The sequence below is a fragment of the Streptomyces sp. RG80 genome (assembly GCF_040446465.1).
Lineage (GTDB): Bacteria > Actinomycetota > Actinomycetes > Streptomycetales > Streptomycetaceae > Streptomyces.
Genome location: NZ_JBEAAJ010000002.1, coordinates 556,818 through 668,191 on the forward strand (window position 1 = coordinate 556,818; position 111,374 = coordinate 668,191).

General features: G+C 71.5%; 104 protein-coding genes, 1 tRNA gene and 1 riboswitch (2 of these 106 cut by a window edge). Of the genes, 32 read left to right on the plus strand and 73 right to left on the minus strand.

What is annotated here, in order from left to right:
* Both ABKA17_RS08605 and ABKA17_RS08610 read right to left on the minus strand, forming a co-directional pair.
* Nucleotides 1-866, minus strand: the 5' portion of a protein-coding gene (locus ABKA17_RS08605) for a M24 family metallopeptidase (protein WP_353691295.1). It extends 460 nt beyond the left edge of the window; 866 of the gene's 1,326 nt are visible here — the first part of the coding sequence; the start codon lies at nt 864-866; the stop codon falls past the left edge of the window.
* A 52-nt stretch (nt 867-918) separates the two neighbouring features.
* Nucleotides 919-1,551 (minus strand): helix-turn-helix domain-containing protein, encoded by a 633-nt coding sequence (locus ABKA17_RS08610; protein ID WP_353691296.1) that lies wholly within the window; start codon nt 1,549-1,551, stop codon nt 919-921.
* Between the two features lie 213 nt (nt 1,552-1,764).
* On the opposite strand from ABKA17_RS08610, the gene ABKA17_RS08615 reads away from it, so the two are divergent.
* The 4 genes from ABKA17_RS08615 (at nt 1,765) to ABKA17_RS08630 (ending at nt 5,746) form a co-directional block, all read left to right on the plus strand.
* Entirely contained in the window at nt 1,765-2,136 is a 372-nt protein-coding gene (locus tag ABKA17_RS08615) for a DUF4333 domain-containing protein (protein ID WP_353691297.1), read from the plus strand.
* 27 nt (nt 2,137-2,163) lie between these two features.
* Nucleotides 2,164-2,847 (plus strand): ABC transporter ATP-binding protein, encoded by a 684-nt coding sequence (locus tag ABKA17_RS08620; protein ID WP_353691298.1) that lies wholly within the window; start codon nt 2,164-2,166, stop codon nt 2,845-2,847.
* Nucleotides 2,848-2,866: 19 nt separating this feature from the next.
* Nucleotides 2,867-4,873 carry an ABC transporter permease family protein gene (locus tag ABKA17_RS08625; RefSeq protein WP_353691299.1) on the plus strand — a complete coding sequence of 669 codons (2,007 nt, stop codon included), beginning with the start codon at nt 2,867-2,869 and terminating at the stop codon, nt 4,871-4,873.
* A 168-nt stretch (nt 4,874-5,041) separates the two neighbouring features.
* Nucleotides 5,042-5,746 carry a response regulator transcription factor gene (locus tag ABKA17_RS08630; protein ID WP_353691300.1) on the plus strand — a complete coding sequence of 235 codons (705 nt, stop codon included), beginning with the start codon at nt 5,042-5,044 and terminating at the stop codon, nt 5,744-5,746.
* Nucleotides 5,747-5,753: 7 nt separating this feature from the next.
* Here the strand turns inward: ABKA17_RS08630 and ABKA17_RS08635 are convergent, their stop codons facing one another.
* Nucleotides 5,754-7,163 (minus strand): cytochrome P450, encoded by a 1,410-nt coding sequence (locus ABKA17_RS08635; protein WP_353691301.1) that lies wholly within the window; start codon nt 7,161-7,163, stop codon nt 5,754-5,756.
* Between the two features lie 98 nt (nt 7,164-7,261).
* Entirely contained in the window at nt 7,262-7,708 is a 447-nt protein-coding gene (locus ABKA17_RS08640; RefSeq protein WP_353691302.1) for a potassium channel family protein, read from the minus strand.
* Nucleotides 7,709-7,852: 144 nt separating this feature from the next.
* Here ABKA17_RS08640 and ABKA17_RS08645 point away from each other — a divergent pair, with 144 nt between their 5' ends.
* The 6 genes from ABKA17_RS08645 (at nt 7,853) to ABKA17_RS08670 (ending at nt 13,066) form a co-directional block, all read left to right on the plus strand.
* On the plus strand, nt 7,853-8,161 hold the full coding sequence (locus ABKA17_RS08645) for a hypothetical protein (RefSeq protein ID WP_353691303.1): 309 nt from the start codon (nt 7,853-7,855) through the stop codon (nt 8,159-8,161).
* A gap of 65 nt (nt 8,162-8,226) precedes the next feature.
* Complete coding sequence (locus tag ABKA17_RS08650; protein ID WP_353691304.1) at nt 8,227-8,994, plus strand: hypothetical protein; 768 nt, start codon at nt 8,227-8,229, stop codon at nt 8,992-8,994.
* Between the two features lie 114 nt (nt 8,995-9,108).
* Nucleotides 9,109-9,969 (plus strand): SAM-dependent methyltransferase, encoded by an 861-nt coding sequence (locus tag ABKA17_RS08655; RefSeq protein ID WP_502994170.1) that lies wholly within the window; start codon nt 9,109-9,111, stop codon nt 9,967-9,969.
* Between the two features lie 30 nt (nt 9,970-9,999).
* The gene (locus ABKA17_RS08660) at nt 10,000-11,412 is read left to right on the plus strand and encodes a glutamine synthetase family protein (RefSeq protein ID WP_353691306.1); all 1,413 of its coding nucleotides are present in this window, start codon (nt 10,000-10,002) and stop codon (nt 11,410-11,412) included.
* 1 nt (nt 11,413) lies between these two features.
* Nucleotides 11,414-12,514: an amidohydrolase family protein gene (locus ABKA17_RS08665; protein ID WP_353691307.1), complete on the plus strand. Its 1,101-nt coding sequence runs from the start codon at nt 11,414-11,416 to the stop codon at nt 12,512-12,514.
* 15 nt (nt 12,515-12,529) lie between these two features.
* Nucleotides 12,530-13,066, plus strand: coding sequence for an NUDIX hydrolase family protein (locus tag ABKA17_RS08670; RefSeq protein WP_353691308.1), 537 nt, complete (start codon nt 12,530-12,532; stop codon nt 13,064-13,066).
* Here the strand turns inward: ABKA17_RS08670 and ABKA17_RS08675 are convergent, their stop codons facing one another.
* Nucleotides 13,067-13,396 (minus strand): DUF2218 domain-containing protein, encoded by a 330-nt coding sequence (locus ABKA17_RS08675; RefSeq protein WP_353691309.1) that lies wholly within the window; start codon nt 13,394-13,396, stop codon nt 13,067-13,069.
* A 199-nt stretch (nt 13,397-13,595) separates the two neighbouring features.
* On the opposite strand from ABKA17_RS08675, the gene galE (ABKA17_RS08680) reads away from it, so the two are divergent.
* Entirely contained in the window at nt 13,596-14,666 is a 1,071-nt protein-coding gene (gene galE / locus ABKA17_RS08680; RefSeq protein WP_353691310.1) for a UDP-glucose 4-epimerase GalE, read from the plus strand.
* On the opposite strand, the gene ABKA17_RS08685 is transcribed toward galE (ABKA17_RS08680), so the two are convergent.
* Genes ABKA17_RS08685 through ABKA17_RS08710 form a run of 6 tightly spaced genes read right to left on the minus strand, consistent with a single transcriptional unit; the run spans nt 14,614 to nt 22,124 of the window.
* The gene (locus tag ABKA17_RS08685; protein ID WP_353691311.1) at nt 14,614-16,437 is read right to left on the minus strand and encodes a glycoside hydrolase family 15 protein; all 1,824 of its coding nucleotides are present in this window, start codon (nt 16,435-16,437) and stop codon (nt 14,614-14,616) included. The two genes, galE (ABKA17_RS08680) and ABKA17_RS08685, sit on opposite strands and share 53 nt — an antisense overlap.
* Before the next feature lie 18 nt (nt 16,438-16,455).
* Complete coding sequence (locus ABKA17_RS08690) at nt 16,456-17,391, minus strand: dTDP-glucose 4,6-dehydratase (protein ID WP_353691617.1); 936 nt, start codon at nt 17,389-17,391, stop codon at nt 16,456-16,458.
* The gene (locus ABKA17_RS08695; RefSeq protein WP_353691312.1) at nt 17,391-18,458 is read right to left on the minus strand and encodes a glucose-1-phosphate thymidylyltransferase; all 1,068 of its coding nucleotides are present in this window, start codon (nt 18,456-18,458) and stop codon (nt 17,391-17,393) included. The genes ABKA17_RS08690 and ABKA17_RS08695 overlap by 1 nt, the downstream gene beginning before the upstream one ends.
* Nucleotides 18,455-19,501 (minus strand): NAD-dependent epimerase/dehydratase family protein, encoded by a 1,047-nt coding sequence (locus ABKA17_RS08700; protein WP_353691313.1) that lies wholly within the window; start codon nt 19,499-19,501, stop codon nt 18,455-18,457. The genes ABKA17_RS08695 and ABKA17_RS08700 overlap by 4 nt, the downstream gene beginning before the upstream one ends.
* A gap of 21 nt (nt 19,502-19,522) precedes the next feature.
* On the minus strand, nt 19,523-20,830 hold the full coding sequence (locus ABKA17_RS08705; RefSeq protein WP_353691314.1) for a UDP-glucose dehydrogenase family protein: 1,308 nt from the start codon (nt 20,828-20,830) through the stop codon (nt 19,523-19,525).
* 37 nt (nt 20,831-20,867) lie between these two features.
* Nucleotides 20,868-22,124, minus strand: a complete 1,257-nt coding sequence (locus tag ABKA17_RS08710) for a glycosyltransferase (RefSeq protein WP_353691315.1) — start codon at nt 22,122-22,124, stop codon at nt 20,868-20,870.
* A gap of 95 nt (nt 22,125-22,219) precedes the next feature.
* Between ABKA17_RS08710 and ABKA17_RS08715 the strand changes: the two genes are divergently transcribed.
* Complete coding sequence (locus tag ABKA17_RS08715; protein WP_353691316.1) at nt 22,220-23,167, plus strand: methyltransferase domain-containing protein; 948 nt, start codon at nt 22,220-22,222, stop codon at nt 23,165-23,167.
* Nucleotides 23,168-23,185: 18 nt separating this feature from the next.
* On the opposite strand, the gene ABKA17_RS08720 is transcribed toward ABKA17_RS08715, so the two are convergent.
* Genes ABKA17_RS08720 through ABKA17_RS08730 form a run of 3 tightly spaced genes read right to left on the minus strand, consistent with a single transcriptional unit; the run spans nt 23,186 to nt 25,985 of the window.
* Nucleotides 23,186-24,142 (minus strand): NAD-dependent epimerase/dehydratase family protein, encoded by a 957-nt coding sequence (locus ABKA17_RS08720; protein WP_353691317.1) that lies wholly within the window; start codon nt 24,140-24,142, stop codon nt 23,186-23,188.
* A complete protein-coding gene (locus ABKA17_RS08725) occupies nt 24,142-24,924 on the minus strand; it encodes a sugar transferase (protein ID WP_353691318.1) in 783 nt (260 codons plus the stop codon). Before ABKA17_RS08725 ends, ABKA17_RS08720 begins: the two co-directional genes overlap by 1 nt.
* Nucleotides 24,921-25,985: a glycosyltransferase family 4 protein gene (locus tag ABKA17_RS08730; RefSeq protein ID WP_353691319.1), complete on the minus strand. Its 1,065-nt coding sequence runs from the start codon at nt 25,983-25,985 to the stop codon at nt 24,921-24,923. The genes ABKA17_RS08725 and ABKA17_RS08730 overlap by 4 nt, the downstream gene beginning before the upstream one ends.
* A 114-nt stretch (nt 25,986-26,099) precedes the next feature.
* On the opposite strand from ABKA17_RS08730, the gene ABKA17_RS08735 reads away from it, so the two are divergent.
* Nucleotides 26,100-26,378, plus strand: coding sequence for a YveK family protein (locus tag ABKA17_RS08735; protein ID WP_353691320.1), 279 nt, complete (start codon nt 26,100-26,102; stop codon nt 26,376-26,378).
* On the opposite strand, the gene ABKA17_RS08740 is transcribed toward ABKA17_RS08735, so the two are convergent.
* The 6 genes from ABKA17_RS08740 to ABKA17_RS08765 all read right to left on the minus strand — a co-directional run bounded on the left by ABKA17_RS08740 (nt 26,375) and on the right by ABKA17_RS08765 (nt 31,747).
* Entirely contained in the window at nt 26,375-26,554 is a 180-nt protein-coding gene (locus ABKA17_RS08740; RefSeq protein ID WP_353691321.1) for a hypothetical protein, read from the minus strand. The two genes, ABKA17_RS08735 and ABKA17_RS08740, sit on opposite strands and share 4 nt — an antisense overlap.
* A 539-nt stretch (nt 26,555-27,093) precedes the next feature.
* Nucleotides 27,094-27,228, minus strand: coding sequence for a hypothetical protein (locus ABKA17_RS08745; RefSeq protein ID WP_353691322.1), 135 nt, complete (start codon nt 27,226-27,228; stop codon nt 27,094-27,096).
* Between the two features lie 235 nt (nt 27,229-27,463).
* Nucleotides 27,464-28,717, minus strand: a complete 1,254-nt coding sequence (locus ABKA17_RS08750; RefSeq protein ID WP_353691323.1) for a nucleotide sugar dehydrogenase — start codon at nt 28,715-28,717, stop codon at nt 27,464-27,466.
* Complete coding sequence (locus ABKA17_RS08755; RefSeq protein WP_353691324.1) at nt 28,714-29,712, minus strand: NAD-dependent epimerase/dehydratase family protein; 999 nt, start codon at nt 29,710-29,712, stop codon at nt 28,714-28,716. The genes ABKA17_RS08750 and ABKA17_RS08755 overlap by 4 nt, the downstream gene beginning before the upstream one ends.
* Nucleotides 29,709-30,656 carry a glycosyltransferase family 2 protein gene (locus ABKA17_RS08760; RefSeq protein WP_353691325.1) on the minus strand — a complete coding sequence of 316 codons (948 nt, stop codon included), beginning with the start codon at nt 30,654-30,656 and terminating at the stop codon, nt 29,709-29,711. The genes ABKA17_RS08755 and ABKA17_RS08760 overlap by 4 nt, the downstream gene beginning before the upstream one ends.
* Nucleotides 30,657-30,685: 29 nt before the next feature.
* Nucleotides 30,686-31,747 carry a glycosyltransferase gene (locus ABKA17_RS08765; protein ID WP_353691326.1) on the minus strand — a complete coding sequence of 354 codons (1,062 nt, stop codon included), beginning with the start codon at nt 31,745-31,747 and terminating at the stop codon, nt 30,686-30,688.
* 125 nt (nt 31,748-31,872) lie between these two features.
* Here ABKA17_RS08765 and ABKA17_RS08770 point away from each other — a divergent pair, with 125 nt between their 5' ends.
* Together ABKA17_RS08770 and ABKA17_RS08775 are read left to right on the plus strand one after the other, a co-directional pair.
* Nucleotides 31,873-33,255, plus strand: a complete 1,383-nt coding sequence (locus ABKA17_RS08770) for a tyrosine-protein kinase domain-containing protein (protein ID WP_353691327.1) — start codon at nt 31,873-31,875, stop codon at nt 33,253-33,255.
* A 14-nt stretch (nt 33,256-33,269) separates the two neighbouring features.
* Complete coding sequence (locus ABKA17_RS08775; protein WP_353691328.1) at nt 33,270-34,691, plus strand: O-antigen ligase family protein; 1,422 nt, start codon at nt 33,270-33,272, stop codon at nt 34,689-34,691.
* A gap of 987 nt (nt 34,692-35,678) precedes the next feature.
* On the opposite strand, the gene ABKA17_RS08780 is transcribed toward ABKA17_RS08775, so the two are convergent.
* From ABKA17_RS08780 to ABKA17_RS08790, 3 genes are read right to left on the minus strand one after another with little or no spacing between them, the layout of a single operon-like run.
* Nucleotides 35,679-37,217: a lipopolysaccharide biosynthesis protein gene (locus ABKA17_RS08780; protein ID WP_353691329.1), complete on the minus strand. Its 1,539-nt coding sequence runs from the start codon at nt 37,215-37,217 to the stop codon at nt 35,679-35,681.
* A 7-nt stretch (nt 37,218-37,224) separates the two neighbouring features.
* Nucleotides 37,225-38,259, minus strand: coding sequence for an LCP family protein (locus ABKA17_RS08785; RefSeq protein ID WP_353691330.1), 1,035 nt, complete (start codon nt 38,257-38,259; stop codon nt 37,225-37,227).
* A complete protein-coding gene (locus ABKA17_RS08790; protein WP_353691331.1) occupies nt 38,259-38,762 on the minus strand; it encodes a DegT/DnrJ/EryC1/StrS family aminotransferase in 504 nt (167 codons plus the stop codon). Before ABKA17_RS08790 ends, ABKA17_RS08785 begins: the two co-directional genes overlap by 1 nt.
* A 151-nt stretch (nt 38,763-38,913) precedes the next feature.
* Here ABKA17_RS08790 and ABKA17_RS08795 point away from each other — a divergent pair, with 151 nt between their 5' ends.
* Together ABKA17_RS08795 and ABKA17_RS08800 are read left to right on the plus strand one after the other, a co-directional pair.
* Nucleotides 38,914-39,636 carry a TetR/AcrR family transcriptional regulator gene (locus ABKA17_RS08795; protein WP_353691332.1) on the plus strand — a complete coding sequence of 241 codons (723 nt, stop codon included), beginning with the start codon at nt 38,914-38,916 and terminating at the stop codon, nt 39,634-39,636.
* 173 nt (nt 39,637-39,809) lie between these two features.
* Entirely contained in the window at nt 39,810-41,093 is a 1,284-nt protein-coding gene (locus ABKA17_RS08800) for an LAETG motif-containing sortase-dependent surface protein (RefSeq protein WP_353691333.1), read from the plus strand.
* Between the two features lie 197 nt (nt 41,094-41,290).
* Here ABKA17_RS08800 and ABKA17_RS08805 read toward each other — a convergent pair.
* The 8 genes from ABKA17_RS08805 to tdh form a co-directional block, all read right to left on the minus strand.
* Nucleotides 41,291-41,364: transfer RNA gene (locus tag ABKA17_RS08805), tRNA-Pro, on the minus strand.
* An 81-nt stretch (nt 41,365-41,445) separates the two neighbouring features.
* Nucleotides 41,446-42,741, minus strand: coding sequence for an MFS transporter (locus ABKA17_RS08810; protein WP_353691618.1), 1,296 nt, complete (start codon nt 42,739-42,741; stop codon nt 41,446-41,448).
* Between the two features lie 200 nt (nt 42,742-42,941).
* A complete protein-coding gene (locus ABKA17_RS08815; protein WP_353691334.1) occupies nt 42,942-43,301 on the minus strand; it encodes an MmcQ/YjbR family DNA-binding protein in 360 nt (119 codons plus the stop codon).
* A gap of 30 nt (nt 43,302-43,331) precedes the next feature.
* Nucleotides 43,332-43,802: a GNAT family N-acetyltransferase gene (locus tag ABKA17_RS08820; RefSeq protein WP_353691619.1), complete on the minus strand. Its 471-nt coding sequence runs from the start codon at nt 43,800-43,802 to the stop codon at nt 43,332-43,334.
* A 74-nt stretch (nt 43,803-43,876) separates the two neighbouring features.
* Complete coding sequence (locus ABKA17_RS08825; RefSeq protein ID WP_353691335.1) at nt 43,877-44,461, minus strand: helix-turn-helix domain-containing protein; 585 nt, start codon at nt 44,459-44,461, stop codon at nt 43,877-43,879.
* A gap of 323 nt (nt 44,462-44,784) precedes the next feature.
* Nucleotides 44,785-45,687, minus strand: a complete 903-nt coding sequence (locus ABKA17_RS08830; protein ID WP_353691336.1) for a LysR family transcriptional regulator — start codon at nt 45,685-45,687, stop codon at nt 44,785-44,787.
* Nucleotides 45,688-45,724: 37 nt separating this feature from the next.
* Nucleotides 45,725-46,996 carry a glycine C-acetyltransferase gene (locus ABKA17_RS08835; protein ID WP_353691337.1) on the minus strand — a complete coding sequence of 424 codons (1,272 nt, stop codon included), beginning with the start codon at nt 46,994-46,996 and terminating at the stop codon, nt 45,725-45,727.
* 69 nt (nt 46,997-47,065) lie between these two features.
* Nucleotides 47,066-48,094 carry an L-threonine 3-dehydrogenase gene (gene tdh, locus ABKA17_RS08840; RefSeq protein WP_353691338.1) on the minus strand — a complete coding sequence of 343 codons (1,029 nt, stop codon included), beginning with the start codon at nt 48,092-48,094 and terminating at the stop codon, nt 47,066-47,068.
* A gap of 236 nt (nt 48,095-48,330) precedes the next feature.
* Between tdh and ABKA17_RS08845 the strand changes: the two genes are divergently transcribed.
* Entirely contained in the window at nt 48,331-48,939 is a 609-nt protein-coding gene (locus ABKA17_RS08845) for a GOLPH3/VPS74 family protein (RefSeq protein WP_353691339.1), read from the plus strand.
* 49 nt (nt 48,940-48,988) lie between these two features.
* Here the strand turns inward: ABKA17_RS08845 and ABKA17_RS08850 are convergent, their stop codons facing one another.
* From ABKA17_RS08850 to ABKA17_RS08885, 7 genes are all read right to left on the minus strand, one after another.
* Complete coding sequence (locus tag ABKA17_RS08850) at nt 48,989-49,564, minus strand: GAF domain-containing protein (protein WP_353691340.1); 576 nt, start codon at nt 49,562-49,564, stop codon at nt 48,989-48,991.
* A 61-nt stretch (nt 49,565-49,625) separates the two neighbouring features.
* Nucleotides 49,626-50,225 (minus strand): GTP-binding protein, encoded by a 600-nt coding sequence (locus tag ABKA17_RS08855; RefSeq protein ID WP_266885475.1) that lies wholly within the window; start codon nt 50,223-50,225, stop codon nt 49,626-49,628.
* The gene (locus ABKA17_RS08860) at nt 50,203-50,574 is read right to left on the minus strand and encodes a DUF742 domain-containing protein (RefSeq protein ID WP_353691341.1); all 372 of its coding nucleotides are present in this window, start codon (nt 50,572-50,574) and stop codon (nt 50,203-50,205) included. The genes ABKA17_RS08855 and ABKA17_RS08860 overlap by 23 nt, the downstream gene beginning before the upstream one ends.
* 2 nt (nt 50,575-50,576) lie before the next feature.
* Entirely contained in the window at nt 50,577-51,011 is a 435-nt protein-coding gene (locus ABKA17_RS08865; protein WP_046257445.1) for a roadblock/LC7 domain-containing protein, read from the minus strand.
* Between the two features lie 68 nt (nt 51,012-51,079).
* Nucleotides 51,080-53,473: a sensor histidine kinase gene (locus ABKA17_RS47930; protein ID WP_502994172.1), complete on the minus strand. Its 2,394-nt coding sequence runs from the start codon at nt 53,471-53,473 to the stop codon at nt 51,080-51,082.
* 580 nt (nt 53,474-54,053) lie between these two features.
* Nucleotides 54,054-55,286 carry an MBL fold metallo-hydrolase gene (locus tag ABKA17_RS08880; RefSeq protein WP_353691342.1) on the minus strand — a complete coding sequence of 411 codons (1,233 nt, stop codon included), beginning with the start codon at nt 55,284-55,286 and terminating at the stop codon, nt 54,054-54,056.
* Nucleotides 55,287-55,372: 86 nt separating this feature from the next.
* Complete coding sequence (locus tag ABKA17_RS08885; RefSeq protein ID WP_353691343.1) at nt 55,373-56,197, minus strand: MOSC domain-containing protein; 825 nt, start codon at nt 56,195-56,197, stop codon at nt 55,373-55,375.
* A gap of 205 nt (nt 56,198-56,402) precedes the next feature.
* On the opposite strand from ABKA17_RS08885, the gene ABKA17_RS08890 reads away from it, so the two are divergent.
* From ABKA17_RS08890 to ABKA17_RS08900, 3 genes are all read left to right on the plus strand, one after another.
* Nucleotides 56,403-57,581, plus strand: coding sequence for a Glu/Leu/Phe/Val dehydrogenase dimerization domain-containing protein (locus tag ABKA17_RS08890; RefSeq protein ID WP_353691344.1), 1,179 nt, complete (start codon nt 56,403-56,405; stop codon nt 57,579-57,581).
* A gap of 103 nt (nt 57,582-57,684) precedes the next feature.
* Complete coding sequence (locus ABKA17_RS08895) at nt 57,685-58,305, plus strand: TetR/AcrR family transcriptional regulator (RefSeq protein ID WP_353691345.1); 621 nt, start codon at nt 57,685-57,687, stop codon at nt 58,303-58,305.
* A 60-nt stretch (nt 58,306-58,365) separates the two neighbouring features.
* A complete protein-coding gene (locus tag ABKA17_RS08900) occupies nt 58,366-58,779 on the plus strand; it encodes a hypothetical protein (RefSeq protein ID WP_353691346.1) in 414 nt (137 codons plus the stop codon).
* A 59-nt stretch (nt 58,780-58,838) separates the two neighbouring features.
* Here ABKA17_RS08900 and ABKA17_RS08905 read toward each other — a convergent pair whose 3' ends face one another.
* The 8 genes from ABKA17_RS08905 to ABKA17_RS08940 form a co-directional block, all read right to left on the minus strand.
* Nucleotides 58,839-59,591 (minus strand): SIMPL domain-containing protein, encoded by a 753-nt coding sequence (locus ABKA17_RS08905; protein WP_353691347.1) that lies wholly within the window; start codon nt 59,589-59,591, stop codon nt 58,839-58,841.
* Nucleotides 59,592-59,732: 141 nt separating this feature from the next.
* Nucleotides 59,733-60,518 carry an SGNH/GDSL hydrolase family protein gene (locus tag ABKA17_RS08910; protein WP_353691621.1) on the minus strand — a complete coding sequence of 262 codons (786 nt, stop codon included), beginning with the start codon at nt 60,516-60,518 and terminating at the stop codon, nt 59,733-59,735.
* Nucleotides 60,519-60,663: 145 nt separating this feature from the next.
* Nucleotides 60,664-61,386 carry a DUF6250 domain-containing protein gene (locus ABKA17_RS08915; protein WP_353691348.1) on the minus strand — a complete coding sequence of 241 codons (723 nt, stop codon included), beginning with the start codon at nt 61,384-61,386 and terminating at the stop codon, nt 60,664-60,666.
* On the minus strand, nt 61,370-63,274 hold the full coding sequence (locus ABKA17_RS08920) for a rhamnogalacturonan lyase family protein (RefSeq protein WP_353691349.1): 1,905 nt from the start codon (nt 63,272-63,274) through the stop codon (nt 61,370-61,372). The genes ABKA17_RS08915 and ABKA17_RS08920 overlap by 17 nt, the downstream gene beginning before the upstream one ends.
* Nucleotides 63,274-64,308, minus strand: coding sequence for a GDSL-type esterase/lipase family protein (locus ABKA17_RS08925; protein WP_353691350.1), 1,035 nt, complete (start codon nt 64,306-64,308; stop codon nt 63,274-63,276). The genes ABKA17_RS08920 and ABKA17_RS08925 overlap by 1 nt, the downstream gene beginning before the upstream one ends.
* A complete protein-coding gene (locus tag ABKA17_RS08930) occupies nt 64,305-67,028 on the minus strand; it encodes an exo-rhamnogalacturonan lyase family protein (protein ID WP_353691351.1) in 2,724 nt (907 codons plus the stop codon). Before ABKA17_RS08930 ends, ABKA17_RS08925 begins: the two co-directional genes overlap by 4 nt.
* Before the next feature lie 199 nt (nt 67,029-67,227).
* Nucleotides 67,228-68,193 carry a M23 family metallopeptidase gene (locus ABKA17_RS08935; RefSeq protein ID WP_353691352.1) on the minus strand — a complete coding sequence of 322 codons (966 nt, stop codon included), beginning with the start codon at nt 68,191-68,193 and terminating at the stop codon, nt 67,228-67,230.
* A 2-nt stretch (nt 68,194-68,195) separates the two neighbouring features.
* Nucleotides 68,196-68,364, minus strand: a riboswitch (cyclic di-AMP (ydaO/yuaA leader).
* A gap of 317 nt (nt 68,365-68,681) precedes the next feature.
* Nucleotides 68,682-70,766 (minus strand): alpha-galactosidase, encoded by a 2,085-nt coding sequence (locus ABKA17_RS08940; protein WP_353691353.1) that lies wholly within the window; start codon nt 70,764-70,766, stop codon nt 68,682-68,684.
* A 170-nt stretch (nt 70,767-70,936) separates the two neighbouring features.
* On the opposite strand from ABKA17_RS08940, the gene ABKA17_RS08945 reads away from it, so the two are divergent.
* Nucleotides 70,937-71,734: a tyrosine-protein phosphatase gene (locus tag ABKA17_RS08945; protein WP_353691354.1), complete on the plus strand. Its 798-nt coding sequence runs from the start codon at nt 70,937-70,939 to the stop codon at nt 71,732-71,734.
* 15 nt (nt 71,735-71,749) lie between these two features.
* On the opposite strand, the gene ABKA17_RS08950 is transcribed toward ABKA17_RS08945, so the two are convergent.
* The 20 genes from ABKA17_RS08950 to ABKA17_RS09045 all read right to left on the minus strand — a co-directional run bounded on the left by ABKA17_RS08950 (nt 71,750) and on the right by ABKA17_RS09045 (nt 92,869).
* Nucleotides 71,750-71,872 (minus strand): DUF6126 family protein, encoded by a 123-nt coding sequence (locus tag ABKA17_RS08950; RefSeq protein ID WP_353691355.1) that lies wholly within the window; start codon nt 71,870-71,872, stop codon nt 71,750-71,752.
* Entirely contained in the window at nt 71,869-72,489 is a 621-nt protein-coding gene (locus ABKA17_RS08955) for a helix-turn-helix domain-containing protein (protein ID WP_502994173.1), read from the minus strand. The genes ABKA17_RS08950 and ABKA17_RS08955 overlap by 4 nt, the downstream gene beginning before the upstream one ends.
* Nucleotides 72,490-72,546: 57 nt before the next feature.
* Entirely contained in the window at nt 72,547-73,932 is a 1,386-nt protein-coding gene (locus tag ABKA17_RS08960; RefSeq protein WP_353691357.1) for an aspartate aminotransferase family protein, read from the minus strand.
* Nucleotides 73,929-75,914 carry a 1-deoxy-D-xylulose-5-phosphate synthase gene (gene dxs / locus ABKA17_RS08965; RefSeq protein WP_353691358.1) on the minus strand — a complete coding sequence of 662 codons (1,986 nt, stop codon included), beginning with the start codon at nt 75,912-75,914 and terminating at the stop codon, nt 73,929-73,931. Before dxs ends, ABKA17_RS08960 begins: the two co-directional genes overlap by 4 nt.
* Nucleotides 75,915-75,941: 27 nt before the next feature.
* The gene (gene ispG / locus ABKA17_RS08970; RefSeq protein ID WP_353691359.1) at nt 75,942-77,099 is read right to left on the minus strand and encodes a flavodoxin-dependent (E)-4-hydroxy-3-methylbut-2-enyl-diphosphate synthase; all 1,158 of its coding nucleotides are present in this window, start codon (nt 77,097-77,099) and stop codon (nt 75,942-75,944) included.
* A 4-nt stretch (nt 77,100-77,103) separates the two neighbouring features.
* Nucleotides 77,104-78,126, minus strand: a complete 1,023-nt coding sequence (gene hpnH, locus ABKA17_RS08975; RefSeq protein WP_171143159.1) for an adenosyl-hopene transferase HpnH — start codon at nt 78,124-78,126, stop codon at nt 77,104-77,106.
* Nucleotides 78,127-78,131: 5 nt separating this feature from the next.
* The gene (locus tag ABKA17_RS08980) at nt 78,132-78,773 is read right to left on the minus strand and encodes a phosphorylase family protein (RefSeq protein WP_353691360.1); all 642 of its coding nucleotides are present in this window, start codon (nt 78,771-78,773) and stop codon (nt 78,132-78,134) included.
* Nucleotide 78,774: 1 nt separating this feature from the next.
* A complete protein-coding gene (gene shc, locus ABKA17_RS08985; protein ID WP_353691361.1) occupies nt 78,775-80,829 on the minus strand; it encodes a squalene--hopene cyclase in 2,055 nt (684 codons plus the stop codon).
* Between the two features lie 117 nt (nt 80,830-80,946).
* Nucleotides 80,947-82,074, minus strand: a complete 1,128-nt coding sequence (locus ABKA17_RS08990; RefSeq protein WP_353691362.1) for a polyprenyl synthetase family protein — start codon at nt 82,072-82,074, stop codon at nt 80,947-80,949.
* Nucleotides 82,074-83,468 (minus strand): hydroxysqualene dehydroxylase HpnE, encoded by a 1,395-nt coding sequence (gene hpnE, locus ABKA17_RS08995; RefSeq protein WP_353691363.1) that lies wholly within the window; start codon nt 83,466-83,468, stop codon nt 82,074-82,076. Before hpnE ends, ABKA17_RS08990 begins: the two co-directional genes overlap by 1 nt.
* On the minus strand, nt 83,465-83,605 hold the full coding sequence (locus ABKA17_RS09000) for a DUF6380 family protein (protein WP_353691364.1): 141 nt from the start codon (nt 83,603-83,605) through the stop codon (nt 83,465-83,467). The genes hpnE and ABKA17_RS09000 overlap by 4 nt, the downstream gene beginning before the upstream one ends.
* The gene (hpnD, locus tag ABKA17_RS09005) at nt 83,605-84,555 is read right to left on the minus strand and encodes a presqualene diphosphate synthase HpnD (RefSeq protein ID WP_353691365.1); all 951 of its coding nucleotides are present in this window, start codon (nt 84,553-84,555) and stop codon (nt 83,605-83,607) included. Before hpnD ends, ABKA17_RS09000 begins: the two co-directional genes overlap by 1 nt.
* On the minus strand, nt 84,552-85,454 hold the full coding sequence (hpnC, locus tag ABKA17_RS09010; RefSeq protein WP_353691366.1) for a squalene synthase HpnC: 903 nt from the start codon (nt 85,452-85,454) through the stop codon (nt 84,552-84,554). Before hpnC ends, hpnD begins: the two co-directional genes overlap by 4 nt.
* A gap of 384 nt (nt 85,455-85,838) precedes the next feature.
* Complete coding sequence (locus ABKA17_RS09015) at nt 85,839-86,615, minus strand: ABC transporter ATP-binding protein (protein WP_353691367.1); 777 nt, start codon at nt 86,613-86,615, stop codon at nt 85,839-85,841.
* Nucleotides 86,608-87,543 carry an ABC transporter permease gene (locus tag ABKA17_RS09020; RefSeq protein WP_353691368.1) on the minus strand — a complete coding sequence of 312 codons (936 nt, stop codon included), beginning with the start codon at nt 87,541-87,543 and terminating at the stop codon, nt 86,608-86,610. Before ABKA17_RS09020 ends, ABKA17_RS09015 begins: the two co-directional genes overlap by 8 nt.
* Nucleotides 87,544-87,642: 99 nt before the next feature.
* On the minus strand, nt 87,643-88,488 hold the full coding sequence (locus ABKA17_RS09025; RefSeq protein ID WP_502994188.1) for a glycosyltransferase family 2 protein: 846 nt from the start codon (nt 88,486-88,488) through the stop codon (nt 87,643-87,645).
* A gap of 32 nt (nt 88,489-88,520) precedes the next feature.
* Nucleotides 88,521-89,300 (minus strand): CDP-alcohol phosphatidyltransferase family protein, encoded by a 780-nt coding sequence (locus tag ABKA17_RS09030; protein ID WP_353691370.1) that lies wholly within the window; start codon nt 89,298-89,300, stop codon nt 88,521-88,523.
* Nucleotides 89,278-90,339 carry an iron-containing alcohol dehydrogenase family protein gene (locus ABKA17_RS09035; RefSeq protein ID WP_353691371.1) on the minus strand — a complete coding sequence of 354 codons (1,062 nt, stop codon included), beginning with the start codon at nt 90,337-90,339 and terminating at the stop codon, nt 89,278-89,280. Before ABKA17_RS09035 ends, ABKA17_RS09030 begins: the two co-directional genes overlap by 23 nt.
* Complete coding sequence (locus tag ABKA17_RS09040) at nt 90,327-91,079, minus strand: phosphocholine cytidylyltransferase family protein (RefSeq protein ID WP_353691372.1); 753 nt, start codon at nt 91,077-91,079, stop codon at nt 90,327-90,329. Before ABKA17_RS09040 ends, ABKA17_RS09035 begins: the two co-directional genes overlap by 13 nt.
* Nucleotides 91,076-92,869 carry a DUF5941 domain-containing protein gene (locus ABKA17_RS09045; protein WP_353691373.1) on the minus strand — a complete coding sequence of 598 codons (1,794 nt, stop codon included), beginning with the start codon at nt 92,867-92,869 and terminating at the stop codon, nt 91,076-91,078. Before ABKA17_RS09045 ends, ABKA17_RS09040 begins: the two co-directional genes overlap by 4 nt.
* A 280-nt stretch (nt 92,870-93,149) precedes the next feature.
* On the opposite strand from ABKA17_RS09045, the gene galE (ABKA17_RS09050) reads away from it, so the two are divergent.
* From galE (ABKA17_RS09050) to idi, 3 genes are all read left to right on the plus strand, one after another.
* Nucleotides 93,150-94,121: a UDP-glucose 4-epimerase GalE gene (gene galE, locus ABKA17_RS09050; protein ID WP_353691374.1), complete on the plus strand. Its 972-nt coding sequence runs from the start codon at nt 93,150-93,152 to the stop codon at nt 94,119-94,121.
* A gap of 170 nt (nt 94,122-94,291) precedes the next feature.
* Nucleotides 94,292-95,233 carry a cation diffusion facilitator family transporter gene (locus ABKA17_RS09055; RefSeq protein ID WP_353691375.1) on the plus strand — a complete coding sequence of 314 codons (942 nt, stop codon included), beginning with the start codon at nt 94,292-94,294 and terminating at the stop codon, nt 95,231-95,233.
* A 221-nt stretch (nt 95,234-95,454) separates the two neighbouring features.
* On the plus strand, nt 95,455-96,048 hold the full coding sequence (gene idi / locus ABKA17_RS09060; protein WP_353691376.1) for an isopentenyl-diphosphate Delta-isomerase: 594 nt from the start codon (nt 95,455-95,457) through the stop codon (nt 96,046-96,048).
* 25 nt (nt 96,049-96,073) lie between these two features.
* Here the strand turns inward: idi and ABKA17_RS09065 are convergent, their stop codons facing one another.
* Both ABKA17_RS09065 and ABKA17_RS09070 read right to left on the minus strand, forming a co-directional pair.
* Nucleotides 96,074-96,583 carry an ATP-binding protein gene (locus ABKA17_RS09065; protein WP_353691622.1) on the minus strand — a complete coding sequence of 170 codons (510 nt, stop codon included), beginning with the start codon at nt 96,581-96,583 and terminating at the stop codon, nt 96,074-96,076.
* Between the two features lie 175 nt (nt 96,584-96,758).
* Nucleotides 96,759-97,382, minus strand: coding sequence for an HdeD family acid-resistance protein (locus ABKA17_RS09070; RefSeq protein ID WP_353691377.1), 624 nt, complete (start codon nt 97,380-97,382; stop codon nt 96,759-96,761).
* Nucleotides 97,383-97,448: 66 nt separating this feature from the next.
* Here ABKA17_RS09070 and ABKA17_RS09075 point away from each other — a divergent pair, with 66 nt between their 5' ends.
* The gene (locus tag ABKA17_RS09075; RefSeq protein WP_353691378.1) at nt 97,449-98,198 is read left to right on the plus strand and encodes an enoyl-CoA hydratase/isomerase family protein; all 750 of its coding nucleotides are present in this window, start codon (nt 97,449-97,451) and stop codon (nt 98,196-98,198) included.
* Here the strand turns inward: ABKA17_RS09075 and ABKA17_RS09080 are convergent.
* Together ABKA17_RS09080 and ABKA17_RS09085 are read right to left on the minus strand one after the other, a co-directional pair.
* The gene (locus ABKA17_RS09080; protein WP_353691379.1) at nt 98,185-98,820 is read right to left on the minus strand and encodes a DJ-1/PfpI family protein; all 636 of its coding nucleotides are present in this window, start codon (nt 98,818-98,820) and stop codon (nt 98,185-98,187) included. The two genes, ABKA17_RS09075 and ABKA17_RS09080, sit on opposite strands and share 14 nt — an antisense overlap.
* 155 nt (nt 98,821-98,975) lie before the next feature.
* Complete coding sequence (locus tag ABKA17_RS09085; RefSeq protein ID WP_353691380.1) at nt 98,976-99,935, minus strand: GlxA family transcriptional regulator; 960 nt, start codon at nt 99,933-99,935, stop codon at nt 98,976-98,978.
* A gap of 113 nt (nt 99,936-100,048) precedes the next feature.
* Between ABKA17_RS09085 and ABKA17_RS09090 the strand changes: the two genes are divergently transcribed.
* The 4 genes from ABKA17_RS09090 to ABKA17_RS09105 all read left to right on the plus strand — a co-directional run bounded on the left by ABKA17_RS09090 (nt 100,049) and on the right by ABKA17_RS09105 (nt 104,957).
* The gene (locus ABKA17_RS09090) at nt 100,049-100,918 is read left to right on the plus strand and encodes an SCO6745 family protein (RefSeq protein WP_353691381.1); all 870 of its coding nucleotides are present in this window, start codon (nt 100,049-100,051) and stop codon (nt 100,916-100,918) included.
* Nucleotides 100,919-101,017: 99 nt separating this feature from the next.
* Nucleotides 101,018-101,149: an LPFR motif small protein gene (locus ABKA17_RS09095; protein ID WP_353691382.1), complete on the plus strand. Its 132-nt coding sequence runs from the start codon at nt 101,018-101,020 to the stop codon at nt 101,147-101,149.
* An 80-nt stretch (nt 101,150-101,229) separates the two neighbouring features.
* Nucleotides 101,230-103,629: a Tex family protein gene (locus tag ABKA17_RS09100; RefSeq protein ID WP_353691383.1), complete on the plus strand. Its 2,400-nt coding sequence runs from the start codon at nt 101,230-101,232 to the stop codon at nt 103,627-103,629.
* A 164-nt stretch (nt 103,630-103,793) separates the two neighbouring features.
* On the plus strand, nt 103,794-104,957 hold the full coding sequence (locus ABKA17_RS09105; RefSeq protein ID WP_353691384.1) for a serine hydrolase domain-containing protein: 1,164 nt from the start codon (nt 103,794-103,796) through the stop codon (nt 104,955-104,957).
* Here ABKA17_RS09105 and ABKA17_RS09110 read toward each other — a convergent pair.
* Nucleotides 104,954-106,594, minus strand: a complete 1,641-nt coding sequence (locus ABKA17_RS09110; protein WP_353691385.1) for an ABC-F family ATP-binding cassette domain-containing protein — start codon at nt 106,592-106,594, stop codon at nt 104,954-104,956. The two genes, ABKA17_RS09105 and ABKA17_RS09110, sit on opposite strands and share 4 nt — an antisense overlap.
* Before the next feature lie 202 nt (nt 106,595-106,796).
* On the opposite strand from ABKA17_RS09110, the gene ABKA17_RS09115 reads away from it, so the two are divergent.
* Nucleotides 106,797-107,714: a peptidoglycan-binding protein gene (locus tag ABKA17_RS09115; protein WP_353691386.1), complete on the plus strand. Its 918-nt coding sequence runs from the start codon at nt 106,797-106,799 to the stop codon at nt 107,712-107,714.
* A gap of 34 nt (nt 107,715-107,748) precedes the next feature.
* Here the strand turns inward: ABKA17_RS09115 and ABKA17_RS09120 are convergent, their stop codons facing one another.
* On the minus strand, nt 107,749-108,771 hold the full coding sequence (locus tag ABKA17_RS09120) for an oxidoreductase (protein WP_353691387.1): 1,023 nt from the start codon (nt 108,769-108,771) through the stop codon (nt 107,749-107,751).
* A gap of 67 nt (nt 108,772-108,838) precedes the next feature.
* Between ABKA17_RS09120 and ABKA17_RS09125 the strand changes: the two genes are divergently transcribed.
* A complete protein-coding gene (locus ABKA17_RS09125; protein ID WP_353691388.1) occupies nt 108,839-109,789 on the plus strand; it encodes an FAD-dependent oxidoreductase in 951 nt (316 codons plus the stop codon).
* Nucleotides 109,790-109,809: 20 nt separating this feature from the next.
* On the opposite strand, the gene ABKA17_RS09130 is transcribed toward ABKA17_RS09125, so the two are convergent.
* A protein-coding gene (locus ABKA17_RS09130; RefSeq protein WP_353691389.1) for a BCCT family transporter crosses the window boundary here: on the minus strand, nt 109,810-111,374 show its 3' portion. Its footprint extends 139 nt past the window's final position; only the last 1,565 of its 1,704 coding nucleotides appear in the window; its start codon lies off the right edge, out of view; it ends in the stop codon at nt 109,810-109,812.

Consider the following 111,374-nt stretch of genomic DNA (forward strand, 5'->3'; position numbering starts at 1 on the left):
CCAGACGCGCTGCCGACCGCGAACGTGCGGTAGTAGCAGGTGCGGTAGCCCAGGTGGCTGTGCAGGATGTCGAAGAAGGCGGGGTCGCCGGGGCGGATCAGACGGTCGCTGTAGACGTGCGGGTGGGGTGAACAGCGTTCCCCGGAGATGGCGTTGACGCCCTCGACGTACTCGCTGCCGAGGTCGTAGAGGACCTTGCTGACCAGTCCGACGCACTCGTTCTCCCGCACGCCCGGCCGCAGATAGCCGTACAGCTCCTCGTACGCCGCGTCGACCATCGCGCACGCCTGGGCGAGCAGGGAGATCTCGTCGCGGGTCTTGGTGCGGCGGGCCTCCAGGAAGACCTGCTGGCCGTCGACTACGTCGATGCCCTCGGCGCGCAGGGCGGCGAGGACCGGCATCTCGGCGACGTCGATGCCGAGCGGCTCGCCCGCCAGGCCGTGTTCCCGCAGTACCGCTGCGATCTTCGCGGCGACGTCCTCGGCGATCCCGGCGTCCGGATGGAAGGCGCCGCGCAGGGTGGAGATGCCGGCCCGGGCGCCGGTGGGCGGGCCCTCCTTGCCGTCGCTGTAGTCGAGCCACGGGTTGTAGAGCTGGTGGTGGCGGGCGGCGGAGCCGAAGTCCCAGAGCACCGGTTCCCCGCCGCGGGTCAGCAGGGCGAAGCGGATCAGCTTGTCCATCGCCCAGGTGCCGATGTGCGTGGCGGTCATGTAGCGGATGTTGGCGAAGTCGAAGCTGAGCACCGCACCCAGGGAGGAGCGGTTCAGGCTCTCGTGCAGCCGGGCCAGCCGCTGTCTGCGGAGCCGGCCCAGGTCGACGCGCTCTTCCCAGTCGACGGCGTTGGGTCCGAAAGTGCGGATCGCCATGGCGACCACCCCCACCTTCGAGTCAACGACCGCGACCCGGAAGTGTCAAGTGCTACTGAACACTCCGGCCGACGACGAACCAGACCCCCACGGCCGGTTCGGCACCGTCGTTGCGGTAGCGGTGCGGAGTCGTCGACTCGAAGCACACGGCGTCACCGGGGCGCAGGACGCGTTCCTCGAAGCCGAGGGTGAGGACGAGCTCACCGGAGGTGAGATAGCCGTACTCCGTGCCCGCGTGCCGCATCAGACCGCCCGAGGAGGCGGAGGAGCCGCCGGGCCGGTAGGTCACGAGGAGGAAGTCGGCGTCCGTGCCGGGGACGTGTCCCAGCCGCTCCCACACGACACCCGAGTCCAGCTCCAGGACCTCTCGCTCACCGGGCGTGACCAGGGGTCCGATGCGTCGGCCGGGGTCGGCGGCGAAGGCGGCCAGGGCGTGCAGCGCGGTGGCTCCGACCGTCGCCGTGGCGGGCTCCCGGGCCTCGAAGAGCGACTCGACGGAGATGCCGAGCGCGGTCGTGATCGCGTACAGCGTGCTCACCGACGGCTGGCTCTTGCCGGTCTCGATCTGCGACACCAGGCTCGCGGAGACGCCGACCTCCCGGGCGAGCGCGCGCAGACTCAGCCCGCTCTCCAGGCGGGCCCGCCGAATACGCGCGCCGACGGGCGGCACGGCGGCAGGGGACACGGGTGGCTCCTCTCCGGCCGGAACATGTTCAGCTCCATTGAACATCCGGGTCGGCCGAATGGTCGACCCCCGCAGGTCCCGGTCATGGCCGTATGGCCGAGGCGGGCGCCCGGGCCCGCGGGCGAGGCTGGAGCCACTTCGGAACCACGCCGTGGCCACCGCCGCTCCGGCCCCCTCGGCTCCCTTCCTCCCCTCCACCCACAGGAGTTCACGATGCAGCGCAGCAAGTTCCTCATCGGTGCCGTCGGGGGCGCGACCGCGATCGTCGCCGTCGGCGGGCTCGGCACCTACCTGCTCGCCGGGACGGAGTCGACCACCGGGCTCGACGAGTCCACCACGGTGCAGGTCGCCGGACACAAGGCCCTGTCGCCGAACATCGTCGCGGGCCGCACCGAGAGCAAGTACCACCCGCTGCCCTGGGTCGGCCAGAAGGTCACCGGCGTCACCTGCCCCACCGGTCTGAAGGCCGTCGCGGGCGCCACCGTCACCTGCACCGGCAAGGGCGAGAACGGCAAGACCGTCGACATCCCGGTCTCCGTGGTGAAGACGACGGGTTCCTCCATCACCTGGAAGTTCGAGCGCTGAGACGCCCAGAAGGGACTGCGACACCTCATGCACACGGTGCTGGCCGGTTTCGGCCTCGTGAAGAAGTACGGCTCCACCACCGCCCTCGCGGGCGTCGACGTGGAGGTCGGCGAGCGGGACTCCCTCGCCATCATGGGCCCGTCCGGGTCCGGCAAGTCCACCCTGCTGCACACCCTCGCCGGGATCGTCCGCCCCGACGGCGGCCAGGTCCTGCTGCGCGGCGAGCGCATCGACAGGCTGGGCGAGAACCGGCTGAGCGCCCTGCGCCGCAAGCGGTTCGGGTTCGTCTTCCAGTTCGGCCAGTTGCTCCCGGAACTGCCCGCCGAGGAGAACGTCGCCCTGCCCCTGATGCTGGAGGGCGTACCGCGCAAGCAGGCCGTGGAACGCGCCCGGCGTTGGTTCGCGCCGCTCGGCCTCGACGGTCTGGAGCACCGCAGGCCGGGCCAGTTGTCCGGTGGACAGGCCCAACGGGTCGCGATCGCCCGGGCGTTGGCCGTCGAGCCGGACGTGGTCTTCGCCGACGAACCGACCGGCGCCCTCGACCAGACCACCAGCACCGAGGTGATCCGGCTGCTCACCTCCGTCACCCGCGAGCAGGGCGCCGCGCTCGTCATGGTCACCCACGACGCCGACGTCGCCGCCCACTGCGACCGGGTCCTCCAGGTCCGCGACGGCCGGATCAGCAACTACACCCAGTTCACGGTCGCCTGAGCCCCCTCCCGGAGATGTGATGCGCTCCCCCGTCCTGTCCCTCACCTGGCACCTCACCAGAGCCTCCGGCCGCCGCGGCCTGCAGAGCCACCTCCTCGCGGCGGGCGCCGCCGCCGTCGGCACGTTCGTCATGCTCGTGATGATCGCCGCCACGACCGGTTCCGCCGTCCGCGCCGACCACACGGCCTGGCGCACCCCCGCCGCCGTCAAGCACGGCACCGCCGTCCAGGCGCTCGCCACGACGTACGTACGCCACGAACCCGTCGCGGTCGTGTCGCTGGCCAAGCTGCCCGGCCGCGCGCAGACCCCCGCGCCGCCCGGGCTCAGGACCTTCCCCGGGCAGGGCGAGGTCTACCTCTCCCCCGCCCTGGCCGAGCTGCTGCACAGGCTGCCCGCGGACCAGCTCGCCGACCGCTTCCCCAAGCCGTCCTCCTACGGCACGATCGGCGCCGCCGGTCTCGCCTCGCCGGACGAGCTGGTCGCCGTGGTGGGGCGGGCGCCGGGCGCCACCGCGGTGTCCTCGGCGGCGGACAGCGCCACCTGGTACGACGTCGGACAGGCCGAGCGCGCCGAGATCACCGGCTTCACCGGCACCAAGGTGAGCATGTTCACCGAGGCCGACCAGGCCGCGGCCCTGCTGGGCATCGTGCTGCTGGCGATGCCCGTGGTCGTCCTGTCCGCCGCGGCCGGACGGCTCGGTGCCTCCCGGCGTGAACAGCGGCTGGCGGCGCTGCGGCTGGCCGGGTCGACACCGCGCCAGATCATCGCGATGACCGCCCTGGAGGCATCCGCCGTCGGTCTGGCCGGAGCCCTCACCGGCGCACTCGCCTATGTCGCCCTGCTGCCCGCGCTCGCGCAGATCCCGTACGGCATCGGCGGCTGGTACACCGGCCAACTGTGGGTGGGGGCACGCTGGTTCACGACCGTCGTCCTCGGAGTCACGGCCCTGCTCACCCTCAGCGCGGTGTCGATGCTGCGCCAGGTGGCGACCTCGCCGCTCGGTGTGGCCCAGCAGGCGAACCCCAGGCGCACCCGGCTGATCCGGCTCGTGCTGTTCCTGGCCGCCCTCGGCTACATCTGGGCGAGTTCGAACGGCGGCGGTCAGCTGAACAAGCGGCAGCTGCTGACCCTTCTGCTGCTGTTCTACGGCGCGTTCTGGCTGCTCGGCCCGTGGGTCGTGGACCGGCTCGGCCGGATCCTGGCCCGGTACGCGAAACGTCCGGCGACGCTGCTGGCCGCGCGCCGGCTCAGCGACGACCCGCGGGGCGCCTGGCGTACCGTCAGCGGGCTGGTGCTGGCCGGGTTCGCGGCCGGGTTCTTCTCCATCAGCATGCTGGGCACCGACACCGGGCAGTACCGGGACCAGGTCGGCGTGGTCACGGCCGACGCCGACAGCGCCCGGCACGCCGTCGCCGAGGCCCGTAGCCTGCTGCACCGGGCCGGTGTCACCGCGACGGTCGGCGTCGCGAGCGAGGACGACTTCGACGGTGTGCTGGGCGGCTCCGCGGGTGTCGTCGCGACGGTGTCCGGCGGCCCGGAGAGCGTCGACACCGCCGTCACCGCGCTCACCCCGCTCGCCGTGAGCACGCCGTACACCGGGGACACCGTCGGCGCGGTCGACAGCACCGTCACCGGACGGATCGGCGAGGTGAGCATCGCGACCCTGGCGCTGAGCTTCGTCGTGGCGACCGCCTCGGCCGGTCTCACCGCCGCCGCGAACGTCCTCGACCGGCGCCGCGTGTACGGCCTGCTGCGGCTGGCCGGCACCCCGCTGAAGGTGCTGGACCGGGCCCGGGTCCGGGAGACGGTGGTCCCGTTGCTGGTCCTGGCCGGCGGCACGACCGCGATGGGCATGTACGGCTCGAGCAAGCTCAACCAGGCCGTGGGCACCACGATGAACACCACCGGGCTCCTGCAACTGCTGGCGTGCGCGCTGCTCGGCGCGCTGGCGATGTTCGCGGCGATCAGCGCCAGCCGGCCCCTGCTGCGGAAGGTCACGGCCGATCCGGCACAGAGCGCCGACTGACCGGCCGGGCACGGCCCGCCTGACGGACCGGGCGCAGGCCACCGGCCGGCCGACCGGACACAGACCGCCGCCCGACCGACCCTGCGCCCCCCGGTCGGCCAGGGACGGCCCGTCGCTACGACAGCGGCGGGCCGTCCGTCGTTCCCACTCGTGAGGCATGATCGAGCCATGACCACCCCCAGCCGACCCGGCGCGGCCGGCACGCCCATCCGCGTGCTCATCGCCGACGACCAGGACATGGTCCGCACCGGCTTCCGCTTCTTCCTGAACGCGCAGCCCGACATCACCGTCGTCGCCGAGGCCGCCGACGGCGAGGAGGCGGTGGCGCTGGCCCGCAAGGTCCGGCCGGACGTGTGCCTGCTGGACATCCGGATGCCGAAGCTGGACGGTCTGGCGGCCACCCGGCTGCTCGCCGGGCCGGACGTCGCCGATCCGCTGCGGGTGGTCGTGGTCACCACCTTCGACCTCGACGAGTACGTGTACGGCGCCCTGCGCGGCGGCGCCTGCGGGTTCCTGCTGAAGGACTCCGGTCCCGCGCTGCTCGCGGAGGCGGTCCGGGCCGCCGCGGCCGGTGACTCGCTGGTCTCCCCGTCGGTCACCGTCCGCCTCCTGAAGCATGTGACGGACGCCCCGGAGCCGGCCGCCCCCGCCCAGGCGGCGCCCCCGACCGAGCCGCTCACGGACCGCGAGCTCGACGTGGTCCGTCTGGTCGCCCTCGGCCGTACGAACGCCGAGATCGCGGCCGAGCTGTATGTCTCGCTCTCCACGGTCAAGACCCACCTGTCCAGCGTCCAGCTGAAGCTCCGGGCGCGGAACCGGGTGGAGATCGCCGCCTGGGCCTGGCAGCACGGTCAGGTGCGGCCGGGCCCGTGACCGGCGCTCAGTCGCCCGACCGGATGAGCCCCGTCAGATACCGCCACAGCGACGAGCGCCGCTTGATCGCCTGGTCCGGCGCGTCCGCCGGGTCCGTCTCGGGCGCCGCGGGCCGCACCGGCCCCGCCGCGACGTTCCCGGAGAGCTCGTAGCGCACCGGCAGTGAGCGCAGTCCGCGCATGAACGGCGAGGATCTCCAGGGGAGTTGGTCGACCGGCAGGGCCAGTTCCAGATGCCCGAACCGTTCGACGATGCGCCCCACCCCGGCCGCCGCGATGGTCGACGCCAGCTCCCGGGCGGGGCACTGGCGCGGTCCCGCGCCCCAGGCCAGATGGGCCCGGCTGCTGATGCTGGAGGAGCCCGGTGTGGTCTGTCCGGCGAACAGCGGGTCGGCGTGCGCGGCGGCGGAGGAGACCCACACGGGGTCGCCGGCGTGGATGGTGTAGTCGCCGAGCGGGGTGTCCGCGGCCGCGAACCGCGGCACGAAGTTGACCAGCGGCGGCTTGCGCATGACGACCCGGTTCATGGTCTCCCGCACCATCCCCGCCGACAGGGTCTGGCGCACCCCGCCGTCGTTCTCCCCGGAGATCACCTCGACGACGGTGTTGGAGATGAGGATGCCGACGTGATCGGAGGTCATGCCGAGGAGCATGAACAGCTCCCGGGCCAGTTCGTCGACCGTGAGGTCCGGGTGGGCGGCGAGCAGCTGGGACGGGAAGTCGTCGCCCGGCTGTTCGCGCTTGGCGGCGGCCAGTTCCGAGAGCGTCACGAGCAGTCGCGCCAGGGCGGGTTCGGCGTCCGGCCCGGCGTCCAGGACGCGCCACATGTCCATCAGGGCGTCGTCGCCCTGGGAGCCGGGGAAGCCGAGCAGATGGCTCGCCGCCATCAGCGGCAGCGGGCGGGAGAACTGCGCCGACAGGTCGGCGACACCGGTACGGCCGCCCTGGGCGAGCAGGTCGATCAGCTCGTCGGCGTAGCCCGTGACGGCCGCCTTCAGGCGCTTGGCCTGCGGTTGGCGCGGGTCCTGGAAGGGCCGCAGGGCCGCGTCCCAGGCGCCGCGCAGCCGGGGGTAGCCGGGGCCGCCCTGGATCAGCACATGGTTGACCTCCAGGGACGGGCCGAGCGGCCAGTCGGCGGGCACCCGGCCCTCGCTGCGGGCCCGCCAGTTCTCCAGCCCCTTGGGCCAGCCGGCGTCGTCCTGGAGCACCTGGAGCGACTCGCGGTAGCCGAGCACCAGCCAGGCGGGCACGCCCAGCAGGTCGACCGGCGCGACCGGGCCGTGCCGCTCGCGCAGCCGTTCGTAGACGAGCGCGGGACGCGTCTCGTAGTCCCGGGTCAGCAGGGGTTCGGGGGCCAGATCCTCCAGCCGCGCACCACCCGTCCTGGGCTCCTCCTCGTCGACCACGTGGAACTCCATCGTGCTGCCGCCCCCTTCGACCCCGCCCCTAGCGAATCGCACGGGACCCTACCCGAGGCGTGGCACGCGTCAAGTGCCGGGGTACTCGCCGGTAGGGATCAGCGCGGTTCGCGCTTCCCGCTGACCAACTCCTCGAGCCGGTCGAACCGTTCGTGCAGGGCCTTGGCCGTGTCGTGGGCGAGCCGGTGCCGGCGCTTCTGTTCCCGGCCGACGAACCAGGTGGCGAGGGCGGCGGTGACCATGCCGTACGTGGTGATGCCGACGACCATCACGACCGCGCCGACGACCCGGCCCCACGGCGTGACCGGGTAGAAGTCGCCGTATCCGACGGTCGTCGCCGTCTCGACCGACCACCACAGGGCCTTCGGGTACGACGTCAGATTGGCGCCCTTGGCCCCGTCCTCGGCGGCCACCACCGCCCACGAGCCGAGCAGCATCACCACCCCGAGCACGGCCGTGGCGCCACCCGCCGCCTTCAGATGGAGCGAGCGTCCCTCCCGCCCGAGCAGCAAGTCGACGGCCCTGGCGAGGAATCCGGGCAGCATGGCGACTCCTTCGGGTGCGGGCAAGGGCCTGGGGCCAGTGTCGGCGCCGGGCCGCGGACGGGCATGCCGGGCGGGTCGTTCGAGTTGCCGTACGCCGTCGGCCGTCATGTGCTGGGGCGAAAGCCCCCAGTCGACGGAGGACCCATGACGCCGGAGCCCCGATCGGTGTCGGAGACCTTCGCGTTCGCCTGCGGGGAGTGCGGCCACACCTGGGAGGCCGGCTTCCAGGTCATGTTCTTCACCGACCCCCTGGACGCCTCGGGCCTGACGACCCAGGAGTACGTCGACGAGGCGGGCCGGGCGGTCGGATCACCCCTCGCCGACGCGATCTGCCCCGAGTGCGGTGGCCGCAGGGTGCAGGTCACGGAAGCCGGGCGCGCGGAGCACGAACGTCCCGCCCGACACGCACACCGTCCGCACCTCCCGCACCGCTCACCCGAACGGCCCGGATGAGCTGGTGGCCCGCACCGGCCGGTGCTGCGCTGAGGGCACACCCACGTCCCCAGGAGGCATCCGCGATGAGCCGTCGTACGTCCCGAACCGCCCGTGTCCTCGCCCCGGCCCTGGCGGCGACCGTGCTGCTGACCTGTGCGGCCTGCTCGGACGACGACACCGACACCTCGGCCATCGGCGCCTCCCCGCTCGCCGCCGACTCCCCGTCCGCCTCGGCCGCTCTCACCGAGGCCGGGGCCCGTAGGGCGCTGATCACCGAGACCGACCTCGAGGACGACTGGACACAGGCCGCGGACGCCGCGACCTGGCGCGACAGCCTGCTCATCGGCAAGGTCGACGTGGCCGACTTCCTCACCGCGAAGGCGGACGCCGCCGACTGCCAGCGGCTCCTCGACGGCCTCTACAGCGACGAGTTGCTGGGCGAGCCGTCCGGCGCGTCCGCGCTCACCGGCTTCCAGGAGGAGGACTCCCGGCTGCTGTACCAGGTGGGCGCCTACCGGCGGGCGGGCCTGGACTCCTCGCTGGCCTGGCTGGAGTCCCTGCCGGTCAAGTGCGACCAGTTCACCGCGACCGACTCCGCGGGCGACAAGCGCACGGTCCAGGTCGTCGAGACCTCACTGCCCGAGGAGGGCGACGCGCGGCAGGGCCTGCGCGTCACCGTCCAGGGCACCTCGAACGGCACCCCGGCCACCCTCACCCTCGACGTCGCCGTGGTGCGCGTCGGCGCGGACGCCATCACGGTGACGGCCGGCGGGCTGGACGGCGACGAGGACGACTCGGTGCGGGACGCGGTGCGCGCGGGCACCAAGCGCCTCGACGACGTACTGAAGTGACGTACTGGGTTGACGTACTCGGCTGACGTTCCGAGCCGGGGCCTCAGGGGCAACCCCTCTCCCCCAACGCCCACTTGAGCCGATTCCGGGACAGCTTGATCATCCGGCGGCACAATGGCGAGGACGGGCCGCGGCGCCGCGGTCGTCGGGGCGAGGAGAGGACCAGACGTGAGTGACACCCCGCCGGATGTGCCGTCGAGGCTGAACACCGGGATCGCGCACAACGCGCGTGTGTGGAACTACTGGATCGGCGGCAAGGACAACTACGAGGTCGACCAGCAGGTCGGCGAGCATGTCGCCGGGATGTTCCCGATCATCCGGGCCATCGCCCGCGCCGACCGCGACTTCCTCGGCCGGGCCGTGCGGTATCTGGCGGCCGAGCGCGGGGTGCGGCAGTTCCTGGACATCGGCACCGGCCTGCCGACGGTGGACAACACCCACGAGATCGCCCAGCGCGTCGCCCCGGACGCGCGGATCGTCTACGTGGACAACGACCCCATCGTTCTCGCCCACGCCCGCACCCTGCTGACCAGCACCGGCGAGGGTGTCACCGACTACATCGACGCCGATGTCCACGACCCCGAGGCGATCCTCGAACGCGCCGCGGGCACCCTGGACTTCAGCAAGCCCGTCGCGGTGATGATGCTCGGCATCCTCAACTTCGTCCTCGACTACGACAAGGCGCGGGACATCGTCCGCCGGGTGCTGGCGCAGGTCCCCTCGGGCAGCTTCCTGGTGCTGACCCACCCCACCTTCGACGACGCCCTCGGCGGCGCGGGCCAGATCCCGGCCATGAAGTTCTGGAACGAGAACGCCACCCCGCCGATCACCGCCCGCAGCGGCACCGACATCGCCGCGTTCTTCGACGGACTGGATCTGCTGGAGCCGGGCCTGGTGTCCTGCTCGCAGTGGCGCGCCGACTCCGACTCCCCGGGCGCGGTACCGCAGTTCGGCGCGGTGGCCGTGAAACCCTGACGCCGAGGCCCAGCCCGTCGTGGAGGACGTATGACCCCCCTTGCCGTTCCCGCCGACCCCGTACCCGGTGGACGTCCCGGTGACGTCGACCGTGCCACCGCCCTGAGCGGCGAACTGTCCGGGAGAGGCGTCCACGGCATCGTGCTGTCCTACGTCGACACGGCGGGCGTCGCCCGGGTGAAGACGGTCCCCACGGCGAAGCTCGCCTCGGCGGCGGCCTGGGGGGTGGGCATGTCGCCGGTCTTCGACACCTTCCTGGCGAACGACTCCATCGTCACCACCGACGTCCTCGGCTCCCCCGACGGCGATCTGCGCCTGTACCCGGACCTGGACGGGCTCGTGGTCCTGGCCGGGCAACCGGGCTGGGCGTGGGCGCCGGTCGACCGGATCACGCAGGAGGGCGACCGGCACCCCGGCTGCACTCGCACCTTTCTGCGGCGGATCGTCGCGGAGGCGGAACAGCGGCACGGCGTCACCTTCCGGGCGGCGGTCGAGATCGAGTGGGCGGTAGGCCAAGGCCCGTCGGCGAGCGGGGAGTTCGTCCCGGCTCTCTCGGGCCCGGCCTACGGCGCGATCCGCCAGGTGGAGCTGAGCGACTACACGGCCGACCTGCTCGCGGCGTTCGCCGCGCAGGGCGTGGAGGTCGACCAGCTCCATCCCGAGTACGCGGCCGGGCAGTTCGAGATCTCGGTGGGCGCGCTGGACCCGGTGGCGGCGGCCGACCGGAGCGTGCTGGCCCGGCAGACGATCCGCGCGGTGGCCGGGCGGCACGGGTACGTGGTGTCGTTCGCCCCGGCGGTCTTCGCCGAGGGCGTAGGAAACGGCGGCCATCTCCATCTGTCCGTTTGGCGCGACGGCATCAACCTCCATGCGGGCGGCGACCGCAGGTACGGCATGACGGCCGAGGCGGAGTCGTTCGCGGCCGGTGTCCTCGCCCACCTGCCGGCCCTCACGGCGGTCACCGCCCCGAGCCCGGCCAGCTATCTTCGGCTCAAACCCTCCCAGTGGGCGGGGGTGTTCACGGCCTGGGGCCGCGAGACCCGCGAGGCGGCGGTCCGGATCGTCACCGGCACCCAGGGGCTGCGCGAGCAGGCGGCCAACCTGGAGGTCAAGCCGGTCGACCTGGCCGCCAACCCCTATCTCGCACTGGGCAGCGTCATCGCGGCCGGCCTGGACGGCGTCACGTCCTCGGCACCGCTCCCCGAGGAGATCACCGGCGACCCGGCCCGACTGGAGCCCGCCGAGGCAAAGTCGCGGGGCGTACGCCGGCTGCCCGCGTCGCTGGCCGAGGCGGTGGCGGAGTTCCGCGGGGACAAGGTGCTGCGCGGGGCGCTGGGCGTGGTCCTCGCCGACGCCGTGATCGCCGTACGGGAAGGCGAGATCGCGGCGGTGGCCGGGCTGGACGACGAGCGGATCGCGGCGGCGTACCGCTGGAAGTACTGACATGGGCGCGGTCCACGAGGCGCTCGCCGCCCTGCGCCTGGTCGACCACCACTGCCACGGTGTCGAGAGTGCCGAGCTTGACCGGCCCGGCTTCGAATCGCTGCTGACCGAGGGCGACCGCTGGCCGGGCAGCTCGCCCTTCGACACCCCGGTGGGCGTGGCGGTACGACGCCACTGCGCGCCCCTGCTCGACCTGGACCGGCACGCCCCGGCGGACGCGTATCTGGCGCGCCGCGCGGAGCTGGGCCCGCGGGAGGTGAACCGGCGCTTCCTCGCCGCCGCGGGGACCGGCACGTACTGCCTGGACACCGGGTTCGGTCCGGCCGAGCTGGCCGCGGACGACGTGTACGAGGTCGTGCGGCTGGAGCGCGTCGAGGAGGCGTTGGTGGCCGACGGGGTGGAGCCGGACGCGTACGCCGAGGCGTTCCGGGCGGCGGCGGAGAAGGCGGTGCGGCGGCCCGGGGTGGTCGGGGTGAAGTCCGTCGCCGCGTACCGCACGGGCTTCGACCTGGATCCGGCCCGCCCGTCGAAGGCGGAGGTAGAACGGGCGGCGCGCAACCGCCTCGCGGCGGGCAGCCGACTGGCGGACCCGGTCCTGGTCCGCCATCTCCTGTGGACGGCGGTCGACCTGGGCCTCCCCCTCCAACTGCACACGGGGTTCGGCGACAACGACATCCGGCTGCACCGGGTGGACCCCACCCATCTCACGGACTGGCTGCATCTGACGGCCGGCACGATCCCTGTCATGCTGCTGCACTGCTGGCCGTACCAGCGGCAGGCCGGCTACCTGGCCGCGGTCTTCGAGCAGGTGTACCTGGACGTGGGCCTCACCCTGCACCATGTGGGCCCGGCCCGGGCGCGGACGGTGCTGGCGGAGGCGCTGGAGATCACACCGTTCCGCAAACTGCTGTACAGCTCCGACGCCTACGGTCTGGCGGAGTTCTACGCGCTCGGCGCGCTGTCCTTCCGCAGGGGTCTGGGCGAACTGCTCCAGGACCGGGTGGACGCCGACGAGCTGAGCCTGCCCGACGCGCTGCGGCTCGCCGAGTGGGCAGGAGCACACAATGCCCGCCGGGTCTACCGCCTTCCCGGCCCGTCCTGAAAGTATGATCAAGCAATGTCTGACATGACCGAAACCACGCCCGGCTGGATGACGACCGACGACCTGGAGCAGGCGCGGGCCCGGATGCCGATCCTGTACGTCGAGGCCGTGCCCGTGCGGGTCGACGACAGCGGCGAAGTCACCAGCGTGGGCCTGCTGCTGCGCATCGGCCCCGACGGGACGGTCAGCCGGACCCTGGTCTCCGGTCGTGTGCTGCACCACGAGCGCGTCCGCGACGCCCTCCTGCGGAACCTGGAGAAGGATCTCGGCCCGGTGGCGCTGCCCCGCATCCCGGCCGCCCCGCAGCCCTTCACGGTGGCCGAGTACTTCCCGACGCAGGGCATCACGCCGTACCACGACCCGCGTCAGCACGCGGTGTCACTGGCCTACGTCGTCCCGGTGACCGGCGACTGCCGCCCCCGCCAGGACGCCCTGGACCTGGTCTGGTTCAGCCCCCAGGAGGCCGTGTCGGAGGCGGTGCAGAGCGAGATGCCCGGCGGGCACGGAGTCCTGCTCAAGCAGGCGCTGGCACACCTGGGCTGCGCGGTCTGATCAGCCCTCTTCGGTCTTGCGCTGCGTGGTGCCCGGCTCGCCGGTGTCCCGCTTCCACTCGACGACCAGCTCGTCCTTGGCACCGAACCGCACGAGATGCCGCCCCACGACGTCCTCCAGCACCGCGAGATGCTCGACGTCCGCCTCCACCACGAGCACCAGCGCGCCCTCGGTCGCGGTGAGGGTCCCGGTGCCGTTCTGGAACTCGATCCCACCCTCGCCGGCGACCTCGTCCCAGCTGGTCGTGGAACGCCGTCCCAGGTGAGAGGCGAGCTGCTTGGCGTAGCGGTGCGGGCGGTCGGTGGGGACGTGGGCTTCGGAGCGGGGCATGGTGGTACTCCAGCCGTGGTGGCGGATGCGGACGGGTCGATAGTGCCGGACGATCGCCGCGCGGGGCCGTCCGGGGCCGCAAGCTTTGGATTCCGGGGCCGTCCGGTGTCCCCTTGACGCCTCTCGGCGGCGGGTGCACAGTTGGACATATACGCCGTAAACATACGGTGTTCTGGACCGTACCCGGGAGCGTCGTGTGATGACGCGCAGCGATCCGGGGCCGCCGTCGACCGTCCTCGTCACCGGCGGAGCCGGTTTCATCGGCAGCCACGCCTGTGTGGAGCTGCTCGACCACGGCTACGAGGTGATCGTGGTCGACGACTACTCCAACAGCACGCCCCAGGTCCTCACCCGGGTGGAACGGATCGCGGGCCGCTTCGTCGGCGCCGTCTACGAGCTGGACGTGCGCGACCGGCGGGCCCTGTCCGCGGTCTTCGACCGGCACGCCGTGGACGCGGTGGTGCACTTCGCCGCGCACAAGGCCGTCGGCGCCTCGGTGCGGATGCCGACGGAGTACTACGACACCAACGTCGGGGGCACGACCGCCCTGCTGCGGACCATGAACGAGCACGGCGTGCACCGGCTGGTCTTCTCGTCCTCCTGCTCGCTCTACGGTGACGCCGGCCCCGGCCCGCTCGACGAGAGCACGCCCGCCCGGCCGACCAACCCGTACGCCGCCTCGAAGTGGCTGTGCGAGCAGATCCTCGCCGACGTCTGCCGCCGGTGCCCCGAGTACACGGTGCTGAGCCTCAGGTACTTCAACCCGGCCGGCGCCCACCCCAGCGGACTGCTCGGCGAGGACCCGCGCGGCGAGCCCGACAACCTGATGCCGTACGTGTCCCAGGTGGCGGCCGGCCGGCGGAAGCTGCTGCGGGTGTTCGGCGGCGACTACCCGACCCACGACGGGACCGCGGTCCGCGACTACCTCCACGTCATGGACACCGTCGAGGCGCACCGCGTGGCCCTCGACCACCTGGCCGACGCCCCCGGTATGCATGTGTACAACCTCGGCGTGGGCAGGGGCAGTTCGGTGCTGGACGTGGTCGCGGCGTACGCGACGGCGGCCGGCCGGGAGGTGCCGTACGAGATCGTCTCGCGCCGCCCCGGCGACGTGGCCGAACTGGTCGCCGACGCGTCCGCCGTGGACCGCGCCTGGGGCTGGCGGCCCACCCGGGACCTGGCCGACATGTGCCGGGACTCCTGGCGGTTCCAGCAGCTCAATCCGCAGGGCTACGCCGGGTCCGCGCGACACCCGAACGGGAAGCGGTGAGGGCGAAGGCCGTCTCCACCAGGGCGATGTGACTGAACGCCTGCGGCGCGTTGCCCAGTTGGCGTCCCGCGTCCGGGTCCCACTGCTCGGACAGCAGACCGACGTCGTTGCGGACGGCGAGGACCCGCTCGAACGCCTCCCGGGCCTGTTCCGTGCGGCCGGTGGCGGCGAGCGCGTCGGCGAACCACAGGGTGCAGGGCACGAACGCGCCCTCGTCGCCGCGCAGTCCGTCCACGCCGTGCACGCCGGGCCCGTCCGGGGCGTACCGACGGACGAAGCCGCCGTGGTCGAGTCCCCGCATCGCACGGACCGTCGCACGCACCCGCTCGTCGCGGGCGGGCAGGAAGCCCAGGCGGGGAATCAGCAGCGCGGAGGCGTCCAGGGCCGGGGAGCCGTAGGACTGTACGAAGGAGCCGCGGCCGGGGTCCCAGCCCGTCCGGCACACCTCGCGGTGCACCTCGTCGCGCAGGGCCCGCCACGCGCCCGAGGCGCCGTTGCGGCCGAGCAACCGGCCCATCCGCAGGGCACGGTCGGCGGCCACCCAGACCATCACCTTGGAGTGCACGAACTGCCGCGCCGGACCGCGGACCTGCCACAGCCCCTGGTCCGGCTCGTGCCAGTGCGTCTGGAGGTGGGCCATCAACGCCTCGACCAGGTCCCACACATGGGCCGGCATGGGGATGCCCGCGCACAGCGAGAGATACAGGGTGTCCAGGACCTCGCCGTACACGTCCAGCTGGAACTGGTTCACGGCGGCGTTGCCGAACCGGACCGGCCGGGAGCCCTCGTAGCCGGGCAGCCAGGGTGCCTCGGTCTCCGGCAGCAGGCGCTGGCCGCCGACGCCGTACACCGTCTGCAGTGCGGCGGGGTCGCCCGCGATGGCCCGCACCAGCCAGTCCAGCCAGGCCGTGGCCTCCTCGCGGTAGCCGCTGCGCAGCAGACAGGACAGGGTGAGGGTGGAGTCGCGCAGCCAGCAGTAGCGGTGGTCCCAGTTGCGCTCACCGCCCAGGGCGCCGGGCAGCGAGGTCGTCGGCGCGGCGACGATGCCGCCGGTGGGCGCGTAGGTGAGTGCCTTGAGGGTGATGAGGGACCGCACCACGGCGTCCCGCCACGGGCCCTCGTAGCGGCACTGCCCGCTCCATCGCCGCCAGAAGTCACCGGTCTCCTTCAGGACCGTCTCCGCCGGGACGAACAGCGGAGCGGGCGGCTCGGGCCGGTGCGAGGGCGACCACGCCAGGGTGAGCGCCACCTTTCGCCCGGCCGGGACGGTGAGGTCCAGCACGGTGGCGTCCTCGCCGTGGCCGGCCCGCACCGGGCCGTCGGCGTTCAGCCACACCGCGTCGGGTCCGGCGACCGCGACCGTGCCGCCGTCGGTCACCCGGATCCAGGGCCGGACCCGGCCGTGATGGAAGCGCAGCCGCAGTTCGCTGCGCACCCGCACGACCCCGGACACGCCCTCGACCAGCCGTACCAGGCAGGGCAGTTGGGCGCGGGGCGGCATGAAGTCCGTGACCCGTACCGTGCCGGCCCCCGTCTCCCACTCCGATACGAGCACCAGCGTGTCGGGCTGGTACCAGCGGCGGGTGCAGGGGCCGGACGCCACGGGAGACACCCGCCAGAAGCCGTTGTCCCGCGTCCCCAGCAGGGCGGCCAGACAGGCGGGTGAGTCGAAGCGCGGCAGGCACAGCCAGTCGACGGAACCGCTGCGGCCCACCATGGCCGCGGTCTCCAGGTCACTGAGGAGGGCGTAGTCCTCGATGGGGGCGTTCATGATCGAACCCGCTCGCCGTCATGCCGCCCGCAGCAGGGGTTCCCACCACGAGCGGTGTGTCCGGTACCAGGCGACGGTCTCCGCGAGCCCGGTCGTCAGGTCCTTGCCCGCCGTGTAGCCGAGTTCCGTACGGATCTTGGTGAAGTCGACGGAACAGCGGCCGCCCTGCCCCTCGGGCGCCCCGGTGGACTCCACCAGGTGCCAGTGCGCGCCGCACTCGCCGAGCAGCAGGGCGGTCAGCTCCCGGTCGGAGCGTTCGTCGCCGCCGATGTTGTAGACCTCCCCCGGTCGGCCGCGGGTGCGCACGAGTTCGATGCCGCGTACGTGGTCGTCGACGTGGATCCAGTCGCGGACGCCCGGCCCGCCGACGCTCGGCCGCACCGGTCTGCCCTGCAGCAGCCGGATGACGAGCAGCGGGACGACCTGGTCGGGCCACTGCCGGGGGCCGTAGGTGGCAGCGCCCCGCACGACGCGTACGTCGAGGCCGTGGGTTCGGTGATACGACAGGGCGAGCAGGTCGGCCGCCGCCTTCGAGGCGGCGTACGGCGAGATGGGGCGCAGCGGATCCGTCTCCGGCCAGGAGCCCGCCCGGATCGACCCGTAGACCTCGTCGGTGGAGACGTGCACGAAAGTGCGCAGGCCGTGCCGCAGGGCCGCGTCGAGCAGGGTGTGGGTGCCCAGCACGTTCGTACGGACGAAACCGTCGTCTCGGCCGTCGAGAGGCGTCCGCGCGGCGAAGTGGACCACCTGGTCGTGCTCGGGGACGAGCGTGCCGACGAGCCGCGAATCGCAGATGTCGCCCCGCACGTACGCGCAGGGGCACGGGTCACGGGGCTCGCGCAGGTCCAGCACGGTGACGTCGACGTCGGGCGGGCCGTGCGGTCCCAGCAGGGCGCGGACGTAGTGGGAGCCGAGGAAGCCGGCCCCGCCGGTGACCAGGACACGGGTCGTGATCATGACGGGATCTGCACTCTGCTGTGGTCGCCGAGCACCAGCCGGTGCACGGCGGGGGTACGGGGCGCGGGGGTCACCTCGACGTGGTGGCCGATGAGGGAGACCTCGATCCGGCGCGTACCGACGACGGACGCGCCGCGCAGCACGATCGAGTACTCGATCTCGCTGTCCTCGATGCGGCAGTCCTCGCCGATCGAGGTGAACGGTCCGACGTAGGAGCCGGCGATCACCGTTCCGGCTCCTACGACGGCCGGTCCGACGATGCGGCTGCGGAACACCTTGGCGCCGTCGTCGATCCGGACCCGGCCGATGATCTCGCTGGCCGGGTCGACACTTCCCTCGATCCGCGGCGGGAGTGTCTCCAGGACGGTCCGGTTGACCTCCAGCATGTCGGTGACGTTCCCGGTGTCCTTCCAGTAGCCGGAGACGGTCGTGGAGCGCACGTCGAGGCCCTGGTCCAGGAGCCACTGGAGGGCGTCGGTGATCTCCAGCTCGCCGCGCCGGGAGGGCATCACGGCCCGTACGGCCTCGTGCACGACGGGGGTGAAGAGATAGACGCCGACGAGTGCCAGGTCGCTCCTGGGCGTCTGCGGCTTCTCCTCCAGGCCCACCACGCGTCCCTCCGCGTCGAGTTCGGCGACACCGAAGGCGGTGGGGTCGGACACCCGGGTCAGCAGGATGCGGGCGTCGGGCCGCTCCCGGCGGAAGTCGTCCACGACTTCGGTGATACCGCCGACGATGAAGTTGTCGCCGAGGTACATGACGAAGTCGTCGTCGCCCAGGAAGTCCCGGGCGATCTGCACGGCGTGCGCGAGCCCGAGGGGCGCGGACTGACGCAGGTAGGTCGCCTTCAGCCCGAACCGGGAGCCGTCGCCGACGGCCCGGCGGATCTCCGGCGCGGTGTCCCCGACGACGATGCCGGTCTCAATGACACCGGCGGCGGCGATGGCCTCCAGGCCGTAGAAGAGCACCGGCTTGTTGGCCACGGGCACCAATTGCTTGGCGGAGGTGTGGGTGATGGGGCGGAGCCGGGTGCCGGCTCCGCCGCACAGGACGAGTGCTTTCATGACGACCGCCCTACGGGTTGCGCGTCGTGGCCCAGGGGTTGCTTGCCGTGTCCTGCCGGTTGCGTGCCGGCGCCTTCGGGTCGCGGGCCGGGGCCTTCGGCTTCGCGTTCGGCCTCCTTCTCCGCCGCGAACCAGTCGACCGTGCGCCGCAGCCCCTCCTCCAACGGCACGCGCGGGTGCCAGCCGAGTTTTTCGCGGGCCCGGGTGATGACGGGCTGTCTGCGGACGGGGTCGTCGACGGGCAGAGGAAGGAATCGCAGCCCGCTGTCCGAGCCGGTGACCAGCAGCACCAGCTCGGCGAGCTCCAGCACGGTGCGCTCGTGGGGGTTGCCGAGGTTCAGCGGGCCGGGCAGCCGGCTGTCGAGCATGCCGACCAGCGCGCGCACCATGTCGTCGACGTAGCAGAAGCTGCGCGTCTGGCTGCCGTCGCCGAAAAGGGTGAGCGGCTCGCCGTCGAGCGCCTGCCGGATGAGGGTGGAGACCACGCGTCCGTCGTGGGCGCGCATCCGGGGCCCGTACGTGTTGAAGATCCGGACGATGCCGACGTCGGCCTCCCGCGTGCGCCGGTACGCCGTGGCGAGGGCCTCGGCGAACCGCTTGGCCTCGTCGTAGACGCTGCGCGGTCCGACGGGGTTGACGTGTCCCCAGTACTCCTCGTCCTGCGGGTGGACGCGTGGATCGCCGTAGACCTCGCTGGTGGAGGCCAGGACGAAGCGGGCACCGTGCCGGTCGGCCAGCTGGAGCAGGTTCTCGGTGCCCCGGCTGCCGGCCGCCAGGGTCTCCAGCGGATGCCGTTCGTAGTCGAAGGGGGAGGCGGGGCTGGCGAGATGGGCGACGGCGTCGACCTGCCCGGAGAACCGGAAACGTTCGGTGACGTCGCACAGGACGCAGTCGAAGCCGGGCTCACGCATGAGGTGGGCGATGTTCGCCGCGCGGCCCGAGGAGAAGTTGTCCAGGCAGCAGACGCTGTCGCCACGGCGCAGCAGCGCCTCGCAGAGATGCGAGCCGAGGAAACCGCCTCCGCCGGACACCACCACACGCATGGTCTTCCTCCTGACTGTCGCCTAGCGGCCGAGCCCCGGCCTGCCGGGGGCCCGCACCGTCCAGCCCGCGGCCCGCCAGGGCTCCGGGTCGAGGGTGTTGCGGGCGTCGACGAGGACCGGGCCACGCACGACGGTCGCGAGGGCGGTGGGGTCCAGCTCCCGGTACTGGGGCCACTCGGTCAGATGCAGGACGACATCGGCGTGTTCACATGCCTTGGCCACGTCGAGCGCGAACTGGAGCGCCGGGTACGCGGCCCGGGCGTTGTCGATCGCCTCGGGGTCGTGCACCCGTACATGCGCGCCCCGGTCCTGTACCGCGGACGCGACCGCGAGGGCCGGGGAGTCCCGGACGTCGTCGCTGAGGGGCTTGAAAGCGGCACCCAGGACGGCGACGTTGCGGTCGGCGAAGGAACCACCGAGGAGGCCCTCGGCCAGACCGAGGGTGCGGGTCCGCTGCCGGGCGTTGATGGCGTCGACCTCCCGCAGAAACGCCACCGCCTGGCCCTGCCCGAGCTCCTCGGCACGCGCGGTCAGGGCCCGGATGTCCTTGGGCAGACAGCTGCCGCCGAAGCCGAGGCCGGGGGCGAGGAAGCGGGGCCCGATGCGGGAGTCCCGCCCCATCGCCTCGGCCAGGGTCAGCACGTCGGCGCCGGCGGCCTCGCAGATCTCCGACATCGCGTTGATGAAGGAGACCTTGGTGGCGAGGAACGAGTTCGAGGCCAGCTTGACCAGTTCGGCGGTGGGCAGGTCGGTGGCGATAAACGGGGTGCCGGCCTGGAGCAGCGGCGCGTAGATCTCCCGAAGCCGCGCCTTGGCCCACTTCGAACGCACCCCCACGACGATGCGCTCGGGACACAGCGTGTCCTGCACCGCGCACCCCTCCCGCAGGAACTCCGGGTTCCACGCGACCTCGGCACCCAGCCTGCGCGCGAGGCGGTCCGCGGTCCCCACCGGGACGGTCGACTTGCCGACCAGCAGCGCGCGTGGGTTGCCACGCAGATACGGGGCGAGCGCGTCGACGGCGGCGTCCACGTAGGTGAGGTCGGCCGCGTCGGAGCCGGGGCGCTGCGGGGTGCCGACACAGAGGAAGTGGGTGTCACCGAAGCCGGCGGCTTCATCGAGCGAGCTGGAGAACGCGAGCCTTCCGGTGGCCACGGCCCGGTTGAGCAGATCGGAGAGTCCCGGTTCGAAGAACGGCGGCCTGCCGTCGGTGAGCGCGGCGATCCGGTCCGCGTCGACGTCCACACCTAGGACGTGGTGCCCGAGGTCGGCCAGGCAGGCGGCGTGGACGGCTCCGACGTATCCGGTGCCGATGACTGTGAGGCGCATGTCGGTCTCCGTGGGGAGCGTGCGGGCTGTTAGCCGGTCAGGGGGCGGACAGCGGGAGTCCCAGCAGGTCGCGGTAGCAGGCGTCGACGTCCGCGCACATGGTCTGCGGGGCGAAGGCGGCGCGCACCCGTCGGCAGCCCTGTCGTCCCATGGCGGCGGCCTGGTCCGGATGGTCGAGCAGCCAGCCGACCGCGCGCGCCGCGGCGTCCGGGTCGGCGGGCGCGACGAGCAGCCCCGTCGCTCCGTGCTCCACGAGGTCGGGTACGCCGTTCACGGCCGTCGCGACGACCGGACGGGCGGCGGCCAGCGCCTCGGTCAGGGCCCGGCCGAGACCCTCGTACAGCGAGGTGATGGCGAAGACGTCGAGGCCGGCCACGAGGCGGTGGGCGTCCCCGCGGTGCCCGGTGACGGTCAGGTCGACGCCGAGTTCCGCGGCGAGCAGCCGGACCTCGTCCTCCAGCGGCCCGTCGCCGATCATGACGAACGCGGTGTCCGGGTGCTCGGCGCGGATCGCGGCCGCCATGCGGACGAAGTCCAGCGGCGCCTTCTGGGTGTCGACACGGCCGACGGTGCCGATCAGGGCGGCGGCGCGGGGTACGCCGAGCATGCGGCGGGCGGCCGGGTCGAACCGCTGGGGGATATGGGTCAGATCCACGGCCGACGGCACCACCCGGACCCGACCGGGCGGCGCGAGCCGCTCCTCGACCGCCTGCTCCGCCACACGGGGGGCGACAGCGAGGAAGCAGTGGGTGAATCGCCGCGTGGCCCGCTCCAGGAAGCGGTACAGCATGCGCCTGCGGCGGGACATGTACGGGTGGAAGCTGACGCCGTGGAAGGTGTGCACGACCACCGGTGTGCGGCACGCGCGCGCGGCGACCCGGCCGAGGAATCCGCCCTTGGCCGAGTGGGTGTGCACGACGGTGAAGCGTTCGCGGCGGATCAGTCGTGTCAGCCGGACGAGGACGAGCAGGTCGGTGGGGTGGAGGGTGTGGCGGAACCCGGGCATCTCAACGGTCCGGATGCCGGCGGTCCGGGCCCGTTCCCAGAGCTCGCCGCCGGGCACTCCTGCGATCCACACCTCGTAGCGGTCGGGATCCATGCCTTCGGCCGACATGAGGGTGTTGCCACCGGCTCCCGTGACGAAGCGGGTGATCACGTGGAGGACCTTGATGCGGGGCAGCGTCGGCGCCTCCGGCAGCTGAGTCGCCGACGCCACCCGGGGAGGCGGCGCGGGCCAGCGGACGGCCGAGCCGTCCGAGCGGACCACTCCGGGGACAAGGGTCCCGTTACGCATCATCGATCACCACCGAGATGAAGATGTATATTTACGACGTATACGTACATCTTCCCTCCGCGATGCTCTCCGGTCAATCCGACAGGAGGACGGCCATGGCACTGGTGGACCCGGAGCGGGTCAGGCGACTGCTGGTGTGTCCGCGCTGCAGGTCGACGCTGGTCGACGGAGCGAACGGCCTCAGGTGCGATGCACCCGGGTGCCCCTGCCGCACGGCCTTTCCGGAGGCGGGACGGTGGCCGGTGCTCGTCGACTTCGAGGGCAGCATCCTGGACCGGGAGAACATGTCGACGCGGGTGGGTGCGGACGCGGTCGGGCCGGCGCAACGGCTCCCCGCGCCACTGCGCCGCATCTGGAAACCGGCCAACCGCGTCGCTGCCCGCAACATCGAGCTGCTGGTGCGCAGCCTGCCCGGCCCCGCGCCGACGCTCCTCGTCGTCGGGGGTGCCACGGTCGGCAACGGCGTAGCGGCCGTCTATCGCGATCCAAGCCTCCAGGTGATCGCCTTCGACATCGTGCCCAGCCCGGTGACACAGTTCATCGCTGACGCACACCACATCCCGCTCCCCACGGCGAGCGTCGACGCGGTACTGGTGCAGGCCGTGCTGGAGCACGTCCTCGATCCAGGCGCGGTCGTCGCGGAGATCCATCGGGTGCTCAGGGACGGCGGGCTGGTCTACGCGGAGACGCCGTTCCTTCAGCAGGTGCATGCGGGCGCGCACGACTTCACCCGCTTCACCGCCAGCGGCCACCGCTATCTCTTCCGGCGCTTCGAGGAACTCGCTGCCGGCCCCGTCGCCGGCCCAGGCACCCAACTCCTGTGGAGCGTCGACCACTTGATACGGGGACTGACCCGCTCCGCGCTGGCGGGTCGCGCGACGCGCGGGCTGTTGTGCTGGCTGCGCGCCCTGGACCAGGCCGTGCCCGCAACCTACGCACAGGACGACGCGTCAGCCCTCTACTTCCTGGGGCGCAGACGGGAGCAGGAGATGACGGCCCAGGAGATCATCGCCTACTACCGCGGAGCGCAGACCTCCCCCTGAAGCAGACCTCTCGTTCGATCAGGCCGTGGCGGCCGTGCGGCCGTGCCGTGCGGTGCGCTCGGCCAGGACCATGGCGGCGAGTCCCGAGCGTAGGTCCGTGGCGGGGCGGTAGCCGAAGGCGGCGCGGGCCACGCTGATGTCGGCGCCCGTGCGACGAGCGTCACCGGGCCGCTCGGGCCCCGGCGCCACCCGGACCGCAGGAGCCAACTGACCGAGCAGCATGATAGCCTGACGCATCGTCACCTCACAGCCTCCGCCGAGGTTGGCGACCCCCGTCCAGGGGGAGAGCGCGGCGGCCCGCATGGCCGTCACGACATCCCCGACGTAGGTGAAGTCACGACTCTGCCCTCCGTCGCCGTACAGCGGGAACGGCCGGTGTGTGCAGGCGGCGGCGACGAGTCGGGCGAAGGCCATGTCCGGCCGCTGCCGGGGGCCGTAGACGCTGAACAGCCGCAGGGAGGCTGTGGGGACCCCGAAGACCATGCGGTAGGTCTCGCAGAGGTGTTCCGCGGCGAGCTTGGTCACGCCGTACGGGGAGACGGGGCGCGGGCGCACGGTCTCCCGGGTCGGACAGACCTCGGCGTCCCCGTACACCGAGGAACTGGAGGCGTAGACCAGACGGCGCAGTCCGGTGCGGCGAGCCGCCTCGAGAACGCGCTGGGTCACCAGGACGTTGCGCTCCAGGTAGACCGCGAACTCCGGCCCCCAGGAGCCGCGTACGCCCGGCTGCCCCGCGAGGTGGTAGACGACGTCGACGCCACCGAAAAGCGCGTCCAGCGGAACCGTCAGCAGGTCACCCTGCCGGAAGGTGAACCGGTCGCGGCCGAGCAGCGGGCGAAGGTTGTCGCGTTTCTGTGCGGGATCGTAGTAATCGGTCAGGGCGTCGACCCCCATCACCTCGTCGCCGTGGGCCAACAGGTGTTCGCAGAGATGGGAGCCGATGAATCCGGCGGCTCCGGTCACGACTGCACGCATCAGGACCGCCCTTCCTCGTGGATCTGCAGCGAGTCGGTACCCGGTTTGTCCCAGACGGCCGAAACGACGTACCACAGCGTCCGGATCAGGTAGCCCGCGACGACGGTCGGGGTGCGACGCGCAAGCAGTTCGGCGTTGAGCTGGTCACGGAGCGGCACCAGGACCGCGATGTAGTACGCCTCCGGATCGGGGCATCCGTCGAACAGTGCCGCCTCCGCCCGGGACCGAAGTTGGCACGGCCCTGTGAGCCCGGGACGGTGACTGAACAGCCAGTGGCACTCGGGCGGATAGCGCCGGGCCGTCTCGGAGGGCTCGGGACGCGGCCCGACCAGCGTCATGTCGCCGCGCAGCACATTCCACAGCTGCGGCAGCTCGTCCAGGTGGAAGCCTCTCAACCGGCGCCCGAGGCGGGTCACGCGGGGGTCGTGCCCCGCGGTGAGCGCGGGCCCTTGGGCATCGTGCCGCATGGTGCGGAACTTGTAGAGGCGGAACTCCCGCGCGCCTTCGCCCATACGCCGCTGGCAGAAGAGCACCGGCCGACCGTCCATGGCGCACACCAGCGCAGCCAGGAGCAGCAGCAGCGGGGACAAGAGGACAAGGAGCACCAGGGACACCGTGATGTCGAGGGCCCGGAGTGTGCGAGTCGGGCGTTGTGGGGGCATGGGCAACAGCGGCGCGACACTTGCGGCTGCGCGCACCGCGCGGTCGGCTCCGGGGGCCCTCTGTGCGGAAGGCCCTGCCACGGCCGCCGCCTCGCGGGATCCGTGCGCCGCCGTACTCATGGCCGTGCCCCTCCGAGTTCCAGGGCGGCCCTCCACCGGGGCAGCCAGGCGTCGTAGGAGTACGAGCGACCCACAACGTCACGGGCGTGCCGCCCCAGCTGTTCGCGAACCGCGTCCGAAGCGTTCAGCAGACCCTGGATCACGTCGACCCAGTCATCCTCGTCGATCGGGGCCGGCATCCGGAACCGGCGCAGGATCTCGGCGTTCACACCGACCGGCGTCGCCACCGCCGGCAGGCCCGCCGCCCCGTACTGGAGCAGCTTGTAACCGCATTTGCCGAGTGTGTACGGGCTGGACGGCAGGGGCATCAGGCCGATGTCGAGCTGTGCCGGCAGGGTGCGCTGGCTCTTCGGGCTCCAGGCGACGCGGTCGATGAACGTCTCCATCCGGCCCAGCCGCCGTTGTGTGGTGCCGACGAGCGTCAGCCGGGCCCCGCAGCGGCGGTGGAGTTCCTCCAAGGCATCGGCCACCAGCAGCAGGCAGCCCTCGTTGCCCTGGGACCCGATCCAGCCGAGCCGTGGCGGGTCGTGCACGGCGTACGACGTCTTGGGCACGTAGTCCTCGGGGGCGACGCAACTGGGGATCACCACGACGTCGCCGTGATGCTGTGCGGCCCAGTCACCAAGCACCTCGTTGCCGGCGATGACCCGGTCCGCGTGCCGTACCGCGAGGGACGCCTTGGCCGCCTTCGGCGCCCATCTGCGGGCCAGGCCGCCCGTGCCCCGATCCCACTGGAGTGCATCGTCGAAGTCGTACACGGCGAAGTCCGCACAGGTGAGCAGGCGTTGCTCCCACCATCCGCGGCTGAGCGGCGACGCCTCCCGGTGCAGCAGGAGGCGAGCGGGGCGGGCAAGGGCAAGACGGTGGAGTCGCTGTTCCGCCCGGGCCACTGTCAAGGGATGCCGCACCAGGCGGGTGGGGGCCGCGTCGGTGAAGGAGGCGTAGCTGCTCACGGTGAAGTGCGTGTCGACGCGGTCCAGCCACTCGAAGACGCGCACCCGCGAGCTGCCGGCGCCACGACTGTACGGAGTGATCGCGCAGTGCTTCGGGCGACCATCCATGGCTTCACATCCAGGGCTATACGCTGATGACGTACATTTACGCTGTAAACAAGAATATGCCTATATGGCACTTCGGAGTCAAGTAGCAACCGCAGACAAGGCTGAGGAGCTCCCATGGATCTCCACGAATACCTGGACGTACTGCGCCGCAGACGGTCGTTCGTCGTGGCCTGCATCCTGCTGGGGCTGGCCGCGGCCGTGACGGTCCTGATGCCGCGCACGTACACGGCGAGGGCACAGCTCTTCATCGCCACCAACGATCAGAACAGCACCAACGCGTATGCTGGCAGTCTGTTCGCCCAGCAGCGGGTCAAGCCGTACACGAAGATCGCGAACAGTCCGGCGGTGCTGGGGGGCGTCATCGCGAAGCTCGGTCTCGACACCACTACCTAGCGGCTCGCCGGCAAGATCAGTGCGCAGGCGCCGCTGGAGACCACTCTGATCGACATCCGCGTGAAGGACCGCTCCCCCACCCGGGCGCAGACGATCGCGGACGAGACCGCCACACAGTTCAGGCAGTACATCGGCAGCATCGAGAAGGCCTCGGCGAATGCTCCCGCAGTGGTCAAAGCCAGTGTCGTCGGCGTCGCCGGCGCCGTGACGCGGCACACCCTGGACGGCAGGCTCCGCTCGGCGGACGACGTCCGTCGCCGCGTGGGCCTGATGCCGGTGGGCGCCCTGCCCGCGCCCCCGCGCAGGCAGCGGGACCCGAATCACCGGATCGGGGCCACGCCCCGCAACGAGGCGTTGAGCCGACTGCGGACCCGACTGCGCTCTCCGGACGGCGGCATGCCGAGTTCGGTGGTGATCGCCGACGCCGAGGACTACGAGGGCAGGACCGACCCCGCCCTCGGCCTCGCGGTCAACGTCGCCCGGACCGGACTGCGTGTCGTGCTCGTCGAGGGCGATCTGCGCCGTCCCCGGCTGGCCCAGACCCTCGGGCTGCGGAACGTGCCCGGTCTGACCGATGTCGTCACGGGCGCGGTGGCACTCCACAACGCCGTCCAGAGATGGCAGGACGGACCGATCCGGATCCTGACCGCCAGCACACCGTCACCGGATCCGAGCACGCTGCTGTCGGATGTCGGACCGACACGTGAAGCAGCTCCTACGCGCCCTGGAGGCGGACGCGGACCTCGTCGTGCTGGACAGCCCCCCGCTGGAGCCCTTCGCCGACGCGGCCGTCCTCGCCGCGGAGTCGGACGCGGTGCTCGTCGTCGTCCGTCGCGGCACAGCGCGCCACCGCCTGCTCCAGCGCGCCCTGGACAGCCTGCGAGCCGTGAACGCGCGTGTCCTCGGTGCCGACGTCACAGCGGTTCCGCCGGACCGGCCCGCGGCGGAACCAGAGCGGCGCCGCGGCAGGACGGCGCTCCCCTGGCGCCGCAGCCGGTGCCGCACAGGAGCCCACCGGCACCACTGGCGGACGGCTTCCACGCGCCCGCGGATCACCACGCATAGCGACGGACTAGGGCGCCGGACTACAGCAGTTCGGCGCCCGAGTGCGTGCAGCCCCGGGCGTCCAGGGCGAGCGGCGCGGCGGCCACGATGGCGTCCAGGTCGTAGGCCTGGTGCGGCTGGAGCAGGATGGTGAGGTCGGCCGCGGCCGCGGCCCGGACGACATGCCCGGCCCGGTGCACCGACCGTCCGTCCACCTCGAAGCCGGAGACATGGGGATCGTGGTAGGTGACGTGCGCCTGTTCGGCGCGCAGACCGCGCACGATCGGGAGGGCCGGCGTCTCCCGGACGTCGGAGACGTCCGCCTTGTAGGTCACTCCGGCCAGCAGGACGGTGGCACCCGCGAGGGACTTGCCGGCGCCGCCCAGCATGTCCGCCGCGCGTCGCACCACGTAGGCCGGCATGCCCTGGTTGATCTCCTGGGCCAGCTCGATCAGTCGCACCGCGGCGCCCGCCGCCCGTGCCTGGTGAATGAGGTAGTTCGGGTCGATCGGAATGCAGTGGCCTCCGACGCCCGGACCCGGACGGAAGGACTCGAAGCCGAAGGGCTTCGTGGCGGCGCAGGCGATGGCGTCCCAGAGATCGACATTGAGCTCGTGGGCGGCGACGGCGAGTTCGTTCACCAGCGCGATGTTGACGTTGCGGTAGGTGTTCTCCAGGAGCTTGGCCATCTCGGCCTCCCGGGTGCCCTTGGCCATCACGACCGTGTCGCAGACCTTGCCGTAGAACGCGGCGGCGGCTTGTGCGCAACCGGGAGTGAGCCCGCCGACGACCTTCGGCGTGTTGCGGAGTCCGAAGCCCCTGTTGCCCGGATCGATGCGCTCCGGGGAGAAGGCGAGATGGAAGTCGGTGCCGGCGGTCATGCCGGTGGCTCGCTCCAGAACCGGGCGCACCACCTCGTCCGTGGTGCCCGGGTACGTGGTCGACTCCAGCACCACCAGCATGCCGTTGGTGATGTGCGGGGCGAGAGTCCGGGTGGCCCGACAAACGGGTTCCAGGTCGGGGCTGCCGTCAGGGTGCAGCGGAGTCGGCACACAGATGACGACCACGTGCGCGGCACCGAGCACGGCTGCCTGGCAGGTGGCGGTGAACCCGGCCGCGCGCATGGCGCGCACCTCAGCTTCGGAGACGTCGTCCACGTGTGAGCGGCCGCTGTTGAGACCGGCCACCACGTGGACATTCTCGTCGTACCCGACCACGCCGAGTCCGGCCTCAGCGGCCTCGCGGGCCAGCGGCAGACCGACGTAGCCGAGCCCGATCACGGCAAGATCGGTCATCTCGCCTCCCCGGTCCCGACGCCCACGGCGTCCTTGGCAAGGCTCTCTCGCTGCTCCGCGACCACCGACGCGATGATGTCGTCCAGACGGGTCCGCGCTCGGAACCCGATCAGTTCGCGCGCTCGCGTGGTGTCGGGACACCGGCGGGCCATGTCCTCGAAACCGGGCTCGTATGCACGGTCGTAGGGGACGTGGACGATCGGGCTGTCCGATCCCGTGACGTGCAGGACGCGTTCGGCGAGCTGGTGCATGGTCACTTCCTCGGCGCTGCCGAGGTTGAACGCCTGGCCGTGGGCGCGCTCGTCCTGGACGAGGGCCACAAACGCGGGGATCACGTCGCCGACCGCGCAGAAGCACCGGCGTTGGGTGCCGTCACCGTACAGGGTGAGCGGGCGCCCGTGCAGCGCCTGGGCGACGAGGTTCGGTACGACCATGCCGTAGGTGCCGGACTGTCGGGGGCCGACGACGTTGAACGGTCGGACGATGACGACGCCGAGTTCGTACTCGCGCCAGCACCAGTAGCCCATCAGCTCGTCCAGCCCCTTGGCGGCGGCGTAGGACCAGCGGCTCTTGAGCGGGGAGCCGAGGATGCGGTCGTCGTCCTCGTCGAGGTTGTCCTTGATGTTCTTGCCGTAGATCTCGGAGGAGGAGGCGAGCAGCAGCCGCCCCGCGTGGCGGCGGGCGGCTTCGAGGACCGCGTCGGTGCCCAGGAGGTTCCTGCGCAGGGACTCCATCGGCCGGTTCACGATGGTGTGCACCCCGACCGCGGCGGCCAGGTGGAAGACGGTGTCGCAGCCTTTCGTGGCCAGTTCCAGCGCGTCCTCGTCGAGGATCGAGCCCTGCACCGCGGTCACGGCGTCGGCCACATGTGCGAGGTTCCCCGCCGAGCCGGTACTGAAGTCGTCGAGCACGACGACCTCGTGGCCCAGACCGAGCAGGTGCTCGACGAGGTGTGAGCCGATGAAGCCGGCGCCTCCGGTGACAAGCGCCCTCATGCGGACCGCCTCCTTCCGGAGGGTGAGCGTGCGGATCCGGTCTCGACGGCGAGCCAGCGCAGGTAGCCGCCGTATCCGGCGAGCACGGTGCGAGCCTCGGACGCGCTGCGGTGCAGGGCGGCCCTGGCGAGTCTGGCGGCCGGTTCGACCGTGAGGGTCAGGGCCATCAGCAGCCACGCATGGGACCGGGGCCAATGACGGACGACGTACCGGGTACGGCTGCACAGCGAGTGACGCAGCCGCCCCCCGCCGAGCTGGGCGGAGCTGACCCCGGCGAGATGCGTGACCCGGGCCTCGTGGAGGTAGTAGGACCGCAGGCCTCGGTGGCGCGCGCGGAGGGCGAGGTCGGTTTCCTCGAAGTAGAGGAAGTAGCGTTCGTCGAAGCCGCCCAGCCGCTCGAAGAGCGTACGGCGCAGCAGGAAGAACGCCCCGATGACCTGGTCCACGGGGCCCGACTCGGCAGGCCGCAGGTGGTGCGGGGGGAACAGAGCGGGCGCCAGCCGGTCGAGGCCGGTGGTCTTGCCGAAGAAGACACGCAGCGTGGGAAAGCGCGAGCAGGAGATGCCCGGTCGCCCCCGGCCGTCGAGCATGCGGCCGCCACAGATGCCGACACTCCGCGCGGTCGGTGTGCCCAGGAAAGCGGCGACGGCGCGCAGGGTGTCGTGGTACAGCGTGGTGTCCGGGTTGAGGAAGAGCAGCAGTTCGCCGCGACCGCGGGTGGCGCCCTGGTTGCAGGCGGCGGCGAAGCCCCGGTTGCGGGGGTTGCGGAGCACGTCGAGCGGGATGCCGTCGGTGGACAGTGCCTTGAGCGAGTCGTCGGTGGAGGCGTTGTCGACCACGACGATCCGTTCCACCGTCAGTCGCGACCGGTCCGTGTGAACGATCGAGCGCAGGCAGTCCCTCAGGCAGTGGCCGGTGTTCCAGTTGACGATCACGACGTCCACGGCCGGGACGGTCCGCTCCCGCGGGTTCATCACGTCACCGGTCCGAGTTCCAGAGCGGCCGACCAGCGGGGCAGCCAGGCGTCGTAGGAGTACTTGAGGCCGACGATGTCCCGGGCGATCCGGCCGAGCCATTCCCGGTCCGCGGCCGAGGAGCCGATGAGTCCGAGGAGGGCCGAGGTCCAGTCGTCCTGGGTGCGCGGCGCCGGCATGCCGAACTGGCTGAGCAGTTCGGCGTTGACGCCCAGCGGGCTGGCGACGGCGGGCAGGCCCGCGGCCGCGTACTGGAGCAGTTTGTAGCCGCATTTGCCGAGGCTGTAGGAGGTCACCGGCAGGGGCATCAGACCGATGTCCATGTCGGCCAGCGCGGTCCGCTGGTTCTGCGGGGTCCACGCGACCCGGTCGACGAAGGCCTCCAGCCGACCCAGCGACGGGGTGGTCGTGCCGACGAGGGTCAGTCGGGCTCCGGTGCGTCGGTGGACCTCGGTGAGCGCGTCGGCGATCAGCAGCAGACAGGCCTCGTTGCCGCGCGAGCCGATCCAGCCGAGCCGGGGCGGGTCGTGCAGCAGGTAGGTCGTCTTGGGCGAGTAGTCCTCCAGGGCGACGCAGCTCGGGATCACCACCACGTCGCGGTGATGGTGTGACGCCCACTCCGCAAGGGCGGTGTTGCCCGCGATGACCCGATCCGCGTTGCGGACGGCCGTCCGTGCCTTGCCTGCCTTGGGCGCCATCCTGCGGACGAGCCCACCCTCGCCGCGGTCCCACTGGAGGGCGTCGTCGAAGTCGTACACGGCGAATTCGGCGCTCGCCAGGAGCCGCCGCTCCCACCAGCCGCGGCTCAGCGGGGAGGCCTCCCGGTGCAACAGGAGCCTGCTCGGCCGAGCGTTGGCGATGGCGGCCAGCCCCATCTCCGCCCGGGCCAGGTCGACCGGGTGGCGAGCGAGCCGGGAAGGGGCGGCGTCCGGCAGCGACAGATAGCTGCCGACGGTGAAATCGGTGCCGATGCGGTCCAGCCACGCGAAGATCCGGACCCGGGAGCTTCCAGCTTCCCGACCGTAGGGAGTGACCGCGCAGCGGTCGAGGTGACGATCCATGGTTCCGCATCCCAGCCGTATGCTGATATCGTACGTTTACGGCGTAAATTCGGCGAATCAACATACTGCTCCCCCAGTCTCACGACGTCAAGAGCGGCCCGAAGGGCCCCGTGGGAGGAAGCTCCATGGATCTCCACGACTACATCGACACCCTGCGCCGGAGGTGGCGGCTCGTCACCCTGTGCGTGCTTCTGGGTCTCGCCGGGGCCGTCGCGGTCACCACACTGATGCCCCCCACCTACACGGCCACCGCCCAGCTCTTCGTCGCCACCAGCGACGAGGACAGCGGCAACGCCTATCAGGGCGGCCTGTTCACCCAGCAGCGGGTGAAGTCCTACACGCGCATCATCACCAGCCCGGCGGTCCTGAACGGAGTCATCTCCGAACTCGGGCTGAACACGACACCCGGGCGGCTGGCCGACAAGATCGACGCCCAGGCACCGCTCGACACCACCCTCGTCGACATCCGGGTCTCCGACGGATCGGCGGAACGGGCCCAGGCGATCGCCGACGCGACCGCCGTTCAGTTCACGAAGTACATCACCGCCATCGAGGGGTCCACCGCGGACGCCCCGCCGCTGGTCAAGGCCAGCGTCGTCGGCGGCTCCGAGCCCCCGTCCTCCCCGACCAGCCCGCGTCCGGCGCTGAACCTGGCCATCGGACTGCTCGTCGGGGCCGTCGTAGGCGTCGCGTGCGCGGTACTGCGCCAGTCGCTCGACACGACCGTCCGCTCGACGGACGATCTCGGGACGGGTCTCGGCGTCACCGTGCTGGCCGCCATCCCCCCGCCCCGTCGGCAGGGCGCCGGCGGGCAGATCGGCACGACACAGCGCTCGGAGGCGCTGGCCCAGCTGCGCACCCGGCTCCGCTTCAGTACCGAGAACGGCTTCCCTGCCTCGGTACTGGTGGGAGGCGCCCTCCCCCAGGAAGGGCGTACCCGGACCGCGGTCGACCTCGCCACGACCGTCGCCCGCCCCGGGCAACGGGTGGTCCTGGTGGAAGCCGATCTGCGTCGACCGTGCCTCAGCACCGCGCTCGGGCTGCGCCACGGCCCCGGGCTGACCGACGTCCTCGCCCACGGGATTCCGCTCTATCAAGCTCTCCAGGACTGGGACGAGGGCGGGCTGAGAGTGCTGCCCGCCGGTCCCGTTCCGGCGGATCCCGGCACGCTCCTGTCCTCGCCGGACTTTGCGCGCGTAGTGCGCGCGCTCTGCTCCGACGCAGATCTGGTCGTCGTGGACAGCCCGCCGGTGCTGTCGTTCGCCGACGCGGCGGCACTCGCTCCGGCCACGGACGGCGTGCTGTTCGTCGTGCGAGCCGGAAGGGCCCGCCGCGGTGACGCGGAACGCGCCCTCGACGCCTTCACGGCCGTGCGCGTACGCGTCCTCGGCGCTGTGCTCACGGGCGCCCGCGCCGAAGGTGTCATCGCCTGGCAACCGCCCTCGGAGCCGGGACGCGCGGCTTGCACCCAGGTGCCCGACGCGGTGCCGACCGAACAGCACGGATAGGCGGTGAGATCCGGATGACACAGGCCCAGACCGACATGGCCATGTTCCTCGGAATCCTGGCCGTGCTGTCCGTGGTCCCCTGGGCGGTGGCGCTTCGACGCGCCCACGCCCACGGGGACTGGGACCGTACCTCGTCGCTGGTCTTCCTGACCGGCGTCCTGGCCAACCTCCCGACGGTCGCCTATGTGCTGCACACGGGCCGGCCACAACGGCTCGACCCCCTGGGCGAGGTGGTGATCGGATTCCCGCGGTGGGTGCACCTGATGGGGCTGGCGGCGAACGGTCTGCTGCTGGTCGTCTGCGGAGTGTTCTTCCTGCACCGGCTCCTCGTCGGGCGAGCCCGCGTCAACACGGCCCCTCTCGTCGCGATGACGCTCGTCGTGCTGGTCGCCCTGTCCGACGGACTGCGCGGTCAGCAACTCCTCGTGCCCCGGCAGATCGTCCTCCTGGCCGTCCTGCTGGCGGCGGCCGTCGCCCGGCCGGGACGCCCGGCGCTGCTGGGCGGGGCAGCGGTCGTCATGCTCTTCACGGTCCTGGGCGGGATGGAGGCGCTCGCGGAGCCGAGGTCGGTCCTGCGGGAATGCCGGGTCGACAACCCGTGCGGGCCTCTGGGGGTGCTCTACACAGGTGCCTTCACCAACGAGAACATCTTCAGCCTGCTACTGATCGTGGGCCTTCCCTTCGTCTGGCTGGGGCTGCGGGGCCCCGCCCGTACCGCGCTCACCTGCTACGTCGCCTTCATGGCCGTCACCACCGGGAGCCGACTGGCCGGGGCGGCCGCCGTCGTGGCCGTGGTCTTCCTGATGGTGCTGCGCCCGAGACTCCCGGACGAGGCGGGCCCGCGGCCTCGCGAGAGTCCGGCCCCCGGTCGGATCCTGCTCGGCGTGCCTGTCCTCGGCGCTGTTGCCGCCGCGGGACTCTCCATGCCCTTCCTGCGCCCGGAAGCCGACCGGCTCGGCGACCGCTCGACGATCTGGGAGATGGCCACGGAGGAGCTGCGGGACTCGCCGTTCATCGGCTTCGGCGCCAAGGCCTGGTCGGCGAAGTACCAGGCCGGCGAGATACCCGCCGCCCTTTCCCCCTCGGTGCACAACCAGTGGATCGACGTCCTCTACGCGGGCGGCCTGGCCGGTCTCGCACTCTTCCTGCTCCTGCTGATCCACCTGCTGGTCCAGGGCGGCGTGCGCGGCTTCCCCGCCGCCTCGAGCGTGCTGTTGCCGGTCCTGCTCGCCTCGGTCCTGGAACGCCCCTGGTCGTTCGGCATCAGCAACTCGCTGACGTTCGCTCTGCTCGCTGCCGTTCTCATCCCCGCGGCAGCGCGTTCAGCAGCCCCTGAAGCGGCTCCAGGGTCCAGTTCCAGTCCAGCCGCCGAGCCTGTTCGTACGACTCCTCGCTTGCCCGCCGCCACCGCACCGGGTCGCTCAGCCCCTCGATGACCGAGGCGAAGGTCTCCTCGGTGTACGGCACGGAGCCGCGCAGCAGATCGAGGTGGCGCCGCCAGCCGGGGACCAGGACAGGTAGGCCGTACGCCAGGTAATGCAGGTGTTTGGCCGAGAAGCCCTCCTGCCGCAGCAGGTCGCGAGTACAGGTGATCAGCCCGAACTGGTACTGCTCGAGCACTTCGGGCGAGGCGTAGCCGCGATAGTCCAGGCCGAGGCGGGGGTCGGGCGTGGGGCCGCCGTAGACGTGGATGTGCGGGTAGCTCCGGCTTAGCCGGGCCAGCAGCGGCAGGTCGATGAACCGCGAGCTCAGCGAGCCGAGATAGGCGACCCGCGGCGGGTCGGCGAACCGCGCCCGCTGCCGGACCGGAGTGCAGCCCCAGTTCAGCTGGAGGTAGTTGTGCCCACTGATCCCGTACTGCTTGCTCGCGTACCGCGCGTAGGACTCCCAGGAGAAGGACAGGTGCTCCATGTCCTCCAGGAAGCGGGTCTCCCAGCCGCGGAACCTCCGGTGCTGGCGGTCCGTCAGCCGACCTTCGCACAGCACCTCGTCGGCCCACGGGTTGGGACAGTCGTACAGCGTCCGCGCCGACGTACCGGTGGCGAGCACCCCGGAGTCGAAGGGCGTCTCGCAGATGACGACGTCGTAGTCGTCGAGGCGCAGTTGCCCGGCGAGGATACGGCGGCGCAGCCGGTGGTCCGCCATCAGCACGTAGTACGAGAGATGCCGGCGGCCGAATCCCCACCGCCGGGTGAGCAGCTTGGAGGCCACGTCGTTGGCGTACAGGGCGAGCCGGGCCGGGCGCAGCGATCCCGGGAGCATCCTGCCCAGGCTGCCCGGCTGTCCGGACGCCCTGGCGAGGAAGCTGGTGTCGACCAGGTGCACGTCGTGGCCGTGCTCGCGCAGGTACTTCTCGATCGCGAGCGGTTTGACGCTGTTGGCGTAGCCGTCGAGTTGGGCGACGATCAGGACGCGTCGGGATTTCATGGGGCTTCCTCGACTTCCGGGGGACGGGAGGGCTGGAGTTCGGGCAGGAGCAGGGCCGTGGCGAGCGCGAGACCGGTGAGGACGGGAAGGCCAGCCAGTAGCAGCGGCAGCACACCGTGCAGGCCGAGCCGCAGGACCAGCAGGTCACCGAGGACAGCCACGGCCGTGGCCGCCGCGGTCGCGGCCGGCCAGCGCCGGGGCAGTCGCTGCTCCCGCAGTCCCGCCAGGCGCCGACAGAGGACTACGAAGTAGACGGAGCCGGCCATGATGCCCAGCGCGGTCGCCAGCACCACGCCGACGACACCGAACAGCAGCGTCAGCGGCACGGTGAGGGCAAGGTTCACTGCTGTCGAGAACCACGAGTAGCGCGCCTCGAGGCCGGGTCGGCCGACAGCCCGCACGAAACAGGTGCGGATGCCGGTGAGGGCCACCTGGACCGAGTAGCCGGTCAGCAGGACCGCGGCAACCGCGCCGCTCAGGGCGAGGGCGGTGCCGAGCCAGACCTGCACGGCAAGACCGACGGCCGCCATGGTCACCACGCCGTACGTCAGAACCAGCGGCAGCCAGCGGGGCTGAAGGAGGTGGAACTCCCGTGCCGCGCCGACGAGTCCGTGCCGTGCGTAGACATGGGTCATGCGGGTCAGGATCGGCGGGAACGCGTACAGCGGCAGGCTGCGCAGTGCGGTGGCCGCCTGGTAGCCGGCAGCGTAGATGCCGACGTACCGCACGGGCAGCAGCGCGGCGATCACCAAGGCATCGATCTCCCCGTTCAGGAAGACGGTGAAGCCGGAAAGTTGCATGCGCGCGGCGTAGCCGCCGAAGTCCCGACGTTCGGCCCGCAAAGGCAGCAGCGGTCGCCGGATCCTCAGGTGTCGTGCACCGATGGCCAGCCCTCCGAGGGTCACGAGCAGATAGCGGCCCGCTGCCAGTACGGCGAGCAATGGCAGGTCCGGCCCGTGGTCGATCAGTGCGGTCACGGCGACGGCGTAGGCCAGACACGACCCTCCACTGACCCCTGCCAGGGCACGGAAGCGGGCGTTCGCCTGGAGCAGCGCGACGGCTGAGTTGGAGGCGAGCGCCAGGGTCAGCAAGGGCCCCAGTGCCAGCAGCAGTTGCCCTGCCTCGTCGCGGAGCCGTGTCGGTACGTCGAGAGCAGTGACGAGTGTCGGGGTCAGTGCCAGGCACAGGCAGGTGACCACCGCTCCCAGCCCGACGAAGACCGCGAGGGACCCGAAGACGAGGCGTCCTGCTCCCTCCCTGTCGCCCCGGGCCGCGTGGCGGGCGTGGAAGCGGGCCAGGGAGGCGCCGATGCCTCCGTCCAGCACGGTGAGCGTGGCCAGCAGGACCAGGATCAGCGACCAGACACCGAACCGGTCGAGGCCGAGCCGGCGGATGAGGTAGGGCGTGAGCACCAGGTTGGTGAGCAGGGGTGCGGCCTGGGCCAGCGCGCTGAGGCCCACCGCCGGGAGCAGATTCCGCGAGGACATGCCGGTCCCGCTCACCGTCAGGCGCGTGGAGTGGCTTCGGGACCGCATGGGAGCCTCACTGTCCGGCGGGCGGATGCCCCGTCTCGACCGTCCGCCACCGCGCCCGCAGCTCCGCCTTGTCCAGGATCAGCGCGTACTGGCCGTCGATCATCTGGGACCGCACGATCGGCGCGGTGCTGAACCTCGCGTCGGAGGCGTTCAGGTGGCGCAGGCCGAGTACAAGGTCGCGCAGGTCGCCGTTGGACATACGGTCGTCCACGCTGACGGCTCGGGTGATGGCGTCGAGCATCCGTGCGGTGCCCAGGGGGTCGGTGATGCTGACCTCGGCCCGGACCTCGCCGACGATGCTCTGTAGGAACTGCTGCTGTCGCTTGATGCGGTCCAGCTCGCCGCCGGGCAGGCCGTGCCGCTGGCGGACGTAGGCCAGGGCCTCGTCGCCGTCCATGATGTGGGTGCCCGCGCTGAAGTGCTGGTCCTGTTCCGGGTCGTAGGCGTCCGTCGGGACGGTGACCCTCACGCCGCCGACCGCGTCCGTCAGGGCCTTGAACCCGTGCCAGTCGACGACGCCGAAGTGGTCGATACGAGTGCCCGTGAGCTGCTCCACGGTGCGGATGAGCAGCGGTGGACCGCCCCAGGAGAAGGCGGCGTTGACCTTGGCGGATTCATGGCCCGGGATGGGGACCCAGCTGTCCCTGGGGATCGACATCGTGTAGGCGCTCTGTTCGTCGCCGCTGAGGTGGACCAGCATGAGGGTGTCGCTGCGCTGGGCTCCGTACCGCCACAGCCGGCCCGTGGCGTCACTGCCGGTGGTGGGTTCCTTGGAGCGGCTGTCGACGCCGGCCAGCAGGAAGGTCGTCCCGCCGTCGTGGGCCGGGGGCTTGGGCGGGCGTGGCTCGGTGGGGAAGGCGTCGGGAATGCGGGTGACCTGGTCGCCATAGTGGTCGGTGCCCCACCACACGGCGCCGACGGCGAGTCCCGCCAGCCCGAGCAGCGCGGCGAGGACGCACACCAGTGCCGCGCGCAGGAGGCGGCGCCGTGACCGGCTCCGCTCTCGCGTCGCCCAGGTGGGCCATTGGCGTCGCCCGGACATCAGATCTCGTCCGGATGGGTGGCGGAGCAGGCCAGTTCCTCACAGACCCGGTCGACGGCCGCGTCGGAGAGCCCCGGATAAAGCGGCAGCGGCACAAACTCCGGGAACAGCGTCTCCGCGCCGGGCAGCCCTTCGGGTGGGGTGAGGGCGGTGGCTCGGAAGAGGGGCATCTGGTGCAGCGGGGTGAAGTGGACCGATGTGCCGATTCCGTGCTCGGCCAGGCGGTCGACCAGCTCGTCGCGGGCCGTGCCGTACTCCTCCGTGACCCGCACGACGTAGAGGTGCCGGGCGTGCCGGCCCGGGGTCGTGACGTCCAGGGGCTGGAGTCCGGAAACCGCCTTCAGCGCGTCGTCGTAGTGTTCGGCCCAGCCGGAGGCGAGCACGCGGCGTGCCGCCCGCCGGGCCTCCGGGCTGATCCAGGTCGCGGCGAAGGGTATGCCCGTTTCCTGCGGGGGCCCTGTCGCGTGAACGTGTGGCCGGGGCCGCAGCCGGTGGACTGTCATCTCTCGCTCCCCGGTTCCGGTGCTCTTGGGGGCATGACGACGCCTGCAATGCGTCCGAATGGCGTATATTTACGTCGTATACGTACACCTTGCCCCCGGAGCCGCATAGAGTCAACACAGCAGCGGGTCGACGATCACCTGGAGGCACGGCATGACCAAGGGCGCCAAGGGCAAGGGCCCCGAGGAGGCTCCGGCCCGTCGGGCCAGCGACCGTGGCCGCTACGGTCGCCTCAGCCGTGAGCGTGTCCTCGCCAGCGCCCTGGACCTCGTCGACCGCGACGGCCTCTCCGCGCTGAGCATGCGTCGTCTGGGCGCCGAGCTCGGGGTCGAGGCGATGGCCTTGTATCGGTATGCGTCGAGCAAGGACGCGCTGCTGGACGGGCTGGTCGAGGCACTCCATCTGGAGCTGGAGGAGCGGCTGGGCGCGGAGGCGGTTGCGTCCGAGTGGCGCGCCGAGCTCGGCCGGGTCGGGCGGGCTACGTACGAGGTCTGCCTGGCGCATCCCCAGGTCGTACCGCTGCTGTCCACCCGCATGCTCGCCGTCCCGCTCGCCCGGCGGCCCCTCGCCACCCTGCGGCACCACGAGCGCGTGCTGGCACTGCTGCAGGAGGCGGGGCTCGACGCGGAGCGCTCCGCCGCCGTGTTCCGCGCCTTCACCGGCTGGGTGCTCGGGTACGTGTCCGTCGAGCTCCAGGCCATGGTGGACAACCCCGAGGAGCCGGACCCGGGGTTCCGGCTGGGACTGCACCACATGCCGGCGCAGGAACTGCCCCGATTGCGCAAGGTGGCGCCCGCGCTCGCGGAACGGGGCGGGCCGGAGGGGTTGGCGGCCGGGCTGGACGCACTGCTGGAGCGGTTCGTCGGGGAGCCGTGAGCGTCGGGGCGTTCCGAGTCAGTTCTACGTCTCGGCGATCTTCCTTTGTGTGAATCCGAGGGAGATCGCCTACTCGTACAACTCTTCGGTCGCCGGACACGTCTCATGACCGGGAACTCGCGTTCCCCATGGTTCGACCGTCCGCCACCGTCGATTCACTCCGAGGTACCCGCATGTTCCAGGCCGTTCCCGCCCCTCGCACGCTTCGCCGGGCCACCGGTGCGTTGGGTGCCGTCGCGCTGATCGCGCTGGGGGCCGCCCCCGCCGCTGCCGCCGACGCCCCCTCCCCCGGGCTGGTGCTGGGGAAGATCGCGCCGGTGGACGGCCTGAAGCCGGGTGACAGCTTCGACGTGCCGGCGTCCTTCACCAACACCGGCACCGAGGCACTGCCCAAGGTCTACCTGTCGTACGACATCAGCCAGGGCCTCGGGATCGACGACGTCCCCTCCAACTGCGTGTCGTACGAGGTCCTTTCCATGGACGAGGCCCCGCGCGGTACCGATGTGATCTGTGAGTTCGACCAGGCGGTGAAGCCCGGCGTCGTCTACGCGCCCGAGAAGACCCAGGTGATCGACGCGCTCGACAACGCGTTGTACGACCAACTCCGCGTGTCGGTCTCCACGTACAACCCCGGCGGCGAGGACAACCACGGGGAGTCCACTCCGGGGACCGCGCCCGCGGTCAAGCTCGTGGAGCGGCCCGAGGCCACCCCCGCCCCCGCCGGCAGCGCGGAGCACGACGGCTGGGACGCGGCCACGGTGTCGGTGACGTCGGTGAACACGGCCGACTTCAAGGCCGCCGCGTCGAAGGTGATGGGCAAGGTCGGGGACACCGTGCCGCTGGCCGTGAACTTCATCAACGCCGGGCCCGCCTGGGTCCAGGGCGCGTCCGACGTCCCGGTGACCAAGATCCGCGTGGCGATGCCGGCCGGAACGACCGTGGTCAACGACGGCGGCTGCAGGAAGCTCGAGACGCGCGTCTACCAGTGCGGCACCGCACAGGACTGGATCGAGGCGGGCAGGACCGAGACCCACACCTTCAAGCTGCGCATCGACAAGGCGGTCGAGGGAGCCAAGGGGTCGGTGAAGCTGGGCAGCGAAGCCCGCCCGTTCGACGAGAACAAGGCGAACGACAGCGCCGACATCCTGACCGACGTCGCCGGCAGCGGCGGCGGTTCGACGGGTGGGGGCGGTTCCACCGACGGCGGCGGCTCCGCGACCGGGGGCGGTTCGACCAGCGGCGGCGGGTCCACCACCGGCGGGGGCGGCTCCACCTCGTCCTCGACCGGCGGTTCCGGTTCCGCCACGACCGGCTCCACCGGCTCCTCCGCCGTCGACGGCGACCTGGCGAGCACCGGGTCCTCCTCGGCGCTGCCTCTCGCGGGCGCGGCGGCAGCGGCCATCGCCGTCGGGGCCGGCGCGGTGCTGGTCGTACGACGCCGGAAGGCCCAGCAGTAGGCCCGCAGTCATGACGAGGCCCCGGAGGCGGGCGACCGCTCGCCTCCGGGGCCTCGCCCATGTCACAGGCTTGGTCCATGTCACAGGCCTCACCCACGTCACAGGCCTGCCTCGCCTACGTCAACCATCGCCGTGAACGACCTGGGCATGCGAAAAGGGCCCTCACCGGCTCTCGCCTGTGAAGACCCTTCACACCGTCGGGACGACAGGATTTGAACCTGCGACCCCTTGACCCCCAGTCAAGTGCGCTACCAAGCTGCGCCACGTCCCGGTGTCCGTCTGACCTGGGGTTTCCCCCGGCCCAACGTGCAGGGAAACAATACCGCACTCGGGTCGGTGGTCGCGCACCCGTTTATCCGGGACCGACCTTCCGGAGCGGGGCATCGGCGCGTACGAGGTCGCGTATCGCGGGGACCGAGAGCAGGCAGGCGCAGACGACGAGGCTGGTCGCGCCGGCGGCGAGCAGGACGTGGTCGGCGCCGAGCGCCGTGGCGGCCGGGCCGGCCAGGGCCTGACCGACAGGCATCAGGGCCAGGGAGCCCGCGACGTCGTAGGCGTGGATGCGGTTGAGGGCGTCGGCCGGGACCTGGGTCTGGACACTGGTCGACCACATCACGCTCCAGAACGCCATGCCCGCCCCGGCGACGGCGGCTCCGGCCGCCATGGCCGGTACGCCGAGACCGGCGCCGACGCTCGCCGGGAACGCGCCGAAACCGACCAGGGCGACGGCCCCGGCACGGAGCATCCGGCGAGGCCGCAGACGCAGGGCGAGCAGGCCGCCGATCACCGTGCCGGCGCCGAGAGCGGAGTTCACCAGCCCGTAGACGCGTGGGCCGTGTTCCTGGACCACTTCCGTCGCGACCAGGGGCACGGTCGGGCCCGAGACGGCGATCATGTAGAGACCCCAGATGGCGATCACGCCCCAGAGCCAGGTGCGGGATCTGAACTCCCGCCAGCCTTCGACCAGATCGGCCCGGTAGGTGCTGATCGCGTGGGGCGCCGGGTGCTCGTCCGGGGCCCGCGGGGGCAGGCGGAGCAGGAGGAGGCACAGGGCGCTCACGGCGTACGTCGTGGCATGGGCCGCGAAGACCCCACCGGGCGAGGCGAAGCCGACGAGCACCCCGGCGAGGGCGGGGCCCGCGAGCTGGGCCACGGCCTCGGCGACGCGTATCGCGCCGTTCGCGCCCTGGACGTCGCCGGCGAGACGGCGCACGGTGCTCGCGACGCCGGGCTGGAACAGGGCGCCGGCCACGCCGTTCGCGAACCCGATGGCGCAGATCTGCCACAGCACCACGTGCCCGGAGAAGAAGAGACCGGCGGCCAGTGCCTGGGTGCCCACGCGCACCAGGTCGGCGCCGATCATCAGCCTGCGGGTGTCGAACCGGTCCGCGATCACCCCACCGAAGACCACGAGCCCCGCGAAGGCCGACGCCGTCGCGGCCATGGCGAGACCGACGGCGCCCGCGCCGTACCCGTGCTGGAGCAGGCCGGCGGCGAGGGCTACGGGGAGCATGGTGTCGCCGAGTCCGGCGACCGCCCGCGCGGCGAAGAACAGGGCGAAGTTCCGCGACCAGACGGCGGGTGGTGCGGGTGGCGGTGCGGCCTTGTGACCCCGCCGGCCGACCGGGTGGTCGGCGTGCGACGACATCCCGGTCACGTCCGCGTCACCCCGCACACCCTCCCCCGACCGATCCCCGTGAGCCTCGGACCCGTTCACCCCGGCCGTCCCCCGTTCCGCCTCCGACGGCTACGGCTCGGGATCATGCCACGGGACACCGACAACACCCGAAGGATTTCCACCGTCCGCCGTGCGCCACCCCGCTTCCCCCTCCCGTCCGCTCAGTCGGCTCAGTCCGTCGCCGTCCGCCCCAACTCGGGGTAGGAGTCGAGGAGTCGGGGCGGGGCCGCCTGGCGCCAGGAGTCGGTCAGGATGTCCCGCAGTTCGTCCTCGTCCTCGAGTGCCGCGAGCCGGGCCCGCACCCAGGCGAACTGTGCCTCGTGCTCGGCGATCCAGAACTTCTCCGGCTCGGCCAGCACCAGTTCGTTCCGCTCCTCCTTGGGGCAGCGCACCGCGATGGAGGTCTCCTCCTCGGGCAGCGTGGCGAACATCTTGCCCGCGACCCGGAAGGTGGGCATGCTCCAGGCGATCTTCTCGGTGGTGTCCGGCAGGGACAGGGCGATACGGCGTACGTCTTCTGCATCCGGCATGGCAGGCACCGTAGTCGCTCGCACTGACAATCACCTGGTGGGAGCGCTTGCCCCCAGCTGCTTGTAGTAGAGGGTGGTGGGTCGCAGCACGCCGGCCGGGTCGGCCGCGTAGTCCGGGATCACCCCGGCGCGGGTCCAGCCGGCAGTCGTGTAGAGGTGCTCCGCCGGACTGTCGGTCTCGGTGTCCAGGTGCAGGAGGGTGACACCGGCCTCGGCGGCGGCCTCCTCGGCGGTCGTCAGCAGCGTGCGGCCCAGGCCCCGGCCGCGAGCGTCCCGGTGCACCATGAGCTTCACGAGTTCGGCGCGGTGGCGACTGTTGGGCTTGTCGGGGAAGGCCAGGCTGACGGTGCCGACCACCCGGTCCCCGTCTTGGGCCGCCCAGATCGCGAGTGTCCCGACGGCGACGCCGGCAGCCCGCTCCTTCCACCATGCGGTGGCCTCGGCACGGTCGAGGGGGCCGAGGAAGCCGATCGATGCGCCCCCGTCCACGGTGTCGACCATCAGGTCGGCCAACGCGTCGAGCCGGTCCAGCACCTCGGCCGCGCTCAGACGCTTCAACGTCCCGGTCGTCCCGGTCACGGCAGCACCACCGCCAGCACGTACCGCACCGGCTTAGCCCCGGCGCACCGGAACCGCGTCGGCCCCCACACCCGCAGCCGTAGACAGTCCCCGGCGTCGAGACGGTGCCCGGTGTCCTCGGCGGTCACCTCGAGCGCCCCCTCCAGGACCCAGATGTGCTGCTCCAGGCCGGGTACGGGCGGCCGGTCGTACGCGATGTCGGCGCCCACGGCGAGCCGTCCCTCGACGAGTTCGCCGCGCAGCCCGGTGTGCGGCGGCGACACGGACCGCCGTACGAAGCCGGAGGCCCTGTCCTCCCACACCGGCTGCTCGGCGGCCCGCACCAGCAGGGCGGGCTCGGCCTCGACCTCGCTGAGCAGCTGGGACATGGTCCGTCCGTAGACCCCGCACAGGCGGTTCAGGAGGGAGGCGGTGGGGCTGATCTCGGCGCGCTCGGCCCGCGAGAGCGTCGACCGGCTCACCCCGCTGCGCTCCGCCAACTCCCCCAGCGACCAACCACGTTCGGCCCGCAGCTCGGCGAGGCGGGACCCGAGCCGCGCGTCGACGGGGTCGGCCCCGGCCTCGACTGCATCCTGTTTCATATCGGGGATGGTATCCCAGATATGGGATGCCCCCAGCGTCCCGGCACCGCCAGCGTCCGCACCACCCGCTTGACCGTCCCAAAGCCGACGAAGAGGCTGCGCAACCCCGCCACCGCCCGCTCCAACAGATCCGGCCCATGCCCTCCCCTGCCACCCAGAGGTGGTCTGAGCAGTGACGCTGCGACCTGCAAGCCGCTGAACGCAGGACGCCCTTCACCTTCACCGATGGGCCGGAATGGCGGGCTCGTCGCCTCGGTCCGGGCCGGGAGGATCATCGTCACACGCATGACAGCCCAGACTGCCTCCAGCCGGTGGCCGGTTCCCTACGGCCGGGCCGCGTCCCCGAGCGCTTCCAGTACCGGGCGGATCAGCGGGTGTTCCTCCGCGCCCCGCCGTACGGCGGCGAAGACCCGGCGGGTGGGCGCGACCCCGTCGACGGGCCGTACGACCACGCCGGCGAGGTCCATGCCGATCAGCGCCGAACGCGGCACCAGGGCCACCCCCGCCCCTGCCGAGGCCAGCGCGACGACCGCGCGGAAGTCGTCCGAGGAGTGCTCCAGGCGGGGCTGGAAGCCCGCGGTCTCGCAGGCCAGCACCACCACGTCGTGACAGGGGTTCCCGGGGTACGGCCCGATCCACGGATCCTTGGCCAGCTCCGCGAGCGGCACCTCGCGCTCGTCGGCCAGCCGATGGGCCACCGGCACGACCGCGTCGAAGGGTTCGGCGTAGAGGAAGACGTGGGTCAGCCGAGGGTCGTCGGCCGGCGGCGCCCCCCGGTACTCGACGGCGACCGCGACATCGACCTGCCGGTCCAGGACCATCGGCAGGCTGGCGTCGCCCTCCGCGTCCTGTACGCGGATACGGATGCCGGGCGCGGTGTCGGCGAGGCGGGCCACGGCCGGGGCTACGACCAGGGCGATGCCCGTCGCGAAGGAGGCGACGGTGACCGTGCCGGCCTCGCCCGAGCCGTACGCGGCCAGCTCGGCCTCCGCGCGCTCCAGCTGGGCGAGGACGGCGTTGGTGTGGCTGAGCAGGATCTCGCCGGCCGCGGTGAGCCGTACGCCCTTCGCACCGCGCTCGACCAGGCGGTGGCCGGTCTCCTGTTCCAGCGCCGTGAGCTGCTGGGAGACCGCGGAGGGGGTGAGGTACAGCGCGGCGGCAGCCGCCGTGACCGTGCGGTGGTCGGCCACCGCACGGAGGATGTGGAGCCGCCGCGCTTCGATCATGAGATCGATTGTCTCAAATGCCCCCGTGTGCTCCCGCTCAGCCCGCCGACCCCGCCGACCGCGCGGGCTTCACCGGCCCTGCGGGCTCCACCGAACCTGCCGACCCCGCGGCCGTCGCCGCGTCCAGCTCCGCGCGCGCGGAGACGAACGCGTCCACGGCCCGGTCGACGTCCTGCGTAGAGTGCGCGGCAGACAGCTGGACACGGATGCGCGCCGCCCCCTGCGGTACCACCGGGTACGAGAAGCCGATCACGTACACGCCGCGCTCCAGCAGCAGCTCCGCCAGCCGCCCGGCCTTCCCCGCGTCGCCGATCATCACGGGTGCGATGGCGTGGTCGCCGGGGAGGATGTCGAAGCCCTCCTCGGTCATCCGGCGGCGGAACAGGGCGGTGTTCTCGGCGAGCCGGACGCGCAGGTCGTCCGCCGACTCCAGCAGGTCGAGCACCTTCAGGGAGGCGGCGGCGATCACCGGGGCGAGCGTGTTCGAGAACAGGTACGGGCGGGAGCGCTGGCGCAGCAGGGCGACGATCTCCGCGCGTGCGGCCACGTAACCGCCCGACGCACCGCCGAGCGCCTTGCCCAGCGTACCGGTGATGATGTCCACGCGGTCCATGACGCCGTGCAGTTCGGGGGTGCCGCGGCCGCCGGGGCCCACGAAGCCGACGGCGTGCGAGTCGTCGACCATGACCATGGCGTCGTAGCGGTCGGCGAGGTCGCAGATCTCGCGCAGCGGGGCCACGTAACCGTCCATCGAGAACACGCCGTCGGTGACGATCAGCCGGCGGCGGGCGTCGGAGGCGTCCTTCAACTGCGCTTCCAGGTCGGCCAGATCGCGGTTGGCGTAGCGGAAGCGGCGGGCCTTGGACAGCCGGATGCCGTCGATGATCGAGGCGTGGTTGAGGGCGTCGGAGATCACCGCGTCCTCGGGGCCGAGCAGCGTCTCGAAGACACCGCCGTTGGCGTCGAAGCAGGAGGAGTACAGGATGGTGTCCTCCTGCCCGAGGAAGGCGGAAAGGCGTGCCTCCAGCTCCTTGTGCACCTCCTGCGTACCGCAGATGAAGCGCACGGACGCCATGCCGTAACCCCAGCGGTCCAGGGCCTCGTGGGCGGCGGCGACGACCTCGGGGTGGTCGGCGAGGCCGAGGTAGTTGTTGGCGCAGAAGTTCAGCACCTCACCGGGGCGGCCGCCCGCGGTGACGGCGACGGCCCTGGACTGCGGGGTGCCGATGACACGCTCGGGCTTGTGCAGACCTGCGGCGCGGATCTCGTCGAGGGTGGTGCGGAGATCGTCACGGACAGAGTCGAACATGGGAGAGGCTCCTAAAGGGTTACGCAGTCCAGGGAGTTGCGCGGTCCGGGCAGTTACGCAGTCCGAGCGTTACGCGGTCCAGTCGAGGATGACCTTGCCACCACGGCCGCTCGCGGCATCCGCGAACGCGGCCTCGAAGTCGCGGTAGCCGTAGCGGCCGGTGATCACGGGGGCGAGGTCGAGGCCGCCCTCCAGGAGCACGGACATCGCGTACCAGGTCTCGAACATCTCACGGCCGTAGATGCCCTTGATCGTGATCATCGAGGTGACGATCCGCGCCCAGTCGACCGGGAACTCCTCGGCGGGCAGGCCGAGCATGGCGATCCTGCCGCCGTGCGTCATGTTGGCGATCATGTCGCGCATGGCGGTGGGGTTGCCGGACATCTCGAGGCCGATGTCGAAGCCCTCGCGCAGGCCGAGGGAGCGCTGGCCGTCGGCGATCGTGGACTCGGCGACGTTCAGGGCGAGGCTGACGCCGATCTTGCGGGCGAGGTCCAGGCGCTCCTCGCTCACATCCGTGACGACGACGTTGCGGGCGCCTGCGTGCCGGGCGACCGCGGCCGCCATCAGCCCGATCGGCCCGGCACCCGTGATGAGCACGTCCTCGCCGACCAGCGGGAACGACAGCGCGGTGTGCACGGCGTTGCCGAACGGGTCGAAGATCGCGGCGACGTCGAGGTCCACGGGGACGCGGTGCACCCACACATTGGCGGCGGGCAGCGCGACGTACTCCGCGAAGGCGCCGTCCCGCCCCACGCCCAGCCCGACCGTGGCCCGGCACAGGTGCCGCCGCCCGGCGAGACAGTTACGGCACTTGCCGCACACCAGGTGGCCCTCGCCGCTGACCCGGTCGCCGACGGCGATGTCGGGGACGTCCCGCCCGGTCTCGACGACCTCGCCGACGAACTCGTGCCCGAGCACCAGAGGCGTACGGATCGTCTGTTGCGCCCAGCCGTCCCAGGACCGGATGTGCAGATCGGTGCCGCAGATCCCGGTGCGCAGCACCTTGATCAGTACGTCGCCGGGTCCGACGGCGGGCTCCGGGACGTCCGTGAGCCACAGCCCGGGCTCCGCCTTCTCCTTGACCAGCGCCTTCAACGCTACGGCTCCTGTGGGTGCGGTCCCGCGCGCGTGCACGCCGAAGAGGCCCGCGTCCGGGAGGAGTGGGTGGGATCGCGTAGCAATCTGCCGTACGGCGGCGCCCCGGGTCCATCGAGGTTTTCTTAACCCGCGCCGCAGTTCCGCTTCACGCCCGCCGCCGTCGGCGGGGAACACGGGACCGGGCGTGCCCGTTGGTATCGGCAGGGACGCACCGGACCGACGGGGAGCCACACATGAACACCGCACGTGATCTCGCTGTACTCGCCCTGGCCGCGTCGCCCGAGACTCCCGTCGAACAGGGCGACGTCTCCCTCGCGCTCGCGGGCGCCGAACTGCTGGACCTCGTCGAAGCCGGCGCGCTCACCGTCGACGCCGACCACATCGTGCCCGGGGCCCGACCGCAGACCGGGGACCACCTCCTGGACGAGGCCGCCGCCGCTTTCGTACGACAGGAGCCGTACGAGTCGGTCGAGGACTGGCTGTGGCGCCGGGGCCAGGGGCTGTCCGCGGCCTACTCCGCCGCCCTGGAGTCGGAGGGCCTGGCGACCCGGTCCCGGGCCCGGCGCCTTCCGGTACGCCCCGGGCGGACCGTACTGCTCGACACCCCGGAGCGGACCCGCGCCGAGGAACGACGCGCGTCGGGCGAGCCCGTCTTCGCCGCACTGGCCACCGCCGCCGGGCTCCAGGACGACCAGCCGGACACCCTCGAGGACCTGACCGACGACACGGTCACCGCCGTTCTGGCGGCCGTCGGGGACGCGGTGATGGAGCTGGAGGGCGTGCGCCAGCGGCGGGCGATAGAGAACTCCGCGTTCGACAACATCTGGCGGGGCGGGGTCTGACCCCCGGAGCGGAGCTCGAGCCCGGGGCAGACGGCGTCAGCGGACGGCGTCAGAGCGGGAGGCCGTCCGCCTCCATCCGTTCCAGCCGCGTGACGAGTTCCGCCGCCGAGGACTTGATGGTCTCCAGGCCCTGCCTCCCCCAGGGTCTCGGTTCCACGTCGACGACGCAGACCGTGCCGAGGACCATTCCGGTGCTGTCGACGAGCGGTGCGCCGAGGTAGGAGCGGATGCCGAACTCGTCGACGACCGGGTTGCCGGCGAACCGCGGATAGTCGCAGACGTCCTCGAGGACCAGGGCCTTGCGCCGGACCACGACATGGGGGCAGAAGCCGTGGTCGCGCTCCAGATGCCGGCCGAGCTCCGGCTTGGTCTCGTCGGCGGTCACCACCGGCCGGGCGTCCGGGGTGTGCAGGCCGGCGAAGAACTGCCGGTTCTCGTCGATGAAGTTGACCATCGCGTACGGCGCCCCGGTCAGCTCGGCGAGCCGGTCCGCGAACGCGTCGAGCGCGGGCTCCGGGCGCACCCCCAATCCCAGCCCGTGCAGCCGACGGACCCGCGCGGGAGCCTCCTTGTCCTCGGGAGTGAGCAGCAGACGACCGGCGGGGCGGACCGGGTCGTAGCTCATCGGCGGGTTCCGTCGCTGTGGGCGAAGGTCATATGCGGCTCCAGGGCGGTGGGTGCGGGGGTCACATGTGCGCGCCATGGCTCGGCGCGGGTGCCGGAGCGTGGGCGATGAGATGTCGTACGAGGGTCAGCAGGGTCTGGACGCCGGAACTGGAGATCCGGGCGTCGCAGCGCACGATGGGGATCTCCGGGGCGAGGTCGATGGCGGCGCGGACCTCCTCCGGGTCGTAGCGGTAGGAGCCGTCGAACTCGTTGATCGCGACGATGAAGCCCAGGCCGCGCTGTTCGAAGAAGTCGACGGCGGCGAAGCAGTCCTCCAGACGGCGGGTGTCGGCGAGGATGACCGCGCCGAGCGCCCCCTCGGAGAGCTCGTCCCACATGAACCAGAACCGCTCCTGCCCGGGCGTGCCGAACAGATAGAGGACGTGTTCCGGGTCCAGGGTGATGCGGCCGAAGTCCATGGCCACGGTCGTCTCGACCTTGTTCTCGACCCCCTCGAGGTTGTCGGTCGCGGCGCTGACCGTGGTGAGCAGTTCCTCCGTACTGAGCGGCGCGATCTCGCTGACCGCGCCCACGAAGGTCGTCTTGCCTACTCCGAACCCTCCCGCCACCAGGATCTTGAGTGCGGTGGGGAAGGGGTCAGAGCTGTCGTCGTAGTCCATCGAGCACTGCCTCCAGAAGGGCCCGGTCAGTCGGGTTGTGGGTGAACTCGGGGGGCTTGGTGGTGAGCGCCCCGCAGTCGACGAGGTCCGACAGCAGCACCTTGGTGACGGCCGCCGGCAGCTTCAGATGGGCGGCGACCTCGGCGACCGAGACGGGCGCACGGCACAGGTCGAGCGCCTGCGTGTGTTCGAGGCCGAGATAGCCGAGGGGGGTGGCACCGGTGACCATCACCTGCGAGAGCAGATCGAGCGCGATGGTGGGCCTGGTGCGGCCGTTGCTGACCGTGAAGGGGCGCACCAGGCGTCCGGCCGCGTCGTCGAGCCAGGGCCCGTCGCCGGCCGCCGCCACGCTCAAGGCCTCATCGCCGTCGGTTCGCCTGCGTGCTGCCGGGGTGCGGTCACCAGGTAGGGGCGCACGCTCTTGACCAGCATCGCCATCTCGTAGCCGAGGACGGCGGCGTCCGCCTCACGGCCGGCGAGCACGGCGAGACAGGTGCCGGAGCCGGCGGTGGTCACGAACAGCAGGGTCGAGTCCAGTTCTACGACGACCTGGCGGACGTCTCCGCCGTCGCCGAACCGGACCCCGGCGCTGCGGCCGAGCGAGTACAGGCCGGAGGCCAGGGCGGCCATGTGGTCGGCGCTGTCGGTGTCGAGACCGTGGACCGACTTGACGAGGCCGTCGCAGGACAGCAGGACCGCGCTGGTGGTGTGCGGCACGCGCTGCACGAGGCCGCTCATCAGCCAGTCGAGATCGGATACATGGCCGGTCGGCGCTTCGCTCGCCATGGTGGATCGACTCCTTGAGGTACGAAGGTCTGCGGGAGCGCTGGGGGGTGGGGTGGAAACGGGGGTGGTCATCCGGCTGTTGCGCTCCCGTCGTGCCGGGTGGGGGTGTGCTCGGGGCGGGCCGCGGACACGCCGTCGTGCGCGCCGCGCACCTCGGCTATCCGGGCCGGGTCCATGGCGGGGACGTCATGCGGCGGCGCGTCCCGGCGCTGGGCGTCCGGGTGCGTGAGGTCGAGGGGCGCGGGAGCCGGATGCGCCGCGTCGAGGTACGTGGACCCCGTCCGCTCGGGGTCGAAAGGCGTGCCTGTGTCGAAGCGCGGGTTCGCGTCGAAGCGGGTGCCCGTGTCGAAGCGGGGGTCCGTAACGGAGCGGGCGTCCGTCTCGAAGCGCGTGGCCGCGTCGAAACGGGGGTCCGTGTCGAAGCCGTCGTCCGTGTCGAAGCGCGTGGCCTCCGGGCGCGGGAGGTCCAGCCGGCCCGTCTGCACGGGGGCCGAACCGGTGTGCTCCGCCTCCAGGTGTTGCTGCGCCTCGGCGAGGCCGATGCCGCGCTGGAAGGCCGCCATCAAGCCCGGGTCGTGGCCGGCGAGGGACTCGCTCTCGGGACGCGGTGCCGCCGGGCCGTCGCGCAGTTGGGGCGCGATGTGCTCCTGGGCGCGTCGGCGGGGCAGTTGGGGCTTGCCCATGGTGCCGCGCACGGTGCCGGTACGGGGGGTCGGCGGTGCGGCGTTTCCGTCGGCGACGAGGTGCCGGTCGTCGGGGCGGATGCCGGGGACGGCCTCCGCCGGGTTGGGTCGCTCCTGATGGGTGCCGCGCACGGGCAGCGGCACCGCGCTCCCGTCACCACGCGTCGGGGCCGTGACCCGCGGGGCGTCCGGCTGGCGCCGAGGCGTGAACGGCACGACGCGCTGCGGCCCGGTGTCACTGGCGGCCCCGACTCCGATTCCGGCTCCGCCCCCGGCTCCCGCGCCGCCGCCGAGCCCGACTCCGGCCCCGGCTCCGGCTCCGGCTCCACTCCCGACTCCGGCTCCGGCTCCGGCCCCGCCGTACGAATACTGCTGTGGCGGTACAGCGGCCCTGGCCCCACCGACCTGCCCACCAGCCGTCCCACCGGCCACCCCACCGACCGGCCCACCAGCCACCCCACCGGCCGTCCCACCGACCGGCCCGCCCACGGCCCCGCCGCCGCCCGCCGCGCCCCGTGGCGGCGCACCCGCCCCCTCCGGCGGCCTCGGCATGGCGCCCGGTGCGTCCGGGTCGGCGCCGCCCAACAGCCCCTGCGGTACGACGAGTACGGCCTGTACACCGCCGTAGATGTTGGTCTGGAGCCGGACGTTGATGCCGTGCCGGCGGGCGAGCTGTGAGACCACGAACAGGCCGATGCGGCCGTCGGCCAGCAGGCTGCCCACGTTGACCTGGTCGGGGTCGGCGAGCAGGGCGTTCATCTTCTGCTGCTCGCCGACGGGCATGCCGAGGCCGCGGTCCTCGACCTCGACGGCGAGTCCGGAGGTGACGAGGTTGGCGCGGAGCAGTACCTGGGTGTGCGGGGCGGAGAACACCGTGGCGTTCTCGACGAGTTCGGCGAGCAGGTGGATGACGTCGGCGACGGCGTGCCCGCGCAGGGTGCCGTCGATGGGCGGGACGAGTTTGACCCGGGAGTACTGCTCGACCTCGGCGATGGCGGAGCGCAGCACCTCGGTCATGGAGACCGGGTGGCTCCACTGGCGGCGGGAGACGGCGCCGCCGAGCACGGCGAGGTTCTCGGCGTGCCGCCGGATGCGGGTGGCGAGGTGGTCGACGTGGAAGAGGCCCTTGAGGAGGTCGGGGTCCTCGATCTCGTTCTCCAGCTCGTCGAGGATGGAGATCTCCCGGTGCACCAGCGACTGGAGGCGCCGGGCGAGGTTGAGGAAGACCTCGAGTTTCTGCTCGCTGCCCGCCTGGCTGGACAGCTGGGCGGCCTGGACGACGGCGGTGACGGCGCCGTCGTGGGCGCGGGTCAGGTCGGCGGCGAGCAGTTCGAAGTCGTCGGCGTCCTCGGGCGGCCCGCCGCGCGGCTTGCGCTGGGGGGCGCCCTCGCCGCGTCGCAGCGCCTCGACGAGGGCTCGCAGCTCGGCCTCGCCGCGTGCGCTGGTGCGGCGCAGGGCGCCGATACGGTCGCTGACCGTCTTGGCGGCGCGGTCGGCGGCCACGGCGGCGATGAGGATGCCGGTGAGGGTGACCGAGAAGGCGCCGGCGAGGACACCCCACAGGGTGAGTCCGGGTTGTGCGCCGGTGGAGCGGACCGTGAAGAGGACGACTGCCGAGGCGCTGAGAGCGACCGCGATGGGCGGCAGCACGGCGAGCCGCAGCAGCTGTGGCCGTATGTGGGTCTCGGGCAGTGCGGGTGCGGGCCGGGCGGCCGGCCTGCCGTGCCGGCCGCCTTCACGGCGGTCTGCGCGTGCCGCCGGTGCGCGGAGCTGAGACATCGGTGTCCTCGTACTGGTGGTCCGTCGGGCCTGGTCGCCGGGTGGGATCGGGTGCCCGCGGCCGGGCTCCCGGGGTCCGGGGCGCGCGCCCGCGGGTTCCCTGGTGCGCTCGTTCCTGGCGGCGCGCGCTCCGACGCGGTCGTCGGTCACCGGCTTCCCCCGGTGCCCGGTCGCGGTCGAGCTGGGGGGCTCCCCATCGCGTCGACTCCCTCCTCCGGCTCGCGGCTGCACGTACCAGACCCCGCTCCCTGATCCGGCTGGTTCCCATGGCGCCCCCGCAGGGCATGCGCCATCGCGGTGTCGGTCGAGAGCACCGATAAAAATCGGCACTGCGTCGCCCGACGGACACTCACAGTAGTCGCCGACGCATCATGTGCGGTGGGCAGTTGACAAACTCGTACGGAGAGGGTCCCGCTCTGGTATGAGGCCTCGTACGACAGCCCGATAAACCCCTCGGGCGCCTGTCCCAGAAGCGTCAAACTCCGATCGAACCTGCTCAGAAGCGGTCACGGACAGACGGCGAGGGCCGGAGAGCGTGACGCGCGCCGGCCCACGCCGTCAGCCGTTCCGCGGCCCGGGTTCAGCCTGCGGGCACCGCTTCGGGGTCTCCGCTGCCCTCGGTCGCCGCACGGGGAATGTCACGGCCCGTGTCGGTCGCCGACGCCTCGACAACCACGCCGTCCGCGGGCCATCCGCCCGCCGGCGCCGACGCGACCCCGCGCCACCACGGCTCGACCGGCACGGTCTCGGCGGTGGGCTCGAAGGGCTCGCCGGGCCGGGGTACGGCGATCTGGGCCCCTTCCCGACGCGCGGCCGCGAGCGTGCCCTCCCCCGGGTCCGCCCACGGGTGCGTGGCCAGATTGAAGGTGGCCCAGTGGATCGGCAGCATCGGTCCGGCCGACGGCCCGCCCTGGAGGTCGAGGTGGGCGCGCATGCCCTCCTCGGGCGTCATGTGGATGTCGGGCCAGAAGTCGCTGTACGCGCCGATCTGGATCATCGTGGCGTCGAACGGGCCGAACTCGGCGCCGATGTCCTTGAAGCCGTCGAAGTAGCCGGTGTCACCGCTGTGATAGACCCGGTGCCGATCGCCGGCGACGACCCAGGAGGCCCAGAGGGTGTGCTGGGTGTTGCGCAGACCGCGGCCGCAGAAGTGGCGGGCCGGGGTGGCGGTCAGGGTGAGGCCGCCGACCTTGGTGGCCTCGTGCCAGTCCAGCTCGCGCAGCCGGTCGGCGGAGACGCCCCAGTGCTCGAGGTGGGCGCCGACGCCGAGCGGCACCGCGAACAGGGTGTCCGTGCCGGCCAGTGCCTTGATGGAGGGCATGTCCAGGTGGTCGTAGTGGTCGTGCGAGATGACGACGACGTCGACCGGGCCGAGCGCGGCCAGCGGCAGGGGCGCCGGGTGGAGCCGCTTGGGGCCGGCGAAGGGGAACGGGGAGCAGCGCTCGCCCCAGACCGGGTCGAAGAGCACCCGCTGTCCGTCGATCTCCGCGAGCACGCTGGAATGGCCCATCCAGGTCAGCCGCAGCCCGGTGGCGGGCGGCCGGGCGATGTCGGCGAGCGTGGTGGGGTGCACCGGGATCCGGCCGCCGGGGGCGCGGCGGGGCCGCTCGTCCTTGTCGAAGAAGACCTTGGCGAACTCCACCGTCGAGGCGGAGGGCCGGATCCGGGCGACGCCACCCGGGTTCTGGAAGACCCCGTCCTTGAAGTGCGGGGATCTACGGATGCGCGCGAGGCGCTCACCGCTCGGGTCCACGCCGAAGGCCGCGGGCTGCAGCGCGCGGAGCCCGGAGCTCAGGGAACGGAAACCGGACACGGTACCTCCAGGTGGAGTCGGTGAGGCCTTCCATTATGGTCGGCCCCTCCGACAAACCGGGATCGCCCCGGTCACGGCGGCGTGAACTACGCCTCCGCCTCGCCCCACACCGTGACGTCGACCTCGTCGCCGACCGCCACCTTGCCCTGCCGCAGCACGGAGAACTTCGCCCCGAACACCGTGCCGACGGCGCCGCGCCGGTATCCGGCGAGCGTACGGATGGGTTCCGGACCGTCCTTGGCGCCGCGTTCCTGATCGACCAGGGTGACGGCGCAGCGGACGGCGAGCTTCGCGTAGGCCAGTTCGGTGTCGCCGACCAGGACGCGGTGGGCGCGGTCCTCGGTGTGCGGGACGTCCCAGCCGCCGATGACGATGTTGGGGCGGAAGCGGTTCATCGACAGGGGTTCCGCGCCGCGCTCGGCGATCTTCTCGTTGAGCAGGTCGAGGCTGGACCGCGACAGGACGTGCAGTGCCCCGCTGTCGGCCCAGCCCGCGGTGCCCGGCGTCCGGCCGTCGGTCACCCGGTCGTGCTCCGGCGGCACCCGCACCAGCCTGCTGGAGGTGCCGAGCACGTCGGAGAGCCACTCGGCGACGGTGTCGCCCTGGTCGATGCCCCGGTACGGCGCGCCGAACAGTTCGACCGGCCGCCGCTCCCCCGTGGTGTCGACGTCGACGGCCACCTCGTCGTGCCCCGGTGCCCGCAGCGTGAGCCGCTCGCCGACGGCGTCGATGCCGGGCAGGATCAGCGCGAGGCCCGGATGCCGCCGCTGCGTCCGGAACACCCCGTCGTCGCTCACGACCATGAAGGCCCGGTCGTGGGCGAGCCCGGCCGACGTCACCATCGCCTCGCTCGCCGAGATCCCGGCGCAGCCCTTGACCGGGTAGTACGACAACTCGACGACGTTCGCCACGTCCCCGCCCCCTCAGACGACCAGCACGTTCCCGTAGGGAACCCAACCGCGCCGACTCCGCGCGCGTCAATCGGTTTCCGCTCGCGTTGACAGGGGCCGAGACGACTCCCGATACTGACTCGCCGTTCAGTAATTCGCCCCGTCGCCCCGTCGCCCACTCACCACGTGCCGCGCGCGTACCCCACCCGCCCAGGAGAAGCCCCCGATGACCACTCCCCTGCTGTCCCTCACCTGGACCGACCACGTCACCGGCCGCCAGGGCTTCCTGGTCGTCGACCGGCTGGTCCGGGGCGTGTCCAGCGGCGGACTGCGCATGCGCGAGGGCTGCACCCTGGACGAGGTCACCGGACTGGCCCGCGGCATGACCATGAAGGAGGCGCTGCACTACGACCCCGAGAGCCGTTACGTCCCCCTCGGCGGCGCGAAGGGCGGCATCGACTGCGACCCCCGGGACCCGGCGGCGTACGGGATCCTCGTGCGGTTCCTGCGCGCGATGCGACCGTACGTGGAGAGCTTCTGGACCACCGGCGAGGATCTCGGTCTCACCCAGGACCTGGTGGACCGGGCGGCGGCCGAGGCGGGGCTGGTCTCCTCGATCCAGGCCGTGTATCCGCTGCTCGACGACGAGAGGGCGGCCCGGCGGCGGCTCGCGGACGCCTTCGGGGTCGAGGTGGACGGCATCGGGCTCGACGAGCTGGTCGGCGGCTGCGGGGTCGCCGAGTCGGTGCTCACGGCCCTGGACCGGACCGGGACGCCGTACGCGGGGACCCGGGTCGGCCTGCAGGGGCTGGGCACGATGGGCGGGGCCACGGCACGTTTCCTCACGCGCGCGGGGCTCGACGTCGTGGCCGTGGCCGACATCAAGGGCACGATCGCCAACCCCGCCGGACTGGACGTCGAGGCGCTGCTCGCCGCACGGGACGCGTACGGCACCGTGGACCGGGCCGTACTGCGCCCCGGCGACCGCGAACTGCCGGGCGACGCCTGGCTGTCCGTCGAGGCCGAGGTCCTGGTGCCGGCCGCGGTGTCGTACGCGATCGACGCCGCGAACCAGGGCCGGATCACCGCCCGCTGGGTCGTCGAGGCCGCCAACATGCCCGTCCTGCCCGCCGCGGAGGCGCTGCTCGCCGCGCGCGGGGTCACCGTGCTGCCCGACGTGGTGGTGAACTCCGGGACGAACGCCTGGTGGTGGTGGACCCTGTTCGGCGACATCGGCGCCGACGCGGAGGAGGCGTTCGCGCACACCCGCCGCGCCATGCGGGCCCTCGTCGAGCTGATGCTGGCCCGCGCGGAGGCCGACGGCACCTCTCCACGGGCCGCCGCCCACGCGATCGTCGCGGACCGGCTGCCGGTGATCGCGGAACGGTTCGGGTGGTACCGGTGACGGTCGCCTCCGGCGGTCGAGCGACCTTTCCACCACGCGCGTGGCGCCCGTGCGGCGCCCCCGCCCCCGGTGGTCCACGGGCCCGCCTGGATAGGCTGACCGTGTGGCGAGAGTGCGGTTGAGCGTGGCCGAACGGCGTGCGGAGCTGTTGCGGGCCGCCGTCGAGCAGATCGAGGCGCGGGGCGTGGCGGCGGTCAGGATCGCCGACGTCGCCGCCGCGCTCGGGGTGAGCAACGCGCTGGTGCTCTATCACTTCTCGACGAAGGAGAAGCTGGTCGCCGCCGCGTTCGGGTACGCCGCGGAGGACGACCTGGCCCAACTGCGCAAGCTCCTCGGCCGCCGTACGACGGCGCTGCGCCGGCTGCGGTCGGCTGTGCGCTGGTACGCCCCGACCGGCCAGGCCAAGGGCTGGCGGCTGTGGATCGAGGGCTGGGCGGCGGCGCTGCGCGAACCCGCGCTCCAGGAGGTCACGCGCGACCTGGACCGGCAGTGGAAGGCGGCGATCACCGAGGTCGTGAGGGAGGGCGTGGCCGCGGGCGAGTTCCGCTGCCCCGATCCGGACGGCGCGGCCCTGCGTCTCACCGCCCTGCTCGACGGTCTCGCCGTCCAGCTGACCTCGTACCCGGGAGCGGTGTCCAGGACCCGCGCGCAGGAGTGGGTGGACGAGGCGCTCGCCCGGGAACTCGGGCTGGAGGCCCGGACGTTGAGCGCCCAGGAGCGCTGAGGGGGCCGCACCGGCCCTTCGTGTCGCCATCCGACCCAGTCGACAGAGAGGGACCCCTTCATGGTCCGCCCGACGGCCTCAACTCCCCTGCCCGGCGTGACGAAGGTGCTGTCCATCGGGCTGCACCCGCGGGTGCTCGACTACAGCCGGATGCCCGAGGGCGTCGACGAGGCGACCTTCACCGCCCGGATCGAGGCGGCGCACGCCGGGCTGCGCGAGGCGGGGTTCGATGTGCTGCCGTGTCTGATCGACACCTCCGCGGACCAGGCCGAGGCGGCCGTACGGGACCAGCTCCGCGCGCACACGTTCGGCTTGGCGATGATCGGGGGCGGCGTACGGATGCTGCCGGAGCACACCGTGCTGTTCGAGCGGCTGGTCAACCTGCTCACCGAGGAGGCACCCGGGATCCGGTTGTGCTTCAACTCCTCGCCGGAGAACACGGTCGACGCGCTTCGGCGGTGGATCCAGGCGTAACCGGCTGCCGCCCACCCCCGAGCGCCCCGACCCCGGCCGGTACGCGGCCCGCCTGTTCCTCAGTCCAGTTCGTACACCGCGGTCACCGACGCCGTGGCCCTGATCTCCCCGGGTGCGAGCGGCACCGCACCGACGCCCTCGGCCGGCGCGGTCGCCGTCATCGGGGCGACGTATCCGGTGTCGCCCTCGCTGAGCGAGACCAGGCGGCCCAGGTGGTGGCCGCTCAGCTCGGCGTACTGCGCGGCCTTGGCGCGGGCGTCGTCGTGCGCGGCCTCGCGGGCGCGGGCCTGGAGCGGGCGGCGGTCGTCGAGGTCGAAGGCGACGGAGTGGATGCGTCCGGCGTCGCCCGTGGCGTCGGTGACGGCCTTCAGCAGGGCGCCGGTGCCCGCCACCTCGCGCACCTTGATCGAGAAGGACTGCGCGGCCCGGTAGCCCTTCAGCGTGGACTGCCCTTCCTGGTAGTCGTGGACGGGGCTGAGGGAGACGTTCTCGGTACGGATGTCGCGCTCGGCGACCCCGAGGGCGCGCACCGCCTTCAGCAGTGCCGCGGCCGCCTTGTTCTGTGCGTCGAGCGCGGTCTGCGTGGTCTCGGCGGTGGCCTCCACGCCGGCGCCGACCACCGCGATGTCGGGCTCGCCGACGGCACTGCCCTCGCCGGTCACGGTCACCGTGGCGGGCGCCGCCGCGATCCGCGCCACGGGCACGGCGCCGCCGGTGGCGGCAGCGGCGGCCGTCGGCGCGACGACCAGGGGCAGGCTCAGGGCCAGGAAGGCAGCGGCGACCGCCGTGAGGGTCGTACGGGGAACGGGCATGCGCGGCCGGTCCTTCCGGGAGTCGGGTGACGGTGTGCCGTCATCCCAACACCGGCCCGGGGACCGGACCGCGCACCACTCCCGCGCGGTCACCTCACTGGTCGAGCCACCACCGCGCGCACCGCGAAAGACGTCCGCCCGTCACGCCACCGAGGCGATCCGCATCTTGATGTCGTCCGGCGACAGCGCGCCCTTGGCCGTCACGTGGTCGCCCGAGGACTCCCCGCGCAACCGCCGCCCGATCCACGGCACCAGGTACTCGCGCGCCCAGTGCACGTCGTCGCGCCGTACGTCGAGGGTGCCGCGGGGCGGCAGCGGGGGCCACGGCTGGTCGGGGTCGGCCGGGACCTCGACGCCGAGCACCTGGCCGGCGCGCAGGGCCACGCGCGTGTGCCCGTCGGCGGAGAGGTGGAGCCGGTCGCCGTCCCAGGCCCTGCGGTCCTGAACGGTCTTCAGGGACCACAGGTCGAGCACCGGGCACCCGTACCGGTCCGCCACCGCCCGCACATGCCCGTTGTACGTGGCGATCTTGCCGCGCAGATGCTTGAGCACGGGCACACCACGGGTGTCGAAGCCGGTCGTCACCATCACGGTGCCGCACACCTCGGTCAGCCGGGCGACCGCCCGCTCGAAGCGCTCGGCGACCTCGTCGGGGTCGGTACCGGGCCGGAGGATGTCGTTGCCGCCCGCGCAGAAGGACACCAGGTCCGGCGCGAGCTCCACGGCCTTGGGCAGCTGGTCCTCGACGATCTGGTCCAGGAGCTTCCCGCGTACCGCGAGGTTGGCGTACGTGAAGGCGCCCTCGGGCCGCCGGTCCGCGAGCAGTACCGCGAACCGGTCGGCCCATCCGACGAACGCCCCGTCGGGGCCGGGGTCGCCGACGCCCTCGGTGAAGCTGTCCCCCACCGCAACGTACGACCCGATCACTACTCTGCTGTCACTCTTCGAATCGTCTGCCACATCGGCCCATGATTCCTGGCGGAACGTGACCTACGCCACCGTAGGGAGGGGTTGACGTGCGGTGAGATAAGCCACTCCTAAAGTGTTGGCCAAGCCTGGAATAGGCATCCGATCAGGGATGTTGAGGGCTCAGCCGCCACACCCGGAAGTCGCTGAATCGGAAGTGGCTCCAGGTCGTCCGGAAGGCGAAGTGTCCGCCCGTGTACGGCTCCTGGTCGACGTAGTCGAAGACGAGCCGCCCGTTGTTCCACCACTGGACCTTCGAGCCGTCGGAGACGATCCGGACCCGGTTCGGCTCGTTCGCCACGAGCAGCGGTTCCGTGTAGTCGTAGATCAGCGGGCGCACCCCGGCCTCACCGACGTACCTGCGCAGCCGGGTCGTGGTGTTGTAGTTGGCGCCGTAGCCGGAGTAGTAGGTCTTGAGGTGGTCGTACTCGGCCAGTGCCCCGGCCCGCGCAGTGGCGAAGATGTCGTCGGGGGAACGGACGTCGACGGCGTTCCAGAAGTTGTTGAGGTCGGAGACCCGGTCGTTGACACCGCCCTCGGACACGGGCGTGGCGGTGTACTCGATGACGTACGGGCCTTCGAGCCGCTTTCTGAACCAGATCGTCGCGCCGGCGGGCACGTCGACCTCCAGGGTGCCGCGGGTGGCGGTGACGGTGCCGCCCTTCTCCAGTTCCACGGCCCACCGACCGAGGCCGCGGCGGAAGTCGTCGTGGGCGATGAGACGACCGCGGCGGTGCGAGGAGTGGGCGCTGGCGGTCGTGGCGGGGGCGAGGGCGGCCAGGGCGGCGCCCGCCGCCAGGGTGGTGAAGGCTCTACGCGTGGTCGTCACTTCGGACGGCTCCTTCCGGGAGGGTGATCGAGGGCGTCGGCACCCGACGGGTCTCGGTGCCGAGGTAGTAGTCGGTGTACGTCGACTGGAGATAGCCGCGCACGGTCCAGCCGAGGCGGTACTCGGCGTTCTGCGCGAGCGTGTAGATGCGTGTCGTCGTCGGCTCGGTGGTGGTGTAGAGCCGCAGCGCGGTGTGGTCGGCGGTCTCGGCGAGGATCTCCTCGCGCCAGTCGCCCAGGATGACGCCGTAGAACGGGGTGGCGTTGCGGGCGCCGGAGACGACACCGGACGGCTCGAAGATCTTCGAGGTGGTCTCGGTCGCCGGGTCCCACTTCTCCACATGGGTGAAGTCGAGGTTCTCCGAGGCCTTGTCGCCGTCCCACCAGATGCGGAAGTTGACGCTGGGCGTGGTCGTGGAGACCTTCCCGTCCTGGACGTTGCGCACGCCGGCGCCGGGGGCGGTGACGTCGGCGGTGGAGGTCCAGTACTCGTAGCCCGGGTGGTCCGGGTCGATGTCGCCGGTGCTGCCGCGACCGACGTCGATGTCCGTGTCGCTGACCCAGTCGGCCGGGTGCTCTCCGGTGACCAGGCGCTCGCCGGTGTCGGCGTCGTAGTAGTACCAGGGGAAGTTCGGGATCACGCCCAGCTCGGCCTGCTGGATGGCGAAGCCCTCCAGTCCGGGGCGGTCGGGGTCGAGGTCGGCGATGTGGAAGCGGTCGCCGTGCCCGGCGCCGTCGACGACGTACCGGAGCGTGCCGTCGCTGTTGACGACGTAGTTGCCGTCGGCGATCTCGTCCTTGCCGTCGAGGTCGACGTCGACGGTGCGGATCTGGTGGAAGCTGGTCGCGCCGGAGGCGGCCGGGACGGCGTACTTCCAACGCGGTTTCAGGTCGGTGCCGTTGAAGTCCCAGGTCTGGAAGAGGATCCGGAAGGCGCCGCGCCTGGCGCCGACTCTGGTGACCAACTTCGTGACCAGGCTGGGGTGTTCGCCGTCGAGGTAGGCGATGCCGAAGTGGCCGCCGGAGGGGCCGTCGGCGACGAGGTCGGTGGGGACGGGCCGGCGGGTGCGTTCGGTGCCGGTCAGGCCGTCGATGACGGAGACGAACTGCTCGGCGGGCGAGGCCGCGGTGACCCTCGAGCCGTCCGCGAAGGTGGTGCCGTCGGCCGTGTGCACCAGCACCTCGGCCCTGCCGTCACTGTCCAGGTCGAACACCGTGACGTTGTCGTCGTTGCGGTAGCCGCCGATCGCCGTGGAGCCGCTGATCGCCGCGGGCGCCGGGTCGTTGGCGCCGTTCCCGCCGACCTGGGTGTACGAGCCGGGCCCCTGGTCGACGCGCCACAGCCGCTCGCCGGTCAGCGTGTACGCCTCCAGCAGGTCGGGCCTGTCGCGGGTCCCGGAGAGCCGGCTGACGACGATCTCGTACCGTCCGTCGCCGTCGAGGTCGCCGGGCCAGGCGTGCTGCACGGTGTAGCCGTCGGCGGTCGCGAGCGGGATCTCGGCGTAGCCCCGGGCGAAGTCGAGCGCGGCCGAACTCCGCCTCTGCTCATGCCCGTTGACGACGGCCCGCACGGTGTAGGCGCCCTTGCCGGGCGTGTTGTCCTGGTACGTCGTGGACTTGGTGACCGGCGTACGGTTCAGCCGCCGGCCGTTCTTGTACACGTTGAAGGCGAGGGCGTTGCCGTGTCGCGCGTACTCGGTGCCGAGCAGGCGCCAGCTCAGGAAGGTGCCACCACCCGAGCCGGACGGTACGGCGACGAGTCCACGGTCGAGGTTCTCGACCACCCGGCGCGGGGCCTCCTCGGCATGTCCGGCGGGCGCGGAGAACAGTCCGGCCAGCAGGGCCGCCGAGGCGACGGCGACGGTTCTTCGGCGGTGCGGGCGGTGCACTAGCGCTGCTCCTTTGCGAGAAGGGCGATCAGTCGGTCGGCCACCTTGCGATGGCCCTGGGAGCTCGGGTGGACGGTCCCGTTGAAGTCCCCGTCCGTCAGGGAGAGCCAGTCGGTCGTGTCGACGAACCCGATCCGGGTGTCGGCGAGTTCGGCTACGACGGCCGCGATGTCCTCGGCGTGTGCGCCGCTGAAGGGCCGCAGCGCGAGGATGCGCGCATGCGGTGCCGCGGCCCGCAGCTTGTCGAGGTAGGTGCGATAGGCGGCGCGGAACTCCGCCGGGCCCCACGCGGTGTCGTTGGTGCCCTGGTTCACCACGATCACGTCGGCCTTGCGGTCCGAATCCGCCCTGGAGCCCGCGTAGTTCCAGCCGTAGGCGTCCGATGCGGTCGGCACTCCCCCGTTACCGGTCTGGATCACGCCCTGGCGCCCGAAGCCGACCTGGGTCAGCGAGGTGTGCAGGGCGTCGGCGACCAGCGTGGGGTAGGCGGCCGTACCGTCGGCGCAGTCGGAGGTGTTCACGTCGCACAGGGACATGACACCTTGGGTGATGGAGTCGCCGTAGAACGCCAACTGCCGTGCGTGATGGACCTTTTGGCCCAGCAGTCGGCCCCGCACGCCGGTGAGCACGACGCCGGTCTCCAGCGGCGGTGTCCACCGCTCGGCCCGCGAGAAGACGTCCTTCACGGACAGCTCGACGGTGTGCGGCCCCCGCCCGGTCGCCCGGATCTCCAGGTCGCTGTGGTCGACGGCGTACAACTGCTTCGGGCCGTGGTCGACCGATACGTAGATCTGCGCGGGCACGGTGACCGACGAGACGTCGAAGAGGGCGTGGACGCTGTCACCGGTGAAGCGGAAGCCGAGCCGCGCACCGGAGTTGACGGTGACCGCCGCCTCGGCGGTGCGGCCCCAGTGGCCCTCGTAGGCCAGGCGCCGGTCGTCGGGGCGTACGACATCGCCGGAGGCCGCCACCGGCTGCACCGCCCCCATGACCAGTCCCGCGGTCACCGCCGCGATCAAGCAGCTGCGTCTCATGACGGGATCCGGTCTCCGATCAGGGCGAGGTTCTGGATCGCGGCGAGGGCCCACTGCGCCGAGGAGTTGGTGGAGATCCACGGGATCTCCTCGGTGGTGCGCAGGACGGCCGGCGTCTTGACGGTGACCGGGTTCCAGTCGTTGGACGGGAAGTAGGTGTCGCTGCCGGTGTAGAACTCGTTCCACGCGCGCTTGGCGAGCGTGGCATCGCCTTGGTGGTGCGCGGCGTAGGCGGTGATCCGGGAGTGGGCGGCGGGCAGCGCCGACTTCCAGGTGGAGCCGGTGAGTTGGCGCTTCTGGGCGTCGGTGCCGTTGTAGTACCGCGCGTAGTTCAGCCAGGCGGTACGGAACTCGGGCTCCTCTTCCCCGAACAGCGACACGAGTTCACTGTTGGTCTCGACGAGCCCGAAGACGGCGCTCAGATGCGACACGCTCACGGCCGTGCTGGTGGTGACGGCGAACTCGCCGGTGTCCGCGTCGAGCAGGCCCGTCCCGGTGAAGAACCCGTTCGGCTGAGCGGCGATCGTCCGCACCGAGTTGACCAGCTTGGCCTTCGCCTTCGCGGCGTTCGGGCCGTGTCGCTCCCACTCGGCGAGCCAGGCCGCCGAGATGCCGCCCCAGTCGGTGCCGAAGCCGACCGACAGGGCATGCCGGTCGCCGGGGGTGTAGCCGTCGGCGCGGACCTTGCGCTGCGGGTCGACCTCCAGGAACGTCAGCTCCACGTCGACGAGTTCGCTCAGCAGGTCGCCGGTGCGCTCGTCGCCGGTGAGGAAGTAGTAGAAGCGGCGGTTGGCGGCCGTGGAGATACGGACCTGCTTGGCGCTGTCGGCCCAGTGCTGCACGCCGTGCCGGGTGCCCAGGCCCGCCCAATCGCCGAGGTGGTAGACATCGACCTCGCCGGTGTGCCGGGTCATGGCCTCCGCGAACCGGAAGACCTCGGCGGAGCCGGTGCGCAGGAAGTGGTACCAGAGCCAGAGGTCGGTGCCCAACTCCGAGTTGTCCCAGGCGAATCCGCCGATGTCGTAGCGCCAGACGTGCCGGTCGTTGTCGTAGGTGTGCTGGACGTCGCCGTAGTCCAGGAAGCCGTACCAGCGGTGCTGCTCGCGTTGGCCGACGTAGTAGGCGAACAGCTCGTCGAGGCGATCCTCGACGGCCGTCCGGGCCTTGTCGGAGCGGTCGACGGGCGCCCAGTCCCCGAACACCCCGGCCGCGTGCAGCCGTTGAGGGGTGGCGGTGAGGAGCGGCGGCGTGGCGGTGGCGGCGGCCTGCGCGGCGAGCACACCGGCCGACGGCGTCTTCTCCTGGGCCCAGAAGGTCAGTTCGCCGGTCCGCGCGATGCCGTACGGCGTACCGAAGCCCGGCTCGTAGTCCTCGTAGGTGATCTCCAGACCGCCGTCGGACTGCTTCTCGTACGTGTCCTGCCCCAGCCCGTCGTGGTAGAAGCGCAGGTCGAGCGGGGGCGCCTCGGGCGAGTACAGCCATACGGTGGCCTCGGCGGCGTCCGTGTGGGCGCCCCGGACGTCCAGCTGGGCCGGGTGGCGCTGCCAGAAGTCCCTGAGGCCGAAGGAGAGTCCGCCGCTCGCGCCGCCGACGTAGCCGAAGCCGCCGGCGCGTCGCCCGGCCGCCGCGTGGATCCAGCCGTAGCCCGCCCTGGTGCGCTTGCGGACGGTGTAGCCGTCGGCGTTCGGCTGGGTGAGGGTGTAGTCGCCCCAGGTCGGGATGTAGGCGAGGCGGCCGGCGACGCGGGTGTCCCAGGTGGCGGTGTCGGGCAGTTTCTCGCCGGCGATCTGGGCGGCCCGGACCGCCGCGCCCGGGTCGCGTCGCAGCCCCGTGATGCCCTGGACGGCCTCGCTGAACAGTCCGCCGCCGGAGTCGGCGAACCGTATGTGCCGGTCGTAGGGCTGATCGCGCAGCGGCACGGTGAAGCGGACACCGAGGCCGCGCAGGAAGTCGCCCTGGTCAAAGCCGGGCTTCTGTTCGCCGTCCCAGACGAAGGTGTGCACGAGGCGGAAGGAGTCCGCGCCGGCGAAGAAGGAGAAGCGCAGGGTGTACGGCAGCCAGCCGCGGCCGCCCTTGCGGTGCCGGCCCTCGACGCGGACGACGGCCCGGACCGGACCGTCCTGTTCGACCTCGACCTTCTCCACCCGGCCGGCGAAGCTCTCGACGTCCGCGCCCTCTCGCACGGACTCCTGCCGCAGGGCGACCAGCTTCCCGTCCCGCGCGATCTCGGCCGACCCGCGCCGCACGCTGCGGACGACGGTGTCGGAGCCCTTGGCGCCGAACACGGCCGTGATCACACCGGTCGACACCTCGACGCGGCCGCCGGACCGGGTGACGTCGACCTTCTGCTCGGGGGCCGCCGGGCTGCCCGCCGCGAGCTTGTACGCGGAGGCCTTCGGGGCGCCGGGCGCGATCGCGTGCGCGGTCCACTTCACCGAGCCGTCGGGCCAGTGGCCGGTGACCCAGCTCTGGACGGGGACGTCGTCGCCGGCGGCGGTCGTCAGCTGGAAGTCCTGCTCCGGCCGGTACGTACCGCGGGCCCACGGCACGCCCCAGGTGGTACCGGCGTGGGCGTCGGGCGTCGCGCCCTCCAGCCAGTGGAGTTCGGTGTCGTCCGCGTCGGCCGCGGCGGCGGTGCGGGACAGGCCCCAGGAGAACTGGGCTGCGGCGGCCGCGGCTGCGGCGCCCTTGATGACGGTGCGTCGGTCGACGCCGGGCACGGGGACCTCCGGAAGATGCCGATAGAAAGCGCTTGCATCACTACGGAGATCACTGTGTCCCCACCCTCCCCTCGCTGTCGACGCTTTGAACAGCCGCGCCACAAGAACGCAATAAAGTGATCATGAAACCGCAAGAGCGAACACCGAAGGCCGGACCCGGGGATCGGGGTCCGGCCTTCGGTGGCACAGGGGGAGGGCGTCAGCTGACGGAGACGCCCTTCGCGCGGAGGTAGGCGATCGGGTCCACGTCCGAGCCGTAGTCCGGGGTGGTGCGGATCTCGAAGTGCAGGTGCGGACCGGTCACGTTGCCGGTCGCGCCGGAGAGGCCGACCTGCTGGCCCTCGGTGACGGTCTGGCCGGACGAGACCGAGAGCGAGGAGAGGTGGGCGTACTGGGCGTAGTAGCCGTCGGCGAGCTTGATGACGACCTGGTTGCCGTACGCGCCGCCCCAGCCGGCGGAGACGACGGTGCCCGCGCCCACGGCCTTGAGCGAGGTACCGGTCGGGACGACGAAGTCGACGCCCGTGTGGTAGCCGCTGGACCACATGCTGCCGGACATCCGGTACGGGGTACCGACGGTGGCACCGGCCACCGGGAGGGTGAAGGCGCTGGAGCTGCTCGTGCCGGTCGAGTCGCTGCTCTGGGTGGCGGCCGTCGTGTTCGACTTCGACGAGGAGGACTTGGAGGAGGACGAATCGGACGACGAGGACGAGGACTTCTCGGCGCTCTTCGACTTCTCCGTGCTCGCGGCGGCCTTCTTGCCGATGCTCAGCTTCAGACCGGGGTGGATCATCGACGGGTCGGAGCCGACGGCCTCACGGTTGTCCGAGTAGAGCTTCTGCCAGCCACCGCTGACGTTCTGCTCGTCGGCGATCTTCGAGAGGTAGTCACCGGCCCGCACCGAATAGGTGTGCACGGTCGCGGTGTTCGCGGCGCTCTTCTTCTCCGCGGCCTTCTTCTCGGCGGCCGCCTTCTCGGTGACCGTCTTCCCGGCGACCGGAAGGGACTGGACTGCCTTTCCGGAAACGGACTGCGGGGTGGCCGCGTGGGCGCCTGCGGCACCGATCAGCGGCAGGGCGAGCGCGGCACCACCGGTGCCGGCGACGGCGATCGAGCGGGTCAGGCGCTGGGCCTTCGGGCGGCGGTGCTTACCCTTCGCGGGCATGGCGATTTCCTCTCCGGCGCCTACGAGGTGAGCTGTCGGGTGCGAGCTGGAGATGCCCGGCCGCACCGAAGTGCGACTTAACCCCTAGCCGTTCCGGAGACCGGAACAGGCGTTTGTACCTGTGGGTCCCCCGCTCCTGCCGTTCACGGGTGAGTTGTGCGGTCCCCGGGCGGCGGCAGGATTAGGCGTCCGTCCGGATTGATGGCGAACGTAAGCGAGCAAGACGCAAAGGGACAAGTAAGTGGTTCCGCCTGAATGCGTTCCTCTTGATCCGCTGTGAGAATTACCGGTCACCCTGAGTGAATTGCGCACGGCGCCCGCCCCGCAAAACCCCTGGAAAACCACGGGAATTACGTGAACATGACGGGCGACGCACGGTCACGGATATGACGCTCCTCACGTGCCGGATTCACAGGTTGCCTTATTCCAGAGCGAGTTGGAATGAAGGCATCGCAACACGAAGGAAGGCGCCAATTCGGACAGATGACTCAGATACGGCGCAGCCGGATAACTACCGCATCCAGGTCGCCCCGCAATCCGGTACGAAGTCCGTGATGCAGCAATACGGCACCCCTGTGAATTTCGCCCGTTTCGAGACATTCGTACGCCGCTGTCGGGTCGAGCCCGCGCAGCCGCAGCGCCGGTACGGGCTCGCCGTAGCTCTGCGCCTGGAGCCAGGCGAGGACGACCGTCTCGTCCCCGAGGACGTACTGCACCGCGCTCAGCCCGCCCTTCGGCGGCCGCAGCCGGTGGAGGTCGCCGCGCTGCACCAGGGGCCGGATCTCCTTGTACAGGTCCACCCACGCGCGGGCCTCGGCGAGTTCCTCCTCGGTCCACTGGGTGAGGTCACCGCCGACGCCGAGCACCCCGGCCATGGCGCTCACGAACCGGAACCGCAGCGAGCTGACCCGGCCGTTGAGCATGGCGTTCGGACTGTCGGTCACCCAGGCGGCCATCACGCGCGCGGGATGGATCTGGCTGAAGCCGTGCTGGATGGCGAGCCGGTCGAGGGGGTCGGTGTTGTCGGAGGTCCACACCTGGTCCGTGCGGCTCAGGACGCCGAGGTCGATCCGGCCGCCGCCGCCCGAGCAGGACTCGAAGGCGACCCCGGGGTGCGCGGCCCTGAGTCGGTCCAGGAGGGCGTAGAAGGCGTGCACGTGGTCGATCCAGAGCCGCTGGGGGTAGGGCTCGCCGGGCCAGCCGGCGTCGGTGAAGGAGCGGTTGAAGTCCCACTTCACGTAGTCGATCGGGGCGCTGGTCAGGAGCGCGTCGAGCTGTCCCCAGAGGTACTCCTGGACGTCCTCGCGGGCGAGGTTCAGCACGAGCTGGTTGCGGGACTCCGTCCGCTTCCGCCCCGGCTGGTACTGCACCCAGTCGGGGTGCGCGCGGTACAGCTCGCTGTCGGGATTGACCATCTCGGGCTCGACCCAGATGCCGAACTGCATCCCGAGGGCGTGGACGTAGTCGGCGAGGGGCTTCAGACCGCCGGGGAAGCGGTCGGGGTTGGGCGTCCAGTCGCCGAGCCCGGCGCGGTCGCTGGTGCGGGCGCCGAACCAGCCGTCGTCGACCACGAACAGCTCGACGCCGATGGCGGCGGCCCGCCGGGCGAGGGTGCCCTGCTGCTCCTCGGAGATGTCGAACTCGGTGGCCTCCCAGGAGTTGAACAGCACCGGCCGGTCCTGGTCGGCGTCCGGGATCACGTGGTCCCGCTGGTAGGCGTGCCAGGCCCGGCTCGCGCCGCCGAAGCCGCCCTCGCTCCACAGTCCGGCGAAGACGGGCGTGGTGAAGGACTCCCCCGCCGCCAGTCGCAGCAGACCCGAGTCGTCGTAACCGGCGCCGCCGGTGATCTGCACGCGCGCGTCGGCGAGTTGGGCCACCGCGATCCGCCAGGAGCCCGACCAGCCGAGGGCGCAGCCGTAGACCTCGCCGCGCTCCTCGGTGGCGTCCGTGTCCAGCGCGACCCACGGCAGGTACTGGTGCCCGGTGTGGCCGCGGCGGCTGCCGATGACCTTCTCTCCGTAGGTGAGGGGCGCGCTCGTGAGCCGGGACTCGGCGGCCCAGCGGCCGTGCAGATGGGACAGCCGCCAGTCCTCGCGCTCGGGCAGCGTCCAGGTGGCGGAGTCGGCGCGCAGCAGCTCCACGGTCTCGGGCCCCTGGTTGTCCAGGCCCACCCACCGCTCCACGACGTCCCCGCGCATCCGGTGGTGCAGCGTGATCGCGAGCCCGCCGTCACGGAAGCGGAGCCGCAGTTCGGCTCCCTCGGGGGCGTCGGAGGTCTCGTACGACTCGAAGGTCCACTCGGTGCCGCGGCGGGTGTCGGTGCGTACCGACAGCGCGGGCCGTACGAAGCGGGGGCCGCCCTCGACGGGGTACTCCTCACGGCCGTCGAGCGGCGACTCGAAGCCCCGTTCGGCGGGCAGCGGCCGGGCGGCGAGGGCCTCGGCGTCGGCGAGCGCGATTCTGGAGCCCCAGTGCAGGTGCAGCAGTACGTCGTCCTCGGTGAGGTGGACGGCATAACTGCTGGCAGGCCCGGAGAGGAGCCACGTGCGGCCGGTTTCGGAGATCTCCAGCATCAAACCCTCACAGATACGAACAGCGACGCTCAATCACCAACATCATCAAGGGCTTTTGTGCCTTGATGCAACGCCTGTGGACAACTGATTGCCCCAGGAATCGATGTCGTATCGTCGAGGGGGTGCCCGTCGACGAGCCGCGGCGACGGAGCCGACTGGGAGGAGCCCCCGTGACGCAGCAGATCCCGTCGACCGAGCCCGAACTGGCCGGAGTCCGCAACTTCCGTGACGTGGGTGGACTGCCGACAGTGGACGGCCGGCGGGTGCGGTACGGAGTGCTGTTCCGCAGCGGTCACCTGGCGCACGCGACCGACGAGGACACCGAGTTCCTCTCCTCCCTCGGGCTGCACACGATCTTCGACTTCCGTAACGCGTCGGACCAGAAGCTGGAGGGGCCCGACGTCGAGCTGCCGGGCGTGCGCAATGTGAACCTTCCGCTGAGCGACCCGGCGGACGGCGCGGAGTTCTGGAAGATGGTCCGGGACGGCGAGATCGAGCAGCTGCGCGAGATCCTCGGCGACGACAAGGCCGCGAACCGGATGATCTCCTCGTACCGCAAGATCGTGACGGAGCGCACCGCCGAGCACTCCCGTGTCCTGCACTCCCTCGCCGGCGACAGCGTCCCCGCGCTGATGCACTGCGCGGCGGGCAAGGATCGCGCGGGCCTCTCCATAGCGGTGACGCTGCTCGCCCTCGGTGTGGAGCGGGAGGCGATCCTCGCCGACTACCTGGAGTCCAACGCCAAGCACCGCCGCTACAAGGTGCACCGCAGCAGCAGCTCCACCGCCGCCTACTCCCCCGAGGTCATGGAGCTGCTCAGCCCGCTCTTCGACGCGCGCGCCGAGTATCTGCTGGCCGCTTTCGAGACGATCGAGGAGACCTGGGGCAGCGTCGACGCCTACCTGGAGCAGGGGCTCGGCATCACCCCGGAGATCCGGGAGCGACTGCGCGAGCGGTTCCTGGACTGAGAAACGGCGCCTGCCCTACTTGCTCGCTCCGAGCTCGAACAGCAGGAAGACGAAGGCCGCGAAGACATGCCCCACCGCGAGGTAGATGATCAACCGCACCCACAGGGCACGCGGGAACTTCTCCTCCAGGTCGCTCATGGTGTCTCTCCAGGGGTCGGGCCCAGGCACAGCGTGGCCGTGGGGCTCTGCAACAGGGTGTGGACGAAGAGCAGCTCGACCCCGTCGGGGTCCTGGGCCGCGATCCGGTGCGGGGTCAGCGAGTCGAAGTGCGCACTGTCGCCGGGGGCGAGCCGATGGGTCGCGTCCCCGAGGCGCAGCCGCAGCCGCCCGGTGAGGACGTACAGCCACTCCTCGCCGGGGTGCACGCGCACGACGTCGCCCTGTGAGCCGTACGGGACGTGCAGGCGCAGTGCCTGCATGCCGCGTCCGGGCGAGCCGGCCTGCCGGTAGGTCCAGCCGCCCGCGGCGGTCGGTTCCATGTCGGCGGCGCGCACCACGGCGTCCTGCTCGGCGACCTTCTCGCCGAGCAGTTCGGAGACGGTCGTACCGTAGATACGGGCGAGCGCGAGCAGCATCGGCAGCGAGGGCTGGCGCTGCCCGGTCTCCAGCCGGGACAGGTGGGCGGGCGACAGACCGGCGGACCTGGCCGCGGCCTCCAGCGTGAGGGAGGCCCGGCGCCGCAGCGCACGCAGCTGCGGCGCGACGACGGGCAGGACGCCGGCGGGCTCGTGTTCCGGAGAGCTCATGCTCTCCATTCAGCCGGAGGCTTGCCCCTGGGGCAAATTTCTTGCCTCAGAGGCAAAGCGCCCGGGCTACCGGTTGGCCACCGCCTGCTTCACCAGCGTCTTGCCGAAGTCCCACATCAGCCCGCCCCCGCCATGGGCGTCGTCCATGATCTCGGTGAAGGCATCCACGAACCGGTCCACCTCGCGCTCGCCGATCGTCAGCGGCGGGATCAGCTTGATCACCTCCAGGTGGTCGCCGGAGACCTGGGTGAGGATCCGGTGCCGCTGGAGCAGCGGTACGACGACCATCTGCGCGAACAGTCCCTTGCGGGCGGCCTGGAGCATCGTCCAGCGGCTGCGCAGCCCTAGCGACTTGGGCCTGCCGAACTCGATGCCGATCATCAGGCCGCGGCCGCGGACGTCGGCGAGCAGTTCGTACTTGTCGACCAGGGCCGCGAGCCGATTCTTCAGCAGCTCGCCCGTGGCGCGGGCGTTGGCGGTGATCTGCTCGTTCTCCATGACGGACAGCACGGCGAGGCCGGCCGTCATGGCCTGCGCGTTGGACCCGAAGCTCGCCGAGTGGACCAGGACGCGGTCGATCGACGAGTAGACCTTCTTGAAGATCCAGTCCTTGCCGAGTGTGGCGCCGACCGGCACATAGCCGCCGGAGAGCGCCTTGGCCACACAGACGAGGTCCGGCTCGACACCGTCCTCGTGCTGGTAGGCGTAGAAGTCGCCGGTCCGGCCGAGCCCGGTCTGCACCTCGTCGGCGATCAGCAGCGCCTTGTGCTGGTGCAGCAGTTCCTGGGCGGCCCGCAGATAGCCGGGCGGGGGTTCGAGCACGCCCTTGCCCTGGATCGGCTCGACGATCAGGGCGGCGACGTCGCCCTTCTTCAACTCCCTCGCCAGGGCGTCGAGATCGCCGAGCGGTACGGCGGTGTCGGGCAGCAGCGGGGCGAAGCCGTCCCGGAAGCCGTCCTCGCCGTTGACGGACAGGGAGCCCGTGGTCAGCCCGTGGAAGGCGTGCTCGCAGTACAGGACGCGCGGCTTGCCGGTGGCCCGCCGGGCGAACTTCAGCGCGGTCTCCACCGCCTCCGTACCGCTGTTGCCGAAGAACACCCGGTCCAGGTGCGGGCTGTGCGCGAGGAGCCTCTCCGCCAGCAGCCCGGGCAGCGGCTGGCAGTCGAAGCGGGTCAGGTCGGCGAGCTGGGCGTCGAGGACATCGTGCAGCGCCTTGCGGACGACGGGGTGGTGGCGGCCCAGGCCCATCACCCCGAACCCGGCGAGCATGTCCAGGTAGTCGTTGCCGTCCGCGTCCCAGAAGTAGGCGCCCTCGGCCCGCTCGTAGACCTTGTCGAAGCCGATGGTGTGCAGCATGCGCGGGAGCTGGTGGTTGAGGTACCTGGTGTGCAGCTCGTAGCGCTCGGCTCCGCGTTCGGCGAGGAGTCTGCCGAGGTCGAACTCCGTGGTCATTCGGGCTTCTCCTTGACTGGGCCGTCGGCCTGCTCCTTGACGGCCAAGGTCTCCTCGGCCTCCTTGGCGGCCAGGTTCTCCTCGGCCTCCTTCGCCGCCAGCGTGTCCTCGGCCTCCTTGACGGCCAGGCTCGCGCTGATCCGGCCGGCGACCTCCACCGGGGTGAGACCGATGTCCGCGAGCACCTCACCGCGCTTGGCGTGCGCGAGGAACTGCTCCGGGATGCCGAACCGCCGTACGGGCACGTCGACTTCGGCGTCACCCAGGGCGAGGGCGACCGCGGCGCCGACACCGGCCGCGCGGCTGTTGTCCTCGACCACGGCGACCAACCGGTGCTCGGCGGCGAGGCCGGGCAGCGCCGGGTCGACCGGTTTGATCCAACGGGGGTCCACGACCGTGCAGTTGATGCCCCGCGCCGCCAGCAGTTCGGCGGCCTGGAGGCAGACCGGCGCCATCACACCGACGGCGACCAGCAGCACCTCGGGCCGCTCCCCTCGGTGCAGGACGTCCATGCCGCCCACGCGGTCCAGCGCGGGGATCTCCGGGCCGACCGACTCCTTGGGGAAGCGGACGAGCGTCGGCGCGTCGTCCACCGCCACGGCCTCCCGCAGCTGGGCCCGCAACTGGTCGGCGTCGCGCGGCGCGGCGATCCTGAGGCCGGGGACGACCTGGAGGATCGACATGTCCCACATGCCGTTGTGCGAGGCCCCGTCCACGCCCGTGACACCGGCCCGGTCCAGGACGAACGTCACTCCGCAGCGGTGCAGCGCGACGTCCATCAGGAGCTGGTCGAAGGCCCGGTTCAGGAAGGTGGCGTAGACGGCGACGACGGGATGCAGACCGCCGGTCGCGAGGCCGGCCGCGGACACCGCCGCGTGCTGCTCGGCGATACCGACGTCCCACACCCGGTCCGGGAACCGCGCAGCGAACTTGCCGAGCCCCACGGGGTGCAGCATGGCCGCCGTGATCGCGACGACGTCCTCGCGCTCCTCGCCGATCGCGAGGATCTCGTCCCCGAACACCGAGGTCCAGGAGGGCCCGCCCGACGGCGCGAGCGGCTCGCAGGTGAGCGGGTCCATCACGCCGACGGTGTGGAAGTGGTCCTCCTCGTGGGCGAGGGCGGGCTCGTAGCCGCGGCCCTTCTCCGTGAGGCAGTGGATCAGCACGGGCCCGTGGAACCGTTTCGCGCGCCGCAGCGCCGACTCGACGGCCCCGATGTCGTGCCCGTCGATCGGGCCGACGTACTTCAGCCCGAGGTCCTCGAACATGCCCTGCGGCGCGAACGCGTCCTTGAAACCCTTCTTCGCACCGTGCAGGGACTCGTAGACGGTGTTGCCGACGAGGGGGGTCTTGAGGAGTACCTCCTTGCCCCAGGCCAGGACCTTCTCGTAGCCGTCGGTCGTGCGCAGGGTGGCCAGGTGGTTGGCGAGGCCGCCGATGGTCGGCGAGTACGAGCGCTCGTTGTCGTTGACGACGATGATCAGCGGCCGGTCCTTGGCGGCCGCGATGTTGTTGAGCGCCTCCCAGGCCATGCCGCCGGTGAGGGCCCCGTCGCCGATGACGGCGACCACGTGCCCCTTCTCGCCCTGCACCTGGCGGGCCTTGGCGAGTCCGTCGGCCCAGCCCAGGGCGGTGGAGGCGTGGCTGTTCTCGACGATGTCGTGCTCGGACTCCTCGCGCGAGGGGTAGCCGGACAGGCCGCCCTTGCCGCGCAGCTTGGAGAAGTCCTGACGTCCTGTCAGCAACTTGTGTACGTAGCTCTGATGGCCGGTGTCCCACACGATGCGGTCGACCGGCGACTCGAAGGCCCGGTGGAGCGCGATGGAGAGTTCCACCACCCCCAGATTGGGCCCGAGGTGTCCACCGGTCCTGGCGACCGCGTGCACCAGGAACTCCCTTATCTCCTCGGCCAGTTCGCCGAGTTCCGCCTCGGACAGCGCCTTAAGGTCGCGTGGTCCCCGGATGTTCTCCAGAATCGTCACGCTCGGGCCCCCTTCGGTCCGTGCTGTTCAGCTCACGGTGACGGCCGGCTCCCCCGACGCGACGCCGTCCTGCTCCATCTGTTCGGCGATCTTCATCGCCTCCTCGATGAGGGTCTCCACGATCTTCGACTCGGGGACGGTCTTGATGACCTCGCCCTTGACGAAGATCTGCCCCTTGCCGTTGCCGGAGGCGACCCCGAGGTCCGCCTCCCGCGCCTCTCCGGGGCCGTTGACCACACATCCCATGACGGCTACGCGCAAGGGCACTTCCATGCCCTCGAGGCCGGCCGTGACCTCGTCGGCCAGCTTGTAGACGTCGACCTGGGCGCGCCCGCAGGACGGACACGACACGATCTCCAGCCGCCGTTGGCGCAGGTTCAGCGACTCCAGGATCTGGATGCCGACCTTGACCTCCTCGGCGGGCGGCGCGGACAGCGACACCCGGATGGTGTCGCCGATGCCCCGGCTGAGCAGCGCCCCGAAGGCCACGGCCGACTTGATCGTGCCCTGGAAGGCGGGGCCGGCCTCCGTGACGCCGAGATGCAGCGGGTAGTCGCAGCTCTCGGCGAGCAGCGTGTAGGCACCCACCATCACCACGGGGTCGTTGTGCTTGACCGAGATCTTGATGTCCCGGAAGCCGTGCTCCTCGAAGAGCGACGCCTCCCACAGCGCGCTCTCCACGAGCGCCTCGGGCGTCGCCTTGCCGTACTTCTGGAGCAGCCGCCGGTCCAGCGACCCCGCGTTGACCCCGATCCGGATCGGCGTGCCGTGGTCCTTAGCGGCCCGCGCGATCTCCTTCACCTTGTCGTCGAACTGCTTGATGTTGCCGGGATTGACGCGTACGGCCGCACAGCCGGCCTCGATGGCGGCGAACACGTACTTCGGCTGGAAGTGGATGTCCGCGATCACCGGGATCTGCGACTTGCGGGCGATGGTGGCCAGCGCGTCCGCGTCGTCCTGCGTGGGGCAGGCGACGCGGACGATCTGGCAGCCGGACGCGGTGAGTTCCGCGATCTGCTGGAGGGTGGCTCCGATGTCGGACGTACGGGTCGTCGTCATCGACTGCACCGACACCGGGGCCCCGCCCCCGACCGGCACCGACCCGACCTGGATCTGCCGGGACTCGCGCCGCTCGGCGATCGGCCGGACCGGTACCTCGGGGATGCCCAGGGACACGGCGGTCATGACCTCACTCCCGGTTCCCGGAGACCGTCTCGCGCATGGCGCGCAGCGACTCCTTGAGCGAGCCCATGGTGGCGAGGACGGCGGTGGGCTCGTAGCCGCAGTGCGCCATGCAGTTGGCGCAGCGCGGGTCCTTGCCGCGGCCGTACTTGTCCCAGTCGGTCTCCTCGATGAGTTCGCGGTACGTGGGCACGTACCCGTCGCTCATCAGGTAGCAGGGGCGCTGCCAGCCGAACAGGGAGTAGTTCGGGATCGCCCAGGCCGTGCACGGGAAGTCGACCTTGCCCTCCAGGAAGTCCAGGAAGAGCGGGGAGTGGTTGAGCCGCCACTTCTTGCGGTTGCCGCCCGCGAAGGCCTTCTTGAACAGCTCGCGGGTCTGCTCCACGCCCAGGAAGTGCTCCTGGTCGGGCGCCTTCTCGTAGGCGTACGCGGGCGAGATCATCATCTCGTCGACGTGCAGGTCGTCGTTGAGGAAGTTGAGCACCTCGATGATGGTCTGCGGGGTGTCGGTGTTGAAGAAGGTCGAGTTGGTGGTGACCCGGAAGCCGCGCTTCTTGGCCTCCTTGATCGCCTCGACGGCCTCGTCGAACACGCCCTCCTTGGCCACCGACTCGTCGTGCCGCTCCCGCAGCCCGTCGATGTGCACGGCGAAGGCGAAGTAGGGCGAGGGCGTGAACTTGTCCATCTTCTTGCGCAGCAGCATGGCGTTGGTGCAGAGGAAGACGTACTTCTTCTTCGCCACCAACTGCCGCACGATCTCGTCGATCTGAGGGTGCATCAGCGGCTCACCGCCGGCGATGGACACCATCGGCGCACCGGACTCGAGGACCGCCCCGACGGCCTGCGCCACCGGCATGCGCTGCTTGAGCACGCCCGCCGGATGCTGGATCTTGCCGCAGCCCTCACACTTCAGGTTGCACGCGAAGAGGGGTTCCAGCTCCACGATCAGCGGGAACTTGTCCCGCTTGCGGAGCTTCTGTTCGGCCAAGTATGTAGCGACCTTGATGGACTGACGCAGCGGCATGGCCATCTGGCTCACCTCCTGGGGAGCAGCAAGGAACGGTGCCATTCATAGAAAGCGGGAAGGACGGAACGAAGGACGCGGAAGGCCGATATTCCACCGCGTACCGTGCCGATCCGGACGAGTTCATGTTCTGGAGCGTCCACGACCACCCGTACGGCCGCAACGGGGCGTACACCCGCCCGCACGGCGCTGTGGAGCGTGGCCGCGGACTCCATGTCGACCGCGATCGCGCCGGTCGCGAGCAGGTCGGACCGTTCATGACCACGTACGACGTGATCGGAGCCGGTGAGTGGTCCGGTGTGGACGGTACGTCCCGGTACGGCCCGAACCAGCTCCTTGACGAGTAGGTCGGTCCCCACACACGGAACGGTTCCGTCCGGATCCCGGGTCTCCTCGGCGACGACGAGGTCGCCCGGGTGCATACCGGAGGCGAGGCCAGCGCAGAAGCCGGTGGCCAGCACCGCGGCGCCGGCCATGGCCGGGTCGGCGAGGGCGCGCGTGACGGCCCGCTCGGCCGCCCTGGGGCCCATTCCGGTACGCAGCACGGTGACCGGCCCGTCGGCGCCGGAGCGGTCGCCGCTGCGCAGGGCGAGGTGCTCGATCCCGAGCGCGCAGGCGATCAGCAGCGGTGCCGAGGCCGGTCCGGCGCTCATCTCACGCCTCCCCCGCCTTGGCGAAGGGCTTGCCCGCCTCGGCGATCGGCCTGCTCGCCTCGGTGGTCGGCTTCGCCGCGTCGGCGAACGGCTCCCCGTACACGTACCGGCCGAGTGCCGTGAGCGGGAACACCTGCCGGTAGAGGTGGTAGTTGATGGAGAAGTCCCACGGGAAGCCGGTGCCGGTGAAGTAGGGCTCGTCCCAGGAGCCGTCCTCCCGCTGGGTGGCCGCGAGCCACTCGACGCCCCGCTCGACCGCCTTGGAGTCCTTCTCCCCGGCGGCCAGCAGCGCCATCAGCGCCCAGGCCGTCTGTGAGGCGGTGGAGGCCCCGCGGCCGCTCCACTTCTCGACGTCCTGGTAGGAGCGCAGATCCTCGCCCCAGCCGCCGTCGTCGTTCTGGACGGACTCCAGCCAGACCACCGCCCGCCGGATCGCCGGATGCGCGGCGGGAATGCCCGCGGCGACCAGGGCGGGGACCACGGACCCGGTCCCGTAGACGTAGTTGACGCCCCAGCGCCCGAACCACGAGCCGTCCGCCTCCTGTTCGGCGAGCAGCCACTCGATGCCGCGCCGGGTGCGCGGATCGTGGGCGAGGCCCTCGACCGCGAGCATCTCGACGACGTGCGCGGTGACATCGGCGGAGGGCGGGTCGATGACCTCCCCGAAGTCGCAGAACGGCAGCCGGTTGGGGAACGGGCTGGTGTTGTCGACGTCGAAGGCGGCCCACGCGCCGTTCTTCGACTGCATGCCGAGGTTCCAGCGCACCCCCCGCCCGATCGCGTTCTCCACCCGCTGCGGGTCGTGGTGCTTGACCCGGCGCAGCGCGAGAACCACTTCGGCGGTGTCGTCGATGTCGGGGTAGTTGTCGTTGTGGAACTCGAACGCCCAGCCGCCGGGCGGCAGTTGGGGACGCTTCACGGACCAGTCGCCGGGCCGGACGATCTCCTCGCCGAGCATCCAGTCCGCCGCCTTGACGAGCTGCGGGTGGTCGGCGGGCACCCCGGCGTCGGCGAGCGCGATGGTGGCGAGGCAGGTGTCCCACACCGGGGACTGACAGGCCTCGATCATCCGGGCGCCGTCCTCGCGCCAGATGGCGAAACGGTCCAGGGAGGCCAACCCCTCGCGCATCACGGGGTGTTCGAGGTCGTAGCCGAGCAGGTGCAGGGCGATGACCGAGTACACGGCCGGCGGCTGGATACCGCCCCAGCAGCCGTCGTTCTCCTGCCGCTCGATGATCCAGCGGGCGGCCGCGTTCATGGCCGCCTTGCGCAGCCGGCGCGGCACGACCTTGCGCACCTGGTGCAGCGCCTTGTCCAGGCGCTGGAAGGCGCCGTCCCAACTGGCGACCGCGGCAAGCGGCTTGGCGGGGTTGGGGTTCGCCGGGTCGGTGTGCAGCTCGTCGAGCGCGAAGGGCGCGGGGCGCACCGGCCGCTTGGCGGAGACGATCGTCAGCGGGACGATGGTCTGCCGGGCCCAGCAGCCGAAGTCGTAGATGTTGAGCGGCACCCACTTCGGGAAGTAGATGAGCTCGGGCGGCAGTTCGGGCAGGTCCTCCCACTTCCACCAGCCGAACAGGGCCAGCCAGATCCGGGTGAAGACCCGGGCCGCGGCGATACCGCCCCGGGCGCGGATCCACTCCGACGCCCTGGCCATGTGCGGCTCGTCGGGGGCGTCGCCGGCCAGCCGGAGGGCGACGTAGGCCTCGATGGTGGTGGAGAGTTCGCCGGGTCCGCCGTAGAAGGAGGCCCAGGTGCCGTCCTCGCGCTGTTCGCCGCGGATGAACCGGCCGGCCGCGCGGGTGGTCGACTCGTCGCGGATGCCCAGGAACTGACGGAGCAGCAGGTCCTCGGCGTCCATGGTGACGTTGGTCTCCAGGTCGCCCTTCCACCATCCCTGGTTGTCCTGCCGTGACAGCAGGTACTCCGTGGCGCGTTGCACGGCGCGTACGGCGGCTTCTTGTACCCCGGCCGCCGCGGGGGTCTCGATGTCGGTTTCGCTGGCCGCGGCAGCCCGGGGCGGCAGGGCCCCGGTGCTTCCGTCGGTCGTCGCTGTCATGGCTTCCCCTTCGTGCAGTGTGCAAATGGTGCTCTGCTGTGGGTCCGCCGTCGGCCGGTGCTCGGTTTCCCGCGACACCGGCCGGCGACTACGCGAGGGCTATTCGACCGATAGTGATCATCTCTTTCGTACGACGACGAAGTCGGCGAGTGCGGTGAACTGCGCCCGCACCCGGTCGGGCATGTCGACGGTGTCGAGCGCCTCGACGGCGATGGCGTGCTGACGGCGGGCCTCGCCGGCCGTCCAGTCCCGGCCGCCGGCCTCCTCGATGAGGGCGGCGCGGGCGGCGAACTCCTCCTCGGAGAAGTTCTCGAAGTCGCTGCTCTTGGCGTCCGCGGCGAGGATCTCGCCGAGCCGGTCGGAGGCGGCACCGCCCGCCGCGAGCGCGGCGACGACCGGCAGGGACTTCTTGCGCTGGCGCAGGTCGCTCCAGGTCTGCTTGCCGGTGGAGACCGGGTCGCCCCAGATGCCGAGCAGATCGTCGACGGCCTGGAAGGCGAGGCCGAGGTGGTAGCCGTACCTCTCCAGGGTGTCGGCGGTGCGGTCGTCGGCGCCGCCGAGCACGGCGCCGATGGAGCTGGCGCAGGCCAGCAGGGCGCCGGTCTTGTTGCCCTCCATCTCCAGGCACTCCTCGACGCTGACGCGGTCGCGGTGCTCGTAGGAGATGTCCTGGGCCTGTCCGTCGATCAGGGCGCGAGTCGCCGCGGTCAGCCGCCGGGTGGCGCGGCCGGCCTCGACGGTGCCGAGTTCCAGGAGCACTTCGTTGGCGAGCGCGAACAGGGCGTCGCCGACGAGGATGGCCTGGGCGGGGCCGTGCACCTTCCAGACGGTGTCGCGGTGGCGGCGCTGTTCGTCGCCGTCCATCAGGTCGTCGTGCAGCAGCGAGAAGTTGTGCACCAGTTCCACGGCGACCGCGCCGGGGATGCCGACCGCGGGCGCGGCACCGGTGACCTCGGCGGAGAGCACGGCGAGCGCGGGACGGACGGCCTTGCCGCCGTCGCCGGCCGTCGGGTTGCCCTCGGCGTCGATCCATCCGAAGTGGTAGGCGGAAACGGTGTCCATGGGAGGGGCGAGGCGGTCGATCGCCGCCCGCAGTACCGGAGTGGCCAGGGTTCGGCCACGCTCCAGCAGCGCGGTCACGTCCACCGCCTCGGCAGCCGTCGAGGCCGGGGGCACAGTGGGCACAGTCTCTCCTCTTGTTGCGGTGCCGGGGGTGCGGGGGCCTGCCGCGTGCTGATCGAGCATCACGCCGCCTCCTCGAAGTCGAAGAGGTGGCCGGGGCGGGGCCGGCCCAGGGCGCTCAGCGCGGCGTCCGCCGCACTCACACCACTGCGGACCGCACTCTCCATCGTCGCGGGCCACCCTGTGGCGGTCCACGATCCGGCCAGGTACAGGCCGGGGGCTTTGGTGCGGGCGCCGGGCCGCAGCCGTCCGACGCCGGGGGCGGGATCGAACGTCGCCGTCCGCTCCCTGGTCACGAAGAAATCCCTCACCTCGGCGCCACGCGCGCCGGGCAGCAGCCGCTCCAGCTCCGGGAGGTACTTCTCCCTGAGCGCGGCGACCGGCTCGTCGATCTCGTCCCGCGCGGCCGACTGGGACAGCGCCAGATACTGCCCCTGCGTGAGCCCGGAGGCGTCGGTGCGGTCGAACACCCACTGCACCGGGGTGCCGAGGGCGGCGAAGAAGGGACGGTTCAGCACCTTGCGGTCGTACACGACGTGCACGTTGAGGATCGGCGCGGTGCCGATGTCAAGCAGCTGTTCAGGGGCGTCGAGCGCGCCCTCGGGCAGCAGATCGTGCGCCTCGCGCTGGGGTACGGCGAGCACGACGGAGTCCGCGCGCAGCGTCTCGCCGGGAACCTGAACGCTCCAAGTCCCGTTCTCGTCAGTAGAGATGGAGGTGACGCGTGTACGGACCTCGGTACGCACGCCCGCGGAGTCGAGCGCCTTGCGGGCCAGCCGGTCATGCAGGTCGCCCAGCGGGACGCGCGCCCAGCCGATGTCGGCCGCGCCCGGGTCGGAGAGCAGACCGGTCTTGAACACCATCGCGGCGAGCCCCAGCGAGGCGTCGCCCGCGACCGCGTTGAGGGTGGCGACCCCGACCAGGTCCCACAGGGCCTCGACGGCGCGCGCCGACTGACCGTGCGCGGTCAGCCAGCTGCCGAAGTCGATGTCGTCCAGGCTCGGATCGGCGAGGTCGAGCCCCTTGAGCGCGAGCGCGGCCCGGCCCACCTTGGCCCGTTCGGCGAGCGAGAGATGCGGATACGTCGCCAGGCTGCGCCCCAGATGCAGGGGCACCGGCAGCGGGTCGCGCCGCAGCCTGCCGAGCCGCCGTCCCTCGGGCCTGTCGGCGTCGACCACGGGCACGTCGAGGCGATTCTGGAGCGGTGCCAGGGCGGTGCCCTCGATCCGGTCCAGGAACCAGCGGTAGGCGGTGCAGCAGCGCAGATAGACGTGCTGTCCGTTGTCGACGGTCAGCTCACCGCGCTGGAAGGAGAAGGCGAGCCCGCCCAGACGCGGCCGGCCTTCGAGCAGGGTGACCCGGACGCCCGCGTCGGCGAGGGCGAGGGCCGCGGTGATGCCGGCGAGCCCACCGCCGATCACGACGGCGTCCCGCCCCGGCTGCTTGCCGTCGGTCATCGTGCACCCTCCCCTGCGCGGTCACCGCGGTGTTTGAACGATGCACGGCCGACCGTTGCAGTCAGGGACGCGGTCCCTGAGCGGAGGGTTGCGTGCCACTTTTCCCCGGCGGCATCACCTTGGGCCGAATTGTCCATCAGGCGCGCCTCCTGACGGTCCGCCGCGTCACATGCCGGGCGTCGAGGCCGGACAGCCCCCGTACGGCGACGTAGGCCTTCTCGCGGCCGGGCAGCGAGACCCGGCCGCGCAGCACCGCCTGGGGGTCGCGCTCGATGCGGTCGAGCAGCCGTCGGTAGATGCCGGCCATGGCCGCCACACAGGCACCACTGCGCCGGTCGAGCATGGGGAGCAGTCGGTAGCCCTCGGCGAAAAGAGCGCGGGCCCGTCGCACTTCGAAGTGGACGAGGCCCGCGAAGTCGGAGCCCTCCGGTGGGGTCGGCCCGTTGAACCCGGCCGAGCAGCCGAACTTCGCGAGGTCGTCGGCGGGCAGATAGGTGCGTCCGCCCTCGGCGTCCTCGCGGACGTCCCGCAGGATGTTGGTGAGCTGGAGCGCCAGCCCGAGCGTGTCGGCATACTCCGGCGCGCGCTCGACACCGCGCGCCCCCGGTTCGGTACCGAACACCCCGAGCGAGAGCCGTCCGATGGCCCCGGCGACACAGCGGCAGTAGACCTTCAGGTCGTCCCAGGTCTCGTAGGTCTCGCCGCGGACGTCCATCAGGACGCCGTCGATCAGCTCGTCCAGACCGTCCAGCGGGATCGGGAAGGTCTCGGCGGCATGGGCGAGGGCGACCGCGACCGGGTCGGTGTCGTCCTCGTCCACCCCGCCGTCACGGACCCGGGCCAGCATCGCCCGGGTGTCCTCGAGTCTGGCCGCCTTGATGTCGTCGCCCAGCGCGCCGTCGCCGATGTCGTCGACCCGGCGCGAGAACGCGTAGAGCGCGGACATCGCGCGCCGCTTGGGCATCGGCAGCAGCCTGATGCCGTACGCGAAGTTACGTGCCTGCTGTCCGGTGACGGCCTCGCAGTAGCTGTAGGCGGCGAGTACCGGTGCGGACGCGTGTGGTTCGGCCTCCACGGTCCGGATCACCCCTCTCCTCGCAGAGTCACGCCCACCTCGCGCAGCAGCCGGAGCTTGCCGGGCTTGGGCGGGCCGGGAAGTACGTCGTATTCGGCGGCGGCGATCGCCTGGACGGCCGCCCTTCCCCCCGCCACGAACCCCGCGAGCAGCAGCTTCAGCCTGCCGTGGACGCTACCCACCAGGGGGGCGCCTTCATTCAGGAGGCCGCGGGCGCGTTGTGCTTCGTACGCGACCAGCGCGCGCACCGATGCGCCCGCGGTCTTCGTGGCGAGATCCGCCTCCTGGACATGGAATCGCTTCATGTCCTGGGCGGGCAGGTAGATGCGGTCGCGGCCGAGGTCCTCGGCCACGTCCTGGAGGTGCTCGACGATCTGGAGCGCCGTGCAGATCGCGTCCGACAGCCGGATCCGCTCGGGGGTCGAGGTGCCGGTGACGCCGAGCACCAGGCGGCCGACGGGGTTGGCCGACAGCTCGCAGTAGGCGAGCAGGTCGTCGTAGGTCTCGTACCGCGTGACCAGCTGGTCCTGACGGTTGGCGGCGATCAGGCCGAGGAAGGGCTCGGGGGTGAGCGAGCGGCGGCGGACCGTCGGCTGGAGGCGGCGCAGCAGGGGGTGGTGGGGTGTCCCGTCGAAGACCCGGTTCAGGTCGGCCTCGAAGGCGTCCAGCAGGAGCAACCGGTCCTCGGCGTCCTCGGGCGACACGCCGAGCAGGCGGGCGTCGGCGCCGCCGGGGGCCAGGTCGCCGTCGCCGATGTCGTCGACAAGGCGGGCGAAGCCGTACACCGCCATCAGGTCGGTGCGCCAGGCCCGGGGCAGGAAGAAGGGAGCCACGGGGAAGTTCTCGCCCGCGGCCTTGTCCAGCGTGCCGCGCTCCGGATCCGAGGCGCGCGCCGTGTCGGTTCCCGTCACCGGAGACCACCCGGGGCGGGGACGGCACCTGCGTTGAGCTGGGGAGTTTCCGTAGCCATAGCCGTCACATCTCCCGTTCTACACCGCAGACCCAATACAGACTATTTCGGACACGCCGCCCGGCCGTCCGCGCAGCTGCCCTGACTGAGGGTGTCGGGCATTATCGCCCCACTTGCCGCGATTCGGGACCGGTACAGCTTACGTTGTACAACTCGGTGTGGGCAGCCGGGGTGTCCTGGACATCACAACAACACACCGATTGACTTCAAGATTCCTACGCGGTACCGAAGTTGACGTTTCCTTTGCAGACGCGGGGCCCCGCCGGAGCAGTTCCGGCGGGGCCCCGCGAAGCGTCGTGGCCCGGTACGTCCAGGACCGGGTGGACTACTTGCCCGTGAACTTCTCGTACTCCTTGAGGACCTCTTCGGTCGGTCCGTCCATGCGCAGCTCGCCGCGCTCCAGCCACAGGACCCGGTCACAGGTGTCGCGGATCGACTTGTTGTTGTGGCTGACCAGGAACACCGTGCCGGCTTCCTTGCGCAGCTCGCGGATGCGAGCCTCGGAGCGCTTCTGGAACTTGCGGTCGCCGGTGGCCAGGGCCTCGTCGATCATCAGGACGTCGTGGTCCTTGGCGGCGGCGATGGAGAAGCGCAGGCGGGCCGCCATGCCGGAGGAGTAGGTGCGCATCGGGAGGGTGATGAAGTCGCCCTTCTCGTTGATGCCCGAGAAGTCGACGATCTCCTGGTAGCGCTCCTTGATCTGCTCGCGGGACATGCCCATGGCGAGCCCGCCCAATATGACGTTCCGCTCACCCGTGAGGTCGTTCATCAGCGCCGCGTTGACACCGAGCAGCGAGGGCTGGCCGTCGGTGTAGACCTTGCCGCTCTCGGCGGGCAGCAGGCCGGCGATGGCACGCAGCAGGGTCGACTTGCCGGAACCGTTGGAGCCGATCAGACCGATGGCCTCGCCGCGGTAGGCGACGAAGGAGACACCGCGCACGGCGTGCACCTTGCGCACGCCCCGCTCCTCGCCGCGCTTGACGATCCTGCTGAGCGCGGCGGTGGCGCTGCCCTTGCCGGACTTGGCGCCGTTGACGCGGTAGACGATGTGCAGATCGTCCGCGATGACGGTGGGGCGGGGGTCCCGCTGCTGCTCAGCCACGGCCGTACCTCTCTTCGGCCTTCCAGAAGTAGACGAAGCCGACCACGCCCGCCAGCACCGCCCAGCCCACGGCGAAGAGCCACACGTGCGGGGGCAGGTACTCGGAGCCGTAGCCGTCGATCATCGCGAAGCGGACCAGGTCCATGTAGATCGCGGCGGGGTTCCATTGCAGGACCTCGGTGACCCAGCCCGGCATGTTCTTGTCGGCGAGCATCGCCGGGATGCTGAACATGACGCCCGAGGCGTACATCCAGGTGCGCAGCACGAACGGCATCAGCTGGGCCAGGTCGGGGGTCTTGCTGCCCATGCGGGCGAAGATCAGGGCGAGGCCGGTGTTGAAGACGAAGTGCAGGACCAGCGCGGGCAGCACCAGCAGCCAGGACAGTCCGGGGTAGCTGCCGAACGCCACCATGACCACGACCAGCACGATCATCGAGTACAGCAGCTGCTGGAGCTGCTGGAGCGCGAAGGAGATCGGCAGCGAGGCGCGCGGGAAGTGCAGCGCTCGGACCAGGCCGAGGTTGCCGGAGATGGCGCGTACGCCCGCGAGGACCGAGCTCTGGGTGAAGGTGAAGACGAAGACACCCGTCACCAGGAACGGCACGTAGATGTCGTGCGGGATGCCCTTCCGGGCGCCCAGCAGCAGGCCGAAGATGAAGAAGTACACGAGTGCGTTCAGCAGCGGCGTGGCCACCTGCCACAGCTGGCCGAGCTTGGCCTGGCTGTACTGCGCGGTCAGCTTCGCCCGTGAGAACGCGAGGATGAAGTGGCGGCGGTCCCAGAGCTGGCGGACGTACTCGACGAGCGAGGGGCGGGCGCCGCTCACGGACAGGCCGTACTTGGCGGCGAGCTGTGCCGCCGTGAGGCCCTCGTCGGGCGACGGGGCCGCGGTCACCGCGACTCCGCCGTCGTGCGTTGTCTCACTCACTTGTGGAAACTTTCGTCTTCGAGATGCACAGCCTGTGCGGGCTTGGGCATGAGCCGGGGGCCGGGGTCGGGCCCGGTGGTGCTCTCAGTTTCGAGCTTGTCAGATGACCGGCGGCCGGCCCAGTCGGGTCAGCCGCCACACCGTACGCCACTTCATCGGGCGGCGTGGGCCGCACGCGGTGGTCCAGCCTTCCCGGAATCCGCCGAACCACGCCTTGAGCGCGGGCCTCGACGGGCGGCGCACCAGGGTGAGCAGCACCCAGGCCCCGAGGTAGACGGGTACCAGGAGCGCGGGGAGGTTGCGGCGGGCGAGCCAGACCCGGTTGCGGGCGACCATGCGGTGGTAGACCGCGTGCCGCGAGGGCGCGGTCGTGGGGTGGTACAGCACCATGTCGGACCGGTAGTCGATCATCCAGCCCGCGTCGAGGGCCCGCCATGCCAGGTCGGTTTCCTCGTGGGCGTAGAAGAATTCGTCCGGCAGGCCGCCGACTTCGGCGAAGACCTGCGTGCGGACGGCGTTGGCGCCGCCGAGGAAGGTGGTTACCCGGGAGGAGCGCATCGGGTCGGCGGCGCGCAGCCGGGGGACGTGGCGGCGCTGGGTGACGCCGGTGTCCGGGTCGGCGATGCGGAAGCTGACGATGCCGAGCTCGGGGTCCTCGGCGAACGCCTTGCGGCACAGCTCGGCGGTGTCGTGCTGGGCGAGGAGGCCGTCGTCGTCGAGGAAGAGCAGTATGTCGACGTCGCGGCCGCTGGGGCCGAAGGCTTCGATGCCGACGTTGCGGCCGCCGGGGATGCCGAGGTTCTCGGGCAGTTCGACGGTACGGACGCCCTCGGGGATCTCGGGGACGGGCGAGCCGTTGCCGACGACGACCACCTCGACCCGGTCGCCGTCCTGCTTGGCGACCGAGTCGAGCAGGGCGCGGAGCTCGTCGGGGCGGTTGCCCATGGTGATGACGACCGCGCCGACCTTCAGGCCGCTCACTTCAGCCTGCTGGAGGCAAGGATGGAGACCAGGTGCAGCAGGGTCTGGAGCAGCGCGATACCGGCCAGCACCGCGACGCCGAGGCGGGACCAGAACAGGTCGCCGCGCATGTTGTCCACGACCGCCAGGACAAGGATGAGCAGGGACGCCTCGATGCCGAGGATGAGGCGGTGGAACTTGAGCAGGGCGGCGGCCTTGCGGGCCAGCGCCATGCCGGAGGAGCGCATCTCGGACGCCGACTCCTGGACCGGCGGCTTCCCGGCCTGGTGCCGGGCGACACCGACGAGGTCGGTCTCGGCCTTGATCAGGATGGCGCCGAGCGCGGCGAGGGTGCCGAGGAAGGCCCACAGCCAGTCGATCCGGCCGGTGCCGAACACATCGGCGGCGCGCAGACCGAAGCCGACAAGGACGGCGGCGTCGGTGAGGTAGGCGCCGACCCGGTCCAGATAGACGCCGTTGAGCGAGTACTGCTTCTTCCAGCGGGCGATCTCGCCGTCGACGCAGTCCAGGAGCAGATACATCTGCACGCAGACCACACCGAGCACGGCCCCCGGGATCCCCGGCACCAGAAGTGCCGGGGCCGCGAGGACGCCGAAGACGGTCATCAGGTACGTGAGCTGGTTGGGCGTGACCCTGGTGTTGACCAGGTAGCGGTCGACCCGCAGGGACACCTCGCGCATGTAGAGGCGCCCCATCCAGTGCTCACCGCTGCGCCGGTCCTTGACCCCAGCGGGGTGGACGACCGGACGGAGTTCAGCTACCGATGGTCTTGACATAGTCGACGTAGAGATCCTTGATCTGGTCGGGCTTGAGGTCGAGGTGTTCGAGGATCGTGTACCGGCCGGGCCGGGTCTCCGGAGCGAACTCCACCGCGCGGACGAACTCGTCCACGCTGAAGCCGATCTCCTCCGGCAGTACCGGCAGACCGTGCCGGCGCAGCACCGAGGCCATGTACGCCGACTCCTCGTGCGCGCCTCGCAGGAACATCGCGAAGGTGGCGCCGAGGCCGCACTGCTCGCCGTGGGCGGCGGCCCGCTTGGGGAAGAGCAGGTCGAAGGCGTGGTTGATCTCGTGGCAGGCGCCGGAGGACGGGCGGGAGTCGCCCGAGACCGACATGGCGATGCCGCTGAGGACGAGCGCCTCGGCGAGCACCTGGAGGAAGTCGGTGTCCCCTATGCCGCCGGGGTGCCGAAGGACGGCTTCGCCGGCCTGGCGGGCGATCGCGGCGGCGAGGCCGTCGATCTTCTCGCCCTTGACCCGGTTGGCCAGTTCCCAGTCCGCGATCGCGGAGACGTTGGAGACGGCGTCGCCGATACCGGCCCGTACGAAGCGGGACGGGGCCTCGTGGATGACGTCGAGGTCGATGACGACCGCGATCGGGTTCGGTACGCCGTAGGAGCCGCGGCCCGCGTCGTTGTCGAGGGTCGCCACCGGCGAGCACAGGCCGTCGTGCGCGAGGTTGGTCGGTACGGCGACGAGCGGCAGGCCGACCCGCGCCGCGGCGAACTTGGCGCAGTCGATGATCTTGCCGCCGCCGAGGCCCACGACCGCGTCGTAGTGGCCCGCCCTTATGTCGCTCGCCAGCCGGACCGCGTCGTCGAGGGTGCCGCCGCCGACCTCGTACCAGGTGGCGCCGGGCAGGGTGGGCTCCAGCCGCTGCCGCAGCCGGGCGCCCGAGCCGCCGCTGACCGCTATGGCCAGCTTGCCGGAGTGGGAGACCCGCTCGTCGGCGAGTACGGCGGCCAGGTCGTCGAGGGCACCGGGGCGGATGTCGACGACGACCGGTGAGGGGATGAGCCTCGTCAGTACTGGCACGCGATCTCCCGTCCGCGGGCGAGATCGTCGTGATTGTCGATCTCCACCCACTTGACGTCGCCGATCGGCGCCACGTCGATCCGGAAGCCGCGGTTCACGAGCTCCTGGTAGCCGTGCTCGTAGAACTGCTGCGGGTCGGTCTCCCAGACCGTCTTCAGCGCGTCGGCCAGTTCGGGGGCGGCGTCGCCCTCGATGAGGGTGACGCCGATGTACTCGCCGGTGGCCTCGGCGGGGTCCATCAGCTTGGTGATCTTCGTCATGCCCTTGGCGGGGTCGACGACGACCTTCATCTCCTCGTCCGCCAGCGACTTCACGGTGTCGAGGGCGAGGATGATCCTCTTGCCCTCGCCGCGGGCGGCGAGCAGCGTCTTCTCGACGGAGACCGGGTGCACGGTGTCGCCGTTGGCGAGGATCACGCCGTCCTTGAGGGCGTCACGTCCGCACCACAGGGAGTAGGCGTTGTTCCACTCCTCGGCCTTGTCGTTGTCGATGAGGGTGAGCTTGAGGCCGTACTTGGCCTCCAGCGCCTCCTTGCGCGCGTACACGGCTTCCTTGCGGTAGCCGACGATGATCGCGACCTCGGTCAGCCCGATCTCCGCGAAGTTGCCGAGAGTGAGGTCGAGAACCGTTGGTTCGCCCTCTATGCCCGCGGGGCCCACCGGCACCAGAGCCTTGGGAAGGCTGTCGGTGTAGGGGCGCAGACGCCGTCCGGCGCCGGCCGCCAGCACGAGGCCGATCATGCGGGTTCTCCTTCATCGTGTACGGCGGGCGCCCCGGAGGACACCCAGAAGCGGATGCTCTCGACGAGCACCAGCAGGGCCACGGCCACGGCGAGGGCCGTGAGCGCGACCTTGAACTGCGAGGCGGTGAGCGCGGCGGCCAGGACGGTGACGAGCAGCGTCCGCCCTTCGTGCCCCCCGATGGCGCGCACCAGCCAGGCCGGGGACGCGCCGGCGTTGCCGCGGATGCGGTACACCGTGTCGTAGTGATGGTAGGCGACCGCGGCCACCAGCCCGAAAGCCGCAGGAAGGGCTCCGTTCACGTCCGACTTCGCCGCCAGCACCAGGACCGTGCAGTACTCGGCTGCCCGGAAGAACGGGGGGATCAACCAGTCGAGGGCGCCCTTGAGGGGGTGCGAGACGGCTTCGGCCGACAGCAGGACGTAGAGCCCTGCGACCAGCGCCACGTACCAGCCGGGGCCCCAGGCCCAGGCGGCCAGCAGCAGGGCGACCGCGCCGGCGGCGGCGCTGAGCGGCGCGGTCGGGCGGGCCGGGCCCGGCAGGATGCGCGCGATCGCCTCGGCCAGCGGCCCGCTGTCCGCGAGGTCCGCCAGGGCCTGTGCCGCCCGGTCCGTACGCCGCGCCTTGCGGGTCAGCGACCGCAGCACCCGGCCCGCGGTGGTGTACGTGGCCGCGAACGCGCACCCGATGAGCAGCGCGTAGAAGGTGATCCGCGGAGTCGTGGCCGCCGTCAGGATCGCGATCATCGCCCAGCGCTCGCCGATCGGCAGCACGATCATCCGGCGGATCCACACCGTCCAGCCGACACTGTCGAGCTTGTCGGAGAGCGCGGCCGTGGGGCTGGTGTTGGCGGTGGCGTCGTGGTTCGCCTCGTTGAAGGAGAAGTCGACGACGTGCCGGCAGGTCTGGAGGATCATCGCGCCGAGGGCGAGCGCCCAGACGTCGTCGCCGCCGCGGGCAGCGCCCAGCGCGAGTCCGGCGTAGTAGGCGTACTCCTTGGCCCGGTCGAAGGTGGCGTCGAGCCAGGCACCGAGCGTGGAGTACTGGAGGGCGTAGCGGGCGATCTGGCCGTCGACGCAGTCCAGGACGAAGGACGCGATCAGCAGGACGCCGGCGGCGATGAAGCCGACACGGGTGCCGGTGGCCGCGCAGCTCGCCGCGATGAGCGCGGTGAGCAGCGAGGCGGTGGTGACGTGGTTCGGGGTCAGGCCCCGGCGGGCGCACCAGCGGGCGATGTAGCGGGAGTACGGGCTGATGAAGTGGGTGGTGAAGAAGCCGTCGCGGGACTTCACGGCCGACTTCAGGCGTACGGCCTCGTCGTCGACGTCCGCGACGGCCTGCCGTGCCTCGTTGCGGGCCTGCGGGTCGGTGGGGACGACGGCGACCAGGCTGCCGAGCTCGGGGTGGTGGACTCCGGCGTCGTCGGCGTCCAGGGCTGCGACGACGCGGTCCGCGAGGCTGTCCACGGCCACCGCCGTACCGCCGCCTGCGCTGTTCTCCCGGGCCATCGCGCGGGTCAGTGCCTGGCGGCCGGCCGGCTGGGCCGTGACGGCGCCCGGGATCGCGGCGAGCGGGAAGCGGGGGTCGGTGAGGCCGAGGCGCAGGGCGTGCGGGTGGCCCACGAAGCGGGCGTCGACCACGGCGACCCGCTGGTCACCGGGGGCCTGGGCGAGGAGCGTCTCGGCGTCGGCGCTGTCCGAGGCGACCCGGACGTCGAAGCCGAGGGACCGCAGATCGCCCTCGATCGACGATCCGGGGACCGGCTGACCGGTGAGGATGGCGGTCGGCAACCGAACTCATCTCCCTGGGTGCCGGCGTCTGGACGCCGGTCGAGTACACGGTGGGGGCGCCCCTTACCGATGACGGTCGGGCGGCATGTCGGCAGAGGCTATCGGATGCCGGGAGGCCCACGTTCACCGCCCGTTCATGGGCCGATCAACGCTGTCTCCCTTGGCCTTTGCCGCGATCATCATGGGTGATCACGGGCCCCGCCCACAAACCGCGCCCCCACGGGCCGGGCATCTCGGACATTGCGGTTGCCCCGACGGCCTCGGCATAGGGTGGGCGACCATGACATGGCTGATCACAGGCGGAGCGGGATACATCGGGGCCCATGTGGCGCGGGCCATGACGGCGGCCGGGGAGCGCGTCCTCGCGCTGGACGACCTGTCGGCCGGGGTGCCGGCGCGACTGCCGGCGGACGTCCCGCTCGTACGGGGTTCGTCGCTGGACGCCGGTCTGCTGAAGCGGGTGCTCGCCGAGCACGAGGTGACCGGGGTGGTGCACCTGGCCGCGCGCAAGCAGGTCGCCGAGTCCGTGGCGCAGCCGACGCGCTACTACCAGGAGAACGTCGGCGGGCTGGCGACGCTCCTGGAGGCGGTCGCCGAGGCCGGGATCGAGCGCTTCGTGTTCTCCTCCTCGGCCGCCGTCTACGGCAACCCCGATGCGGAGCTGATCACCGAGGACACCCCGTGCGCCCCGGTGAACCCCTACGGCGAGACGAAGCTCACCGGGGAGTGGCTGGTGCGGGCGGCCGGACAGGCGCACGGCATCTCCACGGTGTGTCTGCGCTACTTCAACGTGGCGGGCGCGGCCGCGCCCGAGCTGGCGGACACCGGCGTCTTCAACATCGTGCCGATGGTCTTCGACCGGCTCACCCGCGACGAGGCCCCGCGGATCTTCGGCGACGACTATCCGACACCGGACGGCACCTGCATCCGGGACTACATCCATGTCGCCGACCTGGCCGAGGCACACCTCGCGGCGGCCCGGCGACTGGCCGAGGGTGGCCGCGCGGGCGACCTGACGGTCAACATCGGGCGCGGTGAGGGCGTCTCCGTGCGGGAGATGGTCACCGTCATCGGCGAGGTCACCGGCGACCGGCGCGCACCCGTCGTGGAGCCCCGGCGTCCCGGCGACGCGCCGGTCTCGGTCGCCTCCGCCGCCCGGGCCGCCGAGGAGCTGGGCTGGACCGCGCGGCGAGGGGTGCGCGAGATGGTCGAGTCGGCGTGGCAGGGCTGGCGGCTGCACCACGCCCGGTGAACTGAGGGCGCCCTGACCTGCGGATCGTTTGCCCAGGTCAGGGCACATGACAACGGTGTTCAGTGCCGCGTTGCCCGATACCCCCCACCCGTAGTTCACTGTGATCCCTACGGACGTTCCGGACGGACGACCGAGCGGACGATCCGAGCGGAACACAGGAGGCGGCTTCCATGGGGGCTGGGCACGATCACGGGCACGCGCACTCGCATGCGCCGGCCGGCGGTACCGCCACCGCGGCGTACCGCGGCAGGCTGCGGGTCGCGCTGTCGATCACGCTCACCGTCATGGTGGTCGAGATCGTCGGCGGCATCATGGCGGACTCCCTCGCCCTGGTCGCGGACGCGGCGCACATGGCGACGGACGCGCTGGGCCTCGGCATGGCGCTGATGGCGATCCACTTCGCGAGTCTCCCGCCGAGCGGGACACGCACCTTCGGCTACGCCCGCGCGGAGATCCTCGCCGCGCTCGCCAACTGTCTGCTGCTGCTCGGCGTCGGCGGCTATGTGCTGTACGAGGCGATCCAGCGGTTCATCACACCGGCGGGCACCGAGGGCGGGCTGACCATCGTGTTCGGTGCGATCGGTCTGGTCGCGAACATGATCTCGCTGTCGCTGCTGGTGCGCGGCCAGGCGGAGAGCCTGAACGTGCGCGGGGCGTTCCTGGAGGTGGCGGCGGACGCGCTGGGCTCGCTCGCGGTGATCATCTCCGCGGTGGTGATCCTGACGACCGGCTGGCAGGCCGCCGACCCGATCGCCTCCCTCGTCATCGGCCTGATGATCGTGCCCCGGACCTGGAAGCTGCTGCGCGAGACCCTCGACGTGCTGCTGGAGGCGGCTCCGAAGAACGTCGACATGGACGACGTACGGGCTCACATACTGGCCCTCGACGGCGTCGAGGACGTCCATGACCTGCATGCCTGGACGATCACCTCGGGGATGCCGGTGCTGTCCGCGCACGTGGTGGTGCGCGGGGACGTGCTGACCGCGATCGGTCACGAGAAGATGCTGCACGAGCTCCAGGGCTGCCTGGGCGACCACTTCGACGTGGAGCACTGCACCTTCCAGCTGGAGCCGGGCGGGCACGCGGAGCACGAGGCGAAGCTCTGTCACTGACGGTCCCGCACACGGGTCCGGGACCGTCCCGCACACGGGTCCGAAAGTCCCGTAAGAGTGTTTCAGGCGGAATGCAGCGATCCGGTGTGCGGCTGCGTCCTCAACCCCACAGCGCCGCCCCGGACGGTTCCGCGTCCGCCGCGCCGGGCACGATCAACTGCCGGTAGTGCCGTATTTGTGCGGCACACTTGGGGCGCGAAAAACCGATGCGAAGGATGCGTATGCCGATCACACCTGCCACCGCGACGCACAGTCCGTCGAACGGCACCGCCGAGGCGATTCTGCTGGAGCTGGTCGACGAGAACGGCGTCACGATCGGCACCGCGGAGAAGCTCGCCGCCCATCAACCGCCGGGGCAGCTGCACCGCGCCTTCTCCGTGTTCCTCTTCGACGAGCGGGGCCGGCTGCTCCTCCAGCAGCGCGCCCTGGGCAAGTACCACTCCCCCGGTGTGTGGTCCAACACCTGCTGCGGGCACCCCTACCCGGGCGAGGCCCCCTTCGCGGCGGCGGCCCGGCGCACGTACGAGGAGCTGGGTGCCTCGCCGTCGCTGCTCGGCGAGGCGGGCACGGTCCGCTACAACCACCCGGACCCGGACTCGGGCCTGGTGGAGCAGGAGTACAACCACCTCTTCGTGGGACTGGTGCAGTCGCCGCTGCGTCCGGATCCGGAGGAGGTCGGCGAGACGGTGTTCGTGACGCCCGCGGAGCTCGCGGAGCGGCATGCCAAGGACACCTTCTCGTCCTGGTTCATGACGGTGCTGGACGCGGCCCGTCCCGCGGTCAGGGAGCTGACGGGGCCGTCCGCCGGCTGGTGACGGCCCCCTACGGGCCATGACGGGTTTACGGCACCCGCACGGAAGCGAGCGGCAGGGCGGCCCAGATCACCTTCCCGCCGTTCGCGGTGTGCTCGACGTCGCAGACGCCGCCCGCCTCGCGGGCGACCTCGCGCACCAGCAGCAGTCCGCGGCCGCCGGTCTGGCCGTGGTCGGCCTCCAGGGCGGTCGGACGGTAGGGGTGGTCGTCCTCCACGGACACCCGCACCCACTCGGCACCGACGGCCACCTCCACGGCGAGTGTCGGCGACAGCAGGGCCGCGTGCCGCACCGCGTTGGTGACCAGTTCGGAGACGATCAGCAGGAGTCCCTGCACCAGGTCGTCCGTCACCGGTACGCCCTGGCGCAGCAGCAGGTCCCGCACGGCATGCCGCGCCTGCGGGACCGAGGCGTCGACGGCGGGGGCGGTGAACCGCCAGACGCCTTCGTACGGCAGTGGTCCGGGCGGGCCGGGAACCGGCTCCTCGACCTCGCCGGCCGTTGGGCGTGGGCCTGACCCGCGCCCGTGGTTCTCCATCGTCCGGTCGCCACCCTTGCGCTCGATTGTCACCACACGTCGAGTGTTGGTAACGAGTCGCTCCGCACCGGATGACTGAACAGAAGTCAGCAGATATCGAGCGTTTTGTGATCGCGTGCGTACGACACGGTCGACAACGGGACCGCTCGTGTCCCACTTGCACCCTGTTCGCGAACTATTCGGGTTGTACGGGTTTGGCTTCCGCCTCGTCCGTTTCGCTCCGTGCGCCGTCCTCGGCGGCGAGCCGTTCGGAGACCATGCCGACGATCCGCCGTCCGCCGTAGCCGGTGGCGATCAGACCGAGGCCGTCGAAGAGCAGCGCGAGGGAGAAGAAGCAGCCGATGACGTACTTGCTGCTGCTCGGCCAGGAGGCCAGGACGAGGATGCCGAGGAGCAGTCCGAAGGCGCCCTGCACCAGCGTCCAGCCGAACTGCGGTCCACGCACCACCAGGCTGCCGGCCAGCCGGAACACCCCGCCGGTCAGGAAGAGCAGCGCGGCGAACATCGTCAGCGCCTCGGCGGCCGCCTCCGGTCTGCGGATGACGACCACGCCGGCCGCGATGTTCAGGGCCGCGACCACGACGCCGAGCCAGAAGAAGTTGCTGTCGCGCGCCTGGATCGCGTGCAGCAGACCGACGACACCGCCGATCAGCAGCAGCCAGCCGAACAGGAGCATCGAGGTGAGCGTGGCCACCCCGGTGTAGATCAGCCCCACCAGTCCCGCGAGCACCAGGATCACGCCCAGCGCGGCCAGCCAGCCGAAGCCCCGGCTCAGTTTCGCTGTCTCGTCCTTGGCCATCGGCGCCTCCTCGCACGGGGCCCCTCCCCGATGGTACGGGCGGCGGGTGCCGTTAGCATCCGGCGCATGGAACAGCAGTTGCAGCACACCGTCACCGACTCGGTGGCCACCGTCGTCATCGCACATCCGGCCAAGCGCAACGCCATGACAGCCGCGATGTGGCGGGCGCTGCCGCCGCTGCTCGACGCCCTGGCCGCCGACCGGGGCGTACGGGCCCTGGTGCTGACCGGGCAGGGCGGGACGTTCTGCGCGGGCGCCGACATCTCCACGCTCCAGGGGTCTCCGGAGGAGGCGCAGGGGCTCGCGGTGGCGGCCGAGGAGGCCCTCGCGGCCTTTCCGAAGCCGACGCTGGCGGCCATCCGCGGGCACTGTGTGGGCGGCGGGTCGCAGTTGGCGGCGGCCTGCGATCTGCGGTTCGCGGAGGAGGGGGCGCTGTTCGGGGTGACCCCGGCCAAGCTGGGGATCGTGTATCCGGCTTCCTCCACGCGGCGGTTGGTGGCGCTGGTGGGTCCGGCGGCCGCCAAGTACCTGTTGTTCTCGGGCGAGTTGATCGACGCCGAGCGGGCGCTGCGCTCCGGGCTGGTCGACGAGGTGCTGCCGGCGGGCGAACTGGACAAGCGGGTCACGGAGTTCACCCGGATCCTGGTGTCCCGGTCGCAGCTGACCCAGGCCGCGGCGAAGGAGTTCGCGAACGGGCGCAGGGACCGGGACGGCCACTGGGCCGAGCAGGCGCGCGGCAACGGCGACACCGCGGAGGGCGTCGCCGCGTTCCTGGAGCGCAGGCAGCCGCGCTTCACCTGGACTACGTCAGGATGAACCGGCTCTTGCCGCGGAACTCCTCGACGAGGTGCGCGGGAGCCTTCTCCGGCGAGCCCGCGTCGTAGGGCGGCTGCGGGTCGTACTCGGTCAACAGCTGTACGGCTTGGGCGTGTTCGTCGCCCGCGATCCGGCCGACGAGGGTGAGGCCCATGTCGATGCCGGAGGAGACGCCGGCCGCGGTGACGTACTTGCCGTCGAGGACGACCCGCTCCCCCGTGGGCTCGGCGCCGAACCGCCGCAGGAAGTCCAGGGCCAGCCAGTGGGAGGTCGCGCGGCGGCCCTCGAGGAGCCCGGCGGCGGCCAGCAGCAGGGAGCCGGTGCACACGGACGTCGTCCAGGTGCTGGTGGCGTCGGCGGCGCGCAGCCAGGCCAGCAGGTTCTCGTTCCCCATCTGCGGGGTCTGCCCGGGACCGCCCGGCACGACGACGATGTCCGGACTCGGCACCTCCGCGAGGGTGCGGTCCGCGGTGATGGCGAGCGTCCCGGTGTCGGTCCGCACCGGCCCCGCCTCCTCCGCAACGAAGACCAGCTCCGCGTCCGGGAGCCGCCCGAGCGTCTCGTACGGCCCCACGGCGTCGAGGGCGGTGAACCGGTCGAACAGGACGATGGCGATCTGCATCGGGTTCCTTTCGGTGGGTGGGTGGGGGGGGCGTCAGTGGGCGCGCACAGGCAGACCTCGGTGACTGGTGCGGGTCCGAGGTCGGTGAGCCGGGGCGGGCCGAGTTCGGTGGGTCCGGGCAGGGGCGGTCTCGGTGCTTGCCCGGGGGTGTTCCGTCAGGGGGCCGGTAGGGGGTGGAATCTGCGGCGGTACTCGGCCGGGGGTGTGCCCAGGGCTTTGACGAAGGCGCGGCGCATCGCCTCCGCGGTGCCGTAGCCGCTGGCGCGGGAGATCTCGCCGACGCCGTCGGGGGTGTCCTCCAGGAGGCGGCGGGCGTGTTCCAGGCGGACCTGGTCGACGTAGCGGCCGGGGGTCGTGCCGGTCTCGGCCTGGAAGGCGCGGGCGAAGTGGCGTGGGGAGAGGCGGGCGCGGGCGGCGAGGGACTCGACGGCCAGATCGCCGTCCGGGTGCTCGGTGATCCACTGCTGCACCTCCCGCAGGGGCTCCCGCCGGGCGGTCTGGGAGGCCAGCTGGGCGCTGAACTGGGCCTGGTTGCCCGGTCTGCGCAGGAAGACCACCAGGTGGCGGGCGATGGCCAGGGCGACCTCCCGGTCCAGGTCCTCCTCGACCAGGGCGAGGGCGAGGTCGATGCCGGACGTGACGCCCGCGGAGGTGGCGACGCGGCCGTCCCGGATGTAGATCGGGTCGGGTTCGACGTCGACCTCCGGGTGGTCCCGGGCGAGCTTGTCGGCGTAGGCCCAGTGGGTCGTGACGCGGTGGCCGTCCAGGAGTCCCGCTTCCGCGAGCAGGATCGCGCCGGTGCAGACGGAGACCAGGCGCTCGGCGCGCGGCCCGTGCACGCGCAACCATTCGGTCAGGTCCGGTTCGGGGGCACGGGTGCCCTGGCCGCCCGGGACCAGGAGGATGTGCGGATCCGGCGCGTCCGCAAGGGCCAGATCCGGTACGAGGGTCAGGCCGCTGGAGGTGCGGACGGGGGCGCCGTCCGGGGAGGCGGTACGGATGCGGTAGGTGCCCGGGGTGTGCTGCTCGGCCCCGGCGAACACCTCCAGAGGGCCGGTGACGTCGAGGCTCTGCACACCGTCGAAGAGGACGACAAGGACGGTTCGCTGCGTCATGCACTCGATTCTGGGCGGCCGTCCGGATGGCCGCAATGACGAGTACCCCACCTTTCCTGCCACTGTCTCCCACGCCCTAGGGGACATACCAAGCGGTTGGTAACCTGCCGGGCATGACGACGACCCTCATCGAGCCCCTGGCCGCCCGCCGCTGCGCGAACGTGCTCAACTCCCTGCACGCCACCTCCTACTTCGCGCCCGAGCTGGGCGAACAGCTGGCCGGAATCGGGATCACGCACCCTCGGGCCGCCAACTTCGCGGTGCGGGCCGCGGCCATGGGGGCGGTGGGGGCCGGGACCGTGACGGCGGCGTTCTACAACTACAAGCACGCCCTCGTGGCCCGGTTCGTCCCCGCCGTCTGGGAAACGGCCTCCCCCGAGGCCGTGCTCGCGGCACGCGTGCGTGGCGTGGACGCGGCGCTGCGACGGCTGCTCGGCGCCCCGACGCTGACCTCGCCGGAGATGGCGGAGGCCGCGGAGCTGGCGCTGCGCGCCGCCGAGGCCTGTTCGCGCGGCGCCCGTCCGCTGTACGCGGCGCACGCGGACCTGCCGGTGCCCGAAAAGCCGCACCTGGCGTACTTCCACGCCGCGACGCTGCTGCGCGAGCACCGGGGCGACGGTCATCTCGCCGCGCTGACGGCCGCGGAACTGGACGGTCTGGAGGCCATGGTGACCCACACCGCGACCGGCCGGGGCATGACCCCGAAGTGGGTGCTCGCCACGCGCGGCTGGAGCCAGGAGGAGTGGGACTCGGCGGCCGGGCGGCTCCGGGACCGCGGGCTGCTGGACGCGTCCGGTGAACTGACCGAGCGGGGCGTGGCGCTGCGCGCGGAGATCGAGGACATGACGGACCGGTTGGACCGGGCACCGTACGAGCACCTCGGCGCCGAGGGCGTGGCGCGGCTGACGGAGCTCGGGGCGGGCTTCGCACGGACGGCGCTGGCGGCGGGGGCGTATCCGGCGGATCTGATCGGCAAGCGGTGAGTGCTGAGCGGTGTCTGTGCGCCGTAGACGCATGGCGGAGCGACCCTGAGGTACTCGGACTCCCCGGTCGCCGTGGCCGGGTGAGGAAAGGGGAAGTTCGTGTTCCGAGCGATCGCAGACGTACTCCGGCAGATCGGCGGGGCCATCGGCACCGTCGTGACACTGCCCTTCCGGGCGCTGGCCCGGCTCTTCGGCGGTGCCTCCGGCTCCGCGCGCGGCCGCCGCGCCTGATGTCCGCGCCCTGATCCCCGACTGTCGGTGCCACCTGCCACAATTGCCGCGCAACCTCAGTGAGAAGGCGGTACGGCATCGTGACGACACGCGAGCCCATCGACATCGGATCCATCGAAGGAAGGATCGCCGAGGAGCTCGGCGTTCGGGAGCGGCAGGTCAAGTCCGCCGTGGAGCTGCTCGACGGTGGTTCCACGGTTCCCTTCATCGCCCGCTACCGCAAGGAAGCGACCGAGATGCTCGACGACGCGCAGCTGCGCACGATCGAGGAGCGGCTTCGCTATCTGCGGGAGCTGGAGGAGCGGCGGACGGCGATCCTGGAGTCGGTGCGCGAGCAGGGCAAGCTCACCGAGGAGCTCGAGGCGCAGATCCGCGGGGCCGAGACCAAGGCCCGGCTCGAGGACATCTACCTGCCGTACAAGCCCAAGCGGCGGACGAAGGCGCAGATCGCCCGGGAGGCGGGGCTCGAGCCGCTCGCCGAGGGGCTGCTCGGTGACCCGACCGTCGAACCGCTCGCCGCGGCCGCCGCGTTCGTCGACGCCGACAAGGGCGTGGCCGATCCGCAGGCCGCCCTCGACGGCGCCCGGGCGATCCTCACCGAGCGATTCTCCGAGGACGCCGACCTGATCGGTGAGCTGCGCGAGCGGATGTGGGTGCGCGGGCGGCTGGCCGCCAAGGTGCGGGACGGCAAGGAGGAGGCCGGCGCCAAGTTCGCCGACTACTTCGACTTCGCCGAGCCGTTCACCGCGCTGCCCTCGCACCGCGTCCTGGCGATGCTGCGCGGCGAGAAGGAGGAGGTCCTCGACCTCGTCCTGGAGCCGGAGGAGGCGACCGAGGGTCCTTCCTCGTACGAGGGGATCGTCGCCCACCGGTTCCAGATCGCCGACCGCGGGCGCCCCGGCGACAAGTGGCTGAAGGACACGGTCCGTTGGGCCTGGCGCACCCGCATCCTGGTGCATCTCGGCATCGACCTGCGGCTGCGGCTGCGGACGGCCGCCGAGGACGAGGCGGTGAACGTCTTCGCGGCGAACCTCCGCGACCTGCTGCTCGCCGCCCCGGCCGGCACGCGCGCGACGCTGGGCCTCGACCCGGGCTTCCGAACGGGCGTGAAGGTCGCCGTGGTCGACGCCACCGGCAAGGTCGTCGCAACGGACGTCATCTATCCGCACGTCCCGGCCAACAAGTGGGACGAGGCCATCGCCAAGCTGTCCCGGCTCGCCAAGGAGCACGCGGTCGACCTGATCGCGATCGGCAACGGCACGGCGTCCCGCGAGACCGACAAGCTCGCCGGTGAACTCATCACCAGGCACCCCGAGTTGAACCTCACCAAGGTGATGGTGTCCGAGGCGGGCGCGTCCGTGTACTCGGCCTCCGCCTTCGCCTCGCAGGAGCTGCCGGACATGGACGTGTCGCTGCGCGGCGCGGTCTCCATCGCCCGCCGGCTCCAGGACCCGCTCGCCGAGCTGGTGAAGATCGACCCGAAGTCCATCGGCGTCGGCCAGTACCAGCACGACCTGTCCGAGGTGAAGCTGTCGCGCTCGCTGGACGCGGTGGTGGAGGACTGTGTGAACGGCGTGGGGGTGGACGTCAACACGGCGTCGGCCCCGCTGCTCGCCCGGGTCTCCGGCATCACCTCCGGCCTCGCCGAGAACATCGTGGCGCACCGCGACGCCAACGGTCCGTTCACCTCGCGCACCGCGCTGAAGAAGGTCGCCCGACTCGGCCCGAAGGCCTACGAGCAGTGCGCGGGCTTCCTGCGGATCCGCGGCGGCGACGATCCGCTCGACGCGTCCAGCGTGCACCCCGAGGCGTACCCGGTGGTCCGGCGCATGGTGAAGACGTCCGGCCAGGAGGTGGCGTCCCTCATCGGCAACACGGGCGTGCTGCGCTCGCTCAGGGCGAGCGACTTCGTGGACGAGACCTTCGGTCTGCCCACGGTCTCCGACATCCTGAAGGAGCTGGAGAAGCCGGGGCGCGACCCGCGGCCCGCCTTCAAAACGGCCACCTTCAAGGAGGGCGTCGAGAAGATCTCCGACCTGACGTCCGGGATGGTCCTGGAGGGTGTCGTCACGAACGTGGCGGCGTTCGGGGCGTTCATCGACATCGGCGTCCACCAGGACGGGCTCGCGCATGTGTCCGCGCTGTCGAAGACGTTCGTGAAGGACCCGCGGGACGTGGTGAAGCCGGGTGACATCGTCAAGGTGAAGGTCCTCGACGTCGACATCCCGCGCAAGCGGATCTCGCTGACGCTGCGGCTGGACGACGAAGCGGCTCCGCAGGGTGAGCAGGGCGGCGGGGGCGAGCGCCGGCAGCGGGGCGGACGTCCGCCCCAGCAGCGGCAGCAGGGCCAGCAGCGGCAGGGCGGTGGCCGTGGTGGTCAAGGGGGCGGTTCGCGTCAGGCGGCGCCGCCGGCCAACAGTGCGATGGCGGATGCGTTGCGCAAGGCGGGGCTGCTCGATCCGAAGAAGGGCAAGCGCTGACGGCTTCGCCGATCGGGTTGTGGGGAGGCTGCGGGTCGGTCGTGGCTGGTCGCGCAGTTCCCCGCGCCCCTTCCCCGTTGCGCCAGGTGCAGTAGCTCGAACCGCTGCCCGGGTCCGGGCGGGGCGAAGCTGGGCGGGTCAGTCCGACCCGCCCGGGAGAGCCCATGCCTGTCCGATCCGTCAGATCCCGTCGGCTCCTGGCCGCCACCCTGATCACGGCCTCCCTGGCCGCCCTGACTCCCGTGGCCGCCGATGCCGCCACACCTCCCGACGACGGGCTCCAGCGGCAGCTCGACGAGCTCGTCGACGCGCCCGGTGGTCCGCCCGGTGTCATCGCCGTGCTTCGGGACGGCGGGCGCAGCCGGGTCCTCAAGGCGGGGGTCGCCGATCTTGACACCGGTCGCCGCCCCGCGCCGCACGACCACATGCGTATCGCCAGTACGGCCAAGGCCTTCAGCGGTGCGGTCGCGCTCTCCCTCGTCGAGTGGGACGCCCTGCGCCTCGACGACACCCTCGGTGAGCGGCTGCCCCGGCTGCCCAAGGCCTGGCACGCCGTGACGCTGCGGCAGTTGTTGCAGCACACCAGCGGGCTGCCCGACTTCTCCCAGAGCCCCGGGTTCCTGAAGATCATCCAAGCCGACCCCCGGCACCGCTTCGACTCCCGCGGACTGCTGGACTTCGCCGCCAAAGAACCCCTGCGGTTCACCCCGGGCTCCCGGTACCAGTACTCCAACTCGGACAACATCGCCGTGGCCCTGATGGCGGAGGCGGCCACCGGCACCCCGTACGAGCGGCTGCTGCACAAGCTGGTGTACCGGCCGCTGGGACTGCGCGACACCAGCCTGCCGCAGGGCTACCGGATGCCGAAGCCCTATCTGCACGGCTACGACGTGAGCCCGCCCGACCCGCCCGAGGACGTGAGCGAGGTGCTCGGCATGTCCGGGGTGTGGGCCTCGGGCGGGATCGTGTCCACGCCCGCCGACATGACGCGCTTCATCCGCGGTTACGCGGGCGGGCGGCTCTACGGCCGGCAGGTCGTGGAGCCGCAGCGAGACTGGATCCAGGGCAGCTCCGAGCCCAAGGGGCCCGGGCGCAACGACGCGGGGCTCGGCATCTTCCGCTACACCACCCGCTGCGGCGTGGTGCTGGGGCACACCGGCAACACCCTCGGTTACACCCAGCTGATCGCGGCCACACCTGACGGGCAACGGTCACTGACGTTCTCGGTCACCACCCAGATCAACCAGGCCCAGAAGCCCGATCTGCTGCGCCGGATGCGCGCGGTGCAGGAGAACCTCGTCTGCGCGCTGCTGCGGCACCGGTCCTAGCGCTCGGTCACCTTGCCGTCCGCGACCTCCAGACGGCGGGTCACATGGACCGCGTCCAGCATGCGGCGGTCGTGCGTCACCAGGAGCAGCGTGCCCTCGTAGGCCTCCAGTGCCGACTCGAGCTGCTCGATGGCGGGGAGGTCGAGGTGGTTGGTGGGCTCGTCGAGGACGAGGAGGTTGACGCCCCGGCCCTGGAGCAGGGCCAGGGCGGACCTCGTCCGCTCACCCGGGGAGAGGGTGGCCGCCGGGCGCAGGACGTGGTTCGCCTTCAGGCCGAACTTGGCGAGGAGGGTGCGGACCTCGGCCGGTTCGGTGTCGGGGACCGCGGCGCAGAAGGCGTCCAGCAGTGACTCGGGGCCGTGGAACAGCTTGCGGGCCTGGTCGACCTCGCCGATCAGGACGCCGGAGCCGAGGGCGGCGGTGCCCGCGTCGACCGGGACGCGGCCCAGCAGCGCCCCGAGCAGGGTCGACTTGCCGGCGCCGTTCGCGCCGGTGACCGCGACCCGGTCCGCCCAGTCGATCTGGAGGGTCACCGGGCCGAGCACGAAGTCGCCGCGGCGGACCTCCGCCTCCCGCAGGGTCGCCACGACCGAGCCCGAGCGCGGGGCCGAGGCGATCTCCATGCGCAGGTCCCACTCCTTGCGCGGCTCCTCGACGACCTCCAGGCGTTCGATCATGCGCTGGGTCTGCCGGGCCTTCGCGGCCTGCTTCTCGCTGGCCTCGCTGCGGAACTTGCGGCCGATCTTGTCGTTGTCGTTGCCCGCCTTGCGGCGCGCGTTCTTCACGCCCTTGTCCATCCAGGAGCGCTGGGTCTGCGCCCGGTCCTGGAGGGCCGACCTCTTGTCGGCGTACTCCTCGTAGTCGTCGCGGGCGTGCCGACGGGCCACCTCGCGCTCCTCCAGATAGGCCTCGTAGCCGCCGCCGTAGAGGTTGATCTGCCCCTGGGCGAGGTCGAGTTCGAGGACCTTGGTGACCGTGCGGGTGAGGAACTCGCGGTCGTGGCTGACGACGACCGTGCCGGCCCTGAGGCCGCTGACGAAGCGCTCCAGGCGCTCCAGGCCGTCCAGGTCGAGGTCGTTGGTGGGCTCGTCGAGGAGGAAGACGTCGTAGCGGGAGAGCAGGAGGGAGGCGAGGCCCGCCCGGGCCGCCTGACCGCCGGACAGGGACGTCATCGGCTGGTCGAGGTCGACCGCCAGGCCTAGGGAGTCGGCGACCTCCTCGGCGCGCTCGTCGAGGTCGGCGCCGCCGAGGTCGAGCCAGCGCTCCAGGCTCGTGGCGTACGCGTCGTCCGCGCCCGGTGCCCCGTCGACCAGAGCCTGGGTCGCCTCGTCCATCACCCGCTGGGCCTCGGCGACGCCGGTGCGGCGGGCCAGGAACTCCCGGATCGTCTCGCCTGGCCGGCGCTCCGGCTCCTGCGGGAGGTGGCCGACGCTCGCCGTCGGCGGGGAGAGGCGCAGCTCGCCCTCCTCGGGGGTGACGAGCCCGGCGAGCAGCCTGAGCAGGGTGGACTTGCCCGCGCCGTTGGCTCCGACCAGCCCGATGACGTCGCCGGGTGCGACGACGAGGTCCAGCCCGGCGAACAGGGAGCGGTCGCCGTGGCCGGCGGCGAGATTCTTGGCGACGAGGGTTGCAGTCATCAGGGGACCGATCCTAGCGAGGGCCGTCGACGGGTTTTCCCTCCTGTCCGGCCGGGGGCGGTGGCGCCGGTGCGGCGAAGCAACAGGAAGACAACGACGCGACAACCGTGACACGCCCCGTGCACAGACACTCGTCGTACTTTTGCGCTCAACTTCTTTGCACCGCACGGCCCTTCGGCCACGCCTCTCCCAGGAGTCTGTGATGAGCACCAAGACGGGTCCCCAGCGCTACCCCGGCGCGAGCCGGGCGAACTGGTACCAGGACGACTTCGGCGGTGACCCCATGGAGGTCAATGTCGTCGTGCTGCACACCACGGAGGGCCGCACCCTGCCCGGGTACGGCGGCGGGTCCTCCGCCCCGAACCTGACGGCGGTGCCGGACTTCGCCGCCAAGAAGCTGAGGTGGTACCAGCACTTCGACGTGGAGACCTCCTCCCGGGCGCTGGTGAACCTGCGGGGCGGGGCCGAGACCAACACGGCGAACGTGTGCCAGGTCGAGCTGGTCGGGACCTGCGATCCCAAGACGCACAAGAAGTGGATGGCGGCGAGCCAGGAGCACATCTACTGGCCGGACGCCCCGGACTGGGCGCTGCGGTCCGTCGCCCGCTTCCTGGCCTGGATGCACGAGGAGCACGGCGTACCGCTGTCGGGGCCGAAGGAGTGGCCCGCGTATCCCGGCTCGTACGGCAGGGGCAACGGGGCCCGGATGTCGGCGGCCGAGTGGAACGCGTTCAAGGGGATATGCGGGCACCTCCACGTCGTCGAGAACGACCACGGGGACCCGGGGGCGATCGACTTCCCCGCGCTCCTGAAGTACGCCAAGGCCGAGCTGGACGTGGACGACGACGCGCCCGCGACGAACACGCCGGCCAAGCCGAAGGTGCCGGCCTTCCCTGGCCGCAAGTACTTCACGGCCGGAGCCTCGAACAAGTACGTCCTCCAGGTCGGCAGGCAGCTGGTGAAGCGTGGGTTCGGCGACCACTACAGGGTCGGCCCGAGCAGCACGTGGGGCGAGGCGGACCGGCTCAACGTGCGGGACTTCCAGAAGTCGCGCAAGGAGCTGCGCGGCGACGCCGACGGCAGCCCCGGTCCGCTGACCTGGCGCCTGCTGTTCTCCTGAGGCCCTGGCCCCCGGCGCGCCGGGGGCCGTCCTCTCAGTGCGCCATAGCCTCCACCAGCACGCTGCCGGAGGTCCGCGCCACGACGAACGACTCCCCCTTCACGGCCTTGGCGTCCAGCGCGATGCGGTGCCGCCCCGCCTCCAGGACACCGTCGAAGACCTCCGCCGCGTGGGTGCGGAAGAGCCGGTCGAGGCGGTACGCCGTGAGGCGCACCCGGCACGGTGAGGTGACCTCGACGCCCGCCTCGCCGTCGGCGGCGACCAGCCGGGTCAGCCGGCGCTGGTCCTGCGGGCTGCGGTCGAGGGCGTGCTCTATCTGGGCGACGAGGAGAGGGACGATCGGGGCGAGGCCGTCGACGTAGGTCACCTCGACGCCGGCCTGTTCGAAGGAGCGGCGTACGGCGGCACGTTCCTGCTGACCGACGGCGCGGCCGAAGGCGACGGCTCCGTAGGCCCGCAGTTCGTCGGCCGGGACGCCGTCGGCGTCGTGGGTGATGTCGGCGCCGATCCCGATGGTGCGCAGGGCGGCGGCGAGCTTGGCGAGGAGTGCGACCCGGGCGCCGATCAGCAGGACGCGGCGGCGCGGGCTCGCGGAGTCGGGGGCGAGCAGGGAGTCGAGGGCCCGGCGGTACTCCGGGCCGCGGAACCGGAAGGGCCCGATGCCGTGGTAGCCGTTGAGCTCCAGGTCGGCGTGCTCGTCGGTCTGCCAGGCGAAGTCGCGCCAGATGAAGTCGGCGCCCTCCTTCTCGATGACGGCGGTGACCGCGCCACAGGCGAGGTCCTCGCATTCGGGACAGCCGTAGATGACGTAGCGCCCGCCCCGCAGCGGGGCGTCGGTCTCCAGCAGGAGGCTGCGGACCTGGGCGGCGAAGATCGCGGGTGGGACGTCCGAAGCCAGTGGGGAGACGGCGTCGAGGTCGGAGAGTTGGAAGAGCAACGGTCGCCCGTCGACGATGAAGTCCACGAAGTCCCGGTGGACTTGGTAGTCACCGTTGACGAGGACTCCACCGGCACGCATCGCCGGTGCCAGGCCGAAGGTCGCGTACTCGGCAGACATGCTGCGAGTATTCCCGCAGCAAGCGCCCTCTGAGCACGGCAATGGGACATTCCGCTAACGTCCTGGCGTGGACAGTGAGCTGAGCGGCGATGTCGTGGTGGTCGGCGGCGGGGTCATCGGGCTGACGACGGCCGTGGTGCTCGCCGAGCGGGGCGAGCGGGTGCGGGTGTGGACCCGGGATCCCGTCGAGCGCACCACCTCGGCGGTTGCCGGGGCGCTGTGGTGGCCGTACCGGATCGAGCCGGCCGCCTCGGCGCGCGCGTGGGCGTTGCGTTCGCTGGAGGTGTACGAGGAGCTCGCGGCGGACCCGGATCGCACCGGCGTACGCATGGTCGAAGGAGTACTGGGCGAAGGGGACCTGGACGAGGCCCGCGCCTGGGTGGGCGAGCGGCTGCCGGGTCTGCGGACGGCGACGGCCGGCGAGTACGCCGGGGACGGGCTCTGGGTGCGGTTGCCGCTCATCGACATGACGGTCCATCTGCCGTGGCTGCGGCGGCGGTTGACCGAGGCGGGCGGGGTCGTCGAGACGCGTACGGTGTCCGACCTCGCGGCGGTGGCGGCGCCTGTGGTGGTCAACTGCACGGGGGTGGGCGCGCGCGAGCTGGTGCCGGACCCCTCCGTGCGGCCCGTGCGGGGGCAGTTGGTCGTGGTGGAGAACCCCAACGTCCGCACCTGGGTCGCCTCCACGGACGCCGACGGCGAGATGGCGTACTTCTTCCCGCACCCCGACCGACTGGTCCTGGGCGGCACGGCGCAGGAGGACGCCTGGTCCACGGAGCCGGATCCGGCGGTGGCCGAGGCGATCGTACGGCGGTGTGCGGCGCTGCGGCCGGAGATCGCCGGGGCGCGGGTGCTGGGGCATCGGGTGGGGCTGCGGCCGACGCGGGACGCGGTGCGTCTGGAGCGCGAACCGCTGCCGGGCGGGCGGGCGTTGGTGCACAACTACGGGCACGGCGGGGCCGGGGTGACGGTGGCGTGGGGATGTGCGGCGGAGGCGGCCCGGCTCGCCTCCCCCTGAACTCCTCGCAACTCCCCTGCTCAGCCGTGGTCGTGGCCCAGTGGGTCGCCCTCCGTCTCCGTGCCCGCACCCGGGCCGACCTTGATCTCGAAGTCGCCGTCGTACTTCTTGTGGCCCTCGATGACGGCCAGTTCGACGGCCTCGGAGCCCATTTCGCCGCGCACGATGACCGGGTCCCGGCGCAGATCGCGCATGAGGGCGACGCACATGCCGATCATCACGAGGACGAAGGGCGCGGCGGCGAGGATCGTGAGGTTCTGCAGGCCGGTCAGCGCGTCGCCCTGGCCGCTGCCCACCAGGAGCATGATCGCGGCAACGGCTCCCGTCACCACGCCCCAGAACACGACCACGAACCGGCCGGGTTCCAGCGCGCCCCGCTGGGAGAGCGTGCCCATCACGATGGAGGCGGCGTCGGCGCCGGAGACGAAGAAGATGCCGACCAGGATCATCACGAGCAGGCTGGTGGCCGTGGCGATGGGGAACTCCTGGAGCACACCGAAGAGTTGCCCCTCGGGGGTGTCCTCTCCGCCGAGCGCGCCGCCTTCCTTGAGCTTCATCGCCGTACCGCCGAAGACCGCGAACCAGATCAGGCTGACGGTGCTGGGGACGAGGATGACGCCGCCGACGAACTGGCGGATGGTGCGGCCGCGGCTGATGCGGGCGATGAACATGCCGACGAACGGCGTCCAGGAGATCCACCAGGCCCAGTAGAAGACCGTCCAGCTGCCGAGCCAGTCCGCGACGCCCGCGCCGCCGCTGGCCTCGGTGCGCCCGGCGAGCTGGGGCAGGTCGCCGAGGTAGGCGAAGATCGAGGTGGGCAGCAGGTCGAGGACGATGATCGTGGGCCCGGCGATGAACACGAACACGGCGAGGATCAGGGCGAGCACCATGTTGGTGTTGGACAGCCACTGGATGCCCCGCTCGACCCCGGAGACCGCCGAGGCGACGAAGGCCAGGGTCAGGACGGCGATGATGGCGACCAGCAGGCCCTCGCTGACGTCGTCCATCCAGTCGAGCTCCTGGAAGCCGGAGCCGATCTGGAGCGCGCCGAGGCCGAGGGAGGCCGCAGAGCCGAAGACGGTGGCGATGATCGCGAGGATGTCGATGATCCGGCCGCCGGTGCCGTTGGCGTGTTTCTCGCCGATGAGCGGGGTGAAGACGGCGCTGATGGTCTGGCGGCGGCGTTTGCGGAAGGTGCTGTAGGCGATGGCGAGCCCGACCACCGCGTAGATCGCCCAGGGGTGCAGCGTCCAGTGGAAGAGGGTGGTCGCCATCGCCGTCTCCATGCGGTCACCGGAGTTGGCGGGGTCGGTGCCCGGGGGCGGGGTCGTGTAGTGCGAGAGCGGCTCGCTGACGCCGTAGAACATCAGGCCGATGCCCATGCCGGCGCTGAACATCATCGCGACCCAGGACACGGTCCTGAACTCGGGTTCCTCGCCCTCGGCGCCGAGGTGGATGCGGCCGTAGCGGCTGGCCGCGAGCCAGAGGGCGAAGACCACGAAACATGAGGCGGCCAGCATGAAGGCCCAACCGCCGTTGTGGATGAGGCCGTTGAGCATCTTGGTGGAGACGCTCTCCAGCGAGT

What these genes read in the sequence shown, in the direction of transcription:
- hpnE (WP_353691363.1), bottom strand. Translation starts at nt 83,468, where the DNA reads ATGACCGACGGCAAGCAGCCGGGGCGGGACGCCGTCGTGATCGGCGGT.
- ABKA17_RS08655 (WP_502994170.1), top strand. Translation starts at nt 9,109, where the DNA reads ATGGCGAGGACGGGCCGCGGCGCCGCGGTCGTCGGGGCGAGGAGAGGA.
- ABKA17_RS08775 (WP_353691328.1), top strand. Translation starts at nt 33,270, where the DNA reads ATGACACAGGCCCAGACCGACATGGCCATGTTCCTCGGAATCCTGGCC.
- idi (WP_353691376.1), top strand. Translation starts at nt 95,455, where the DNA reads ATGCCGATCACACCTGCCACCGCGACGCACAGTCCGTCGAACGGCACC.
- ispG (WP_353691359.1), bottom strand. Translation starts at nt 77,099, where the DNA reads ATGACCGCCGTGTCCCTGGGCATCCCCGAGGTACCGGTCCGGCCGATC.
- ABKA17_RS08695 (WP_353691312.1), bottom strand. Translation starts at nt 18,458, where the DNA reads ATGAAAGCACTCGTCCTGTGCGGCGGAGCCGGCACCCGGCTCCGCCCC.
- ABKA17_RS08750 (WP_353691323.1), bottom strand. Translation starts at nt 28,717, where the DNA reads ATGACCGATCTTGCCGTGATCGGGCTCGGCTACGTCGGTCTGCCGCTG.
- ABKA17_RS09025 (WP_502994188.1), bottom strand. Translation starts at nt 88,488, where the DNA reads ATGGGCAACCGCCCCGACGAGCTCCGCGCCCTGCTCGACTCGGTCGCC.
- ABKA17_RS09110 (WP_353691385.1), bottom strand. Translation starts at nt 106,594, where the DNA reads ATGACTGCAACCCTCGTCGCCAAGAATCTCGCCGCCGGCCACGGCGAC.
- ABKA17_RS08900 (WP_353691346.1), top strand. Translation starts at nt 58,366, where the DNA reads ATGGTCCGCCCGACGGCCTCAACTCCCCTGCCCGGCGTGACGAAGGTG.
- ABKA17_RS08835 (WP_353691337.1), bottom strand. Translation starts at nt 46,996, where the DNA reads ATGTTCGACTCTGTCCGTGACGATCTCCGCACCACCCTCGACGAGATC.
- ABKA17_RS09120 (WP_353691387.1), bottom strand. Translation starts at nt 108,771, where the DNA reads ATGTCTGCCGAGTACGCGACCTTCGGCCTGGCACCGGCGATGCGTGCC.
- ABKA17_RS08640 (WP_353691302.1), bottom strand. Translation starts at nt 7,708, where the DNA reads ATGCTGCCCGGATTCCTCGCCAGGGCCGTCGACTTGCTGCTCGGGCGG.
- ABKA17_RS08725 (WP_353691318.1), bottom strand. Translation starts at nt 24,924, where the DNA reads ATGAGTACGGCGGCGCACGGATCCCGCGAGGCGGCGGCCGTGGCAGGG.
- ABKA17_RS08630 (WP_353691300.1), top strand. Translation starts at nt 5,042, where the DNA reads ATGACCACCCCCAGCCGACCCGGCGCGGCCGGCACGCCCATCCGCGTG.
- ABKA17_RS08780 (WP_353691329.1), bottom strand. Translation starts at nt 37,217, where the DNA reads ATGCGGTCCCGAAGCCACTCCACGCGCCTGACGGTGAGCGGGACCGGC.
- ABKA17_RS08765 (WP_353691326.1), bottom strand. Translation starts at nt 31,747, where the DNA reads ATGGATCGTCACCTCGACCGCTGCGCGGTCACTCCCTACGGTCGGGAA.
- ABKA17_RS08865 (WP_046257445.1), bottom strand. Translation starts at nt 51,011, where the DNA reads ATGGCGAGCGAAGCGCCGACCGGCCATGTATCCGATCTCGACTGGCTG.
- ABKA17_RS08785 (WP_353691330.1), bottom strand. Translation starts at nt 38,259, where the DNA reads ATGTCCGGGCGACGCCAATGGCCCACCTGGGCGACGCGAGAGCGGAGC.
- ABKA17_RS08735 (WP_353691320.1), top strand. Translation starts at nt 26,100, where the DNA reads ATGGATCTCCACGAATACCTGGACGTACTGCGCCGCAGACGGTCGTTC.
- ABKA17_RS08705 (WP_353691314.1), bottom strand. Translation starts at nt 20,830, where the DNA reads ATGCGCCTCACAGTCATCGGCACCGGATACGTCGGAGCCGTCCACGCC.
- ABKA17_RS08635 (WP_353691301.1), bottom strand. Translation starts at nt 7,163, where the DNA reads ATGGAGTTCCACGTGGTCGACGAGGAGGAGCCCAGGACGGGTGGTGCG.
- ABKA17_RS09080 (WP_353691379.1), bottom strand. Translation starts at nt 98,820, where the DNA reads ATGCAGATCGCCATCGTCCTGTTCGACCGGTTCACCGCCCTCGACGCC.
- ABKA17_RS08795 (WP_353691332.1), top strand. Translation starts at nt 38,914, where the DNA reads ATGACCAAGGGCGCCAAGGGCAAGGGCCCCGAGGAGGCTCCGGCCCGT.
- ABKA17_RS08815 (WP_353691334.1), bottom strand. Translation starts at nt 43,301, where the DNA reads ATGCCGGATGCAGAAGACGTACGCCGTATCGCCCTGTCCCTGCCGGAC.
- hpnH (WP_171143159.1), bottom strand. Translation starts at nt 78,126, where the DNA reads ATGGCCATGCCGCTGCGTCAGTCCATCAAGGTCGCTACATACTTGGCC.
- ABKA17_RS09085 (WP_353691380.1), bottom strand. Translation starts at nt 99,935, where the DNA reads ATGACGCAGCGAACCGTCCTTGTCGTCCTCTTCGACGGTGTGCAGAGC.
- ABKA17_RS09000 (WP_353691364.1), bottom strand. Translation starts at nt 83,605, where the DNA reads ATGGACAATTCGGCCCAAGGTGATGCCGCCGGGGAAAAGTGGCACGCA.
- ABKA17_RS09070 (WP_353691377.1), bottom strand. Translation starts at nt 97,382, where the DNA reads ATGGCCAAGGACGAGACAGCGAAACTGAGCCGGGGCTTCGGCTGGCTG.
- ABKA17_RS08845 (WP_353691339.1), top strand. Translation starts at nt 48,331, where the DNA reads ATGAACACCGCACGTGATCTCGCTGTACTCGCCCTGGCCGCGTCGCCC.
- ABKA17_RS08615 (WP_353691297.1), top strand. Translation starts at nt 1,765, where the DNA reads ATGCAGCGCAGCAAGTTCCTCATCGGTGCCGTCGGGGGCGCGACCGCG.
- ABKA17_RS09055 (WP_353691375.1), top strand. Translation starts at nt 94,292, where the DNA reads ATGGGGGCTGGGCACGATCACGGGCACGCGCACTCGCATGCGCCGGCC.
- ABKA17_RS08685 (WP_353691311.1), bottom strand. Translation starts at nt 16,437, where the DNA reads ATGAACGCCCCCATCGAGGACTACGCCCTCCTCAGTGACCTGGAGACC.
- ABKA17_RS08755 (WP_353691324.1), bottom strand. Translation starts at nt 29,712, where the DNA reads ATGAGGGCGCTTGTCACCGGAGGCGCCGGCTTCATCGGCTCACACCTC.
- ABKA17_RS08990 (WP_353691362.1), bottom strand. Translation starts at nt 82,074, where the DNA reads ATGCTCGATCAGCACGCGGCAGGCCCCCGCACCCCCGGCACCGCAACA.
- ABKA17_RS08940 (WP_353691353.1), bottom strand. Translation starts at nt 70,766, where the DNA reads ATGCTGGAGATCTCCGAAACCGGCCGCACGTGGCTCCTCTCCGGGCCT.
- ABKA17_RS09030 (WP_353691370.1), bottom strand. Translation starts at nt 89,300, where the DNA reads ATGTCAAGACCATCGGTAGCTGAACTCCGTCCGGTCGTCCACCCCGCT.
- ABKA17_RS08790 (WP_353691331.1), bottom strand. Translation starts at nt 38,762, where the DNA reads ATGACAGTCCACCGGCTGCGGCCCCGGCCACACGTTCACGCGACAGGG.
- ABKA17_RS08770 (WP_353691327.1), top strand. Translation starts at nt 31,873, where the DNA reads ATGGATCTCCACGACTACATCGACACCCTGCGCCGGAGGTGGCGGCTC.
- galE (WP_353691374.1), top strand. Translation starts at nt 93,150, where the DNA reads ATGACATGGCTGATCACAGGCGGAGCGGGATACATCGGGGCCCATGTG.
- ABKA17_RS09075 (WP_353691378.1), top strand. Translation starts at nt 97,449, where the DNA reads ATGGAACAGCAGTTGCAGCACACCGTCACCGACTCGGTGGCCACCGTC.
- ABKA17_RS08665 (WP_353691307.1), top strand. Translation starts at nt 11,414, where the DNA reads ATGGGCGCGGTCCACGAGGCGCTCGCCGCCCTGCGCCTGGTCGACCAC.
- ABKA17_RS08830 (WP_353691336.1), bottom strand. Translation starts at nt 45,687, where the DNA reads ATGATCGAAGCGCGGCGGCTCCACATCCTCCGTGCGGTGGCCGACCAC.
- shc (WP_353691361.1), bottom strand. Translation starts at nt 80,829, where the DNA reads ATGACAGCGACGACCGACGGAAGCACCGGGGCCCTGCCGCCCCGGGCT.
- ABKA17_RS08800 (WP_353691333.1), top strand. Translation starts at nt 39,810, where the DNA reads ATGTTCCAGGCCGTTCCCGCCCCTCGCACGCTTCGCCGGGCCACCGGT.
- ABKA17_RS09065 (WP_353691622.1), bottom strand. Translation starts at nt 96,583, where the DNA reads ATGGAGAACCACGGGCGCGGGTCAGGCCCACGCCCAACGGCCGGCGAG.
- ABKA17_RS47930 (WP_502994172.1), bottom strand. Translation starts at nt 53,473, where the DNA reads ATGTCTCAGCTCCGCGCACCGGCGGCACGCGCAGACCGCCGTGAAGGC.
- ABKA17_RS08810 (WP_353691618.1), bottom strand. Translation starts at nt 42,741, where the DNA reads ATGTCGTCGCACGCCGACCACCCGGTCGGCCGGCGGGGTCACAAGGCC.
- ABKA17_RS08905 (WP_353691347.1), bottom strand. Translation starts at nt 59,591, where the DNA reads ATGCCCGTTCCCCGTACGACCCTCACGGCGGTCGCCGCTGCCTTCCTG.
- ABKA17_RS08980 (WP_353691360.1), bottom strand. Translation starts at nt 78,773, where the DNA reads ATGAGCGCCGGACCGGCCTCGGCACCGCTGCTGATCGCCTGCGCGCTC.
- ABKA17_RS08645 (WP_353691303.1), top strand. Translation starts at nt 7,853, where the DNA reads ATGACGCCGGAGCCCCGATCGGTGTCGGAGACCTTCGCGTTCGCCTGC.
- ABKA17_RS08670 (WP_353691308.1), top strand. Translation starts at nt 12,530, where the DNA reads ATGTCTGACATGACCGAAACCACGCCCGGCTGGATGACGACCGACGAC.
- ABKA17_RS08855 (WP_266885475.1), bottom strand. Translation starts at nt 50,225, where the DNA reads ATGGACTACGACGACAGCTCTGACCCCTTCCCCACCGCACTCAAGATC.
- ABKA17_RS08620 (WP_353691298.1), top strand. Translation starts at nt 2,164, where the DNA reads ATGCACACGGTGCTGGCCGGTTTCGGCCTCGTGAAGAAGTACGGCTCC.
- ABKA17_RS08825 (WP_353691335.1), bottom strand. Translation starts at nt 44,461, where the DNA reads ATGAAACAGGATGCAGTCGAGGCCGGGGCCGACCCCGTCGACGCGCGG.
- ABKA17_RS08935 (WP_353691352.1), bottom strand. Translation starts at nt 68,193, where the DNA reads ATGCCCGCGAAGGGTAAGCACCGCCGCCCGAAGGCCCAGCGCCTGACC.
- galE (WP_353691310.1), top strand. Translation starts at nt 13,596, where the DNA reads ATGACGCGCAGCGATCCGGGGCCGCCGTCGACCGTCCTCGTCACCGGC.
- ABKA17_RS09090 (WP_353691381.1), top strand. Translation starts at nt 100,049, where the DNA reads ATGACGACGACCCTCATCGAGCCCCTGGCCGCCCGCCGCTGCGCGAAC.
- ABKA17_RS09115 (WP_353691386.1), top strand. Translation starts at nt 106,797, where the DNA reads ATGAGCACCAAGACGGGTCCCCAGCGCTACCCCGGCGCGAGCCGGGCG.
- ABKA17_RS08720 (WP_353691317.1), bottom strand. Translation starts at nt 24,142, where the DNA reads ATGCGTGCAGTCGTGACCGGAGCCGCCGGATTCATCGGCTCCCATCTC.
- ABKA17_RS08925 (WP_353691350.1), bottom strand. Translation starts at nt 64,308, where the DNA reads ATGAGACGCAGCTGCTTGATCGCGGCGGTGACCGCGGGACTGGTCATG.
- ABKA17_RS08715 (WP_353691316.1), top strand. Translation starts at nt 22,220, where the DNA reads ATGGCACTGGTGGACCCGGAGCGGGTCAGGCGACTGCTGGTGTGTCCG.
- ABKA17_RS08675 (WP_353691309.1), bottom strand. Translation starts at nt 13,396, where the DNA reads ATGCCCCGCTCCGAAGCCCACGTCCCCACCGACCGCCCGCACCGCTAC.
- ABKA17_RS08890 (WP_353691344.1), top strand. Translation starts at nt 56,403, where the DNA reads ATGACCACTCCCCTGCTGTCCCTCACCTGGACCGACCACGTCACCGGC.
- ABKA17_RS08625 (WP_353691299.1), top strand. Translation starts at nt 2,867, where the DNA reads ATGCGCTCCCCCGTCCTGTCCCTCACCTGGCACCTCACCAGAGCCTCC.
- ABKA17_RS08955 (WP_502994173.1), bottom strand. Translation starts at nt 72,489, where the DNA reads ATGGAGAGCATGAGCTCTCCGGAACACGAGCCCGCCGGCGTCCTGCCC.
- ABKA17_RS08660 (WP_353691306.1), top strand. Translation starts at nt 10,000, where the DNA reads ATGACCCCCCTTGCCGTTCCCGCCGACCCCGTACCCGGTGGACGTCCC.
- ABKA17_RS08710 (WP_353691315.1), bottom strand. Translation starts at nt 22,124, where the DNA reads ATGCGTAACGGGACCCTTGTCCCCGGAGTGGTCCGCTCGGACGGCTCG.
- ABKA17_RS08650 (WP_353691304.1), top strand. Translation starts at nt 8,227, where the DNA reads ATGAGCCGTCGTACGTCCCGAACCGCCCGTGTCCTCGCCCCGGCCCTG.
- ABKA17_RS08700 (WP_353691313.1), bottom strand. Translation starts at nt 19,501, where the DNA reads ATGCGTGTGGTGGTGTCCGGCGGAGGCGGTTTCCTCGGCTCGCATCTC.
- ABKA17_RS08960 (WP_353691357.1), bottom strand. Translation starts at nt 73,932, where the DNA reads ATGACCACGGAGTTCGACCTCGGCAGACTCCTCGCCGAACGCGGAGCC.
- ABKA17_RS08820 (WP_353691619.1), bottom strand. Translation starts at nt 43,802, where the DNA reads ATGGTCGACACCGTGGACGGGGGCGCATCGATCGGCTTCCTCGGCCCC.
- ABKA17_RS08950 (WP_353691355.1), bottom strand. Translation starts at nt 71,872, where the DNA reads ATGAGCGACCTGGAGGAGAAGTTCCCGCGTGCCCTGTGGGTGCGGTTG.
- ABKA17_RS09040 (WP_353691372.1), bottom strand. Translation starts at nt 91,079, where the DNA reads ATGATCGGCCTCGTGCTGGCGGCCGGCGCCGGACGGCGTCTGCGCCCC.
- ABKA17_RS09105 (WP_353691384.1), top strand. Translation starts at nt 103,794, where the DNA reads ATGCCTGTCCGATCCGTCAGATCCCGTCGGCTCCTGGCCGCCACCCTG.
- ABKA17_RS08730 (WP_353691319.1), bottom strand. Translation starts at nt 25,985, where the DNA reads ATGGATGGTCGCCCGAAGCACTGCGCGATCACTCCGTACAGTCGTGGC.
- ABKA17_RS08850 (WP_353691340.1), bottom strand. Translation starts at nt 49,564, where the DNA reads ATGAGCTACGACCCGGTCCGCCCCGCCGGTCGTCTGCTGCTCACTCCC.